Source organism: Pseudomonas sp. URIL14HWK12:I12 (genome assembly GCF_003097135.1).
Lineage (GTDB): Bacteria > Pseudomonadota > Gammaproteobacteria > Pseudomonadales > Pseudomonadaceae > Aquipseudomonas.
Window position 1 is genome coordinate 1 of record NZ_QEQL01000003.1, and the last position, 115,343, is coordinate 115,343.

Genomic DNA, 115,343 nt, shown 5'->3' on the forward strand with positions numbered 1-115,343 from the left:
GCATCGCCGATGGTAGTGTGGGGTTTCCCCATGTGAGAGTAGGTCATCGTCAAGATTCAAACCCAACAAAGCCCCGAGCGCATTCACGCTCGGGGCTTTGTCATTTCAGTGATGCTTAGAACTGATAGCTAAGGGTTACGGTGGCGTTACGTGCCTCGCCCATATAGCAATAGTTCAGGCTGGCGCAGGTGGCGATGTATCGCTCGTTGGTGAGGTTGTTGGCATTGAGCCTTACCTCCATGCCTTTGAGCCCGGCACGCCCCAGATCGTAGCCAATGGACGCGTCGTATAGCGTATAAGCCGGCACCTTGAGCGTGTTCTCGGCGTCTACCCAACTTGAACCTACATAGCGTACTCCAGCGCCAAGGCTCAAGCCCGCCAGCGGCCCCCCCTGAAAGGCGTAATCCGCCCACAGCGATGCCATGTGTCGCGGTGCCTGCGTGGGCGAGTTGCCCTTGTTGTCCGTCACACCGTCCACTGTACTGATCATGCGCTTGGCATACTGGATATCGGTAAAGGTGTAGCTGCCTACAACTTTCAATGCATCGGTGATCTGAGCATGCCCTTCCAGTTCGATACCTTGGGAACGTACCTGGCCAATAGGCCGGTAGAAATTCTCCTGAGGCAGCTTGGAGGCCAGGTTTTCCTGAACCACGTGAAAGAACGACGCGGTGAAGAGATCACTGGTGCCCGGCGGTTGATATTTCAGGCCCGCCTCCCACTGAGTACCTTCAGTAGGTGCCAACGGGTTGCCTGCGGCGTCGGCATAGGAGTTGGGGTTGAACGACTCGGAGTAGCTCACATAAGGCGCCACGCCATTATCGAATAGATAGAGCACACCGGCCCGCGTGGTCAGCTTGGTGCGGTCGTCTCCAATGCGGGTTCCTGCCGGCCTACCTGTTTCCGCGATGCGGTTTTCATCCGAGGTTTTCATCCAGTCCTGGCGTACCCCCAGGGAGAACCGCCAATTACCGAGGTCGGCCAGGTCTTGCAGGTACACCCCTGTTTGCTGAAGGCGCCGCAGGTAGCTGGTGGGGCTGCCATAGGTGACCGCGCTGTTACCGTACTGAGGATCGAAAGCGTCAATGGGCGCCAGGCTGCCGGTGGCCCAATCTACAACCGTTTTGCGCCGTTGATAGTCCACACCCAGTAGCGTGGTATGTGCGACAGGCCCTGTGTCGTACTCAGCCTGCATCATGTTGTCGATGATCCATGAGTGCAGTGTTTCGTCGGCGCCACTGTAGTACCGGTTCAACTCGTTGCTGGTCGCAGAGGTCCACCCGTAGGCATAGGTCTGGTCCAGTTTTACCCGTGAATCCAGATACCGAAAGTTTTGTCGTGCCGTGAAGGTGTCGTTGAAACGGTGCTCGAATTGGTAGCCGAAAGATTGTTGATCACGCTCATAGCGATCAAGCCCCGGCTCACCTTCGAAAAAATGCTCGGAAATGCGCTGGCCATTATGAGGATGCAGCGCACCGTCGGCAGGCAGGCCGCCGTGATAGCCACCTTCTGGGTCGTGTTGCAGGTAGGCCTGCAAGGTCAATGAGGTGTCGTCAGTGAAGTTGATGGCTAGCGAAGGTACCAACGCGTAGCGTTTCTCTTCGGCATGGTCGAACTGCGTGTCTGATCGGTGAGCGAGCCCGGTCAGGCGGTAAGCAATGCGTTTGTCGTCGTCGAGCGGCCCGCTCAAGTCCAGGCCTACGCTGCGCGTGCCTTGTGTCCCGGTGGTCAACTGCACCTGATGGTAGTCCTCGAACAGCGGCTTCTTGGTCGTAAGGGCGACCAGGCCGCCCGGCGAGCTTCGCCCGTAGAGCACCGAAGACGGCCCCTTGAGAATGTCGATCCGTTCCAGAAAATAGGGGTCGACCTGCATGGTGCTGTAAGTGCCGCTGTCGCCCATGGACTTCAGCCCATCGACGTAGATGTTATCCACCGCCCCGTCATTGAAACCCCGCATCGCAACGTAGTCATAGCGATGGGTAGCGCCGTAGGGGTTGGTCAATACGCCAGGGGTGTAGCGCATTGCCTGAGCCACGGTCTGCGAGCCTTGATCGTCGATCTGCTGCCGGGTGACTACCGAAACGCTTTGGGAGGTTTCGGCCAGCGCCTTACTCGTTTTGGTGGCGACTTGGCTATGAGTTGCGTTGTAACCGTCGACCTGGCCCAGCGCGTTGCCTAGGCTGAATGCGGTGATATCGGTGCCAGGCAAGCTGATGGCGGTGGTATCGGGCATCGGTTCAAGCACATAGGCATCCCCGCCTTGAGCCTGCGCATAGAGGCCGCTGCCTTGAAGCAATCGATCCAGCCCCTGGCTCACTGTGAATTGGCCGCGCAGCCCCGTGCTCTGCCTGCCTTGGGTCAGCGCAGGTGTTGAGGCGAGGTTGATACCCGCCTGCCGGGCGAACTGATTCAACGCCTGGTCCAAGGGGCCGGTCGGGATGTCGAAGGGCTGCACGGCCTGCTGCTCGCTGATAGATGCCGCCTGAGCGAGGTGCAGAGGCACTACCGAAACGGCGGTGCCTAGCACAGCCGCCTGAATCGCACGCTTGAAGGGGTGAAGTGGAAAACAAGGTGTCGCATGAGTGAGCATCGGGCCAGGTCCTTGAATGAATGTCATGAAGCGCTCTAGGACAAAGCCGAACGAATTCACAAAACCCGACAAAAAAATCAGCTTGCGGCTTCGACACTGACCCACCAGCGAGTGAGCCCGCCTATCCGTACGGGAAGAGACTGGGTGAGTAACTCAAGTAACCGGTCGGTATCGGCCAGTTTGTAGACGCCGGAGACCTGCAACTGAGCTACCCCCTTGGCGTAGCGGACAACCCCGCTCCGATAGCGCGCCACCTCATCCAGAAAGGCCCCCAGCGGCATGCCCCGGGTAACGATCAGGCCGTCAACCCACCCAGCAGGGTCGAACAGCGGTGCGACCAGGCCCGTATGCTCTGCGCTGGCTCTGGCCACCTGGCCGGGGCCCACATGCAAACGGCCCAGCCAAGCCTCACCCTTGATAACCGCCAACTGCAGATAGCGCGGCTCCTGGCGCACCGTGACTTGAGCCGACTTCAGGGTTATCCACTGCTCGCCACTGAGCACCCGCATCGGCTGCTTGCTTTCGAGCAGCAGCTCGCCTCTGCTCAGTCGCAATTCGTCATCGCGCAGCCTGTCTACCGCGCTATGAGTATTCAGGGTCAGGCGTGCACCGTTGGGCAGCGCGAAACGCTGTTGTTGGCCGGTGGTGGTCGCGAAGTCAGCGGCCCACGGCCCCCATCCTGCCTGATCGGCTGCCCACCACCCGGCGCTGGCGGTGCCCATGCTGCCAACTAGCAACTGAAGTGCACGGCGGCGACTGAGCCGCTGCTCAGTCGCTTCCAAGGCTTGGCGCGCGCCGGGCGTGCGCCGCAGGCTCTGGCCTAGGTCGGCGCTCAGCTGGTTTACCCTTTCCCAGGCCAATTGATGAGTGGGTGCAGCCTCGCACCAGCGCTGGCAGGCCTGTGACAGCTTCGGGTCGTGCTGGTTTTCACGCAGCCGCACCCACCACTGAGCGGCTTGGCGTACGGTGTCCGGTTCAGGCGTCATAGCGAAGTTGGTAGCAACGAAACAAGGCATCCGCCAGGTAGCGCTCAACCGTGCGCACGGAAACACCCAGGTGCCGGGCAATATCGGCGTGGGCCCACCCCTCGCATTGGGCCAGAAGAAACGCCTCGCGGGCTTTGGTTTTGAGGCCATCGAGCATCTGCGCCACTTGATCGAGCAGCTCCAACGCCAGCGCTTGAACTTCGGCGTTCGGTGCCTCGCCCTGGGGAAGGTTCGAGAGGGTTTCGAGCCAGGCTTTGCGGAGCTCTTCGCGGCGCCAATGATCGATTACCAGGCCGCGCGCGATCGTGCGCAGGAACGGCCTTGGGGCCAGCAGTTGCGGTGGCACCGGCTTTTGCAGCACCCGCAGGAACGTGTCCTGAGCCAAGTCAGCGGCATCGGCCGCATTGCCCAACCGGCTACGCAGCCAGGTATAGAGCCAGCCATGGTGGTGGTGATAGAGCGTCTGGACACAAGAGTACACGAGCGCACCGGTAACAAATGATAATTAGTCTCATTGTCACTGGCGTGCTATGGATTTGCAAGCACGGCCCTGTTCAGGCGCCGGCTGCGTCGGCCTTGTCGTCAAGGTAGCGATTGATCGCATCGATCGCACGCTGCAGGTGGACCTCCAATAGCGCCACACACCGCTCGGTGTCGCGTGCCCTTGCCGCTTCGAGCTGGTCCCGATGATCCTGGTGGATAAGATCGGCCAGCCCCATCTCAAGCATATTGAAGCGCAGGAAGCGTTCCTCTTCTTCCAGGCCCTGGTCGATCAAGCGCAGTAGCCGGCGATTGCTCGCCTTGCCATAGAGCGCCATATGAAAGTCCCGGTTCAGCTGCGCCATCACACTGTAGTCCTGCTCGACCTCCAGCTGGTCGATGGCTTGCTGCGCGGTCGCAAGGTCCGTTTCGTCGAGCAGTGGCACTGACAAGCGCAGGGCTTCTCGCTCCAGCAGCAAACGAAGATCGTACGCTTCACTGACGGTATCGTTGATCAATTCCGCGACCACTGCGCCCTTGTGGTGCACCACGGTAAGCAGCCCCTGGGCCTCTAGCTGGCGCAGGGCTTCGCGGACCGGCATACGGCTCACGCCATACAGGTTAGCCAGCTCTTGCTGGCGCACCGCTGTGCCGGTAGGCAGGCTACCATCAAGGATGGCAAGGCGGATCCGTTCTTCGATGATGGCTCGAGCCAGGTGTGGTTGAAGCTGCTCAGCTTCCAACACTGCGCGAACCGGGCTTTTCTTCTTGGGCACGTGTTTTCACCCTCTTGGGTTGGCGAACGCGGTTGTTTTCGACAAGGGGGCTTATCCCTCAGTTGCACTTGCCGAAACCCTTCTATGCAGCAAGGGTATTACCGCTGTAGTGCCATCCTGATGCCAGCGGGCAGAATTACAAGACTTGCGACGGGCGAATGGGTAATTACACCCAAGGTTCAATAACTTGGGCAAGGACTTCGAAGTCCCATTCATCGTATGTGAATTATTTGACAGAAAGTGATTGCATCGTGCCATTGTTTTTTGCTGAATGTACACGCACCATGCGCTCCTTTCCAGTGCTGGGCAGGGCAAGCGCCTTGGCAAAACGTACGACGCTTATCCGCAGGCTGGGCCACGGGTTACTGGCGTTCTGGCTCAGTGCCGGGATGCTGGCCGGCCTGCAAGCCGACTGGGACTTCAACACCATCAGCCGTAAGGCCGAAGCGCTATACGGCCCACTGGGCGCTGGTAAGCAGCGCATCGATGCCTGGCAGAAACTGCTGTTGGCGCAGCGCCAGAGCGGCGAGATGGAAAAGCTTACGGCGGTGAACCTGTTTTTCAACCGGCAAATGCGCTACGTGGAAGACATCGACCTCTGGGGCCAGGTCGACTATTGGGAAACCCCGATCGAGGCCTTGTGGAAGGGTGCAGGCGACTGTGAAGACTACGCCATCGCCAAATACTTCAGCCTCAGGCACCTAGGCGTTGCCTCCGACAAACTGCGCATCACCTACGTCAAGGCGTTGCGGCAGAACCGCGCGCACATGGTGCTGACCTACTACCCAACGCCGGAGGCTGTGCCGTTGGTGCTCGACAGCCTGCAAGACCCGATTCAGCCTGCCACCGAGCGCACTGACCTGCTGCCGGTGTACTCCTTCAACGGCGAGGGCTATTGGTTGGCTGGCAGCGGTTCGAACAAACGGGTGGGAGATGCCAAGCGGCTGTCCCGCTGGCAAGATGTCATTCAAAAAATGACCGCCGAGGGTTTTCCCACGCCGGTCGAACAGTAACTGGAGCGTCGATGTCTCTGTTCAAGCAATTGCTGATCGCCATATGCCTGTTCCTGGCCGTTGCCTTCACCGGCAGCTTCATGGTCAGCCTCGAGAGCTCGCGCAGCCAGTATGTCAACCAGCTGCGCTCGCATGCACAGGATGCCGCCACAGCGCTCGCCCTGTCGCTCACGCCCAACATCGACGACCCCGCGATGGTCGAGCTGCTGGTCAGCTCCATCTTCGACAGTGGCTACTACGCCAGCATCAAGGTGGTCGACTTGGCCAACAACAAGGTGATGGTCGAGCGTGAAGCCGAGCCTGACCCCAATGGCGTGCCGCGCTGGTTTATCCGCTTGATCGGCCTGGATGCCGCGGGAGGCGACGCGCTGGTCAACCGCGGCTGGCAGCAAGCGGCACGGGTGGAAGTGGTCAGCCACCCGATGTTCGCCATCGCCAAGCTGTGGCAGAGCGCATTGGGCAGCCTTGGCTGGCTGCTGCTCTGCGGGCTGATCAGCGGTGTGCTGGGCGCGCTGCTGCTGCGCCGGCAACTGCGGCCGCTGGACTACATGGTCGAGCAGTCCCACGCTATTGCCCGGCGGGAGTTCATGACCCTGCCCCAGTTGCCGCGTACGCCAGAGCTACGCCGTGTGGTGCTGGCGATGAACCAGATGGTCGAGAAACTCAAGGCGCTGTTCGTGGAACAAGCCGAGCGCAGTGAGAAGCTGCGCATCGAGTCGTATCAGGATGCCCTGACCGGCCTGGCCAACCGCCGCTATTTCGACATGCAGTTGCAAGCCCGCGTCAGCCAACTCGAAGAGAACCGCCCAGGCTACTTGCTATTGTTGCGGGTCAATGACCTGATCGGCTTGAACCAGCGCTTGGGAGGGGCAAAGGCCGACCAGTTGCTCAAGGCCGTGGCCCAAACCCTGGTGCGCCTGTGTGAGCGCCACCCTGAAACCACCAACCTGATCAGCCGTAGCCGAGGCGGCGAGTTCGCTGTACTTGCCCCGGGCCTACATGCCGACCAGGCCCAGGCCTTGGCCATCGCCATGGAAGCTTCGCTACAAAGCCTCAACGAAACCGGCGCCAGCGACGTGACCCCAGTTGCGCATATCGGCCTGGCCTCGTATGCCGCAGGCGACGCTCCGCAAGATTTGCTCAAGCTGGCCGACGAAGCCTTGGCGCAGGCCGAAAGCGCAGGCGGAACGCCTTGGGTGTGCCTGGAGCGGCAGGTGCGCACCGCTGTGGCCGAAGATCACCACAGTTGGCACCGGCTACTGGACCAAGCGCTGGAAAACGGCCAGTTCCAGCTGTACTTCCAACCGGTGGTCAGCAGTGAGGACCGCCAGCAGGTCATGCATTACAAAGTGCTCTCGCGCCTGCTCGGCAGCGACGGCAGCCCCATCGTTGCCGGCCGCTTCCTGCCATGGGTCGAGCGCTTCGGCTGGGCCGAGCGCCTGGACCATTTGATGGTCAAGCTGGTGCTGCAGCACATGGGCCAGCACCCAGGGCACTACGCGCTGAACCTCTCCGCGCCGATGCTGGGCAGCTCGCAGGGCTTGGCTCGGCTGTTCGAGCTACTGGGCCAGCACCCTGCGCTGGGCCCACGGCTGGTGTTCGAACTGGCCGAGGAGCATGTGCCTCAGCAATCGGTACTGGACAACCTGACTCGCCGCCTGCACAGCCTTGGCTACGGCCTGGCGCTGCAGCATTTCGGCGGCCGGTTCAGCATGATCGGCAACCTGGCGCACTTGGGCCTGGCCTACTTGAAGATCGACGGCAGCTATATTCGCGCCATCGACAGCGAAAGCCACAAACGCCTGTTCATCGAGGCGATTCAGCGTGCCGCCCACAGCATCGACCTGCCCGTCGTCGCCGAGCGGGTCGAAACTGAAGGAGAGCTGCAGGTCATCGCCGAGATGGGTATCGAGGGCGTTCAGGGCCGGCTGGTGGGTGAGCCCGCGCCCTGGGCCTGATCGGGCGGCTGCCAGCCGCCACCGAGCGCCAGAAACAGGTTCACCTGCTGCAAAGCGACTTGGGTATTGGCCACGGCCAGCTGCCCGCGCACGTCGGTATAAGTGCGGGTAGCTTGCAGGTCTTCCAGGAATGACTGGCGCCCTGCCATATAGAACCTGTGGGTCTGCTCGGCCGCATCGTGCGCCGAGCGCTCGGCATCTTGCAACGCGTCTCGGCGCTCAAGGGCAGCGGTGTAGTTTGCCAGCGTGGTCTGGGTTTCTCGCACGGCGTTGAGCACCACACCATCGAAACGGGCCAGCGCCGCCTGTGTATCGGCCTCGGCGGCGCGCACTCGGGCGCGGGCGCCATTGGTAGGAACAGTCCAGTTGATCAGCGGACCGAACCCCCAGCGGTTGGTCGAGGGGTCACCCAAGTCTTCGGCGATCCCCACCGTGCCCACGGTCGCGCCAAAGCTGATGTCGGGATAGAGCTGGCCGGTCGCAACGCCGATCTGGGCAGTCGCTGCAGCCAGCTTGCGCTCGGCCTGGCGCACATCGGGGCGGCGCTTGAGCAACGCAGCACCGTCGCCGACCGGCAGCGCCTGGGCGATATGCGGCAACTCGGCGCAATGGTCGGTGCCGGCCGGCAACTGGCCGACTGGCCGCGCCAGCAGCATTGCCAGCTGGTACAGCCCGCCCTGGCGTTCGGCCTCGAACTTAGGCAGCTCCGCACGCAATGACTTGAACTGCGTTTGCGTCCGGGTCACCTGCGTCTCATCGCCCCTGCCCGCGTCACGCAGGCGCTGTGCCAGTTGCACACCCTGTTGCTGCAAATCCAGTGAGCGCAGGGCGATAGCGCGCTCCTCGTTAGCGGCACACACTTGGGTATAGGCCCGTACGACACTGGCCACCACGCTGATGCGCGCCGTGTCGGCGGCTGCCTGCGCGGCATCGGCGTTGGCATTGGCGGCCTCCGCGCCACGCTGGAACACGCCCCACATGTCGAACTGATAGGAGGTCTTGATCGACAGCGCAGCGATATTGGCCACGGGTACCTTTTCGGTCAGCAGAAAAGCCTGCCCCGACTCCTGCAAGCGCTGCGCCTCACCACTGACGCTGGTGCTGAACCCACCCTGGCTTTGGGCGATTTCCAATTGGTTCTGTGCCCGAGCCAGGTTGGCGGCCGCCACTCTAAGGTCGGTATTGGCGGCAAGCGCCTGTTCGACCAGGCCATTGAGCTGCGGGTCGTTGTAAAGCCTCCACCAGTCGGCAGGCACCGGCTCGGAGACCACCTCCTGCGATTGGCCAGCCAACGGGCCTTGCAGGTCCGGGCGGTTGATCGCTGCCTGTTGCGGCAAGTGGTAGTCCGGCCCCATCACCTGGCAACCGCCCAGCACCAGCGCAAGGCTGGCGGCCAGCGAGGTCAGGGGTTTGCTCATTTGGCCTCTCCTTGTGCATCGGGCAGCACCGACACGGTCGCGGTGCGCCCGGCGATCAGGCGAAAGCCCTCCGGCACGTGGTCGAAAGCGATGCGCACGGGTATGCGCTGGGCCAGGCGCACCCAGCTGAAGGCCGGGTTGACGTTGGGCAGCAGGTTTGAGCCGCTGCTGCGGTCGCGGTCCTCGATGCCTGCCGAGATGCTCACCACATGGCCGCTCAAGCGAGTGTCGTCGCCCATCACACGGATATCCACCGCTTGCCCCACATGAATGTGGCCCAGCTTGGTTTCCTCGAAATAACCATCGATGTGGTATGAGTCGCTGTCCACGACCGAGAGCAGAGGTTTGCCGGCGCTTGCGAACTCCCGATCACGCGGGGCGCGGTCGTTGATGAAACCGTTGACTGGGCTGGTGATCACCGAACGGTCCAGGTTCAGCTGGGCAGCGTCCACCGCCACCTGTTCAGCGTTCTGGGCGGCGAGGGCGCGGGCCACTTTCGACTGGCTTTCTTCGAGCTGCTCGCGGGCAACCAGGTTGCCCAGCCCCTGGTTGCGCTTGAGCTCACGCTGGGCCTGGGCGAGGGTTTCCCGGCGATCCGCCAGGGCCGCCTGCGCTTGGCGCAGCGCCAGCTTGAAGCGATCCTGGTCGATGGTGAACAGCACGTCGCCCCGCTTGACCGGCTGGTTGTCGGTGACTTTCACCTGCTGGATCAGGCCGGACACATCCGGCGCAATCTGCACGACATCAGCACGGATATGGCCGTCGCGGGTCCAGGGTTCGAACATGTAGTAGAGCACCATGCGCCAGATCACGACGCAGGCGAGTGCCACCACGATCAAAGTTACGACCAGGCGGCCAAAGGTCAGTAGAGGTTTTTTCATGTCATCAGGTTTCGGCAGATTAGGTCGACCGCGCCCAGCAGCACGGTGTAAAGGGCCACGTTGAACAGCGCCCGGTGCCACACCAGGCGATAGAAATGCACGCGGTTGAGCAAGGCGTGAACCACCAGGAACAGCCCGTAGGCCAATGCCATGATGCCCAGCAGGGTAGGCAGGAAGATCCCGCCGATATCCAATTCACCGATCACAGCGGGGCTCCGTCCAGGCCTTGCGGCGGCAGTTGGTGATATTCGTCCGGCTCGTGCAGCACCTCCACGCCCGGTAGCAGCGCCAGGCGCAGCCCGCTGAGTGACAACAGCAGTTGCTCGCGGGCTTCCTCGGCCCCCTCGGCCTGGCAAGCGGCCAGGTTCAGGGCGCGGCGGGCGCGGTCCATGGTCATCAGGCTATTCATCGGAGCTGCCAGGCGCTCGCCAGCCTTCAGGCAGGCGGCGAAGTAGCGGGTAACTTCGACCACCACCTGCGCCAGCAGTGCGCGTGGGGTTCCGTTGATCCGCGGGGCATAGGCCAGGATGTCCAGCAGATTCAACGCTACCCGAACATCACGCAGTGCCGCGCCGGTGTCCTGCCCAGTGTTGGCCAGGCGTGGCAGCAGCTGCATCAGCCGGTCAAGCATGCGCACAGCCTTGGCTCGATGCTCATTGAGGGTACCGGCCTCTCCCAGCTCAACGATTTCGCGCCAACTCAAGCGGGTGAGGCGCCGCGCCGCAAGCTCGGTGCCGAACGGGCGCACGATCAGCGTCCAGCAGAACGCAAACAGCAACCCCACAGGGCCGGCGATGTTCGAGTTCACGAAGTTCATGAAGTTGGCGTCGTACTCGCCCTGGATGCTAATGAAGGTCGAGGTGTTCACCAGCGTCAACAGGGTGCCCAGGTAAAAGCGCGGCTGTACGGTGAGCGCACCGATGGGGATGAACGGAATCGCAAAGGCCAGCACCAGCATTGGAAAATCGTGCAGGTTTGGCAGCACCACGAACAGGTAGAGGCTCGAAAGAACGACCGAAACGGATGTCCAGAAGAAAAAACGGTAGATCTGCGGTGCCGGATCGTCCATGGCCGCGAAGAAGCTGCACGACACTGCCGCCAGGATCACCGCACTGCCGCCGTCGGCCCAGCCCATTTCGATCCAGATCGCCGACGCGGCGATGATCGCGGTTACCGAAGTGAGCGAAGAGTAGAGCATCATGCCGCGGTCAAAGGTCGGGCGCAGCCGCCCCAGGCGCCAGTGGCGGTACACGGCTCGCCAGTTGGCGCGGCTCTGCCGGCCGATCAACTCATGCAGCACGCGCATGTCCTGCCACAGGTCGGCCAGCTCGCCGAGGCGATACAGCGCGTTGGCGAACAGCAATTCGCGGCGGTCATCCAGCTCGCCGGGGGCAGGGCGCAGCCGCTCGATGTGGGCGTGCAGGTCCTGCCAGGGGCCTGGGTTGGCGCCCTCGAAGGTGCCGGTGAGCCACTGCCGGGTGTGTTCGAGCAAAGGCTCAAAGCGGGCCACCAGTTCAGGGGTGCGCCGCTCCAGCGCCACCAGCGCGTCGTCCAGGGCATCGATCACCGGCAGCAAGTGGATCATTCGCCCGCGCAGCTCGCGGGTGTTGCGCATGTGATGAGGGGTGGCGCCTTCGTGAGGCAGCTGGCCGATCATCTGTTCCAGCGCGTTGAAGTTCACCACCATCGAGGCGCGCAGTGGCCCGACTTCGTCGCCGCTGACGCTGCGGGTGAGGTAGCGCAGAGCATAGCTGCTGGCTTCGTTGAACCACTTATCGTGCGCACCGCCCACGGCGGTCACCAGGCGTCGCGGCCAAAAGATCGCCCCGACAACAGCTGCGCACAGGATTCCGATGAAGATCTCCTGGGTGCGCGAAGAGGCCACATCGAACACCGCCGAAGGGTTGTCCACCACCGGCAAGGCGATCAGCGGCAGGGTATAGCCGGCCAGCATCAGGGCGTAGAAATTGGCGGTGCGCAGGTGCATCGAGAGGTACAGCAAGGTACCGGTCCACAGCGCGATCACCGTGGCCAGCAGGTAGGGCGTCTGCACGAACAGGGGCACGAACAACACCGCCGCGCTGGCGCCGACAAACGTGCCTACCAGCCGGTACACGGCCTTGGAGCTGGTCGGGCCCACGAAGGGGCTCGAGACGATGTACACCGAGGCCATCGCCCAATACGGGCGTGGCATTTCCAGCTTCAGGGCGATCCACAGTGCAAGCATGGAGGCGGCGAAGGTGCGCACGCCATACCACCAATCCTGTGCAGGCGGCACATCACTGAAAAAGCGCTTCATCCGGCCCATGTGCTGGGCCCTTGTGTGGCAGCGTCTTCGAAGGCCTGCAGCACCCGCTGGGCGGCCTCGAGATCAGCGGGGTCGAGGTGCTTGAAAATCTCCTTGCGCAATCGCGCCAGCTCGCCCTCGATCGCCTCGGCCAGGCGGCGGCCTTCGTTGGTCAGGCTCAGCGCCTTGGCGCGTCGGTCGGCCGGGTCTTCGGTACGCAGCACGTAGCCTTGGGCACAGAGCTGGTCGAGTAACCTGACCAGCGATGGGCTTTCCATCCCCGACGCATGAGCCACTGTTACCTGGCGAACGCCGTCGCCCAGGCGCAGGATCACCAGCAAGGGCACAGCGCAGGCTTCGGTGATGCCGTAGTTGGCCAGCACGGTCTGGCAGATGCGCCGCCAGTGCCGGCTGGCCGTTACGGTGCCGCTGGTGACGGTTTGCTGAAGTTTTTCGAGGGTCATCGAGAGATCGGGCATATTCATAGTTTGCTAACTATTAATATCCTCCCAACCTTTTTAAGCGTCAACCGCCGCTTATCTGTCCGTCTGAATCACGCAGGGCGAGCGCGTAGCCGTTTCGACCTGCACCTCGGGCGCTGAGGGCGCTGTTGAGCCCTCGTAGGGGCCAGCTGTGCAGCGCGATGCGCCGATCTATGAGCTTGCGCACCGAGGGCCCAGGCTTTCTTAGGTAAGCGGCTTGCGAACTCACCTTGCATAACGTGCGCTTTGCCGCAGCAGTCGATCCCTCGGGGCCCTTCGGCACTGGTCAGATAACCCCAAGATACGACCCAGCCGTGGCCATTACCCACCGGAAGCCGCGCGCGCATCTGTTGGCTCCGACATCGGCTTTATTCCTACGGAGCATGAGTCATATGCCCACTCCCCGCGTTCCGCAGCTCTGCCGAGAACAACAAGATAGCGCCAGCACTTTTGCTGCCCCTCTCAAGGAAACTGCGATGACCACGTTCACTCGTCACACCATCGACACCGCGCCTCCCGCGTCCAAGCCGGTACTCGAAGCGGTACAGAAAGCCTTCAGCTTCGTACCTAACCTGCAAGGCCATATGGCTGAGTCGCCCGAGCTGCTGGCCGGTTACAGCCAACTCTGGGATCTGTTTGGCAAGAGCACTCTCACCCCGCACGAACAGCAGGTTGTGTACCTCACCGCCAACTTCGAAAACGGGTGTCACTACTGCATGGCCGGGCATACCACTCTGGCAAAAATGGCCGGAATGGCGCCTGAGGTGATTGCAGCGTTGCGTGCCGGCAGTGTTATTCCGGATGCCCGCCTGGAAGCACTGCACGTGTTCACCACGGCGGTCGTACGTGATCGCGGCTTCGTCAATGGTTCGGGGGTCGAAGCATTACTTGCTGCCGGCTTCACTCATCGCAACGTGCTGGAAGTGGTATTAGGTGTCGCCACCAAGGTCATGAGCAACTACACCAATCATTTGGTACACACTCAGCTCGACCCGTTCATGAAAGGCAATGAATGGACTAAACCGGTCTAAAAACCGCGCTCATCCCTTACTCGACTCGCCCTCCCATGGGCGGGTACCAGGAGCACTCATGAATACGCGAACTTTTTTGATTACCGGCGCAAGTAAAGGCATTGGCCTTGCGCTAGCTCAGACGCTCGCGGACGCAGGCCACCGCGTTGTGGGCATTGCCCGACAAGTAAAGAACATCGATTTTCCTGGGGCGTTGATCTCGGTCGATTTGGGCAATCGCGCTGCGACCGAGCAAGCCCTGGCCACGCTTACCCAGCAATACGCATTCGACGGCCTGGTAAATAACGTCGGGCTGGTTCACCCGCAGTTGCTGGGCTCTGTGGACCTGGACGATTTCGATGCTGTAATGCGCGTGAATCTGCATTCAGCGATTCTGGCTACTCAAGCCGTTTTACCGGGGATGCGCGAGCGGCAGTGGGGGCGAATCGTCAACATCTCCAGCTTGACTGTGCTTGGCATTACTCACCGCACGGCCTATGCCGCCGCCAAGGCTGCGCTTATCAGTTTTACTCGGTCGTGGGCACTGGAGCTGGCCACAACCGGCATCACCGTCAATGCCGTTGCTCCCGGGCCGACCGAAACAGAACTGTTTCGCGCGAACAACCCCCCGGGCAGCGAGGCAGAAGCCCGTTACCTTTCTGGCGTACCTATCGGCCGTTTGGGCCAGCCAGAAGAGATCGCCGCAGCCATCACGTTCCTGCTGTCCGAAAGTAGCGGTTTCATTACTGGCCAGACATTATTCGTCGATGGCGGTGCTTCAATCGGCAAGGCTGCGTTCTAGGCGTTTTGCTGTGTACACACCGTGTTGAGATAGCCCGTCCGCTGCGAGCCAAGCACCCGCTTCGCTCGCTTTTTGCCACGCTCTTTTAACTGTTGCAGGTGGAACAACGATGGATCGATTGGCTGCAATGGAAACCTTCGTCAGCGTGCTTGAAGCGGGGTCGTTCTCAGCGGCAGCGCGACGTCTCAAATTGGGCCAGCCCGCCGTGTCGAAAACCATTGCACAACTGGAACAACGCCTAGGCGTGCGACTGTTGTTGCGCTCTACTCGTGGGCTCACACCGACCGAGGCCGGTACGGCCTACTACGAGCGTGCCAAACGTGCAATCGAGGAGGCCCACGAAGCCGACCTCGCCGCGCGCGGGGCGGGTAGTGGCCTGCAGGGCACCTTGCGGGTCTGTGCAGCAGTGACCTTCGCGCGTTTACATGTTCTGCCGCACCTGGGGACATTTCTTCAAGCGCACCCAGAGCTGAGTATCGATATCGTTCTGGATGATCGCACTGTCAATCTCGTCGAGGAAGGCATCGATGTCGCTTTGCGCATGGGCGCTCTGGCCGACTCCAATCTGGTTGCCCGCAAGATCGGTGAATGTCAGCGTTGGGTGCTGGCCACGCCTGCCTACGTGAACATGTATGGCGTGCCCTCCACCCCAACTGAACTGGCGCAGCACCAAGCCGTTATTTATTCCCAGGCAGGCGCAGGTGAGCATTGGGCCTTCAAACAAGGCAGTACGGTACAGTCGGTCACGGTCAGCGGGCGGGTGCGGGTCAGCGCCGCGGAAGGCGTGCGGGCAGCGGTGCTGGGGCATCTGGGTGTGGCGTTGACTTCCCAGTGGATGTTCGCAGGTGAAATCGCCAATGGCGAAGTGGTGCAACTGCTTGAGGATTGGCAACTCCCTCCTTTGGATCTCTGGGCGGTATTTCCTACGGGACGCCTGGCGAGCGCCAAGGCGCGGGCATTTGTTGACTTCGTCGAGCGGTTGATGAGCCCCCAATAAGCAAGTCCGCCCGAAGGCGGCCTTGAGAAGTTCTGCATCAACTGCGCAACGCAGGCAGCAACTCGGTGGGTTCCGGGCGCAGCGTGTAGTCGGGATTGACCTCCGCATACCGAATGACGCCGTCTTGCCCGATGACGAAACGGCCCGGCATCGGTAAAGTCCAACTCTGGTCACCATTGATGACCGGCAGGTTGTTGCCAAGGCTGAGATAGAGTTCAGCCAGATAGCCTGGCAGTTTGAAGCGCAGGCCGAATGCGGCCGCCACTTCGTTACCGCTGTCACTGAGGATGGGAAACTTCAGGCCATTTTGCCGCCGCGACTTGCGGCTGTTGGCCCGGCTTTGCGGCGAAATCGCGACCAGGCTGGCACCGCGTTCCTGAAAGGCCGGCAGTGCTTGGTCCAGGGCTTGCAACTCCATGTTGCAGTACGGGCACCACACACCGCGATAGAAGCTGACAACCAGCGGGCCGCGTGAAAGCAACTCTGTCGAAGACACCCGATTTCCCTCGGCATCAGGCAGGGCGAACACTGGCGCCAACTCACCAGCCTTCAGCGCCCGCTCAGCCTGGCCGCTGGCGATCAGCTCGGCGGTGGCGCGCTGCATGAGGGCATGTACCGGCGCAGGGGCATTATAGGGAGGCTTACCGGCAACGAAGTCAGCCTTGAATGCATCCAGTTTGGCTTGAAGGGTCATGAGTGTTTCCTCGGTGATTGCTAGGTCGAGGCTCATGATCACGGTATCGAAATTCCACCAATAGACAGCTGACCAGCATAGGAAATATGCCTGGCAGGAATGCCTTGGAACGATACTTTTCGAGGTAGATGTTTATTCAAGCCGGGAGCAGCCCGACCAAGAACCACCACCGCCGGCCCCGCAAGCACCTGGTCGGCGTATAGCGCGTTGCAGTCCCGGAAGATGCACCAATCCGGGTGGCGCTTGCCGCCGGTGGCATCAAACACGCGTTCTGCTGTGATCAGCACGTGAGCTGCAGGCCCCTAGCCCCAAGCTGCAAGTCAGCGCGGGCCTGCGCCTACCTGAAGCCTGAAGCTAGAGACTTGAGGCATGCAGCCTACCGCTCATGCAGCGCCTCGGCGCGAGCACGAATGATGGGCTTGAGCAGGTAGTTCAGGATGCTCTTGTGGCCGGTGATGATGTCTACCGAGGCGACCATGCCGGGAATGATCACCAACGGTTTGGCATCGGTGCCCAGGTGGTTCTTGTCGGTGCGCAAGCGAATCAAGTAGTAGGTCTGCTTCTTGTCTTCATCGGTGATGGTATCGGCACCGATCTGTTCCAGCTTGCCTTCAAGGCCGCCGTAAATGGTGTAGTCATAAGCGGTGAACTTGATCATCGCTTTCTGGCCGGGGTGCAGGAATGCGATGTCCTGCGGGCGGATCTTGGCTTCGACCACCAGAGTGTCATCCAGCGGCACGATCTCGACGATGTCGCTGCCGGGCTGGATCACCCCGCCCACCGTATTGACCATTACCTGCTTGATGACCCCGCGTACGGGGGCATTGACCATGGTGCGGTTGACTCGATCCTCCAGGCCCTTGGCAGTGGCGGTGTACTTGGCCAGGTTGGCGCGGGCCTCGTTGAGCTGAGTCAACGAGTCGCTGCGGAACTTGCCTTTGGTTTCCTCGATCTTGCGCTGCACCTCATTGATCGCCGCCTGGGCGCGGGGCATCGCCAGGGTGGTAGAGGACAGCTGGCCACGGGTTTCCACTTCACTGCGCTTGAGGCGCAGGATGTCCACCGGCGACACCGCACCCTGGGCCACCAGCGGCTCCGACATGCTGATTTCCTTTTGCAGCAGGGCCAGGCTGTTACGGTACTGGTCGGCCTTGGAGCCGAACTCGCGCAGCTCCTGTTGCTTCTGCACCAGCTGGGCTTGCAGGCCGCCGACCTCATCGGCCAGCTGCTGCTTACGGCTCTGGTACAGCGCCAATTCATCGTTGGCCTGGCGCGGCACGCGCTTGAGGATGTCCGGGTCGATCACCAACGGCTTGTCTTCGATCTCGGCCTGCAAGCGTGCTACCCGCAGTTCCATGGCCACGCGGTCGGCTTCAGTCTCGCCGACGTTTGAAGCGAAACGGGTGTCGTCCAGGCGAATCAGCGGTGCCCCGGCTTCGACGATCTGGCCTTCGTGCACGTAGATCTGCGCGACGATGCCGCCTTCGAGGTTCTGGATCTTCTGGATCTTCGACGAAGGGATCGCCTTGCCTTCGCCCTTGGTCACCTCGTCGATCACCGCCAGGTGGGCCCACACCAGCAGAAACAGAAAGAACGCGATCACCCCCCAGATGGTTAGCCTGGCGATGCGTGGGGCATCGTCGATCAGGGCTTTCTTCACTTCCGGCAGCGGCTGGCCGTCGAGGGAGTCACGGCCTTTGAAGTAAGCGCCGATTCCGCTTTTGAGCATGTTAAGCGACATTGACTTGCCCCTTGCGCAGCGCTTCCATCACCGCGGCTTTCGGACCATCGGCCACGATCTGGCCACGGTCGATGACGATCAGGCGGTCGACCAGCGAAAGCAACGACGCCCTGTGAGTGACCAGTACCAAGGTCTTGTGCTCGATCACCGATTGCAGGCGCTGCTTGAGGCGCTCTTCACCGGTGTTATCCATCGCGCTGGTGGGTTCGTCCAGCAACAGAATCGGAGGGTTGAGCAACAGTGCGCGCGCCAGGGCAACGACCTGCCGCTGGCCGCCGGAGAGGTTCTGGCCCCGTTCGCCGACTTGCAATTCATAACCCTGCGGGTGCAGCCGTGCGAATTCGTGCACCCCGGCCAGCTCCGAGGCCTGCAGCACCATCTCGTCTTCGACGTAGCGTGCGCCGCTGACCAAGTTGTCGCGCAGGGTGCCCGCCAGCAGCTGGATGTCCTGCGGCACATAGCCGATGTTGTGGCGCAGCTCGCTCACGTCGATCTGGCGAATGTCCACGCCGTCGACCAGCAGCTCGCCTTTTTCGGCCTCGAACAGGCCAACGATCAGCTTGGCCAGCGAGCTCTTGCCCGAGCCGCTGCGGCCTATGATGCCGATCTTTTCACCCGGGCGGATGTTCAGGCTCAGCCCGCGTAGCGCCTGATGTTGCTGGCCTGGGTAGGTGAAGTCGATATTGCGAAACTCGATGCTGCCTTGCAGCACCGGGCGGGTCATGGGGCGCTCCTCGAAGTTGCGCTCCTGTGGCAGCTCCATCATCTGGTTGACCGAACCCATGGTCACCTTGGTCTGCTGCCAGCGCGTGATCAGGCCGGACAGCGCGCTCAGCGGCGCCATCGCACGCTGGTTGAGCATGTAACAGGCGATCAGGCCGCCCATGCTCAAGTCGCCGGCGATGATGAGGTAAACGCCACCGATGATCATGGTCACGCCGGCCAGCGCCTGAACGAACGCGGTGAGGTTCATCGACAGGCTCGAAAGCACCTTCACCCGAAGTTCCAGGCGGCTCAGCGTGCCCAGCGTTTGCTCCCAGATGTACTGGCGCTCACTCTCGGCGTTGTTGACCTTGATGCCATCGAGCCCGTTGAGGGTTTCGATCATGGTCGACTGCCGCTCGGCGCTCAGCGCCATGGTGCGTTCCAGCGTTGCGGTGAGCGGGCGCTGCAGCAGGTGCACGATCGTCAGCACCAGCGGAAAGGCCACCAGCGGAATCATCACCAGCCAGCCACCGAGCAGGCCGATCACCAACATGATCAGCAGAGTGAACGGCAAGTCGATCAGCGTGGTAAGGGTCAGCGAGGTGAGAAAATCCCGCAGGCCCTGGAACTCGTGGATGTTCTGCGCATAGCTGCCCACGCGCGCCGGGCGCACCTTGAAGGCCATACCCACCACGCGCTCGAACAGCGTGGCAGAGATGATCAGGTCGGTCTTCTTGCCGGCAAGGTCCAGGCACAGGCTGCGCAAGCCCTTGAGCAGCAGGTCGAAGACATAGGCGCCGCAGATGCCGATGGCCAGCACCCAAAGGGTCTCGGTGGCCTGGTTCGGCACTACGCGGTCATAGACGTTCATAGTGAACAGGGGCGCGGCCATGGCGATCAGGTTGATCACCAGGCTCGCTGCCACGGCATCCATGTACAGCCATCGCGACTTTTTGAGGGTGTCCTTGAACCAGGACTTTGCCCGGGGCACCAGCGCGCCGCGCTGGATATCGAATTTGTGTTGTGGCTGGGCGAAGAACACCTTGCCGGTGTAGTCCTCCAGCAGCATTTCGCGCGTAACGCGCACCTCACCGCCGTCGCTTTCGCCGAGCAAAAGGCGGGCGTCGTCACCCTCCCATCCGATCAGCACCGCACAGCGCCCGTCCTTGAGCATCAACAGCGCGGGCAGGGCGATTCGCGGAATGGCTTCGAGCTTGCGCACCAACAGCCGCCCCTGCAAACCGGCGCGGGCGGCGGCGCGGCTTAGCAGCTCTGGCGAGAGCCGCTGCCCGGGCAACGGCAAGCCGGTGGTGAGCATGGCCCGGCTGGCGGGTTTCTGGTGCAGGTAGCAAAGTGCTAACAACCCGTCGAGCAGGGGATCGTCGTGCAGGCTCCTGGGATCATGAATAAGTTGAACACCACCGGTTTCAGATTCCACGCTGCGCACTCTCTAACTGCCTAAACGGGTTGATGGGCTGAACCGACAGGGGTCAGTTCATGCCGGGGAGTTTGACCTCCGGCTTGATGTCATGTTGCACAACCGTTGCCAAGGGCGCGACGACCCCCTGGCTTTTGAGCAACTCACCCATGGCCGCTTGAATGCGGTATTGGCTGAATCGCTCCAGGTATTTCACTTCTTCCAAACGGCGGCGCGCAGTGAAGCTTTCGTTCTCGCTGTCGAGCAGGTCGAGCAGCGTACGCTCGCCCAGGCTGAACTGCGACTGGTATGCGGTGCGCACGCGCTCGCTGCGGGTCACGTACTGCTCGGCGATGGGCCGCTGGCGCTTGGCATTGTCATACGCGCTCCAGGCCAGCCCCAGCTCTTCGTTCAACTGGCGCAGGGCATTGTTGCGAATATCCAGTGCCTGGCTGCTCTGGTAGGCCTTCGATTGCAGGTCGGCGGAATTGCTGCCGCCGGCATACAGGTTGAACTGCATGCGCACCATCGCCGACCAGCCATTGTAGTGGCCTTCTTCACCGCTGACGTTGTTATCGGCGTTTTTCGCAAGTTCTGCATCGAAGCGCGGATAGTAAGTCGATTTGGCTGCGGTGTACTGCTTTTCGGTAGCTGCGATATCGGCCTCCGCCGAGCGGAGCACGGGGCTGCTGGCAACCATCTGGGCACGCGCCTCGTCGAGGCTGGCCGGGAACAAGGCAATGCCGCCCGGTGCGGGGGCAACCAGCTCGTCTGGGGCCATGCCGACCACGCTGTAGTAGGTGGTGTTGGCGTCGTTGAGGTTGGTCTGCTCGGTCAGCAGGTTGTTTTCGGCTTGCGCCACGCGGGCCTCTGCCTGGTCGAGGTCGGCGTTACGGCCGATACCTCGGGAAGTGCGCAACTGAATCTGATCGAGAATCCGGCGGTGGTTCTTCAAGTTTTCGTCAGCCAGGCGGACATATTCACGACGGGCCAAAACATCCAGGTACGCCTGTGCAACTTTCAGGGCCGTACTTTCGGACGTACCCAAAAGAGAATAAGCACGAGAATTGGCGGTGGATTGTTGACGCGCAACTTCGTTCTGCGTCGCAAAGCCGTCAAATATCATCTGTTGTAGACGAACACTGGCTTCACCGCGGTTAAGTGTGGTGTAGCGGTCGTCTCCGCTGGCTGCACGGGTAGTTGGGCTGTCGGTACCTTCCCGGCCATAGCCCGCCAATACGTCGACGCGCGGCAGGTAGCCGCCTTGGGCGGATTTCACGGCGTAGTCGGCAGACATGCGCGCATTCACACCAGCCTGAACTTCGGGGTGCACCTCGAGGGCGTGCTGCATGGCTTCTGGCAGGGTTTGTGCTTGAGCGACGGCGGCGAGGGTCAGTGGAAGGGCTGCAAAAAATGGCGCGCGCATGGTGTTGGGTTCCGAAGTCGTTTGCTGTGTTCTGTCGCGGCCAGGCGTATGGCCGTCATGGAAAGGGCAACCGAAACGACCGAATGTCGGAAGCCCGCGTCTGGGACTCCGCATGTAAAGGAAGACGGTTCGCCTAGTGCAATATCAATGTGACATCGCGGCGCGGATTGTTTAGGATGACGCGCAATTGGTCAATAGTTTGTCGCCTGCGTAGTAAGCTAATTAATAGTCGAAATATTGGCGCCATTTAAATATATAAATTGAACTTGCGCTCCCTCTGAAGTGGCCTTGATGTGTGGCCAGTCGTAAGGAAGCGGCCCAGACGGTTATCCCCGGAGAAGTCCCCATGAGCAGCGTTGTCGCCATCGTCAAAAGCATTGTTGGCCAGGTTGTCGCAGTGTCCCCGGAGGGGATCAAACGTGTGCTGGTCGAGGGCGATCGCCTGTTTGCAGGGGAGCAAATCGAAACGGGCGCAGCCGGTGCGGTAACCCTGCAGCTTCAGGATGGGCGCATGCTCGACCTCGGCCGCGATAGCCTGTGGAGTGCCGCTGCACCCACGCGTGTGGAGGCCAGCCATGACACCGAGCTGGCCAGCAGTGTGCAGGCCACTTCCGTAGAGGACCTGCAAAAGGCGATCGCCGCTGGCGCCGACCCGACCCAGGCCCTGGAAGCGACTGCCGCCGGCAACGATGCCGGTGATACGGGCGGCACCGGCGGGGGTAGCCACACCGTAGTGATGCTCAGTGAGACGGGCGGCGCGGTTGACCCGACCGTAGGCTTCCAGACCGCCGGCCTCGATGGCCGCGAGCGCCTGAGTGCCGAGCAGACCGATACCACGCCCGTACGGCCTTCCACGCTGACCCTCAGTGCAACGTCTTCGATCACCGAAGAGGGCGGCGTGCTCACCTATACCGCAACCCTGACGCAGGCGCCGCTGAGCCCGCTGACGGTGACCCTGTCCAACGGGGCGGTCATTGTCATCGGTGCTGGCCAGACCACCGGCTCGGTCAGTGTGCCGATGGCTAATGAAAACACCCCCTACATCGATGCCCACAACGTCAACGTAACCGTTGCCGGCACCAGTGGCGGCGCGGGCCTGGCGGTTACCGTCGACCCGACACCGGCCACCACCCAAGTCACCGATACGCTGGACACCAGCTATGTGTCGATCAGCGGCTCGGCCTCGGTCAAGGAGGGTGCCGGCGCCACCTACACCCTGAGCATCACCGACGGCAATAATCAGCCGCTGGTGGCCAAAACCGACGTGACCGTTACGGTCAAATACAGCGGCACCGCTGATGGCCAGGATTTCACCGGTGAAACCCAAGTGGTGATCAAGGCCGGCTCATCTTCTGCGCAACTGGCGGTTTCGGCGCTCAACGACAAGCTGATCGAAGGCACCGAGCATCTGGTGGTGACCATCGATAACGTCTCGCCGGCCACCGGTGCGCGGGCCGGCGACTTCGAGCAACTGGCCATCGACCCGCAGCGCAACAGCGTCGACACCAGCATCGTCGACCAGACTGCACCCACGGCTACCGGCTCGGGCGATACGCCGATCCAAGGCCGCGAAGACACGGCCGTCAACCTGACCTGGGACAGCTTCAACGTCCAGAAGGGCAGCAGCAACGCTGACCTGGGCGTGCGCATCGACAGCGTACCGAGCAACGGCACCCTGGTGCTGACCGTAGGCGGTGTGGAAACCACCCTCAAGGCCGGTGACATCGTTACCCAGGCACAGTTGGCCAATGGCACGCTGGTGTTCACCCCGGCAGCCGACCAAGCCAGCAGCCCGGCCGACAGCTCGCTGTTCGGCTCGGTCCAGTTCACTGCGCTGAACAACGCAAGCTCCAGCGAGCCAGTCGCCGGCCAGCAGGCCCGGATCGACTTCGCCATCGCAGCCGTGGCCGATGCGCCAACCATTGGTATCGAACACCCTGGCGCGGCGCCGGGCCTGACCCTGCAACAGTGGGCCGGCCTGGGCCTGGGCAACAACGGCGGCGGTATCGACCCCAACACGGTGCGCGAGGCGATCAACAAAACCACCCAGCCCACCGAGAGCAAGGTGATCGACGGCTTCCACCAAGTGGCTGTGGATGCCGGCACTGCGAGCAAGGTCTCTGGTGTGATCTACCTGGAAGCCGGCAAGACCTACACCTTCACCGCCGGTGGTGACGACAGCATGGTGCTCAGCGTCGGTGGCAAAGACATCGGCAGCAACACCTGGAATGGCGGCCGCGATACGCAGTTCAGCGGTGACTTCACCCCTAGCGCCAGTGGCTTCTACAGTGTCGAAGGCTATCAATACAACGCTGACGGCCCGGGCTACTTCGATGTCAACGTCTCGGTCAACGGCGCACCGGCCACCAGCCTCGCCGACAGCGGCCTGCCTCTGTACCCCAGCGCCGGCGCGGCGCAGGCGGCCAACACCAGCGCCCTGGTGATTGCTGCGGGTAACGAAGGCAAGAACATCGACATCGGCGGTTACGATGTCAGTTTCAAGGATCAGGACGGCTCCGAAACCCACACCATTACCCTGAGCGGCCTGCAGGCCGGGCAGACCATCAGTGACGGCACCCACAGTGTGATCGTGGGTGCGGGCCAGAGCAGCGTCGACGTCAGCGACTGGGCACTGTCGAAGCTGACCTTCAACGCTGGTGATCACGTGTCGGGCAGCTACACCCTGACCCTGACCGGCACTGCGGTGGAAAAAACCAACCAGGACAGCGCCTCTACCAGCGTGCAGATCAACGTGCTGGTCAACGCCGTTGCCGACGCGCCCGCCATTGCGGCCAATCGTAGCGTCGAGGGGTTCGAAGACAAGCCCATCGCCCTGGGCACGCTGGCGGCCTATGCCGACAACGACGGCTCTGAGAGCCACACTACGGTGCTCAGTGGCAACGCGCTGGTCAAAGGCGCGCAACTGACCGATGGCACGCACAGCGTCACCATCGACGGCCAGACCTCGCTGGATGTCAGCGGCTGGGACCTCAGCGCCATCCGCTACCAGGCCCCTCAGGATGCCAGCGGCACGTTCACCCTGACCGTCACCGGCACTTCCCAGGAAGCGTCGAATAACGCGGCCAGCAGCAGTGTCGGCACCGTCACCATCAATGTCGCGCCGGTCACCGACATCCCGACCCTGTCGCTGGGCGATCGTGCCTGGGCGATCAGCACCAACTTCGACAGCATCGGCTCTTCGCTGAACGTGCCCGTGGCCGCGATCGGTAACGGCGAATGGACCACCGGCAACAACGGCGCCCAGGTCGAGATCCAGAGCGGCAGGGCCTTCGGCCTGCCGACCGATACGCACGTGATCGAGCTGGAGCGCAATCGAGGCGATGCCAGCGACCTCAGCACCAAGGTCACCAACACGGTCGCCAACAGCGTCTACACCCTGAATTTCGACTATTCACCGCGCAGCGGCAGCTTGGGCAACGATTCCGAAATCAAGGTGATGTGGGACGGCAAGGTCGTCGCTACGCTCAATTCCAGCCAGCTCGGCCTGCAGCACTACAGCCTGGTGCTGCCGACCAATGCCGGCGGCGACAAGACCCTGACCTTCGTGGCCAGCGACCAGAACTCCGTGGGCGGTGTGCTTGGCAATATCTCCCTGAGCACGGCCAACAACACTGGCGTACAAGGCGCCCAGATCGCCTTGCAGCCGATCACCGCACACACCAACGACATCGACGGCTCCGAGTCGCTGAAGGTCATGATCAGCGGCCTGCCTGAAGGGGCGACCCTGCGTTCGGGCAATGACGTATTTGTCGCCAGCGCCGGCAACACCTCGGTGGACGTCGCTAGCTGGAACCTCGCCACGCTGACCTACCAGGCCCCGTCCGGTGCCTCTGCCGGCGATGTGCAGCTGACCGTCACCGCCATCGCCCAGGACGGCACCGCCGCACCCGAGGCGGTCAGCACCCCGCTGACCGTGCACGTGCTGCCCAATGCCGATGCCCCGGTAATCGTGCTGCAAACCGCAGGCGTGACCGAGAACTTGGCCGTGGAGCATCAGGTCGTCGGCAACTTCAGCACCTTCGACGCCAACGGCGATGCGGTCACCGTGCGCTTCACCCCTGGCAGCGCAGGCACTGACGCCTCTGGCAACAACACCTACTACCAAGTCGTCGGCAATACCGTGCAGCTCACGCAGGCCGGTGCCGATTACGTCAACCTGGGTAATAAGCTGCCGCAAATCGGCCTGACCGTGACCGATTCGAGCCTGCTCACCGGCAACACCACCGGTACGCCAGCGACCACCTTGGTCAACGACGCGCCCGTGGTCACCGACGCCGACAGCGTGTTCCAGGAAAACCACGCACCGGTCGCGCTGGTCAGCCAGGTGAGCATCACCGACGAAGACAGCGCCAACCTGAGCAACGCCACCATCACCGTCAGCAATGCCGCCAGCACTGACGTGATCGCCTTCCCGGGGGCCAATGGCACCTTCGAAGGCATCAGTTACAGCCAGTCGTTCGCCAACGGCACCTGGACCCTTCAACTGAGCGGTGAGGCTTCCAAAAGCGCCTATCAGAGCCTGATCAGCCAACTGACCTTCAGCACCGGTGACCAGCACCCGCCGAGCACCGAGCCGCGCCAGGTCAGCGTCAGCGTCACCGACGCAGGGGGCGATGGCCTGCCTGCCGTCAGCACCGCCCAGCCTGCTGTCAGCACCATCGAAGTGCAGCAGCAGGTCACCTTGCAGTTGGTCGCCAATGCGCCTGCCGATGCCAAGGAAGGTGACCCGATCACCTATACCGTCAAGCTGGTCGACAGCATCGGCAACCCGGTGGTGGCGACCCAGCCGATCCACGTCACGCTGGAAAAAGGCGGTGACCTGGTGATCCCGGCCGGGGCCAGCAGCTCTGCCCCGAGCCAGCCGGTGGCTGCGCCTGACGACATGTACGAAGGCGGCAACGTTGCCGAGAACCACATCGTCAGCAACGATGCGCCGCAGCCGAACCTGAAGGTCGACGGCCAGGTCAATACTGCCGTGGCCGATGACGGCGATGTGACCACCGTGACCCTGACCACAGAGCCGAGCGTGAAGGAGGGCGAGACCGCTACCTTCACCCTTCAATTGAGCAACGCTGAAGGCGCGGCGACCCGTAACGAAACCACCGTGACCCTGAGCTACTCGGGCAAGGCAGCGGACGGCTCGGACTTCACTGGCGTGACCAGCGTGAAGGTGCCAGCTGGCGTCACCTCATTCCCGATCGAGCTGCCGATCAAGGCCGATGGCCTGATTGAAGGCGCCGAGACGCTGACGGTGAAGGTCACCGGCGTGACCGGCTCGGGCTACGAGAGCGTTGACTATTCCGCCGCTCAAGCCACCACGACCATCGTCGACGGCGACAAGCCTGCGGTGGCAGCCAATGAAGTCGAAGGGGACGAAGCGACCCCGCTGACCCTCAACTGGGCCGATTTCAATGTCAGCGGCCAGGCTCAGGATGCCTCCGCGTGGACCGTGAAGGTCACCACGCTGCCCACCAATGGCGTGCTGGCGCTGGGCGGTACCGCCGTGGCCGCAGGCCAAGTGATCAGTAAACAAGACATCGATAGCGGCAAGCTGACCTTCACGCCCAATGCGCACGAGTCCGGCAGCCCTGACTACAGTGACAGCAGCAGCGAAGGCGATCAGAAGTCGCATTACGACTCACTGACCTTCGAGGCCAGCAACAACGGGCAGAGCAGTGGCAGCGCCACCCTGCTGCTGGACGTCAACCCTATCGCCAACGCCCCGACCTTGGGCGTAGCGCTGCCGGACGCAGCCCCCACTGGCTTCAACAAAGTGACCTGGCAGGTCAGCTCGGCCGACTACAACACCCTGGGCCACGGCGGCGACGGGGCTAACCCTCAAACGCTGGTAAACACGCTGCGTACCCCGCCCAGCGATGCGCCTGTGCAGCACTTGAGCGGTGTGCCGGCAATCGACAGCGCAGGCAACGTCGGCCAGCAGACTGCAACCAAATACTTTGGCCTGGTGTATCTGGAAGCCGGCAAAGCCTACGCGTTCGGTGGCACGGCCGACGACAGCCTGGCCGTGGTCATCGGTGGCAAAACCGTCGCCTCGGCGCAGTGGAACTCGGTGGTCGATGGCCAGAACGGCGGGATCAGCGGCAGCTTCACGCCACAGGCCAGCGGCTATTACGAAGTGGACATCTACCACTTCAACCAGAATGGCCCAGGCAGCTACAACCTTACCGTGGCGGTCGACGGTGGCCCGGCCAAGAGCCTGGCCGACAGCGGCCTGCAGACCTACACCGGCGCCGACCAGCTCGGCGACAGCGCCGCGCATCACGTGTTGAACAACGGCGAGGGTTATTACACCGTCAGCACCGTTAACCATGGCCTGGAACATCAGTGGATCAAGCTGAGCAACCTGTCGGCTACCTTCGTCGACAACGATGGCTCTGAAATCCACAAGGTCAGCCTCTCCGGCGTGCCGGAAGGCACCATCCTCAAGGCCTTCGACACCGCAGGCGGCGAGCACCTGATGACGTCCGACGGCAAGACGCCGCTGGACCTCACCGGCATGGACCTGAACAGCCTGAGCCTGCTGACCAAGCCAGGCCAGGCCGGCAGCTTCGAGCTGACCCTGGGCGGTACCGCTCAGGAGAATGTCAGCCCAGTGGTCGCCCAAGGCCAGAGCCAGAGCTTTACCGTGGTGGTGGATGCCATCAACCACGCGCCAAGCATCAGCATCACGTCCACCACGCCAGTGGCCGAGCATTCGGCCCAGGCCGGCCAGGGCGTGGCGACCTACACCGCCACCGACCCTGACAACCAGGCGCCTGTCGTTACCCTTACCAACAACGACAAGGGTTACTACGCCATCAAAGACGGCCAGGTCGTGCTGACCCAGGCCGGTGCCGACTGGGTGAACGCCGGTAACACGCTGCCGGATATCAACCTGCATGCCGCCGACGCAATGGACCCTTCGCTTGGCGCCGACGCCAACGCGGCCGTCATCACCACCCTGGTAAACGACGCCCCGCTGGTCAGCGATGCCGCCAGCGTCAACTTCACCGAGAAGCAGGCCGCCGTGGCGCTGTTCGATGGCCTGGCCATCAAGGACAGCGACAACAGCACCCTGGACCACGCCACGATCACCCTCAAAGGCTTCCAGCCTGGGGATGCGTTCAGCTCCAGCTACACCAACGGCGCAGCCCTGCAGCCTTCTGGCAACGTGACCGTCGATGGTGAGCAGATCAGTTACCAGACTGTCGTGCAGAACGGCGCGATGGTGGTGACCCTGACCGGCCCGGCATCGATCGACGCGTTCCAGAAACTACTGGGCTCGGTCCAGTTCTCGGTACCCGGCGATGCGCCGAACACCGCAGCGCGCAGCGTCGAGCTGACGGTGACTGACATCGGCACCCCGGGTGGCGACGGCTCGGACAAGGCCACTTCGCTGGTGGCCAAGACTGACGTGACCGTCACGGCCGTCAACGACGCGCCGGTGGCCAACGATGACCCTAGCCTGGTCAGCGGCCTGAAAGGCCAGTACTTCAGCTGGAGCGACGCGGCGCAGGGCGCCAACCTCTCCACCGTGGCCCAGGCGGTCAAGTACATTGCCGGTAACAACCCGACCGCGACCTTCAACGCCACTCAGATCGACTTCGGTAGCGTTGCGCAAACCCGCGTGACCAACGACCTCGGCCGTGCCGACAGCTCCAGCGATAACCTCAGCAAGTTCCTCGGCGTGAACGTGGCAGGCGTCACGGCGCACGCCACTGACCTGAGCAGCACCCACACCAGCAGCTCGGACGCCATCCTCAAGCTGACCGGCGTCGTTACGCTGGATGCCGGTAACTACACGCTCAAGGTCACAGCTGATGACGGTTACCAGATCCTGATCGATGGCAAGCAGGTGGCGGTGTTCGATGCCAACACCTCGTCGCGCAGCGACACCTTCGACTTCAACGTCGCCGGCAGCGGCGCCCATGACATCCAGATCATCTATTGGGATCAGGGTGGCAGCGCCAACCTCACCGTTCAAGTGAAGTCGGCCACTGGCAGCTATGCGGTACTGGGCAGCAATGCCTACCCGCTGAGCTACAACCCGCTGAGCACCACCGAAAGCCAGGCACTGACGATCAAGGCAAGCACCTTGCTGGCCAACGACACCGACGTGGATACCGCACACGATCAGCTGAAGATCGTCGGCGTGAGCAGCAACGTGGTCGATGCCAGCGGCAACGTGGTCGGCACGGCTGTGCTCAGCGCCGATCAGCAGGCGGTGCTGTTCACCCCGAACAAGACCTTCGTGGGCGACGCGAGCTTCACCTACACCCTGAGCGACGGTGACAAGACCGCTGCTACAGACGGCAAGGTAACGGTGCACGTGGCAGCGGCCGCTCAGCCGACCATCGCCATCGCGCCGGTGAGCATCACCGAGCATGCGATGAAGGCCAATGAAACCGTCGCAACCTACAAGACCTTCGATGGCGACACCCTCGCCAGTGACCTGAAAGTCGCCTTTGCCGACGGCAGCAACACCAATGGCTATTACCAGCTCAGTGGCAACAAGGTCGTCCTGACCGCTGCCGGCGCGGCGTATGCCAATGCGGGCAATACACTGCCGAATGTGAGCCTGGTGGTGAGCGACGATCTGCACACCGGTACTGACACCAAGGCGCCGACGGTCACGCTGACCAATGCCGCACCGACGGTGGAAATCAGCAGCCTGTCGCCAGCGCCCCACGCGCCGAAAGCGGGCGATGCCGTTGCCACCTACCTGGGCAAGGATCAGGACGGGGACAAAGTTTCGGTCAGCCTCAAGTCGGGCAGCGATTCGGCCAAGTACTATCAGCTGGCCAGCGATGGCGTAACCGTCACGTTGACCCAGGCCGGTGTCGACTATTACAACGCACACAAAGGGGCACTGCCCCTGCTGGAGCTGACGGCCTTCGACGGCCGTGCTGCTGGCAACGGTAGCGGTACGCCGACCCTGGCCAACCAGGCGCCGGAACTTACGGTTACCCCGCTCGACTCGCAGCCGCATAACGCAGCCGTGGGCACCGTGGTGGCCAGCTACAGCGCCAGCGACAAAGACGCAGGCGATACCGGCAAGCTGGCCGTAAGCATCAAGGCCAACGCCGACGGCGTGGCCTACTACAGCCTCGACACCGCTGGCCAGAAGATCACCCTGACCCAGGCCGGTGTGGACTACTACAACAGCCACAACGGCACCCTGCCGGGCGTGACCCTGGTGGCCGACGATGGCCGTGCGACCGGTGAAGGTTCGGCGACCCCGAGCCTGACCCTGAGCAACGCCGCGCCGGCCCTGACGCTGACCGCCAACCACCTCACCCAGCATGCGCCTGCCGCAGGCGAAGCCGTGGCCAAATACAGCGCCAACGACGCAGACGGCGACACGCTGGCCGTAGCGTTCAAGGCTGGCAGCAATAGCAACGGCTACTATGCGTTGGACACCGCCAACAACGCAGTGACCCTGACCGCCCAGGGCGTGGCGTACTACACGAGCCACAAAGGTGAACTGCCGCCGATTACCCTGACGGTGACCGATGGCCGTGCGACCGCCGAGGCGACAGACACACCGACCCTGGCCAACCAGGCGCCGGAAGTCACCGTTACCCCGCTCGACTCGCAGCCGCACAACGCAGCCGTGGGCACCGTGGTGGCCAGCTACAGCGCCAGCGACAAGGACGCAGGCGATACCGGCAAGCTGGCCGTAAGCATCAAGGCTAACGCCGACGGCGTGGCCTACTACAGCCTCGACACCGCTGGCCAGAAGATCACCCTGACCCAGGCCGGTGTGGACTACTACAACAGCCACAACGGCACCCTGCCGGGCGTGACCCTGGTGGCCGATGATGGCCGTGCGACCGGTGAAGGCTCGGCGACCCCGAGCCTGACCCTGAGCAACAACCCGCCTGTTGCCAACGATGACTACCTGGTTCAGGGCGGCCTGAAGGCCGAGTTCTACAACTACCAGGAAAACAGCGGCCAAGGCCGCCCGAACCTGACCAGCGTGTCTCAGGTGCTGGCATGGATCGCTGGCAATAACCCCAACGCCACGTTCAATGCCAACAAGATCGACTTCGGCAGCGTCAGCGACAACCTGGGCCACTACAACAGCTCGACCAACAGCCTGGTCAAGTTCCTGACCAATAACTCGTCGGCCAACCAGGGCAATTACGACAGCCTCACCGGCAACCAGATCGACTCTTCCGATGCGATCCTGAACATGACCGGCCAGGTGCAGCTCAACGCCGGCACCTATGCACTGCGCGTCACCGCTGACGATGGCTACATGGTGCTGGTCGACGGCAAGCTGGCGGCTGTCTATGACGGCATCACTTCGCGGGCGGTCAACGACTTCAGTTTCTCGGTGGCCAATTCCGGGCTGCACGATATCCAGGTCGTCTACTGGGACCAAGGCGGCAACGCGGCGCTCAAGATAGAGCTGGGCAGCAGCCTGAGCAGCTTGAAAGTGCTCGGTGACACCAGCTCGCCGCTGAGCCATAACCTGCTGACCGTCAGCGAAAACCTGCACAGTGACAATCCACACAGCCTGACCATCAAGGCCGCGGACCTGCTGAAGAACGACACCGACGCCGACCGAGGCGATGTGCTGAGCATTCGTTCGGTGCATGACGGGCAGCACGGCACCGTGGCACTGGATGCCAACGGCAACGTGATCTTCACGCCGGAAGCAGGTTACTCGGGCCCTGCGACCTTCACCTACACCCTGTGGGATCAGCGCACCAACAGCGCCACCGACGCAACAGTGACCGTTCAGGTGACCCCCGTCGCACCGGCGCTGGACCTGGACAGCGGCGTTGTCGGCACTGGCCATGCGGTCAGCTATGTGGCCAACCACGATGGCGTGTCGGTCAGCGACAAGGCGACCATCACCCTGGATGACGCCGGTATCAAGGGCGCAACCATCGCTATCAACAATGCGCAGGTGGGTGACCACTTGAGCGTGGGTAGCCTGCCCGGCGGTGTGACGGCCGTGCTGTCGGCCGACGGGAGCCAGGTCGTGCTCAGCGGTGTCGCAACCGCTGCGCAGTATCAGGATGCGATCAAGGCCATCACTTTCAGCAACACGGCTGATGTGACCAGTTCCAGCACTCGCACGATTTCCGTGACCGTGCAGGATGTGTTCGGCACAGCGTCGAACCAGGCGACCACCACCGTATCGGTAGCCAAGTCGGTCTACACCTACACCGACGGCTCGCCTAATGCCGATACGCTCAACGGCACTGGCAACAACGACATCATCGTGGGTGACAAGGCCCAGAGCACGGTAACCCCGGCCAAGGATGCCAATGTGGCGTTCATCGTCGATGTGTCCGGCAGCATGCGCGGCAAGTACACCCAGGAGCAGGATGCCCTGGTGGCAGCGATCAAGCAGTTGCGTAACGACATGACGTCGAGCCAGACCATCAAGGTCGGCATCGTCACCTTCTCCGACCATGCGCTGGACTCCACCCTCGTGCTCACCAAGAACATGACGGACAGCCAGATCAGCACTGCCGTGGCCAATGCCACGAACAACTCCACCAAGGGCGGCAATACCAACTACGAAGAAGCCTTCAAGGATACGGCGAACTGGTTCATCAACAACGGCACGGCCGGGGCGGTCAACCAGACCTTCTTCATCACCGACGGCCAGCCCAACCGCTACCTGATCAACGAAGGTACTGCTTCTGGCGGCAACGCGACATGGGTTGCCGACGGCCATGGCGGCTATCAGTTGGCCAACGAAGTCTCCGCTTACAGCGGCCTGGCCAGCAACACCCAAGAGGGCTGGAACTTGCTCGTGGCTCAGTCGCCAACCGTCAATGCCGTTGGCCTGAGCACCGACCAGAACCAGGGCACTGACCTCAGCTCGCTGAACAACTACGACACCAGCGGCCACGCTGCGCTGAACGTGACACTGGACAACCTGTCCAGCGTCATCGCCAGCAAGACCGTGACCGCACAGCCGGCCAGTGATGTGATCAACGGCGGGGAGGGCAACGACATCCTCTTCGGCGACACGATCTTCTTCAACGGCATCAACCCGGCCGATGGCCTGGGCACGTCGGTGATCAAGGCGTACGTGACCGAGAAGGCCGGCCACACCGCGTCCGACTCGGAGATCTACACCTACATCAAGGGCCACCTGGGCGAGTTCAACCTGGGCAACAGCGGTGGTGACGATACCCTCAACGGCGGCAATGGCAATGACATCCTGTTCGGCCAGGCGGGCAATGACACCCTCAACGGCGGTAACGGCGATGACATCCTGATCGGCGGCAAGGGCAACGACATCCTCACCGGCGGCGCGGGTGCCGATACCTTCATGTGGCTGCGTGGTGACCTCAACGTCGACACCACCGACAGCAAAGGCGCCGTCACTCAGAAGGGCGCCGACGTGATCACCGACTTCAGCAAGGCTCAGGGCGACACCATCGACCTGACCGACCTGCTCAAGGACCACGCCGACGACCTCACCGCCAACCTGGGCAAATACCTGCAGATCGCCAAGGACAGCAGCGGCACCACCGAGCTGTTGATCAGCACCACCGGCAAGCTCACCGCCGCGGCCACCACCTCTGCCAACGACGTGCAGAAGGCGACCACTGCCAACGAAAGCCAGGCCGACGTGACGATCAAGGTACAGGGCGACGGTGCCAGCTGGGCAAGCAACTCGCTGGCGCAGCTGATTCACGACAGCACCATCAAGGTTGACCATCACTGATGCGACCCTCGCCCGGCCTTGATGGCCGGGCGATTATCGCCACATTGGTTCAAGCTGTATCATCCGGCCGGCGGCTGGCCTATCCTTCGCGGGCGGCCTATCGCTGGCCGGTTTTTTGAGGGCAAGGCTCATGTTTTACGTACAGCGTGACGAACACGGCAAACTGTCGCGAGTCGAGGCCGAGGCCTTTGCCGAAGCGACCGATACGTTGCCGGCAGACAATGTAGAGATCCAGGAATGGTTCACCAGCCAGACTGCGGTGCGCAGCCTCGAACAGCTGCGCCAGAGCGACCTGGAGATGATCCGTGTGCTTGACGACCTGATCCAGCTACTGGTGGAAAAAGGCGTAATCACTGTCACCGACCTGCCTCAGGCCGCCCTGGCCAAGCTGACCGGCCGCACTCAGGCGCGCGAGTCACTGGGCAGTGCCTCGGCGCGGTTGATCAATGATGAAGAGGCCCCGTTGATCTGAAACGGGCCCGCCGCCTCGCCGGCTGGTGCGTGCCTCTTCGGGTCGCCTAACGAAGCAACCCGAATACGCCCACCGCCGCCTTGCGCACCCGATCCATCTCGCGGCTGATCGAGAACTCCCCCGCCTCCCGGCGCCGCCGCCCCAGCTGCACATTCACGGCATTGGCATACTGTTCTTGCACCCGCTCGACCAGCTCTGCCAGGTTGAACGGCGGCCGATGCGCTGGCAGTGCGATAGCCACCATCCCCGGTAGGGCCAGCAGCTGTTCATTCCAGGCTTTGGCTTCGGCCACCGCGCGGGCCACTGTGCTGCCGTCAGTCAGGGAGAACGGCTCTTGCCAACTCCCGGCGGGGACCAACCGATCGACCTGGTTCAGTACGCCAATCAACACCGGAGGCGAGGCTTCGGGGTGCTCGGCGAACCAGGTGTCCAGCTCCCGGCGAAACGCCTGGTCGAGCCCCCGGGCGGGCTGGTTGGCTTTCAGGACCCACAGCACCAGGTCGCATTGGCGCACCTGCTCGAACACCACGTCATGTACCTTCTTGCTGCCGTCGAGCCCTGGCAGGTCGATCAGGCGCAAGTCCGGGGCGCCCTCTATGGCACAGGCATGCACCGTGACCCCGTCGGTAGCGGGTAATGCGCTGACCTCAGCCTTCAGGCTGTCGCTCAGTGCATTGACCAGCGATGACTTGCCAGCCCCGACCTGCCCCAGCAGCCCGATGCGTACCGGGTCCAGGTCAGGTGCCTGGCGCTGCTGATCTTTTTCAGTCACGCGCCCGGGCTTGAGCTGGTCGTCATCGATACGGAAATGGCCGCCGTAGAGGTCGATAGCTGCGCGCAGCACTTCCAGCAGCAACAACTGCCTGAGGCGGTTCTGCAGTTCGGTGCTCAGGCCGCCGAATACCTCGCCGCGCAGCTGGGTGAGCATCTCGGCGAGTACGCCCTGAGGCGAAAACATCCGCAGGGCGCGGTACCCCTTGAACACTTTCATCGCCAGTGGGCCGTAGCGTTCGACCTGGTCATTGAGGTTCATCAGGGTTGAAAGCCGGATATGCTCAACGCCAGGTACATGGGCCTGAAGCACCTGCCGATAGCGGCGGCTGACCTGTTCGCAGATAGCCAGTACTTCAGGCGCGGTAAACGCCCATTGGGCGTAGCGAGCGTCATCGTGATAGCGGCCTGCGACCTCACGCACCAGCGCCAGGGCATGATGGGGGAGGGCTTGCCAAGCGGGCTCCTGCTCGAGCAAGCCGGAAACCACCGGCAACATTTCACGCTGGAGCGTGCGGTCACGCTCGCGCCAGTAGTCGGGCACTGTGGCCTCGGCTTCAAGGGCATGTTCTACCGCGGGCGCCAAGGTCTGCCTGACCTTGCGCCGCGCCAGCAACAGGCCGAGGCTCGACAGCATGGTGCACACCAGCAGAATGCCGATGAACAGCAGCCAGTGGCCGTCGCTGACCACGCTGTACACGCCAAAACCCGACAACACGCCAACGGGTATCACCAAGGACAGCAGCGCGTAGGGCACCGCACGGTCAGACAACCGCGCCAATGCGCCGAGGGCCCTAACGGCTTTTTTCATCGCGAGCCACCGGCACAATGTGATCGAACGCCTGCTTGAAGCGTGCGCGCAGTTCTTCAGATGTGATCGGCTCGCCACGCTTGAGCCGGTAGAAATACATGCACGCCGCTCGCCCCAGCGCATAGGTGAAGCAGTAACTGGCTACCGCAGCGGAGGCCCCGCCGATCGTCTGCCCCCACCCCGGGATGAGCTTGGTCAATTGCCGCAGGCCCAGGCGCGAGGCGTACTGCACACCGAAGCCGGTGCCCATGGCGGCGGCGAATTCGCTGAGCAGGCGGCGGGTGTACTCCAAGCCGTATTGGTTCGCCAGGCTGTGCAGCATTTTCAATTGCACCGTCGGCACGGCCACCAAACCTACCGCAGGTATGGCATCACAGGCGCCGGCCGCGCCGGCGTACCACATCACCTCACGCTTGAGCTCGCCGAAATTACGCTCCTCGGCATCGCTATGGCCCTGGTTGCGGAACAGCTCAAGGATGATCGGCAGGCGCTCACCGAGTTTGTCCTTGAGCGTCTCCAGGTTGGCAGGGGCGCCGTCGGGGCCGTTGAAGTCCACCGCCACGCTGTCGAGCGGGCCCCAGACGGCCTCGACCTGCTGCTGGTTATGGGCAATGCACCGCTGGCGCTGCGTTGGGTCTTGGACTTGGTAAATGCCGGTGTGCACCAGCAGTGCTTCGCGAATACGCCCCGAACGCTTGATCTGTTTGAGTGCCTTGAGCACCTGCGATTGCTCGGAGTCTTCGGCTTTCATCACCACCAACAATGCGTGGCTGGCACTTTCGCAGTTGGCGATGTCCGCGCTGGGGTCGTAGTCGGCCTCGGCCAGGCCGCGGGTGTCCATGAAGGCCAGCACGGGCGTCTCGGCCGGGTAGTCGTATTGCTCGGCAGTAAGCGTGCAGGGGCGAAAGCCTGAGCCGACCTCGACACGGTCCAGCCCGGTCAGCGCGCGGATCAGCGACGACTTGCCCGCGCCGGTCTTGCCCAGCAGCCACACCGTGGGCAATTGCTGGGCGCTGCGCTCGAACGCCGTCTGCAATGCAGGGTTCGCTTCTGGGTTCAGGCGCTTGTACAGCTGATCGAAAACGTTCATTCGGGGGCCTGTTGGGTGGGCTCTTTGGCTTAGGCAGGCGGGGCCGAAAAAAAGTCCGCAACCGGGCCTGCGGCAATCTGACACGCATGGTCATCGGAACTGTTTGACGCCGATCAAGTCGGCCCGGCCGCTCAGGGGGAAAATCTTCCCAAAACCCGAGTATCCCGACATGGCTTCGCACCTGGCCTTCCTCAAGCACCCCCTTGCCCGGGAGATAACGCTGATCCTGCTGATCAAGCTCGCCTTGATCATGGGTATCCGCAGCCTCTGGTTCAGCACGCCGGACACCGTGACCGGCCATACCCAGCCTGTCGCCCAGCACTTGCTGGGCACCTCTTCCGCACCTCCCGAGAAACCAAAAGATGATCTCTGAATCGGTTGTCGACCTTTCGCGATTACAGTTCGCCATGACGGCGCTGTATCACTTTCTGTTCGTGCCGCTCACCCTGGGCATGGCCTTCCTGCTGGCAATCATGGAGTCGGTCTACGTACTGACGGGCAAGCAGGTGTACAAGGACATGGTCCGCTTCTGGGGCAAGCTGTTCGGCATCAACTTCGCCCTGGGCGTTACCACTGGGCTGACCATGGAGTTCCAGTTCGGCACCAACTGGGCCTATTACAGCCACTACGTGGGCGACATTTTCGGCGCGCCGCTGGCGATCGAAGGGCTGATGGCATTCTTCCTCGAATCGACCTTCATCGGCCTGTTCTTCTTCGGCTGGGACCGCCTGAGCAAGGTGCAGCACCTGGCCGTGACCTGGCTGGTGGCGCTGGGCTCGAACCTCTCGGCCTTGTGGATCCTGATCGCTAACGGCTGGATGCAGAACCCGGTGGGTGCCGAGTTCAATTTCACCACCATGCGCATGGAGCTCACCAGCTTTGCCGACCTGATCTTCAACCCGGTCGCGCAGGTCAAGTTCGTGCATACGGTGGCCTCCGGCTACGTTACTGGGGCGATCTTCGTGCTGGCGATTTCCAGCTGGTACTTGCTCAAGGGGCGCGATATCGGCTTCGCCCGGCGTTCTTTCGCCATCGCCTCGGCCTTCGGCATGGCCTCGATCCTGTCGGTGATCATCCTGGGGGATGAATCGGGCTACGAAATCGGGGATGTGCAAAAGACCAAGCTGGCCGCGATCGAAGCTGAATGGCACACCGAGCCTGCGCCGGCGGCGTTCACCCTGTTCGGCTTCCCCAACCAGCAAACCCAGCGTACCGACTATGCGGTGAAGATCCCCTACCTGATGGGCATCATCGCTACGCGCTCGGTGGACAAACAGGTCACCGGTATCAAAGACCTGATCGTCGAGCACGAACAGCGCATCCGCAACGGTATGGTCGCCTACAGCCTGCTCACCCAGCTGCGCGCCGGCGACCACAGTGACGCTACCCGCAGCGCCTTCGACCAGGTCAAAGGTGACCTGGGCTATGGCCTGCTGCTGAAGAAATACACCGAGCATGTCACCGATGCCAGCGACAGCCAGATCAAGCAGGCCGCGCAGGATTCGATCCCCCACGTCGCCTCGATCTTCTGGACCTTCCGCCTGATGGTGCTCAGCGGCTTTCTCATGCTGTTGCTGTTCGTGTGCGCCTTCTACGCCTCGGCCCGCAAGAACGAGTGGAAGAAACCCTGGCTGCTCAAATGGGCGCTGTTCAGCCTGCCCCTGCCGTGGGTCGCCACCCAGACCGGCTGGTTCGTCGCGGAGCACGGCCGCCAGCCTTGGTCGATCGGCGAAGTGCTGCCTACGCACTTGTCGGCTTCGAGCGTTTCCAGCGGTGACGTCTGGGGCTCGCTGCTGGCGCTGATCGCCTTCTACACCGTGCTGCTGGTGGTGGAAATGTACCTGATGATCAAGTTCGCCCGCCTGGGCCCAAGCAGCCTGCACACCGGCCGCTACCACTTCGAGCAGGGTGAGCGCACTGCCGCACCTATGACTGGCCAGCCGGTCTCGGCCTGAGGAGTTGAACATGTTCGATTATGAAACGCTGAAACTGGTCTGGTGGGTGCTGGTCGGCGTGCTGCTGATCGGTTTCGCGCTGACCGATGGCTTCGACCTGGGCGCGGCCATGCTGATGCCGGTGGTCGGCCGCACCGACAATGAACGCCGCGTGGTGATCAACACCATCGCGCCGCATTGGGACGGTAACCAGGTGTGGCTCATCACAGCCGGGGGCGCCCTGTTCGCCGCCTGGCCGCTGGTGTATTCGGCCGCCTTCTCTGGCTTTTACTGGGCGCTGTTGCTGGTGCTGTTCGCGTTGTTCGTACGCCCGGTGGGCTTTGACTACCGCAGCAAGCTGGAAAACACCCGCTGGCGCAGCACCTGGGACTGGGCGTTGTTCGCCGGTGCCATCGTGCCTTCGCTGGTGTTTGGCGTGGCCTTCGGCAACCTGTTGCAGGGCGTGCCGTTCCAGTTCGATGACACCCTGCGCGCCAGCTACCAGGGCAACTTCTGGCAGTTGCTCAACCCCTTCGGCCTGCTGGCAGGCGTCGTAAGCTTGAGCATGCTGGCCTTGCACGGCGGCAGTTGGCTGATGATGCGTACTGAAGGCGCCATCGGCGAGCGCGCCCGGCGCGCGACCTTCTGGCTGGCGCTGGGGTTCCTGGTGGCTTTCGGTACAGCAGGCGCCTGGCTGGCGCTGGGCAGCATTCAGGGGCTGGTGATCACCTCAACTTTCGACCCGGCGGCGGCGCTCAACCCGCTGGCCAAGACCGTCGAAGCCGGTAACCCAGGCTGGACCGCCAACTACCGCAGCTACCCGATCACCGCCCTGGCGCCCTTGGTAGGCATGCTCGGCGGCCTGCTGGCGTTCGTTGCTGCCGGGCTGGGGCGCAGCCGTGTGGCATTTCTGGGCAGCAGCCTGGCCATCGCCGGTGTGATCTGCACCGCAGGTTTCGCGCTGTTCCCCTTCGTGATGCCTTCGAGCCTGGACCCTGCATCGAGCCTGACCGTCTGGGATGCGGTATCCAGCCGTACCACCCTGGTGATCATGACCTGTGCGGCTGCGATCTTCGTGCCGATCATCCTGGCCTACACCTCGTGGTGCTACATGAAGATGTGGGGCAAGGTCACCACCGCGCACATCGACGGCAACCCACACGGCCTGTATTGAGAGAGGAGAAAGCACAATGTGGTATTTCGCCTGGATTCTAGGAGTGCTGCTGGCGTGCAGCTTCGGTGTGATCAACGCCATGTGGCTGGAAGCCTCCGGCAGCCTCGACGAGGTGCCCGATGATCGCCGCTGAAGCGCGGCGCCCCTGGCTGGGCGGGGGCGCCTGGCGCGCGCTCTCGCTGTTGCTGGCGGTGCCTTTGAGCTTGGTGCTGCTGTTGCATCCAGTGATGATGCTGGACGCACAGGGGCATTACAGCCATGGGCTGCTGAGCCTGATGATGTGGGGCATTGCGGCGGGGTATGTGCACGGGGTCGGCTTCGACCCTCGTGCCTTGGCCTGGCGGGTGATCTTCCACCCGCTCACGGCCTGGTCACTGATGGCGCTAGGCTACGCCCAGCTGATACTCAACCAAACTGCGTAGCCAGCTCACGCAGCACTTTCTCGGCATCGAGCACTTTGTTCACCACGTCGTCGGCCTTCTCCCGAGTGAGGCCGACGCGGTCAAGCAGCGCCTGCGGGATCTCGTTCCCGGCTTCCGCCCCGATCCCGCGGCCACGCAGCAGGCGCACCGCCAGGCATACCAGGTTTGCGTAGATCGCGTAGTCGCCGTCGTAGGTGGGGTCGTTCTGGAAGCGCAGGGCGGTTGCCAGCTCTTCTGGCATGTCCCAGTAACCCATCAACCACGCGCCGATCTGCTCACGGCTGATACCCAGCAAGTGCTGCTCGACATAGCTGTGGTTCAGGTGCGGGTTCACCTCCAGGTGGCGGCATACCAGTGAGAAATGCGGGGGAAACACGTGAGCCAGCAGCAGGTAACCGAAGTTGTGCAGCAAGCCTGCCAGGTAGGTAAGGCCGGCCTCTGGCCGCGATTCCCGCGGGATGGCGCGGGTCAGGCCTTCGATCACCGCTGCGGTATAGATCGACAGTTGCCAGTAAGGCGTGGCCTGTTGAGGGTTGTCCTTGGGCAGGTTCATCGATTTGCCCAGCGCAAGGCCCAGGGCGAGGTTGATCACCAGGTCGAAGCCCAGCACACGCACGATCGCATCTTCCACCGAGCGCACCTTGCCCGGTGATGCGTAGTAGGGCGACGCCGCCCAGCTGACCACCTGCGCTGCCAGCGCCGGGTCGGTTTCGACCACGCCGGTAATGTCATCGACGCTGGCATTGGGGTCGACCCGCAGCTTGATGATCTTCTGCGCGGTTTTCGCCAACGGCGGGATCTCGATGGTCGCCTCCAGGCGTTGCTGGATACGTTTTGCCGTGAAGCCTTGCACGCGGGTGCTGATCTCGGCGGGAGTGCGGGGCAGCGCGTCGTGCTGCAGCTTCACGCCCTGCATCGACTCACCGAAGCGCGCGGCGCTGCCGTTGCTCAGGGTTTTCTTGAAGTCTTCGCTGCTGATTTCCAGCATCACGCCCGGTGTGCCGGAGGCGATCAACAGGCTGGGCTGATCGAGCACGCGCTCGTCATAGAGGCAGGGGGCAGCCACCAGCGACGGCAGGCCGGGCAGCTCCAGCAGTTCGTGCGGGTCAAGCATGCGCCGCAGGCGATCGAGTGGCACTGCAGTGAGGGTGCGGCCAGTGAGTTCTGCGATCCGGTTAAGGTCGAGCAGTTGGTCTTTGAGCAACAGCACTACCATCGTGCCTACCGCATCGCCCAGCAAGATGGCCTGGACTTTTCGCCGCTCGGCAATCGTGGGCTCGTCGAGGACTTCGCGCCAATTGATGGCTTGTTTGTCCAGCAGTTGCTGAACGACCAGGGGCGCGTGAGGAACTGCGGTTTCCAGGGCGACTTCTGTCATGTGCTGTGTCCAAACCTGTACAAGTTCGACAGTATACCCATGCCGGAGGCAAGGGCATGAAAGCTTTGCGGTTGTGATTCGGTCAAACCTGCCCGTACTGCTGCCCATGGCGAAGCCAGCGGTCGAGCAACGGGTTTACATGGTCGGGCCAGCGCGCCAGCAGGGCTTGCGCCGCATCGCGTACAGAGGGTAGCAGATCGGCGTCACGCATCAGGTCGGCTACCTTGAACTGTAGCAGGCCCGTCTGTCGGGTTCCGAGCATTTCGCCCGGGCCGCGCAGTTCCAGGTCCTTCTCGGCGATCACGAAGCCATCGTTGGTTTCACGCATGATCCCCAAGCGTTCGCGGCCGATTTGCGAGAGCGGCGGGTGATACATCAATACGCAATGGCTTGCCGCACTGCCGCGCCCAACCCGCCCGCGTAGCTGGTGAAGCTGGGCCAGGCCAAGGCGTTCAGGGTTTTCGATGATCATCAGGCTGGCATTGGGCACGTCCACGCCGACTTCGATCACGGTGGTGGCGACCAGCAATTGCAGCTCACCCGCCTTGAAGCTAGCCATGACCTCGGCTTTTTCCGCGGGCTTCATGCGCCCGTGGATGAGCCCCACTTTCAGGCCTTCGAGCATCAGCCCGAGGTCTTCATAGGTCGACTGGGCCGCCTGGCAGGTCAGCTCTTCGGATTCTTCGATCAGGGTGCACACCCAGTAGGCCTGTCGCCCCTCGGCGCACGCGGCGCGTACCCGCTCCACCACTTCCTCGCGGCGCGAGTCGGCTACCAGTACGGTGTTCACCGGTGTGCGGCCAGGGGGGAGCTCGTCGAGCACCGAGGTGTCCAGGTCGGCGTAGGCGCTCATGGCGAGCGTTCGTGGAATGGGCGTGGCGGTCATGATCAACTGGTGTGGGCTCAGGCGGCCGTCCACGCCCTTCTGGCGCAAGGCCAGGCGCTGTTGAACACCGAAGCGGTGTTGCTCGTCGATGATGGCCAGGGCCAGGTTCTTGAAGCGCACCTCGTCTTGAAACAACGCATGGGTGCCCACGACCATGGGGGCACCTGCGGCAATGCGCTCCAGCGCGGATGCGCGGGCCTTGCCCTTGAGCTTGCCAGCCAGCCACGCCGTTTCGATGCCCAGTGGCTCCATCCAGCGCTGGAAGTTGATGAAGTGCTGCTCGGCGAGGATCTCGGTCGGTGCCATCAGAGCGACCTGATAGCCCGCCTCCAATGCCTGCAGTGCCGCCAGCGCCGCAACCACTGTTTTACCGGCGCCCACATCACCCTGCACCAGGCGCAGCATCGGCTCGTGCTGCGAGAGGTCATAGGCAAGCTCTGCCGCCACGCGTTGTTGGGCGCCGGTCGGGGTGAACCCAAGGTTGGCCAGGTACCGCTGGGGCAGCACTTTGGCAGCAGGCAGGGCCGGCGCGCGCAGCGTGCGCATGCGCTCGCGCAGCCGTTGCTGTGATAGCTGGTGGGTCAGCAGTTCCTCGAACGCCAGGCGGTGTTGGGCCCAGTGATGCCCCAGGGCAAGCTCTTCGAGGTTGGCATCGGCAGGTGGGTTGTGCAGGTAGCGAATGGCATCGGGCAGGGGCGCGAGGCGGTAGTCGCGCGCCAGCTCATCCGGCAGCCAGTCCGGCAGGCTCGAAGGGCCGAGCAGCGCCAGACTCTGCTGGCACAACTGGCGCAGGCGTGCCTGGGTCAGGCCTTCGGTCAGCGGGTAGATCGGCGTGAGGGTTTGCTCGACCGGTGGGGGAGTGTCGCCGGTAATGGCGCGGTACTCCGGATGGTAGATCTCCAGCCCCGAGGCACCGGGCCGCACCTCGCCATAGCAGCGTACCTGGGTGCCGCGCTTGAGGCCGTCTTTCTGGGCATTGCTGAAATGATAGAAGCGCAGGCTCAACGAACCGCTGCCATCGTTCAGGCGCACCACCAAGCTACGGCGCCGGCCCATGACCACATCGGCACCGCTGACCGTACCTTCGACTACCGCATCCTGGCCTGGCCGTAACTGGCCGATCGGCACCACCCGAGTGCGGTCCTGATAACGCAGCGGCAAGTGAAACAGCACGTCCTGCAGGGTTTCCAGGCCCACGCGGGCGAGCTTTTCAGCCATCGCCTCGCCGACGCCCTTGAGTACCGTGACCGGTACCCGGGACAACTCGGTCATACCGCGACTTTATCCGCAGCGGCGGGCCCCTTGGCCACCGAGCACAGGCGGATGGAGTCGGCGAGAATCTCGATCGCCTTTGGCCGTGGGAAGCTGGCGCGCCAGGCGATGGCGACGGTGCGAAACGGTGCCGGGGAGGTCATGGGCCGCACCTCGATCACGCCGGGTGCATAGTGATGGCTGTGCACCGCTGAGAGCGGCAGCACCGACACTCCCAGGCCCGAGGCGACCATGTGGCGGATGGTTTCGAGCGAGCTGGACTCCACCGTGGTATGCCGTGAGGCCTCGCTGCCCTTGACTGTGGGGCAAGCCTCCAGCACCTGATCACGGAAACAGTGGCCCTCGCCCAGCAGCAACAGGCTCTTGTCATTGAGCAAGGCGGGGTCGATCGCTTCCTTGCGTGTCCAGGGGTGGTCGCTGGGCATCAACACCTGGAAGGGCTCGTCATACAGCGGCAGGGTCAGCACGTCGGCCTCTGCGAACGGCAGGGCGATGATCACGGCATCGAGCTCACCGTTGCGCAGCTTGTCGCGAAGCACATGGGTAAAGTTTTCTTCGATGTACAACGGCATCTGCGGGGCCACACGGTGCAGCTGCGGAATGAGGTGCGGGAACAGGTACGGGCCGACGGTATAAATGGCGCCCACCTTGAGGGGGGCGGTCAGCTGGTTCTTCCCGGCCTGGGCCAGCTCACGAATGCCCTGGGCCTGTTCCAGTACCTTCTGTGCCTGGGCAACGATGCTTTCGCCCACTGGGGTAAGGCGCACAGCGCTTTTGCTGCGCTCGAAGATCAGCACGCCCAGTTCGTCTTCGAGTTTCTTGACCCCCACCGAGAGGGTGGGCTGGCTCACATGGCAACGTTCGGCGGCATGGCCGAAGTGCTGTTCCTGGGCGAGCGTGACGATGTAGCGCAATTCGGTGAGGGTCATAACGTGCGTCCGTGTAGTGGCGGCCCCAGCATAGCGGGTGCCGTCGATAGACGCACGTTATCAGCGCGGCGGATACAACACAAAAGACGTCAGCGCATGGCGTCTTTGATGTTGAAGTTGAACGGCGCCTTGAGCTTGATCGAGTCCTTGCCGTTGAGCAGGTCGGCCGGCGGCTTGGGCATGGGCGAGGCCCGGTGCACCTGAGCGATGGCCGCGTCGTCGAGCAAGCTGTTACCGGAGCTGGTGACCAACGCTGCGTCCAGTACCTTGCCGTTGGCGTCGAGGGTGAACTCGATCAGCACGGTACCCTCGGCGCGGCGCGAGCGCGCGCGGTCGGGGTAGCGTTTGTATTTGCCCAGGTGCGCAAGCAGGTCGCTCTGCCACGTACGCTTGGCCTGGCTGTCTGCGGGCGGCGCCGGTGGCTGCGGCGGCTGAGGCTTGGGTGCGGCGGCCTTCTCCGACTCGGCGGGCTCGTTCTTGGCCACTTGCTCTGGCACATCCCGGGGCGGCTCGGGCTTTTTCTCCACCGGCTTGGGTTGCGGCTTTGGCTTGGGCTTTGGCTTCTCTGGCTTGGGCACGGCGATTTTCGGCTTGGGTGCTTCGGCAAGCTTGGGCAACGGCGGCTCTTCGACCGGCGTAGGCTGCGGCTGAACCACCCGCGGTGGCGGGGGCGGGGCAGGTGGCTCGGGCAGCGGTGGCAGCTCAACCATCATTGCCGCCTGCGGCAGCTCCACAGGCTCGGGCGCAGGCCAGTTCAGCACGATGATGATCGCCGCCGCGTGCACGCCCAGCACCAAGGCCAGGCCGCCAGCGTAACGAAGAATACTTTGGCCTTTGGATGTCATTTCTTGGCAGCCGTCTCCAGCCCTACCAGGCCTACTTTGAGGTAGCCGGCCGCACGCAGGGTGTTCATCACCTCCATCAGATCACCGTAGTCCACGCCCTTGTCGGCCTGGAAGAAGATCGTGGTGTCTTTCTTGCCCTTGGTTTTCTCGTCGAGGTACTGGCCAAGCTGTTCCTTTTTCACCGCGTTGTCGCCGATGTAGAGGCTTTTATCGGTTTTCACACTCAGAAACAGCGGCTTTTCAGGGCGTGGTTCGGGCTTGGCGGTAGAGGCGGGCAGGTCGACCTTGATGTCGACGGTCGCCAGGGGGGCTGCCACCATGAAGATGATCAGCAGCACCAACATCACGTCGATGAACGGCGTGACGTTGATTTCGTGGTTTTCGGCCAGCTCGTCGCCGGCACCTTCCTTGAGATGCAGGCCCATGCTTACCCCACTTTTACCATGTGCGGATGGCTGCTGCGCTCACCGGCAGGCTGGCGGTCCAGGTCGCGGCTGACCAGCAACAGCACCTGGGCCGAGGCATCGGCGACCATGGCCTTGTAGTTGGTGATAGAGCGGGCGAAGACGTTGTAGATCACCACCGCCGGAATGGCTGCAACCAGACCGATGGCCGTTGCCAGCAAGGCTTCGGCGATCCCGGGCGCTACCACTGCCAGGTTGGTGGTCTGGGTTTTGGCGATGCCGATGAAGCTGTTCATGATCCCCCATACGGTGCCGAACAGGCCTACGAACGGAGCCGTCGAGCCGATGGTGGCGAGCACGCCGGTGCCAGCGCTCATGTTGCGGCCGCAGGCCGCTACCAGGCGCTCCATGCGGAAACTCACGCGCTCCTTGATGCCTTCCTTTTCGCGGGTATCGGCCGACAGATGCATCTCTTCCATCGCGTCGTGCACCAACAGGTGGGCCAGGGTGCCTTGCTTGTTGGCGGCATCGCCTGCGGCCTTGAGGCTGGTGGCCTGCTTGAGCATGGCGATTTCGCGGCGCGCGCGGCGCTTGGCGCCCAGCAGCTCCAGGCCTTTGGCGATCCAGATGGTCCAGGTGATGATCGAGGCGATGGCCAGGCCGATCATCACGGTTTTGACCACGACGTCGGCGTGCTGGTACATGCCCCATGGGGACAGGTCGTTGCCCATGCCCAGGGTGGTGTCCTGAGCCTGCACCGGTACGGCGTTGCTGGCAGTGCCGTCGGCGGCCGGTGCTTCGGTTGCCGTTGGGGCAGCCGCTTCAGGGGCGGGAGCACTGGCGGCGGCCGGGGCTGTATGGGCATTTGCAGGTTCATCGGCCTGAGCCACGGACGTCACCGCCAAGCCCATCAGCAGCGCTGCAATGGCGCCCCAGGCGCGAGGCTGGCGAGAAAATAGGGTTGGCGAAGCGTTCGAGGTTTCGTGATTCATGCTGGCCGGACCTGGTAAAGAATGAGGTAGCTGTCGTGGTGTAAAAGCGCGGCTGGCAGCGCCGCCACCTTGGGACAAATGGCCCGGCATTATTGCAATTAATTCTTGTTAGCAAAAGTTGTTAAATGATTTTTTTTCAGCCACCGTCGTCGCCTAGTGGTTACTTTCCAATTCAAAAGAGGTGTTTTGATGGGCTCACCAACCGTTCTACTGGTCGGGTGCGGTGATGTCGGCGGCCGTCTGGCGCAGGCGCTGCTTGCGGCGGGCTGGCTCGTTCACGGGCTGCGCCGCGATACCACACGGTTGCCGGCGGGTGTCGTGCCTGTGCCGGCTGACCTGGCCAGCCCGGCCATGCCTGCTGCATGGCCAGAAGGGCCGCTTGATTACGTGGTGTATTGCGTGGCGGCCAGCCAGCACGATGAAGCCGGCTATCGGCAGGCTTACGTCGAGGGTTTGCGGCATACGCTGAGCTGGTTGGTGCAGGCAGGGCAGCAGCCCAGGCGCTTTGTGTTTGTCTCCAGCAGCGGTGTGTATGCACAGGCGGCGGGTGAGTGGGTCGATGAGCAGTCGCCGACCGAACCCTCGGGGTATTCGGGCAAAATCATGCTCGAGGCCGAGGCCCTGGCCCATACCGGCACAGCACCGGCCACCGTGGTGCGCCTGAGCGGCATCTACGGCCCAGGCCGGGCACGGCTTCTGAATCAGGTGCGCCAGGGGTTCGCGGTCAGCGAAATGCCGCCGGTCTATGCCAATCGCATTCATGCAGACGACGCCGCAGGGTTGATCGCGTTCCTGCTGCAGGCCGATGCCCAAGGCAAAGCAGTCGAGGATTGTTATCTGGGGGTGGACGACGCCCCGGTGGCATTGGCGGAGGTTGTGGCCTGGCTGCGCCAGCGCATGGGAGTCACGCACACCAGTGGCGAACAGAGCATTCGCCGTACCGGCAGCAAGCGCTGCAGCAACGCCCGGGCCCGCGCCCTGGGCTGGGTGCCCAGGTACAGGAGCTATCAGGATGGCTATGCCGAGCTATTGACGTTGGAGTAGCCAGCGGCGTGCGCCGGGTTGCAGGTTTGGCATCTCGTCATTGCCGGCGGTGTTGACCGTCTCCAGGATTTCCAGGCGCTTGCCGTCACGGCGGAAGATATACGCGTCGCCCATTTTGTCGCGCTCCAGCCACATGCTGTCGTATTCCCCACTCATGGCAGCGCAGTCACCCGCCAGGCACAGGGCATAGCGGTCCAGGCCTGGCAGGCCTTCAACGCGCCCGTCGGGGTGAAACACCACCGTGGCGCCGGTGCCCTGGCCGTCAGCGATCGACCATTGCCCACCCAGGAAGGCCTGATACAGGCGCGCTTCGAACACCGCTCCGGGCGGCGCGTCAGGCTGGTCCTTGGTATCGGCCTTTACAAAATGCTGCTCCGGCCCGTTGTCGGTGGCGGCTTGGGTCAGGTGGCTGCCATCGATGGTCAGGGTTTCCTGGCCACTGCCGTAGATGTCTACATTCCACTGGCCGGCCCCGCTCTGGCCTAGGCTGCCTTCACCCAGCTCGAAGCCGTTGCTGAAGGTGGCTTCCTTGGCCTTGCCGTCGATTTTCCATTCAAGGTTCGGCCCGTCGGCCAGCAGCGCCTGGCGCAGGTTGCCACCTTTGACCGCGTCGTCGATGGCGTTCTGGTTGATCCAGGTGCCGCTAGGGTCGGTCACCGAGTGGCTGGCGCAGCCGCTGAGCAATGCCAGCAGGGCCAGGGCGGGCAACGTATGGCGCATGCGAAGGTCCTTGCGCGTCGAGAGAGGAAGCGGGGCGCGCAGGCACCCCGCGGCGAGCTTATTCCAGTACCAGAATCGCGTCCATTTCGACCTGCGAGCCCTTCGGCAGCGCAGCCACGCCGATAGCGGCACGAGCAGGGTAGGGCTGCTGGAAATAACGGCCCATCACCTCGTTGACGGTGGCGAAGTTACCGAGGTCAGTGAGGAAAATGTTGAGCTTGACCACGTCCTTGAGCGAGCCACCGGCTGCTTCAGCGACGGACTTGAGGTTTTCAAACACCTGCACGGCCTGGGCTTCGAAGCCCTCGACCAGCTCCATGGTGGCCGGGTCGAGCGGGATCTGGCCAGACATGTACACGGTGTTACCCGCCTTGATGGCCTGGGAGTAGGTGCCGATGGCGGCGGGGGCCTTGTCGCTGTGAATGACGCTCTTGCTCATGCGGATCTCCTTGAACGAGGGGCATGCGCCTCAAGCGCGCATGCGAGTGATGCGAATCACGCCGGCAAGGGCGCGCAATTTCTTGATGACCCGTGCCAGATGCACGCGGTCGTGAACACTGACCACCAGCTGGACGACGCTGATGCGGCCATCGCGTTCGTCCATGCTGATTTTCTCGATGTTGCCGTCGGCAGCGTTGACGCTGCTGGCGAGCAGAGCAATCAGGCCGCGCTGATGCTCCAGCTCCACACGCAGTTCGACGTTGAACTCGCCGGTGACGTCCTTGGCCCATGACAGCTGGATGCACTTCTCAGGGTTGTGGCGGATTTCGCTGATGTTCCGGCAATTCTCCAAGTGAACGACCATGCCCTTGCCAGCCGACAGGTGGCCGACGATAGGGTCGCCCGGAATCGGCGTGCAGCACTTGGCATAGCTGAGCACCAGGCCCTCGGTTCCGCGGATTGCCAGGGGGCCCTCGGGGCTGGGCAGTTGGTCGTTTTCGCAAGCCAGGAGGCGGCGTGCGACCACATAGGCCATGCGGTTGCCCAGCCCGATGTCTTCGAGCAGGTCTTCGATCACCTCGACCTTGTACTCGCCCAGTGCGACCTGAATGCGCTCAGCTGGAATCTTCTCAAGGCTGCTGTCGAAACCGCCGAGCACCTTGTTGAGCAGGCGCTCGCCCAGGCTGATGGACTCGGAGCGGCGCTGCAGCTTCAGCGCGTGGCGGATATGGGTGCGTGCCTTGCCGGTGACCACGAAATTGAGCCAGGCGGGGTTGGGCCGAGCCCCCGGGGCGCTGACGATCTCCACCGTGGAGCCGCTCTGCAGCGGCTCGGACAACGGCGCCAGGCGGCGGTTGATTCGGCAGGCGATACAGCTGTTGCCCACGTCGGTGTGCACGGCATAGGCGAAGTCGACGGCGGTCGAGCCCTTGGGCAGCTCCATGATTCGCCCCTTCGGGGTGAACACGTAGACCTCGTCAGGGAACAGGTCGATCTTGACGCTTTCGATGAACTCCAGCGAGTTACCGGCGCGTTGTTGCAGCTCGAGCACGCCCTTGACCCACTGCCGCGCCCGGGCGTGGCTGCTCTTGGGCTGCTCGTTCTCGTTGGACTTGTACAGCCAGTGCGCGGCGATACCGTTGTTGGCCATCTCTTCCATTTCCCGCGTGCGGATCTGGATCTCGATGGGCACGCCGTGCATGCCGAACAGCGTGGTGTGCAACGATTGGTAGCCGTTGGCCTTGGGAATGGCGATGTAGTCTTTGAAGCGCCCCGGCAGTGGCTTGTACAGGTTATGCACCGCGCCAAGCACCCGGTAGCAGGTGTCGACCTTGTCGACCACGATGCGGAAGGCGTAGACGTCCATGATTTCGGTGAACGCCCGGCGCTTGCCACGCATCTTGTTGTAGATGCCGTACAGGTGCTTCTGGCGGCCACTGACATCACCATCGATGCCGTCGACGCCCAGGCAGTGCTTGAGGGACTGCTCGATCTTGGCGACGATTTCCTTGCGGTTGCCCCGTGCGCGCTTCACCGCCTGGTGAATGCGCTCCGAGCGCATCGGGTACATCGCCTGGAAACCCAGGTCTTCGAATTCCACGCGCACGTTGTGCATGCCCAGGCGATTGGCGATGGGGGCGTAGATCTCCAGGGTTTCCTTGGCGATGCGCCGGCGTTTTTCGCCGGAGAGCACTTCCAGGGTGCGCATGTTGTGCAAGCGGTCGGCCAGCTTGACCAGGATCACGCGTATGTCGCGTGCCATGGCCATGGCCATTTTCTGGAAGTTCTCGGCCTGAGCTTCGGCCTTGGTTTCGAAGTTCATCTGGGTCAGCTTGCTGACCCCGTCGACGAGTTCGGCGACGGTTTCGCCAAACTGGGAGCTCAGTGCTTCCTTGGCGATGCCGGTGTCTTCGATCACATCATGGAGCATGGCGGCCATCAGGCTTTGATGGTCCATGTGCATGTCGGCCAGGATATTGGCCACCGCCAGCGGGTGCGTGACGTAGGGTTCGCCGCTGCGACGGCGTTGGCCGTCATGGGCTTGCTCGGCGTAATAATACGCTCGGCGGACCAGGTTGATCTGGTCCTTGCCGAGGTAAGTCGACAGGCGATCGGCGAGTGCGTCAATGCCGGGCAAGATCAGCGCTCCTGCCTGCGCGGCGCGGTGGCCGGCTGCGGTCGACTGGGCATGTATCAGATGGCCTCGTTGGTGTCGTCCTCGAAGGCGGTGAACAGCGGCTCTTCATCGACGATTTCGGCTTCGGCAATCACGTCGTAGTCGACCAGGCCTGCTGCGATTTCGCGCAGCGCCACAACGGTCGGCTTGTCGTTCTCCCAACCTACCTTCGGCTCTTTGCCGCCGGTAGCCAATTGGCGCGAGCGCTTGGTCGCGAGCATGACCAGCTCGAAGCGGTTATCGACGTGGTCAAGGCAGTCTTCAACGGTCACGCGAGCCATGGTGTTCCTCGTAGCGAATACAGTGGGCAGCGCCCAGAACGGGCGAGCGGACTCGATAGTCTAGAAAAACGCCGCCATTAATGGAAGGGGCTACCGCCCGGTGGCGCGGGCGGCGACGCTTTACAGCAGCTCGCTCAGCAACGCTCCATGGCGTTGAGCCTGCAGTTTATGCTGGAGTCGATTGGCGCGGAAGATCGCCTTGAGGTCTTCCAGCGCGGTGGCGAAATCGTCATTGATCACCAGGTAATCGTACTCGACATGGTGCTGCATTTCGCTCACCGCTTCACGCATGCGCCCTTCGATGATCTCATCGCTGTCCTGGCCGCGATTGGTCAGGCGCTGGCGCAGCGCTTGCCGGCTCGGTGGCAGGATGAAGATCGAGCGGGTGCCGGGAATCTGCCGGCGCACCTGTTCGCTGCCCTGCCAGTCGATCTCCAGGATCAGGTCGATGCCGCTTTGCAGGGTCTGCTCCAGCGTGCTCCGGGAGGTGCCGTACAGGTTGCCGAACACCTCGGCGTGTTCGAGGAAGTCACCTTTTTCGACCAGCGCCAGGAAGGCCTCGCGGCTAACGAAATGGTAATTCACACCATCGGCTTCGCCCGGGCGCATGGCACGGGTGGTGTGCGACACAGAGACGCGAATGTCGGGTTGAGCGTCGATCAGGGCCTTGACCAGGCTGGTCTTGCCGGCGCCAGACGGCGCGGAAACGATATAGAGGGTTCCGGTACTTTGGGTCATGGCTGGGCCTTATTCAATGTTCTGCACTTGTTCACGCATCTGCTCGATCAGCACCTTCAGGTTGACCGCCGCTTGCGTGCTGCGTGGGTCGAACGCCTTGGAGCCCAGGGTGTTCGCCTCGCGGTTGAGTTCCTGCATCAGAAAGTCCAGGCGCCTGCCAGCAGCGCCGCCGGCCTTGAGCACTCGCCGCACTTCCTGGATATGGGTGCTGAGGCGGTCCAGCTCTTCGGCGACATCGCTCTTCTGGGCCAGCAGCACAAGTTCCTGCTCGAGCCGCTGAGGGTCGACCTCCGCCTTGAGCTCGGTGAAGCGGTCGAGAATCTTCTGCCGTTGCAGCGCCAACATCTGAGGGACCAGGGCGCGCAATGCAGCCACCTCCGATTGCATGGCGTCAAGGCGCTCGCCAATCAGCCGTGCGAGCTCCTGGCCTTCGCGCTCGCGCCCCGCCTTCAACTCGGCCAGCACCTCGGAGAATAACGCCGTGGCCTGCTCGCTCAGCGCTTGCAGGTCGGCGCCTTCGCTCTGCAGCACGCCCGGCCAGCCCAGAACCTCGAGCGGGTTGATCGGCGCAGGGCGGGCGATCAGGGCTGATACCGCTTCGGCTGCAGCGATCAATTGAGTGGCGCGGGCCGTGTCGACCTTCGGCGCGGCGCGGCTGGTTTCTTCGACCAGGCGCAGGGTGCACTCGACCTTGCCGCGCGAAAGCTGCTGGCGCAGCACATCGCGTACAGCGCCTTCCAGGTCGCGCAGGGCATCGGGCAGGCGCAGGTGAGGCTCGAGGTAACGATGGTTCACCGAGCGCACTTCCCAGCTGAGGGTGCCGTGGGCGCTGGCGCGTTCGGCCCGCGCGAAGGCGGTCATGCTGTGGATCATGGCACGGTTCTCCAGAAAGGGCAGGGCCACGAATCGTTCACGGCCAGTGGATGCGAGGCGGTGAAGTGTAGCCTAACGGTGCATGCTCTCCCAAACCGGAGCAACCCCGGGGTGTGACCCTGGCGACTTGAGCCCTATACTGTCGCCTCGTTTTCCGCCAGCTACAGGTATCCAGATGAAACGTCCAAGCGGTCGCGCCGCCGATCAACTCCGCCCGATCCGCATCACCCGCCATTACACCAAGCACGCCGAAGGGTCGGTGCTGGTGGAGTTCGGCGACACCAAGGTGGTGTGTACCGTCAGCGTCGAGAGCGGGGTGCCGCGCTTTCTCAAAGGCCAGGGGCAAGGCTGGCTGACCGCTGAATACGGCATGCTGCCGCGCGCCACCGGCGAGCGTAACCAGCGCGAAGCCAGCAAGGGCAAGCAGGGAGGCCGCACTCTGGAGATCCAGCGCCTGATCGGCCGCTCGCTGCGCGCAGCCTTGGACATGACCAAGCTGGGCGACATCACGCTCTATGTCGACTGCGATGTGATCCAGGCCGACGGCGGCACCCGTACCGCGTCCATCACTGGCGCCATGGTGGCCCTGGTGGATGCACTCAAGGTGGTGAAGAAGCGCGGTGGCCTCAAGCATGGCGACCCGCTCAAGCAGATGATCGGCGCCGTGTCGGTAGGCATCTATCAAGGCGAGCCAGTGCTCGACCTGGACTACCTCGAAGACTCTGCCGCCGAAACGGACCTGAACGTGGTGATGACCAGCGAAGGGGGCTTCATCGAAGTGCAAGGCACTGCCGAAGGCGCACCGTTCCAGCCCGTCGAGCTCAATGCCATGCTGGCATTGGCCCAAAAAGGCGTTACCGAGCTGTTCGCGGTACAGAAAGCGGCATTGGAAGACGCCTGAGAAGCTGCAAACCTCGAGCTACCAGCATTGAGCTTGTAGCTTGAGGCTTAGATGGTCAGCGTCCAGTCATAGTCGACAATGAACGGCGCGTGCTGGCTGAAGCGCGGTTGGCGCGGCAGCCGGGCATTGCGCACGAAGCGACGCAGGCCAGGGGTGAGCAACTGGTAGTCGAAGCGCCAGCCCAGATTAAGCATCTCGGCTTGCTCGCTGTCGGGCCACCAACTGTATTGATCACCCTCGCGGCTGACTTCGCGCAGCGCGTCCACATACCCCATGGTGCCGACGATCTCGTCCATCCAGGCGCGCTCCGGCGCCAGGAAGCCTGGCGACTGCTGGCTGTCGCGCCAGTTCTTCACGTCGAGTTTCTGCTGCGCCACGTAGAGCGAGCCGCAATAGATATATTCGCGGCGCTTGCGGCGTTGTTTGTCCATGTAGCGCGCGAAGTCGTCCATCAACTTGAATTTTTGATTCAGGTCTTCATCGCCGCCCCGCCCGGAAGGAAAGAGCAAGGTCGCGATGCTGACCTTGTCGAAATCGGCTTGCAGGTAACGCCCGAAGCGGTCGCAGGTTTCGAACCCAAGACCGTTGATGATCGCTTTCGGCTGCAAACGGGAATACAACGCGACACCACCCTGGGCAGGGACTTCGGCATCAGCGGCATACAGGAAATAGCCGTCCAGTTGGTAGGCTGAATCGTCCAGTTCGAAGGCGGAAGCGCGGGTATCCTGCACGCAGATGACGTCGGCATTCTGGGCTTGCAGCCAACTGAGCAAACCGCGCTCGACCGCTGCCTGAATCCCATTAACGTTCACACTGATGATCCGCATAAATGGCCTCGTAAATCTCGTGCGTGTATGATACCCGAGGTCAACTTAATTAGCTAAATCCGTAGTATCCGGGGCTTTTACATGCACGCCTATCAGCGCGAATTCATTCGTTTTGCCATCGAACGCGGTGTTCTGCGTTTCGGTGAGTTCACTTTGAAGTCGGGCCGCACCAGCCCCTACTTCTTCAATGCCGGCCTGTTCAATACCGGCAGCGCACTGGCGCAACTGGGCAAGTATTACGCTGCGGCCGTGGTTGAAAGCGGCCTGGCATTCGACGTGCTGTTCGGCCCCGCCTACAAAGGCATCCCCTTGGCATCGGCCACCGCGGTCGCGCTGGCCGAGCAGCATCAGCGCGATGTGCCATGGTGCTTCAACCGCAAGGAAGCCAAGGATCACGGCGAAGGTGGCAGCCTGGTGGGCGCGGCGCTCACCGGCGACGTGCTCATCATCGACGACGTAATCACTGCAGGTACCGCCATCCGTGAAGTGATGCAGATCATCACCGCTCAGCAGGCGCGGGCTGCTGGTGTGCTCATCGCGCTGAACCGACAGGAGCGTGGCAAGGCTGAGCTTTCGGCAATCCAGGAAGTGGAGCGTGATTTCGGTATTCCAGTGGTGAGCATCGTCTCGCTCGACCAAGTGCTCGAATACCTGGCCGACGACGCCCAGCTCAAGCAACACCTGCCCGCCGTCGAAGCCTATCGCGCGCAGTACGGTATCTGATGCGCCGCTGGCTGCTGGTGGCGGTGCTGGCTGTGCCAGGCTGGTCGCTGGCCGCGCCCGGCGACGCGCCGGGCGTGCGCCTCTACCGTTACACCGACAGCCGCGGTGTCACGGTACTCGATACGCAGGGCGTACCTCCGGAATATGTCTCCAAAGGCTACCAGGTGCTCAATACCCAGGGCCGGGTGATCCAGACCGTCGCCCCTGCGCCCACCGCTGCCGAGCTACAGGTTCGCCAGGCGGCGCAGGCCAAGGCTCAGGCCGACAGCGAACTGCTCGATCGCTATCCGTCCCTCGAAGATCTGGATAAAGAGAAAACCCGGCGCCTGGCTGATTTGGACAACCAGGCCAGCCTTGCCCGAAACCGCCTGCAACTGCTTCAGCAGCAGCAGGCGTCGTTGCAGAGCCAGGCAGCGGCCATCGAGCGTAGCAATCAGCCGGTGCCCGCAGCGCTGGGGGGCCAGATCGACAGCGTGCGCCGGCAACAGGCCGAAATAGGCCAGCAGTTAGCCGGGTTCGAGCAGCAAAAAATTAGCCTGGCAGCCAGCTACGAACAGCAGCGGGCCAGGTTGGAAACACTACTGACCAATCAGTGAGCACCGCTCGGCTTCAGGCGTGCTTGCGATTGCTGATCAGCGTGCCAACGCCGCTGTCGGTGAAGATCTCCAGCAGCACGGCATTGGGCACGCGGCCATCGATGATGTGCGAGCTGGTGACACCGCCCTGCACTGCTTCCAGTGCGCAGCGAATCTTCGGCAGCATGCCGCCGTAGATGGTGCCGTCGGCAATCAGGCCGTCGACCTGCTCGGTAGTCAGGCCAGTCAGTACCTTGCCGTCCTTGTCCATCAGGCCGGCAATGTTGGTCAGCAGAAGCAGCTTCTCAGCCTGCAAGGCCTCGGCCACCTTGCCCGCCACCAGGTCGGCGTTGATGTTGTACGACTCGCCGTTGGCGCCCACGCCGATGGGCGCGATCACCGGAATGAAATCGCCCTTGACCAGCATGTTCAGCAGGTCGGTATTAACGCTGGCGACTTCACCCACATGGCCAATGTCGATAATTTCCGGCTTGGTCATTTCCGGGGTCTGGCGAGTGACGGTCAACTTGCGCGCGCGGATCAGCTCGGCGTCCTTGCCGGTCAAGCCGATCGCGCTGCCGCCATGGCGGTTGATCAAGGTCACGATACTCTTGTTGACCTGACCCCCAAGCACCATTTCCACCACGTCCATGGTCTTGGCATCGGTAACGCGCATCCCGTCGACGAAATGGCTCTCGATCTCCAGGCGCTTGAGCAGATCACCGATCTGCGGCCCGCCGCCGTGCACGACCACCGGGTTTATACCGACCGCTTTCATCAACACCACATCACGAGCGAAGCCTGTTTTGAGCTCCTCGCTTTCCATGGCGTTGCCACCGTACTTGATCACCAGTGTCTTGCCGACGAAGCGTCGAATGTAGGGCAACGCTTCAGACAGTACCTTGGCAACGTTGGCGGCGGCATCGCGATCGAGGGTCATGCAGGGCTCCTGGTGAGGGAATGATCAGAACGGGATTTGAATGTCGGGCTGCACCGCCTTGAGCTGTTCACGGAAAACGGATTTGATCCGCTCGATCTCAACTTCGTCGTCGGCTTCAAAGCGCAGCACCAATACCGGGGTTGTATTCGATGCACGAACCAGGCCCCAGCCCTTGGGATAGTCGACTCGAACACCGTCAATGGTGGTCAGGTTCGCCTCGCCCCACTGGGCGTCTTTTTGCAACGCATCAATGATGGCGAATTTACCTTCTTCGGTCACATTAATGTTGATTTCCGGAGTGGAAACATCATTCGGGAAGGTATCGAACACCGCCTCGGCGGTCTCTTTCTTCTGGCTGAGAATTTCCAGCAGGCGGGCGGCAGCGTAGATACCGTCGTCAAAGCCGAACCAGCGCTCTTTGAAGAAGATATGGCCGCTCATTTCACCGGCAAGCAGGGCGCCGCTTTCGCGGATCTTCTTCTTGATCAGCGAGTGGCCGGTCTTCCACATCACCGGGCGGCCACCCCAACCGCTGATCAACGGGGTCAGGCGGCGGCTGCACTTGACGTCGAAGATCACATCCGCGCCCGGGTTGCGCGACAGCACGTCCTGCGCCAGCAGCATCAGGAAACGGTCAGGGAAAACAACGTTGCCCTTGTTGGTGATCACGCCGACGCGATCGGCATCGCCGTCGAAAGCCAGGCCCAGGTCGGCACCGGTTTCGTTGACCTTGGCGATGAGGTCTTCGAGGTTTTCCAGCTTGCCCGGGTCGGGGTGGTGGTTGGGGAAGTTGCCATCGACTTCGCTGAACAGCGGAATCACTTCACAACCCAATGCTTCGATCAGCTGCGGGGCGATCACGCCGCCAACGCCGTTGCCGCAGTCCACTACCACCTTGAGCTTGCGCGCCAGGGCGATGTCCTTGCGGATGTAGGCCTCGTACTGCGACAGGATGTCGACCTTTTCAACGCTGCCCTGGCCGCTGGCCAGGTCATTGTCGCGAATGCGCTGATACAGCTTCTGGATCTGCTCGTTGGCCAGGGTGTCGCCCGCGATGATGATCTTGAAACCGTTGTAGTTCGAGGGGTTGTGGCTGCCGGTGAGCATCACGCCCGACTTGCCTTTGAGCACGTTGGCCGCGAAATACAGCGCGCCAGTGGGCACCAGGCCTACGTCACTGACATGGCAGCCAGCATCGGCCAGGCCCTGGATCAGTTGCGCGACCAGCTCCGGCCCCGACAGCCGGCCATCGCGCCCCACCGAAACGTGGGGCTCACCCTGGGAAATGCTTTGCGAGCCGATGGCCCGGCCGATCCAGTACGCAGTTTCGGCAGTCAGCGTATCGCCAACGATGCCGCGGATGTCATAGGCGCGGAAGATGCTGGCAGGCAGCGTGGGGGCGGCGTTTGCAATGCTGTTCATAGCGAGAGGGTGCTCCATTCGCAGGGGGTCCTGATCGTCGAGGATATCGACGTCGAGAATTTCAGAGTCCTTGAGCGACGGGGTTACCCAGCTGGGTGCCGGTGCGCCCTGGGCATCGCTGCCCGTGTCGCGAGTGCTGCCCGCTTTGGCGGCGGGGCTGGTCGGGCGGTCGCGAACGGAGAAGCGAGCAAGGCTCGCTGCGAGCCCGTTCAGCTCTGCCAGGCGCAGACTGAACGCTTTGACGGCTTTGCCGCCGGATAGTTCTTGGATCAGCTGGGCCAATTGTCGGGCGTCTTCGCGTACCAGGCTGCGCAGCTTGCCCACGGCCAGCGACGCGCCTAACCAGAAGGCGCCGAGCGCCACCAGCGCCGCCACTGCCATCAGCACCCAGCTCAGCCACGGCAAGGGCGCTTCGAAGGCACTGCCGGCAGTGAAACGTGCGCTCCAGTTGGCGTTGCCCAGCTCGTAATCACTGGAGGGACCCTGGGCGGTATTGCCGCGTTGCAGCAGGGTCATCGGCGCGGTATCGGCAAAGCGCTGCTGCACCTGGAACAGCCCGGCATCGGCGGCCATGGGCGGCAGGCTGCGAGCCAGGCGCTGCATGTCGAAGACCAGCACCAGGCTGCCGACCACCCGTTCGCCGCTGCGCACCGGTGCGGCGCCGTACACCAACCAGCGCTGGCCCACCTGGCGCGCCTCCAGCGGCTGCGGGCCGCTCTCGGCACGGCGCATCAGGTCGAGGGTGGCATAGGTGATCGGCGCGGCGCGGGTGTCGTCGGGCACGCCCTGGCCGCTGGGGGTGAGCACAGCGTCGATCACGCCGTCGCGAAAGCGCAAGGCCGTCTCGGCATTGCGCAACCGCGCGGTGTCACCGCTCTGCAGCACCGCTGCCAGCGCTGGGTCAGTTGCAGCCGCCTGGGTGTCGGCACTCAACTGGGCCAAGGCCTGGCGCACGCTGCTGGCCTGGGCGTTACCAAAGCTTTGTGCCAGTTGCCAACGCCAGGCTTGCTGTGAGGGGCCGGGCAGGCCGACCCAGATGAGCACGGCAGCGATCAGCACGCCAAGCACAGCGATGATCATGGCGGGGCGCATCAGAGACGCCAGGTTGTCGGCGGGCTCGACACCGGCCGAAGGGGCTTGCTGTACGGCTTTACGTGCGATGCCTTTCACTGAGCGTCTCCGCGAGAATCTTCCTGAAAAAACGCGCCTCAATGGGTCCCGGTATGGCCGAACCCGCCGCTGCCGCGCTGGCTTTCGTCGAATGTTTCCACCAGCTCAAAGCGCGCTTGCACCACCGGGACCAGCACCAGCTGTGCGATACGCTCGCCCACCGGAATGGTGAAAGCGCTCTGGCCACGGTTCCAGCACGACACCATCAGCTCGCCTTGGTAGTCGGAATCGATCAAACCCACCAGGTTGCCCAGCACGATGCCGTGCTTGTGGCCCAGGCCTGAGCGCGGCAATACCAGCGCGGCAAGATTCGGGTCGGCAATGTAGATGGAAAGGCCCGTGGGGATCAGCAAGGTCTGACCCGGCTCAAGGGTGGCGCTTTGCGCAAGCATAGCGCGCAGGTCGAGGCCGGCGGAGCCTTGCGTGGCATAGGCAGGCAGCGGGAATTCGCTGCCCAGGCGGGGGTCGAGGATCTTGGCTTGCAGTGCGTGCATGGTCTTAGGAGGCCTGGGAGGTTCGTTCGGCGATCAGCGCGACCAGCTGGCGGGCGATCTTGCCCTTGCTGGTCTGCGCCAACATCTGGATGTGGAGCGCGCGGTCAATGACGCTGCAGGCGTTTTCCTCGCTATTGAAACCGATGCTCGGGTTGGCGACGTCGTTGGCGACGATCAAGTCGAGGTTCTTGTCCTTGAGCTTGCGCGCCGCGTAGTCGAGCAGGTGTTCGGTTTCGGCGGCGAAGCCGACGCTGAAGGGGCGGTCCGGGCGGCCGGCAACGGTGGCCAGGATGTCCGGGTTACGCACCATCTGCAGGAGCATGCCGTCACCGGTGGTGGGGTCTTTCTTGAGCTTGTGCGGCGCTACCACTTCGGGGCGGTAGTCGGCCACAGCGGCCGAGGCGATGAAGATGTCACATGGCATTGCCGCCTCACAGGCCGCGAGCATGTCACGGGCGCTGACCACATCGACCCGCTGTGCGCGGTCAGGTGTGGGCAGGTGGACTGGGCCGGTAACCAGCGTCACCCGGGCACCCGCTTCGACGGCCGCCTCGGCCAATGCGAAGCCCATCTTGCCTGAGCTGTGGTTGGTGATGTAACGCACCGGGTCGATGTTTTCCTGGGTGGGGCCCGCAGTGATCAGTACGTGCTTGCCGGTGAGCGCCAGGTGCTGGAAGCACTCGGCAGCGCACAGCGCCAGTTCGGTGGGCTCAAGCATACGGCCCAGGCCTACGTCGCCGCAGGCCTGGCTGCCGGCCGCCGGGCCGAAGAGCTTCATGCCGCGCCCAACGAGGCGCTCGAGGTTTTCCTGGGTGGCCGGGTCGCGCCACATGGCCTGGTTCATGGCCGGCGCCAACGCGACGGTTGCATCGGTGGCCAGCACCAGGGTGGTGAGAAGGTCATTGGCCAGGCCTTGGGCCAGGCGCGCGATCAGGTCAGCGGTTGCCGGGGCGATGAGCACCAGGTCTGCCCAGCGGGCGAGCTCGATATGGCCCATGGCGGCTTCGGCCGCCGGGTCGAGCAGGTCCATGTGCACAGGATGGCCCGACAGCGCTTGCAGGGTCAGGGGCGTGATGAATTCACTGCCGCCGCGGGTCATTACCACGCGCACTTCGGCGCCGTGCTCCAGAAGGCGCCGTACCAGCTCTGCGCTTTTGTAGGCGGCGATGCCGCCGCCAACGCCAAGTACGATGCGTTTTCGATACAGCCGCTGCATAAGCCTGCCTTGGTTTCGGAGGAGAGGCACGCAGCGCCGGGCGCCGCGTAGAAACCGGGCTAAGATACCACAGCGCCGTTGACGGAACAGCGGCCAGCCCAGTGAGCAAGGAGCGACCCATGAGCATACGTGATTGGCCTGCGCAGGAGCGGCCAAGGGAGAAACTGCTGGCCTATGGCGCGGCCAGCCTTTCAGACGCCGAGCTGCTGGCGATCTTTCTGCGCACTGGGGTGCGGGGGCACAGTGCAGTCGATCTGGCGCGCCTGGTATTGCAGCATTTCGGAGGGCTGCGAGGCCTGCTCGAAGCCGATAGCGCGAGTTTCTGCGCCATCCCAGGCTTGGGCAATGCCAAGTACACACTGCTTCAGGCAGTGCTTGAAATGGCCCGCCGGCACTTGGCGACCACGCTGTCGCGCGGCGGTGCGCTGGAGAGCCCTGGCGCAGTGCGCGACTACCTGAAAGCGACGCTGCGCCATGAACCCCACGAAGTCTTCGCCTGCCTGTTTCTCGATGCGCGCCACCGCGTGCTGGCCTATGAGGCCCTGTTCCACGGCTCGATAGACAGTGCCAGCGTCTACCCGCGCCAGGTGGTCAAGCGGGCGCTGGCGCATAACGCGGCCGCCTTGATCCTGTGCCATAACCACCCGTCAGGGGTGGCCGAACCCAGCAAGGCCGACGTCGCCCTCACACACCGCATTCGCGATGCGCTGGGGCTGGTCGACGTGCGGGTGCTCGACCATTTCATCGTCGGCGATGGCGAGCCGCTGTCGATGCTCGCCAAGGGGCTGATGTAGCCATCAGTCGGCGCGCACGGGCGCGAAGTCTTGCCGGCCGAAGGGGCTGGGCACGTAGCCTTCGACGCCCGACCGCTCAAGCACCGTGACGGTCGGGTGAGCCAGCGGCACCCACAGGGCCTGGTCGGCGATCAGTGCCTGGGCCTTCTGGTACAGCGCCGAGCGCTTGGCTTGATCAGTGGTCGCCTTGCCCTGGCTGATGAGCTTGTCCAGCTCCGGGCTGCAGTAACGGGCAAAGTTGGTACCCGACTGCACCGCCGCGCAACTGAACTGGGGGCTGAGGAAGTTATCAGGGTCGCCATTGTCACCCGACCAGCCCATGAACAGCAGGTCGTGTTCTCCGGCCTTGCCGCGGCGGATCAGCTCGCCCCATTCCAGTACGCGGATCTCGGCCTTGATGCCCACCTTGGCCAGATCCGCCTGCAGCATCTGCGCGCCCAGGGCCGGGTTAGGGTTGAGCAGGCTGCCCGTCGGGCGGGTCCAGATCGTGGTGCTGAAGCCATCCTTGAGGCCGGCCTTGGCGAGCAGCGCGCGAGCTTTGTCGGGCGCGTAGGCGTAGTGCGTGGCGCTCTTGTCGTAGCTCCAGGTGGTAGGCGGGTAGATCCCGTCCGCTTTGTCGGCGGTGCCTTCGAACACCGCCTTGAGGTAGCTGGTCTTATCGAAGGCCAGATTGATAGCTTGGCGCACCTCTGGCTTGTCCAGGGGGGGGTGTTGGGTATTGAGCGCCACGAAAGCGGTCATGAAGGCCGGCGTCTTCACCGTTTTGAGGTTGCTGTCCTGGGCAGCGACGGCGATGTCCTGGGGCTTGGGCGACAATGCGATCTGGCATTCACCCGCCTTGAGCCGTTGCAGGCGCACGGTTGGGTCCGTGGTGATGGCAAAGATCAGCGGGTCTGAGGCAGGCTTGCCGGCAAAGTAGTCGGGGTTGGCCTTGTAGCGAATCACCGCGTCTTTCTGATACCGGCCGAACACGAACGGGCCGGTGCCGATGGGCTGGGTGTTGAGCTTCTCGGGCGTGCCAGCCTTGAGCAGCTGAGCCTGATATTCAGCCGAGTAGATGGACGCAAAGCCCATGCTCAGCGTTGCCAGGAAGGTGGCCTCAGGGTGGTTGAGAGTAAAACGCACCGTCATCGGGTCCGGCGCGTCGATGGCCTTGATCAGCGCCGGAAGCTGCATAGACTGCGCGTGCGGGTAACCGCTCTGGGCCACCTTATGCCAGGGGTTGGCTGGGTCGAGCATGCGCTGGAAGCTCTGTAGCACGTCACTGGCATCAAGCGTACGCGTGGGTTTGAAATACGGCGTGGTGTGAAATTTCACGCCGGGGTGCAGCTTGAAGGTGTACTGCAGGCCATCGGGGGAAACCGCCCAGCTGTCGGCCAGGCTCGGGACCACCTTGCCGGCTTTGGCGTCGAACTCTACCAGGCGGTTCATCAGCACGTCCGCCGAGGCGTTGGTGGTGGTCAGGGAGTTGTACTGCACCACATCGAAGCCCTCGGGGCTGGCTTCGGTGCACACGCTAAGGGGCTTGGCCTGGACGGCGAAGGGAAGCATGAAGCAGGCCAGCAGCAGCGGCTTGATCGCGAGACGCATGGGTCGGTTCCTTGGCTATGAGATAACGGCCATCTGCCTGTGCAGTCTGGTAAAGGCTCTACCCTAGAGCCGTGGGCGGCGGCCTGTCACGAAAACTTTGTATGCAAGCCTCGACGAGCGGTCATTTGAGCGCAGCGCCCATGGGCATGGACCGCGCGGCACCCTGGTAAGTTTTCAGCGGTGGGCGCTGTTGTTGTGCGCCCGCCTTTCTGGTATAAAGCAGCGCTCTTTTCCGGGGTCATGGCGTTCGCACAGGTGGCGAGCCCTCTTCAGCGCCCCGGATTACGGCGCCTTGGCGCCAATGACTAGAGATTAAGCGGCCAACCCATGCCGGGTTGGGCATGTGGTTTAGAGGGCTGAGGCATGTCGAGAGTCTGTCAAGTTACCGGTAAGGGTCCGGTAACCGGGAACAACATTTCCCACGCAAACAACAAAACCCGTCGTCGTTTCCTGCCGAACCTGCAGCATCACCGCTTCTGGGTCGAGTCCGAGAAGCGTTTCGTGCGTCTGCGCGTTTCCGCAAAAGGCATGCGCATCATCGACAAGCGCGGCATCGAAGCCGTTCTGGTTGACCTGCGTCGCGCTGGTCAGAAGGTTTAAGGGAGAGAATCATGCGTGAATTGATCCGTCTGGTGTCGAGCGCTGGTACTGGCCACTTCTACACCACCGACAAGAACAAACGTACTACCCCCGACAAGATCGAAATCAAGAAGTACGATCCGGTCGTTCGTAAGCACGTGATCTACAAGGAAGCCAAGATCAAGTAATGGTCTTGTTTCCCAAGAAAAAACCGCTCCCAGGAGCGGTTTTTTCGTTTCAGGCCAGCGTCAGGCGAAGACGAACCCGAGGATCCTGCCCTGATCATCCGCCTGGATGTGAATGCGCTGTGGGTCGAATTCCCGGGTGCTGATTTCGCCTGGGCCTACCACGCGCAGGCGCCCAGTCAGGGCGCTGATGGTCGCCTTGGTGTGCGAGGTGTAGACAGTGCCGACCAGGTGCGCCAGCGTGGTGCGGACAGCATCGTTGTTCATGTGAACCTCCTTGTGCATGAATGCCCTGCCCAACTAGGCCGGGCAAGGTCAGATGCTCAAGCAGGAGCGGGCCCTTCGAGGAAGACTTATTGCTCACGGGCCTCGAACAGCACGTAAACCTTGCGACAGGCTTCCAGCACTTCCCAACTGCCACGAAACCCCGCCGGAATCACGAAGCGATCACCTGCTCGCACCGTGCGTGCATTGCCGTCTGTATCACGGATCACCGACACGCCTTGGGTGATCTCGCAGTATTCGTGTTCGGTGTAATTGACCAGCCATTTGCCACACTCGCCTTCCCAAACGCCGGCGTGAAATTGCGCGCATGGGCTGGAGTAGTGGTTGTACACCGTTTGCGCTGGCTGGCCGGCCAGCACCTTCTCCTGCGCCGGGGTATAGCGCTCGGCGGCGGGCGTAGAAGCGGCAAAATCCACGATGGCATCGATGTTCATGGTCAGGGCTCTAGAGTGTTTAATAAAAAATACGCTTATGGATAAATTCTGGCTCTTTGTCAAAAATATTGAAAATCGCCATGGCCGTGCAAGCGGGTGATCGTCTAAGCTGTACGGGCCTCTTTCCACCGCAGCCTGCCTTTCGGCGGCCCGCGCTTTCATCACAGGAGACCTCCATGACCACCCTGACCCGTTCCGATTGGGAGCAGCGCGCTCTGACCCTGAAGATCGAAGGCCGCGCCTTCATCGACGGCCAGTACACCGATGCGGCAGACAAAGCCGTGTTCGATTGCCTGAGCCCCATCGATGGTCGCCTCTTGGCCAAGGTGGCCAGCTGTGACCTGGCCGATGCCAACCGCGCCGTGGAAAATGCCCGCAAGGTATTCGATTCAGGTGTGTGGTCGCGCCTGGCGCCGGCCAAACGCAAGGCTACGCTGATTCGCTTCGCCGCGCTGATCAGTGAGCATGCCGAGGAGCTGGCGCTGCTCGAGACCCTGGACATGGGCAAACCGATCAGCGACTCGTTGAACATCGATGTGGCAGGCTCGGCCAATGCCCTGGCCTGGAGCGGCGAGGCGATCGACAAGCTCTACGACGAAGTTGCCGCGACGCCCCACGATCAGCTGGGCCTGGTCACGCGCGAGCCGGTAGGCGTGGTCGCTGCCATCGTACCGTGGAACTTCCCGCTGATGATGGCCAGCTGGAAGCTTGGGCCGGCGCTGGCTACTGGCAACTCGGTGGTGCTCAAACCTTCTGAAAAATCCCCCCTCACCGCGTTGCGTGTGGCGCAACTGGCGATCGAGGCCGGCATTCCCAAAGGCGTGCTCAACGTGCTGCCCGGCTACGGCCACACGGTAGGCAAGGCCTTGGCCCTGCACATGGACGTCGATACGGTGGTATTCACGGGCTCCAGCAAGATCGCCAAGCAACTGATGGTGTATGCAGGTGAATCGAACATGAAGCGGGTGTGGCTGGAGGCCGGCGGCAAGAGCCCCAACATCGTGTTTGCCGACGCTCCTGACCTGCAGGCGGCTGCCGAAGCCGCTGCCAGCGCCATCGCCTTCAACCAGGGTGAGGTGTGCACCGCAGGCTCACGGCTCTTGGTAGAGCGCTCGATCAAGGCGCGTTTCCTGCCGATGGTGGTCGAAGCGTTGCAGGCCTGGAAGCCAGGCAACCCACTGGACCCTGCCACGAACGTAGGTGCCTTGGTAGACGGCCAGCAGATGAACACGGTGCTTGGCTATATCGATGCCGGTCACAGCGAAGGTGCCAAGCTGGTGGTCGGCGGCAAGCGCATCATGGAAGACACCGGCGGTACCTACGTGGAGCCGACCATCTTCGACGGCGTAACCAATGCCATGCGCATCGCCAAGGAAGAGATTTTCGGCCCGGTGTTGTCGGTATTGGAGTTCGACACCGCCGAAGAAGCCGTGGCGATTGCCAACGACACGCCTTATGGCCTGGCAGCGGCCGTGTGGAGCGCTGACATTTCCAAGGCTCACCTCACCGCCAAGGCCCTGCGCGCAGGCAGCGTTTGGGTGAACCAGTACGATGGCGGTGACATGACCGCACCGTTCGGTGGGTTCAAGCAATCGGGCAATGGCCGCGACAAATCGCTGCACGCGTTCGACAAATACACCGAGCTCAAGGCGACCTGGATCAAGCTCTGACTCACACGCAATGCGCGGCCCTCGGCTCGCGCCGAGGGACTGGCGATGCGCTGGGGGACTTATTTCGCGGTATTGGCATCGGTGCTCAGTGTCGGGCTGGCGCTGGGCATGAGCATGCCGCTGGTATCGCTACGGCTCCAGGCCTGGGGCTACGGCGCCTTCGCCATCGGGGTGATGGCTGCCATGCCTGCGGTGGGTGTGCTGCTGGGAGCTTCGCTGTCCAGCCGCCTGGCCGCCTGGGTCGGCACGGCCCGGCTGATGCGCTACTGCCTGGTGGGCGGTGCGGTGTCCATCGCGCTGCTGGCATTGCTGCCGAGCTACCCGCTGTGGGTAGTGCTGCGACTGATGCTGGGCAGCATTCTCACGCTGGTGTTCATCCTCGGTGAAAGCTGGATCAACCAACTGGTGGTCGAGCAGTGGCGCGGCCGGCTGGTCGCGCTGTATGGCTGCAGCTATGCCCTGAGCCAGTTGGCCGGCCCCTTATTGCTGGGGGCTATCGGCACCGGCCACGACTATGGCTTCTGGCTGGCCACTACCTTGCTGCTGGTCGCTCCGGTACTGCTGGCTGGCCGCAGCGGCGCCCCCTCAGCAGAGGCCACCCGTGTGACCTTTGGCCAGCTGGCGCGCTTTTGCCAGCGCCTGCCCAGCATCGCCTGGGCCATTGCGTTGTTTGCAGGGTTCGAAGCACTGATTCTTACGCTGCTGCCGGTTTACTGCCTGCAACAGGGGTATTCAACGCAGATCGCACTGTACATGGTCAGCGCCGTGGTGCTGGGCGATGCGTTCCTGCAGTTGCCCATCGGCGCGCTGGCCGATCGCATGTCGCGGGGAGGCCTGTTCATGGGGTGCGCGGTCATGCTGACGCTGTCGAGCCTGATCATCCCGCTGGCCATCCATCACTGGTCGATCTGGCCACTGTGGGTGGTGTTCGGTGCCAGCGCAGGCGGCCTGTTCACCTTGGCGTTGGTGCTGATTGGCGAGCGCTTTCGCGACGATGAGCTGGTGCGCGCAAACGCACATGTGGCTCAGTTGTGGGGCCTGGGTTGTCTGCTCGGCCCCTTGTTGGCCGGTGCCGGCAGCCAATGGCTGACGGGCCATGCGCTGCCGTGGATGATGGCCGCAGGCGCAGCCATTCTGGTGGTGCTGAGCCGAGTGAACGCTACAGCATTCGCTCCAGCCCGACCGCCTTGCTGACCCAGGCGTTGAAGCTTCGCCACCAGCCGCCAGGCTCTTTGGTCAACGTGTGCAGCTGGCCTCCGTCTTCGGTCACCCATACCAGTTGCCCGTTCGCCAGCTTCACCTGATAGCTCAGGGTAGGCGACATCCCTTGCAGCGCCAGCGCCCGTGCTTCGTGCGCCAGCTGCGGGCTGTCTACCATCACGCCCACCTCGGTGTTCCACAGCACCGAACGTGGGTCGAAGTTGAACGAGCCGAGAAACACTTTGCGCTGGTCCAGGATAATCGCTTTGGTATGCAGGCTCGAGTCGGAGCTGCCGTGCAGCCGGTAGCTGAACTTGCCTTCGTCACCCGGCTGCCGCCGCAGCTCGTAGAGCTTGACCCCATGTTCGAGCAGCGCCTTGCGATACGGCGCGTAGCCGCCATGCACGGCGGGCACATCGGTAGCCTCCAGCGAATTGGTGAGCAGGCTGACGCGCACGCCGGCATCAGCGCGCCCGGTCAGGTACAGAAGGCCGGTTTCGCGGGGCACAAAGTAGGCAGAGACCAGCACCAGCTCCTGGTTCACTTTCAGCAGTTCAGGCGCCAACTGGGTGGTAAGCAACAGATGAGGATCAGGCTCGCCACGCGACAGAATCTTGCTCGGCGCATCCCACAGCACCTGAGCGTTGGCCCATATCAGTTGCTCGCGCCACTGGTCGAGCAGGGGCCGTTGCTGCCAGGCCATCAGCCGGTCATAAAGCGCCTTGCGCTTGACCTGCGCTTGCTTGAGCGACACCTGCAAGTCGGTACGCAGCCGTGCCAGCGCCTTGCTGCTGGAGGGCGCCCCGTAAACCTCGCCAATCGGCCGGCTGAGGCGGCTGTTCCAGTACTGGTCGAAGCTGTAGCCCAGTTGCTGGGCTACAGGGCCGGTGCCCAGCAGGTCCATGTCGGTGAAGTTCAGGTTCGGCTCGGCGTCGAAGTACTCGTCGCCGATGTTACGACCGCCCACTACAGCGGCGCTGTCATCGGCGATCATCAGTTTGTTGTGCATGCGCCGGTGTTGGGTCGACAGGTTCATCAAGCGGCCCAGGCCGCGGGTCATGCCGTTGGCGCGGCCCAGGTGCAGTGGGTTGAACAGCCGCACTTCGACGCCCGGATGGCTGGCCAGGGCTGCCAGCAGGTCATCCAGGCCGTCGCTGGTGGTGTCGTCGAGCAGGATGCGCACGCGCACCCCCCGGTCGGCTGCGGCCAAGAGCTCGTTGAGCAGCGCCCGGGTGCTGAGGCCGTCATGCACGATGTAGTACTGCAGGTCGATGCTGCGCTGAGCGTTATGGATGAGCTCGGCACGCGCACCGAAGGCGTCGCCACTGCGCGGCAGCAGGTGAAAGCCCGACTGGCCGCCATGTGCCTGGCTCTGGGCCATGATCTGGCGCCCCAGCCCCGAGCTTTGGGCGGGCAACATCTCGCTGGGCTGGCGCGGGCCGTAATGTACGGAACAGCCGGCCAGGGCTGTGAACAGCAGCAAAAGCAGGGCAAATCGTTTCAAGAGATATGATCCGGGGCCGGGCAAATTGGCTATGTGACAATACGGCCGGGCACAAGTTACCCCGCCGGGGTTTGGCCAAGAAGGCCGCATGCGGTTTCGCCTACCAGCCGTACGGCGGCCTCCAGCTGGGCGCTGGGCTTGGCCGCGTAATTCATGCGCAGGCAGTTGCGGTATTTACCCGCGGCCGAAAAGATATTGCCCACGGCAATGTGCACGCCCTTGGGCTTTACCCGCTCGTTGAGCTCGACGCTGTCGAAGGGCTCAGGCAGCTCGATCCACAGCATGAAGCCCCCTTTGGGGCGAGTCACCCGGGCGCTGGCTGGAAAATAGCGGCGTACCCATTCGGTCATTTCGTCGCGGCTGCGCTGGTATTGCGTGCGCATCCGCCGAAGATGTGGCTCATAGTGGCCGGCGCTGACGAAATCGGCGATCGCCAGTTGCGGCTGGGTAGCGGTGCAGCCGCTGCCGATGTACTTCATGTGCGTCACCTGCTCCTGATAGCGCCCAGGCACTACCCAACCCACCCGCAAGCCCGGCGCCAGCGTCTTGGAGAACGAGCTGCACATCAGCACCCGGCCATCCTGGTCGAACGCCTTGATCGCCTTGGGCCGCGGGTAGTCATAGGCAAGGTCGCCGTACACATCATCTTCGATGATTGCCACGTCGTAGCGCTGTGCCAGGCTCACCAGCTCCCGCTTACGGGGTTCGGGCATGATGTAGCCGAATGGGTTGTTGCAGTTGGGGTTGAGCTGGATAGCCTTGATCGGCCATTGCTCCAGTGCCAGCTCCAATGCCTCCAGGCTGATGCCGGTGAGCGGGTCGGTCGGTATTTCCAGCGCCTTGAGGCCCAGGCCCTGGAGGGTCTGCATGGAGCCGTAGAAGCTCGGGGAGTCAACCGCCACGATGTCTCCTGGCTGGCAAATTGCGCGCACACTGCACGACAGCGCTTCATGGCAGCCAGCGGTAATCAGCACCTCCTCAGGGCTGACTCGGCAACCGGCGTCCACCAGCAGGCGCGCCACTTGCTCGCGCAAGGCTTCGGTGCCATAGAGCGTGTCGTAATACAGGCCGGGCATGTCCTGCCGCCTGCTCAGGCGAGCAAGGCTGCGCAGCAATGGCTTGAGCGTAGGGCTGGAGATGTCGGGCAACCCACGGCCCAGTTGCACCACGTGCTTGCCAGGGGGCTGCCGCACCAGCTCGACCACTTGGTCCCATTGCGAGATATCCACAGGCCGCTGAGTAGCCTTGCTGATCGATGGCAGCGATGGCAGGGACCGGCTGGCTGTCACGAAATAGCCCGATTTCGGCCGCGGCTCTGCCAAGCCGTCGTCTTCGAGTATGCGGTAGGCCTGCTGCACGGTACTCAGGCTCACGCCGTGCTCCACGCTCAGGGAACGCACCGAGGGTAAACGGTCGCCTGGGCGATACAGCCCCTGCTCGATACGTTCGCGCAACACCTGCGCCAGTTTGGCATACAGCGTCATCGGACGAGCCCCCTGCAGCAATACAGATACATTCGTTAATGGCCGTACAGAGCCACCGCTTCGTTATCTGTATGCTAAATAATGTGTTTTTGTGAGTCTGTATCCAGTTGGGCGCAAAAGGCATGCTTTTTCTCCATACAGATCCGTGTGTAGGAGACGACCATGCCCAGTGCCGACGATGTCGCTTTACCCAGGCCACCCCTGGCGGTAGAGCGAGCCCGCCCCAGTGAACCTCAGCCGCGGCTGCCTTACTGCAGCCGCTTCGCACTGTACGTGTTCCGCTGGCGCAGCCGCCGCCAGTTGCTCGAACTGAGCGACGGTGAGCTCAAGGACCTTGGGCTGACCCGTGCAGATGCTCTGGGCGAAGCCAGCAAGCCGTTCTGGCTGGGCTAGCCCAAGGACTTGAAGCGGTGCCAGAGCATGCCCAGCGCCAGCAGTGGGGAGCGCAGGTAACGCCCGCCGGGGAAGGTCATGTGCGGCACCTTGGCGAACAGCTCGAAGCCGCCACCCTCCAGCCCGCAGATCGCCTCGGCGAGCAGTTTGCCGGCCAGGTGCGTGGCGTTCACGCCATGGCCAGCATAGGCCTGTGCGTAGTGCACGTTGGGGTGGTCGCTCAGGCTCCCGATCTGTGGCAGGCGGTTGGCGCCGATGCCGATCATCCCGGCCCAGTGGTAGTCGATCCGGGTGTTGGCCAGCTGCGGAAACACCTGCAGCATTTTCGGTCGCATGTAGGCGGCGATATCTTTGGGGTCGCGCCCGGAGTAGTGGCAGGCGCCACCGAACAACAGGCGGTTGTCGGCTGAGAGCCTGAAATAATCGACAGTCAGCTTCTGGTCGCACATGGCGGTGTTTTGCGGTAGCAGCCGATGGGCCAGCTCAGCGGGTAGGCGTTCGGTGGCAATGATGTAGCTGCCGGCGGGCAGCACCTTGCCCGCAAGGCGGGGTTCCAGCCCCCCCAGGTAGGCGTTGCAAGCGATCACCAGGTGGCTGGCCTGAACGCTGCCGTGCGCCGTGCGCACCCGTACGCGTGGGCCATGGTCGATCGCGACCACCGCCGATTGCTCGAACAGCCTGGCACCCAGCTGCTGCGCCAGCGCTGCCTCGCCCAATGCCAGCTTGAGCGGGTGCAGGTGCCCGGAGCCCATGTCCAGCATCGCCCCCGCATAGCCTTGTGCGTCGATCACGGTGTGCAGCTCCTGCTGGGGGATCAGCCGCACTTCATGGCGATAGCCCAGGCTACGCAGTTCGCATTGGTCGGTGGCGAACCCCTCGTATTCGCGGGGCTTGTTGGCAAGGTCGCAGTAACCCCAGGCCAGGTCGCAGTCGATGCCGTGGCGTTGCACCCGCTCGCGCACGATCTCCACGGCCTCAAGGCCCATCTGCTTGAGGGCCAGCACGCCCTCGGCCCCCAGGATGTTGTGGAACTGCTCGACGTCATGGCCCACGCCGCGGATCAGTTGGCCCCCGTTGCGCCCGCTGGCGCCCCAGCCAATGCGCCGGCCCTCTAGCAGAACCACGCTCATGCCGCGCTCGGCCAGCTCAATGGCGGTATTCAAGCCGCTGAAGCCGCCACCGATGATGCACACGTCGGCTTGAATGTCTTCGCTGAGCGCTGGCCAGGTGGGGGCCTGGCCGATGCTGGCTGCATAGTAGGAGGCGGTGTGCTCAGTGGCGGCCATGGGGCGTCCTGGGTGTTTGGAAAATTTAACGCAGGATAAGCGCGAGGCCGTGCCCAGGCAACGGGTCAGTCCGGAACGGGCAGGTTCAGGCTCTCCTTGACCTCTTCCATCACGATGTAACTTTTGGATTCACGCACATGCGGCAGCTTCAGCAGGATGTCGCCCAGCAATTTGCGGTAGGAAGCCATCTCGGAGATCCGCGCTTTGACCAGATAGTCGAAGTCGCCCGACACCAGGTGGCATTCCAACACATGCGGCAGCCTCAGCACCGCGCGGCGGAAGTCGTCAAAGGTGTCGCCAGACTTGTAATCCAGGCTGATCTCGACGAACACCAGCAAGCTGGCCTTGAGCTGCTGTGGGTTGAGGCGGGCGTGATAGCCCATGATGATCCCCTCTCGCTCCAGGCGCCGCACGCGCTCGGTACAGGGTGTGGTGGACAAGCCAACCTTTTCCCCCAGCTCCGTGAATGACAGCCGCCCGTCTGCCTGCAACAGGCGCAGAATATTGCGATCGATCTTGTCCAGTTCGCGCTTGCTCTGATGCTGGGTGCGCACAGGCGATGCCCCTCCGTTGAAGCGGTTTTTGCCGAGAATTATCGCCAAATATAACCAGCTATACAGTGAAAAGCACTGGCTGGGGCTTTCTATACTGCGGCCATTGAACGTTTCGAACCAATTGGCCAGGCGGTGCGGCCGCCACAGGGGTAATCATGCGTATTCTGGTGCTGGGCAGCGGTGTGATTGGTGTCACCAGTGCGTACTACCTGGCCCGGGAGGGCCACGAGGTGGTGGTAGTCGACCGCCAGCCCGATGTCGCTCTGGAAACCAGCTTTGCCAATGCCGGCCAGGTGTCCCCGGGTTACGCCTCGCCCTGGGCCGCGCCAGGCATTCCTTTCAAAGCCATCAAGTGGCTGATGCAGCGCCACGCGCCGCTTGCGATAAAGGCCACTGGCGACCTCGAACAGTATCGCTGGATGGCGCAGATGATGCGCAACTGCACGGCCAGCCGCTACGCCGTCAACAAGGAGCGCATGGTGCGGCTGTCCGAGTACAGCCGTGACTGCCTCGACGAACTGCGGGCCGATACCGGTATCAGCTACGAAGGCCGTAGCCTGGGCACCACCCAGCTGTTCCGCACCCAGGCGCAGCTGGACAACGCCGCCAAAGACATCGATGTGCTCAAGCGTGAGGGCGTGCCTTACGAAGTGCTCGACCGAGCTGGCATCGCCCGCGTCGAGCCTGCCCTGGCGGCCACCGGTGACCTGCTGGCCGGCGCACTGCGCCTGCCGAACGACCAGACCGGCGACTGCCAGATGTTCACCGTTCGGCTGGCCGAGATGTGCCGGCAGATGGGCGTCGAATTCCGCTTCGGGCAGACCATCCAGCGGCTGGACTTCGCGGGCGACCGCATCAATGGTGTGCTCATTGACGGCAAGCTGGAAACCGCCGATCGCTACGTGTTGGCGCTGGGCAGCTATTCGCCGCAATTGCTCAAGCCGCTGGGTATCCGCGCGCCGGTGTACCCGCTCAAGGGTTACTCGATGACCATTCCGATCGTCGATGGCAGCATGGCACCGACCTCGACCATCCTCGACGAAACCTACAAGGTGGCCATCACCCGTTTCGATAACCGCATTCGCATCGGCGGCATGGCCGAAATTTCCGGCTACGACCTGTCGCTGAACCCACGCCGGCGCGAAACGCTGGAGATGATCATCAACGACCTTTATCCTCGCGGCGGCAACCTGCAGGAGGCGACGTTCTGGACCGGCCTGCGGCCGACCACCCCGGATGGCACGCCCATCGTGGGGGCCACCCCTTACCGCAACCTGTTCCTCAACACCGGGCACGGCACGCTCGGCTGGACCATGGCCTGCGGCTCAGGCCGCCTGCTCGCTGACCTGATGGCCCGCAAGAAGCCCCAGATCAGCGCCGAAGGCCTCGACATTTTCCGCTACGGCAAGCACAAGGAGACCGTAAAGCATGCCCATTCAGCGCCAGCACACCAATAAGCGCATGAGCGAAATCGTTGTACACAACAGCACCGTGTACCTCGCCGGCCAGGTCAGCAACGACGAAGACGTCGGCATCGAAGAGCAGACCCGCCAGACCCTGGCCAACATCGAGCGCCTGCTGGAAGCGGCCGGCACCGACAAGACCCACCTGCTGTCGGTGACCATCTACTTGCGCGACATCGACCGCAACTTCGCGGGGATGAACCGCGTGTGGGACCAGTGGCTGCCCGAAGGCACCGCCCCGGCGCGGGCGACCGTGGAAGCCAAGCTGTGCGAGCCGTGGATCCTCGTCGAAATGTCGGTAACCGCTGCCATCAAGTAACCAGCGCTGCGCCGCCCCCCACTCAGGTGCCGGGCGGCAGGCACTGCCGCACTCCCCCGAATACGAAGCACCTAGAAGACCCGCCATGCGCCCAGCCCGTGCCCTGATCGACCTGCAAGCCCTGCGTGACAACTACCGCTATGCCCGTGAGCTGGCCGGCTCCCGTGCCTTGGCGGTGATCAAGGCCGATGCCTACGGCCACGGCGCGGTGCGCTGCGCACAGGCGCTGGAAGCCGAGGCGGATGGCTTCGCCGTGGCCTGCATCGAAGAGGCCTTGGAGCTTCGGGGTGCGGGTATCGATGCACCGATCCTGCTGCTGGAGGGGTTTTTTGAAGCCAGCGAGTTGCCGCTTATCGTCGAGCACCGCCTGTGGTGCGTGGTTCACTCCTTGTGGCAAGTGGAGGCCATTGAGCAGGCAACCCTGCCCCAGCCGATTCGGGTGTGGCTGAAGCTGGATTCGGGCATGCATCGCGTCGGCGTTCAGCCGCGTGACTACGCCAGTGCCCACCGGCGCCTGCTCGCCAGTGGCAAGGTCGATGGCCTAGTGATGATGACTCACTTCGCGCGGGCCGATGAGCCGGCGGCCCCGGCAACCGCCGAGCAGCTAGCAGTGTTTCAGGCAGCCACCGAAGGCCTGGGCGGCGAAGTGAGCCTGCGCAATTCCCCCGCCGTGCTGGCCTGGCCGCAGGTGCCCAGTGACTGGGTGCGGCCCGGGATCATGCTCTATGGCGCCACGCCCTTTGAAGGCGAGCAGGCGCAGGCAAGCCGGCTCAAACCCGTGATGACGCTGTCATCGAAGGTGATTTGCGTACAGGAGCTGGCAGCCGGCGAGCCGGTCGGCTATGGCGCCAAATTCATCACCGACCGGCCCATGCGCGTGGGGGTGGTCGCCATGGGCTATGCCGACGGCTACCCGCGCCATGCCCCCACCGGAACGCCCGTATGGGTGGCCGGTAAACCGAGCCGCCTTGTTGGCCGCGTGTCGATGGATATGCTTTGCATTGACCTGACCGATATACCTGCCGCAGGCGTCGGCAGCCCGGTCGAGCTCTGGGGCCGCAATGTGCTGGCCAGTGATGTGGCGGCGGCGGCGGGCACCATTCCCTATCAGATCTTCTGCAACTTGAGGCGCGTTCCGCTGACCTGGCAGGGGTAGCGCGCTACCTGCTCCTGGTGGGCTGTGTTGTAAATACTGAACAGGGTTGCCATGATACCGGCCAATGACCATAAGAAGCCGGTGTAGTGAGGAGGCAACCCCAGTGGACGTCGGTGAGCGGCTGCAAGCGATTCGCAGGATAAAAGGCCTGTCCCAGCGTGAGCTCGCCAAACGTGCCGGGGTCACCAACAGCACCATTTCCATGATCGAAAAAAACAGCGTCAGCCCCTCGATCAGCTCGCTTCGCAAGGTGCTGAGCGGCATTCCAATGTCGATGGTGGAGTTCTTTTCAGAGGAAGTGGTTGCGCACAATTCGACGCAGATCGTCTACAAAGCCGACGAGCTGATCGACATTTCCGACGGGGCCGTCACCATGAAGCTGGTAGGCCGAGCCCACAGCGGCCGAGCCATTTCCTTCCTGACCGAAACCTACCCGCCGGGTGCCGATACCGGTGCCGACATGCTTGCCCATGACGGCGAAGAGACCGGCATCCTCATCGAAGGCCGCCTGGAGCTGACCGTAGGCCTTGAGACCTTCGTGCTGGAAGTCGGTGACAGCTATTACTTCGAAAGCACCCGCCCGCACCGTTTCCGCAACCCCTTCTCGCAGCCGGCGCGGTTGATCAGCGCTGCCACACCGGCCAACTTCTAGGCTGTTTCACCCGCAGCCGCAGGGCGCCTTGAACATCCGGGCCGGCCCTTCTGTCCAAGCGACATCCCCGCCCGAAAGGAGTCACCCAGGTGGCCAGGTGCTCGATCGATCATGCCGTAGACCAGGTACTGGAACGCCTGCCCGCGCACATTCGCATGGGCCTGCCATTGGGCCTGGGCAAGCCCAACCGTTTCGTCAATGCCCTCTATGCGCGCCTTCGTGGCCTGCCGGAGCGCCAATTGACAATCTACACCGCGCTGGTGCTGGGCCGGCCTGCGCTGGGTGAGGGGCTCCAGCGGCGTTTTCTCGAACCCTTCGTGGAGGCGGTGTACGGCAGCTACCCGGAGTTGGACTTTCTCGCTGACCTGCGGGCCGACAACCTGCCACCCAACGTGAGCGTCGAGCAGTTCTTCATGCAGCCAGGCGGCTTGCTGGGCAGCGCCAGCGCGCAGCAGTACTACGTGAGCAGCAACTACAGCCATGCTGCGCGCGATATCAATGCTCAGGGCCTGAACCTGGTTGCGCAGCTGGTCGCTGAACACAGCGAGCGGCCCGGGCAGCTCAGCCTGAGCTGCAACCCCGATATCACCCTCGACCTGCTGCCCATGCTCGCCAAACGCCGCGCCCAAGGTGAAACCATCGTGGTACTGGGGCAGGTACATGAAGCGCTTCCCTATATGCCGGGCCCTTGCGAACTGAGCGAGGAGGCCTTCGACGTGTTGATCGATGAACCGGAGCGCAGCACCTTGTTCTCCACGCCTAACATGCCGGTGGGCACTCAGGACCATCTGATCGGGCTGTACGCCAGCACGTTAGTGCGAGATGGCGGCACCCTGCAGATCGGTATCGGTTCGATGGGCGATGCGCTCACCGCCGCGCTGCTGGCTCGGCAAGCCAACAGCAGTGAATACCAGGCCGCCCTTGGGGCGCTGCAACTGGAACCGGTGCAAGGGCTCATCGCGCACCAAGGCGGCACGGCCCCCTTCGCCCAAGGGCTCTATGGCTGCAGCGAAATGTTCGTCAATGGCCTGCTGGTGCTGGCCGAAGCAGGTGTGCTGCGCCGCCGTGTGCATGCCGACCAGGCCACGCAAGACCGCGCCAACTCAGGCGAAACGGTGGCCGGGGGGGCGTTGGTGCACGGCGGGTTTTTCCTCGGCCCCCGGCGCTTCTACGAGCGCCTGCAGGAGATGCCGCTGGCCCTGCGCGGGCAATTCGAAATGACCGCGATCAGCTTCATCAACGAGCTGTACGGGCAGGAAGCGCTCAAACGCTCGCAACGCCAGCATGCACGTTTCGTGAACACGGCGATGAAGGTGACGCTGTTGGGCGCAGCAGTGTCGGACCAGCTCGACAATGGCACCGTGGTCAGCGGCGTGGGGGGGCAGTACAACTTCGTCGCCCAGGCCCATGCCCTGGAGGATGCCCGCTCTGTACTGGTGCTGCGCAGCTGGCGGGAGCAGGGCGGGGCAGTGAGTTCCAATATCGTCTGGGACCACCCGCAGTGCACCATTCCCCGGCATTTGCGCGATATCGTGGTCACGGAGTACGGCATCGCCGACCTGCGCGGTAAAACCGATGCGCAGGTGGCCGAAGCCTTGATCAACGTCGCCGATTCACGCTTTCAGCCCGCGTTGATCGACCAGGCCCAGATGGCTGGCAAGCTGCCCCGGGATTTCAGGCTCGACCCTCGTTACGCGGAAAACAACCTGGAGCGCCTGGAGGCCATACGTGAGGCGCACCCGCAGCTGTTTCCAGAGTATCCGCTGGGTAGCGACTTCTCGGCGATCGAGCGGGACCTGGTGCGTGCGCTGGCGTGGCTGGAAGGCAAAAGCCACCTTACCGAGCTGCTGGAACTGGGCAAGGCCGCGCTCGATGCACCGCAGCCAGAGCTGTTCCCCGAGCACTTGGCGCGGATGCAGTTGAGCAGCCCACAAGGGCTTCGAGAAGAGTTGCACCAGCGGCTGTTGCTCGCAGCCCTGCACGCAACCCAGCCAGCCGAGCCGCTGGTGTTCCTGACCCGCTAGCGCTGCACCGCGCCCGGCGAGCCGCACCGGCAGCTTCAACGCTTGAGCATGGCCCGAATGTCCGCAAGCGCCGTGTTCCCCCGCGCGGCCTTCACCTCCACCGGCGCGTCTTCCTGGCCCTCCCAGGCCAGGTCGTCCGGTGGCAGCTCGTCGAGGAAACGGCTGGGCAGGCAATCGATGATCTCGCCGTACTGCTTGCGCTTGGCGGCGAAGGTGAACGCCAGGGTCTGCCGCGCGCGGGTGATGCCCACGTAGGCGAGGCGGCGTTCTTCTTCGATGGTGTCGGCTTCGATGCTGGAGCGGTGCGGCAGGATCTCCTCTTCCATGCCCAGGATGAACACGTAGGGAAACTCCAGGCCTTTTGAGGCGTGCAGCGTCATCATCTGCACACCGTCGGCGCCTTCTTCTTCCTCCTGCTGGCGCTCGAGCATGTCGCGCAGCACCAGCTTGCCGATGGCATCCTCGATGGTCATTTCACCGTCTTCGTCCTTCTCCAGCGTGTTCTTCAGGGCGTCGATCAGGAACCACACGTTGCTGATGCGGTAATCGGCGGCCTTGTCGCTGGAGCTGTTGCTGCGAATCCAGTTCTCGTAGTCGATGTCCATGATCATGCTGCGCAGCGCCTGGATCGGCTCCTCCAGCGCTACCTGCTCACGCACTTTGTCCATCCAGCGCTTGAAGCGCTGCAGGCGCTCGACGAAGCGCGCATCCAGATGCTGTGCCAGGCCCATCTCATCGCAGGCGCCATACATCGACACCTGGCGCTCGGTCGAATAGTTGCCCAGCTTCTCGAGGGTGGCCGAGCCGATTTCCCGGCGCGGCACGTTGATGACCCGCAGGAACGCGTTGTCGTCGTCGGGGTTCACCAGCAGGCGCAGGTAGGACATCAGGTCCTTCACCTCCTGACGAGCGAAGAAGCTGGTCCCGCCGGAAAGGCGATACGGTACCTGGTGGTGCTGCAGCTTCAGCTCGATCAACTTGGCCTGGTAGTTGCCGCGGTAGAGGATCGCGAAGTCTTTGTAGGGGCGGTCAGTGCGCAGGTGCAGGGTGAGAATCTCCATCGCCACACGCTCGGCTTCGGCCTCTTCGTTCTTGCAGCGGATCACGCGGATCTCGTCCCCGTGGCCCATCTCGCTCCACAGCTGCTTCTCGAACGCATGGGGGTTGTTGGCGATCAGCGTGTTGGCGCAGCGCAGGATGCGGCTGGTGGAGCGGTAGTTCTGCTCGAGCATCACCACTTTCAGGGAGGGGTAGTCTTCCTTGAGCAGCATGAGGTTTTCAGGGCGCGCACCCCGCCAGGCGTAGATCGACTGGTCATCATCGCCCACCACCGTGAACTGGTTGCGCAGGCCGATCAGCATCTTCACCAGCAGGTACTGGCTGGCGTTGGTGTCCTGGTATTCGTCCACCAACAGGTAGCGCACGCGGTTCTGCCAGCGCTCCAGCACATCGGCGTGCTCTTGGAACAGCTTGACCGGCTGCAGGATCAGGTCGTCGAAGTCCACGGCATTGAACGCGCGCAAGGTGCGCTGGTAGTGCGCATACACGATGGCCGCGGTTTGCTCGCGCGGGTTGCGAGCTTCGGCCAAGGCCTGCTCGGGCAGGATCAGGTCGTTTTTCCAGGCGCCGATCATGTTCTTGATCTCGTCCACGCCGTCGTCGCCTGAATACTCCTTCTGCATGATGTCCGAAAGCAGGCTCTTGATGTCGGACTCATCGAAGATCGAAAAGCCGGGCTTGTAACCCAGCCGCTCGTGCTCCTTGCGAATGATGTTCAGGCCCAGGTTGTGAAAGGTGCACACCGTCAGCCCGCGCCCTTCACCTGCGCGCAGCAGGGTACCCACGCGCTCTTTCATCTCGCGGGCCGCCTTGTTGGTGAAGGTCATGGCCACGATGTACTGGGCGCGGATGCCGCATTGCTGGATCAGGTGGGCGATCTTGCGGGTGATCACGCTGGTTTTGCCGGAGCCGGCGCCGGCGAGCACCAGCAGCGGGCCGCCGACGTAGTTCACGGCTTCCTGCTGCCGGGGGTTGAGTCGGGACATGGGCACATTCGGGGAAGAGAAAAGGCCGCGCATTTTAGCAGGCCCGGCGGCGATTGCCGCGTTTGCCTGACGTAGCGCAAAAGATCCTGTAACAAAATTTGCCGTATTTCTCACTTTCCATCAGGATGCGGGCGGATGCATTTGTTCCGACTGGAATTTTTTACTGGTTCGCTTAACGTAAACCATTATCATTATTGCGCTTTCGCCCCAGCTTACGCTCGTTCGACTCTTAAGGAGCCACTGTGTCGTTGCCTCCGGAACCCACGCGCCTGTTGCTGCTGGCCGAGCACACAGGCTGGGCCACTGCGCTGCACGAGTGCGTAGCCCTTTTGGGCGATGCCTATGTGCTGATCAGCGCGCCGAGCTGGCCGGCCGTCAGCAGCCTGTTTGCCAACGACTCCAACGCAGTGCTGTTGACCACCCCGGCCCTGCAACCTCAAGGCCCGGCCTGCGACATGGCCCAGGTGTTGCTGCTCGAAGCCGAGCCCGAGCACGCCCCGCCCGGGGTAGCCGACTGGCTGGTGCGTGACTGCCTGACCGGCGACACCCTGCGCCGCTGCCTGCGCCACGTACGCGAGCGCATTACGCTCGAAACCACGCTGCAACGCCTGGCCGAGGAAGACCCCCTTACCGGCATCGCCAACCGCCAAGGTTTCCAGGCGCTGCTTACCACGCACTTGGCCGCCAGTGATGGTCGAGGGCTGGCGCTCGGGCACCTGGACCTGGACAATTTCCGCCATGCCAACGACTCCCTTGGCCATCAGGCAGGAGACCGCCTGATCCGCCAGGTGGTGGCGCGGCTCAAGGCCGAGTTGGAGCCGTGTGACCAGCTGGCGCGGCTCGGTGGCGATGAGTTCGCGTTGCTCATCGACACCCGCGGCGAAGCTCAGCGTGCCGAACGGCTGGCCGAGCGCGTGGTCGAGGCGCTGGCAGAGCCCTATTGGATCGACGGCGAAAGCCTGCTGGTAGGCTGCAGCCTGGGCCTGGCCCACGGCCGGCCGCAGCTGGGCGCAGACCCCCTGATGTGGCATGCGCACATCGCGATGCGCCAGGCCAAGGGCATTCAAGGCTGCACCTTTCACGTGTTCAACGAGCACATCAACCGCAATGCCCGCAGCCTGGCCGACCTCGAAAGCGAGCTGCGCCGCGCCTTGCGCCGTGAAGAGCTGGAGCTGCATTACCAGCCGCGTCTTGATCTGGGCAGCGGCGAGATCGTCGGCCTCGAAGCCTTGGTGCGCTGGCGCCATGCCGAGCGTGGCCTGCTGCCGCCCAGCGAGTTCGTGCCGCTGGCCGAACAGAGCGGCTTGATCGTGCCGTTGGGCTACTGGGTGATTTCCCGGGCCTTGCATGACATGCAGCGGCTGGGGGAGGCGGGGATCGTTCCGATGCACATGGCGGTGAACCTGTCGTTCCGGCAGTTCCAGGACAGCCAATTGCTCTCCACCCTGAGCCGGTTGATCGAAGAGCGAGACATCGACGCGCGCTGGCTGGAGTTCGAGCTCACCGAAACCGCCGTGATGCGCCGTAGCGATCTGGTGCGCCAGACCATGGATGCGCTGGGCCGGCTGGGCGTGCGCTTCTCCCTGGACGACTTTGGCACCGGCTTTTCATCCTTCGTGCACCTGAACAGCCTGCCGATCACCTTGCTCAAGATCGACAAAAGCTTCGTGGCTGAAATCGAAACCCGCGAAGAGAACCGCAAGCTGGTGCACGCCATGGTCAACCTGGCGCATAACCTTCACCTGCAGGTGGTGGCCGAGGGCGTTGAAACCGCTGGCCAGCTGGGCTTGCTCAAGGAATTTGGCTGCGACCAGGTGCAGGGCTACCTGATCAGCCGGCCGCTGCCGATGGCGCAGCTGTTGCCGTATCTGCGCCAGGCGCGCGACGCTGCCAGCGCCTTATCCGCCGGATGAACCCGTAGCACAGGCTCGCAGCGGCGCAGGCAAGGCCTGCTGCCAGGCCCCACCATACGCCTTGGGCGCCCCAGCCGGCATGGAACGCCAGCCACCAGGCGGTGGGCGCACCGATCAGCCAATAGCAGCACAGGCCAATGAAAAAGGTCAGGCGGCTTTCCTTCAGGCCACGCAGCGCTCCCATGGCAATGGTTTGCACGCCATCGAACAGTTCGAACCAGGCAGCGATCGCCAGCAAGCTCATGGCCAGCGCGAACACCGGCGCGAATGCCGGGTCGCGGGCATCGATGAACAGGCCGATGATGGTGGCAGGGATCGCCCAGAACGCCGCCGCAAAACACAGCATGATCGCCGCACCGAAGCCGATACCGACCCAGCCCGCCTGGCGTGCCAGCCTCGGCGAGCCTGCACCGTAGTGATGGCCCACTCGCAGGGTAACGGCGTATGACAACCCTACCGGCACCATGAAGGCGACCGACACAATCTGCAGCGCGATCTGGTGAGCGGCCAGCTGCACGCTGCCCAGTGTGCCGATGCACAAGGCCGCGTAGGCGAACAGGCCGACTTCGACCGCATAGGTGCCACCAATGGGCAAGCCAAGATGCCAGAGCTCGCGAATGCTTGGCCAGTCCGGGCGCGCCAGCCCTCGGCCAATGCAATAACCGCGATAGGCAGGTGCCTTGGCCAGCAGCAGCCATAGTGCCCCGGCCATGGCATTGGCGACGATCGCCGTGACCAGCCCGATGCCCAGAAGGCCCAATTTCGGCAGCCCCATCCAGCCGTTGATCAGCGCCAGGTTCAGTACCGCATTGAGCCCGGCGCCCATCAGGCTGATGATCATCACCGGCCAGGCCTTGCCCACGGCACTGGTGAAACCGCGCAGCGCCATGAAGGTCATTGCACCGGGCAGCGCCAGAGGCAGCAGAAGCAGGAAGTGCCCAGCGTTCTCGACGTTTTCCGGGGTTTGCCCCAACGCCAGAAGCAGCGGTTTGAGGCTCCACAGCAGCAGCGCCCCTATGCCGGCCAGCAACCACGCCAGCCACAGACCGGCACGGGTCAGGCGCGCCACCCCTTCGGTATCCCCTGCGCCGTGGCGGATGGCGACCAGCGTCCCGACGGCCGCAATCACACCGAAACAGAAGATCGACACGAATGAATAGCTCGCAGCGCCCAGCCCGCCGCCGGCCAGGGCCTCGGGGCTCAGGCGGGCCATCATCAGCGTGTCGGTCAGCACCATGAGGATATGCGCGAGCTGGGAAGCCACCAAGGGGGCTGCCAGGCGCAGCAGCGCGAGCAGTTCGGAACGTTTGGTCAAAAGCATCTTGTTATCGTCGGGCAGGTGTATCGGGCAGGCCCCCGAGTCTGCGCCCGTCGCTTTGATGGCCGCAAGCGTTCGGAGCTGAATGCGGAATTATCAACTGTGCTGTACGAGCGTGCCACTTATCTCCGAGCGACCTGCTCAAGTATGATGCGCGCCCGCCGATGAAAGGACGATCTGGCGCCATTTCATCTATTCTCAAACTTTCGAGCCTTATTAGACCGGGCCCACCCGGCAGTTCGAACAGGAGCTATCGCCTTGAATAAGCCGCGTGCGCGTATTGCGTCACAATTGGGCTTGGCTTTGGCCGCCATATTATTGGTGGTCATCAGCCTGAGCACTCTCTTTGCCCTGCGTTCTCTGAACGCAGCTAACCTGGCCACGCGTGAGGACCACATGGCCAGCGAGGCCCGGCTGCTCGCCGACCAACTCGACACCTTCCAGAGCACCTTGCGCATCAGCACCCAGCGCCTGAGTGGGCTGTTCGAATCGCGCTTCGGTGCAGGTTTGGCTGTGCAGCCCGACCAGCCGGTAAGCGTGGCGGGTGTCATGACGCCCACACTGGCGCTGGGCGGGGCAGTGCTCAATAACGACACTGCCCTGGTGGACAACTTTCGCAAGATGACCGAGGGCGTGGCCACTGTTTTCGTACGCAGTGGCGATGAGTTCGTGCGTATCAGCACCTCGCTGACCAAGCAGGATGGCAGCCGCGCCATCGGCACCCAGCTCGACCATGCTCACCCGGCCTACCAGCGTTTGTTGGCGGGGCAGAGTTATGTAGGGGCGGCGCTGTTGTTCGGGCGGAACTACATGACCCAGTACACCCCCGTTCGCGACGCGGCCGGCAAGGTGATCGCTGTACTGTTCGTAGGTTTCGACTATACCGAAGCCCAGGCCGCCCAATTCGAGAAGCTCAAGCAGTTCCGCATCGGCCAGAGCGGCTCGCTGGCGCTGCTGGATGCGCAAAACCACTGGCTGGTGCCGCCGCTGGGGCCCCGAGAGCCAGAGATGGCTGCACAAACCCTGGCACCGCTGCTCAAGCAGCCGGGTGCCGGCAGTTTCTGGTCTGACGGCCAGGAAAGCTTCTACTCACTGGCCGAACCCTTTGCGGGCGGGCCGTGGAGCGTGGTCGCCACCATGCCCAAGGCCGAGCTCGATCAGGTTACGTGGGAGGTGGGTGAGCGCCTGGTGATCGGTAGCCTCATTGCAACGCTGATATCCGTAGGCATGGCGGTCTGGCTGCTGCGCAGGCGCCTGGCGCCGCTCAATGCCTTGCTCGCCCAGGCCGAGGCCTTGGGCAATGGCGACCTCAACGCGCGCTCCACGGTTGCCGGGCACGACGAAATTGCCCAACTGGGCCACAGCTTCAACCACATGGGCGAAGCGCTGGCTGACATGGTGCGGCACATCCGTGATGCCTCCGCGCAGGTCAATACCCGTGCCCGTGCCTTGAATGGGTTGGCCAGTGGCGCCTATGCCGGCATGGACCAGCAGTCAGGCGAAATCACCAGCATGGCGGGGGCGGTCGAGGAGTTCAGCGCTACGTCCCAGCACATTGCAAGCAACATGGCCAACACCGAGCGCGTTGCCCAGGAAAACACCGAGCACACCCGCGTGGGGCGTACGTCGATGGAGCAGGCTTCTTCGTCGCTGGAGCAGATCGCCGGTGCCCTGGGCGAAACCGCGCGAGTGATCGACACACTGGGCCAGCGCTCGCAGGAAATCGGTGGCATCGTCAGCGTGATCACTTCGATCGCCGAACAAACCAACCTGCTGGCCCTCAACGCGGCCATCGAAGCCGCCCGTGCCGGTGAGCAGGGCCGAGGGTTTGCAGTGGTCGCCGATGAAGTGCGCAGCCTGGCCGGGCGTACGCGGCAGGCTACCGACGAAATCTCCGGCATGATCGGCAGCATCCAGCAGCAAACCGCCCAGGCCGTGCAAACCATGGAACAGGGCAACGCGCTGATGCGCGAAGGGTTGGAGCGCAATGCCAAGGTCGCTGCCGCGCTTTCGAACATCGACCAGCAAAGCCGTGCGGCGGGCGAGCAGTTCGCCAGCATTGCCGCCGCCACTCACCAGCAGAGCAGCACCGCCACCGTGCTCAGCGCCAACCTGCAAAGCGTTGCACAAGTGAACGACGAGCAGCGCCAGGTGGTGTCGGAACTGGCACAGACTGCGAAGGAGCTCGAAGCGCTGGCCACCGACCTTGGCCGGGAAGTCGACCGCTTCCACGTAAGGGGTTGATGCGGCAGGCCCTGCCTGCCGCAGGCCGGGCCTCAGTGCTCCATGTCGATAACGATGCGGCCGTCGATCTTGCCGGCACGCATCTTGTCGAACACCTCGTTGATGTTCTCGAGTTTGTCGGCGGCGACGGTTGCCTTGACCTTGCCCTCGCCGGCAAAGTCCAGGGCCTCCTGCAGGTCCTGCCGAGTGCCTACGATCGAGCCGCGCACGGTGGTCCCGTTTAGCACCATGTCGAAAATCGACAGCGGGAAGTCCCCCGGCGGCAAGCCGTTCAGGGCGATGGTGCCACCCCGGCGGGTCATGCCCATCGCCTGCTCGAAGGCCTTGGGCGACACGGCCGTGACCAGTGCGCCGTGGGCGCCGCCGATCTGTTGCTTGAGGTATTTGGCCGGGTCCTGGTTGCGGGCGTTCACCGTCACTTCGGCGCCCAGGCGCTTGGCCAATGCCAGCTTGCTGTCGTCGATGTCCACGGCGGCCACGTTCATGCCCATGGCCTTGGCATATTGCACCGCCATGTGGCCCAGCCCCCCGATGCCCGACACCACCACCCATTGCCCTGGGCGGGTTTCAGTCATCTTCAGGCCTTTGTATACGGTTACCCCGGCACACAGGATGGGGGCAATTTCAAGAAAGCCCACGTTATCCGGTAGCCGGCCCACGTAGCCGGCGTCTGCCAGGGTGTATTCGGCGAAACCGCCGTTCACCGAATAGCCGGTGTTCTGTTGCGATTCGCAAAGCGTTTCCCACCCGCCCAGGCAGTGCTCGCAATGGCCGCAGGCTGAATACAACCATGGCACGCCTACGCGGTCGCCTTCCTTGACGTGCGTGACCCCGGCGCCGACGGCCACCACATGGCCTACACCCTCGTGGCCGGGGATGAACGGCGGGTTGGGCTTGACTGGCCAGTCCCCCTCGGCAGCATGCAGGTCGGTGTGGCACACCCCCGACGCCGCGACCTTGACCAGCACCTGGCCTGCGCCAGGCATGGGTACCGGCACTTCGCGGATGGCCAACGGTTCGCCAAAGGCATGGACCACGGCAGCTTTCATCGTCTTATTCATTGGGCTTTCCTTGAACAGAGTTGTTGTTTGGAAATACGCGCGTTCTGACGCGCCAATGCCCGAGCAATGCCGGGGCCAGTTCCGCCGAGGCCTGTAGGGCGGGGCTTTGCCGGAGCGCGGCCCCCGCTACGGGGCGCATCCGGTACAGCTCCTGGGGCAGAGTGTCCCGCTATTGCCACAGCGCTTGCATTGACCTGAAGCTGGAAAAAGGTTAATCAGCACGCCCAAACATGGCCGTGTTCGCAATGGCCTACGGAAAGCCTCAGCAAGGAGCCTCTCGTTCATGAGCAAGTCTGTTTCGATCATCGGTGGCGTTGTCGTCATCCTGGCCGGCGTCGCCTGTGGCGGTGCCTGGTACACCGGCACGCAGATCGAGCCGCTGCTGCGCACGGATATGGAGCGCAACAACCAGCAATTAGCCGAGGCCCTGGCCGGCAAAGACATCTCCGCTCGTATCGACCTCACCGGTTTCGAGCGCCGCTGGTTCTCCAGCACCGCCTACTACACCGCCACGTTCACCACCGCCAAGATCAACGAAGGCCAGCCCGTCGAGGTGCAGGTGCGTGCCGACATCGAGCATGGCCCGTTCCCCTGGTCGCGCGTGAGCAGCTTCAAGCTGTTGCCCGTGTTGGCCGGCGTGCACACCGAGATGGTCAATACGCCGCAAATGGCCGGCTGGTTCGCGCTCACCAAAGGCGTATCGCCGTTGCAGGCGCAGTCGACCATCGGCTACGACAAGAATGTGCAGACCACCCTGAAAGCGCAGCCCTTTACCTGGGAAAAAGACGACGCCACGCTGACGTTCTCTGGCGCGACCGCTGAGGGTACCGGTGACTTCGATGGCACCCGCCTGGATGCCAAGGGCGACATCGGCAGCTTCGACCTGAAGGCTCGCAGCGCAGACGGCCCGACCCACCTGCAGGCCAATAACATCACCTTCAAGACCGGCGGCATCAAGGGTGTGTCCGGCTTCTACCTGGGCAACAGTGAGATCCGTATCGGCGATATGGGCTTCGAGGTCCCAGGCAATGTGCCGCTGACGTTGAAGAACCTGGTCGGTGTCGGCTCGCTGGAAGAACTGGACGGCAAGCTCAAGGGCTCGGTCGACTACACACTGGAACAGGCCAGCATCGCCAACAAACCCGTTGGCAGCCTGCAGATGCGCTGGGCCTTCCGCGATTTCGACGCCAATGCCACGCGCGACCTGGTGGCCTTCTATAAGGCCAAGGTCGAGCCGCAGGCCGAAGAGGCCGCCAAGGCCGGCGAGCAGTTCGAGCTGCAACTGAGCGATGCGGACCAAGCCCAGTTGCAAGTGCTGCTGATGACGTTGCTAGAAGCCAAACCCCACATCGAGCTGGCGCCTTTGGGCCTGAAGACGACCAATGGCGAGAGCCACGTGAACCTGTCGGTCGACTTCGCCCGCCCGGCCAGCCCCGACCTGCCACCAGACCAACTGGTGCAGCAACTGGTCAGCCAGCTTGATCTCAAGGTTGCGGTCGCCAAGGCCACCATCCAGGACATCGTCACCCTGCAAGGCCAGCTTACCGGGCAAACCGACGCCGCGGCGCTGGCACGCAACGCCGAAGGCACCGCCAACATGCTGGCCGGCGTCGCTGCCATGCAAGGGGTGGCGCGGGTCGACGGCAATGACATCCGCAGTGACCTGCACTTCGAGAAGGGCATGGTCGACTTCAACGGCCAGAAGATGACCCTCGAACAATTCGTTAACTTCGTGATGAGCAAGTCAGGCCGTACGGCGCAGTAAACCGGTCGCGCGGGGCGGTACTGCCGCCCCTGCACGTTACCGCGTGTGGGACCGCATGCGTTGCGCGCGGGTTTGGCGCATCGCGCGGTAATCCCTCAGGCGCTGTCGCATTTCTCGATGGCGCCGGCTGTTGACCGCCAGAAGCCCCAGCAGCGCCAGCGCCAGCCCGCCCATGGCCATCTTCTGTTCGAGCCCCGAGCCGGCCTGCCACCAGGCGATCAGGTTCGCCCCGCCACTGAACAGCAGCAGGGTCACCAGAGCCTGGGTGCCCCACCTGAAGCCCCTTATCATCGCAAAGGTCGCCAGCGACCAGGCAAGGGCGCAGCCCATGAGCGTGAAGAACGGGGCTGCCAATTCATTTCTCGGCGCGTGGAGCAGGCCCAACAGGAAGTTGGCCGACACCAGAGACAAAACGCCGGCCACATACATCACGGCAAACACTGCGAAATGGCGTCGCAGGAACCTGCGCAGCTCCAGCCGTTGCTCGATCATTGCACCTCCTCGTACAGCGCCAGGGCAATGGAGTTGAGGTTGCCACTGGCGCCGCTGCCCACCAGCGAGAGCGCGCCGCCCAGCGAATCCTTGATCATGGTTTTGGTGGCATGGCGCAGCTCGGTGGGCGAATGGCGTACTGGCAAACGCCCAGCGCGCTGTTCCAGTTTCAACAGCTTGCCGGTGAGCGTAGGGTCCTTGATCTTGAGCAGTTCCTGGGTGAGCCGCTTGCGCTCGGCGCGGTTGAGCGTGCCCAGAATCGCCCGCCATGGCCGGCCGGTAGAAGCCTTGAGGGTGCGTACGTATTTGACGGTCGTGAGCGCCGAGCCGCCCGCACCGGCCAGCGACACCACGTCCAGGATCGACATGGTCGTGGTGTACCACTCGCTGTCGTCCAGGGCATCGTTGAAGCTGGGGTCGGCTACCTCCGCAGCAGTGCGTACGCCACCGGCAACGCATTGAAGCGTCGCCGCAGTGGCTGCCGCGCCCCCCAAGTAGGTCAGCGCCAGGCTGGCGCCGCCGGTGAACGGCACGGCCACCGTGCCGCTGAACACCACCAGCCAGCTCAGCACGGCGCCCGTGCACGACAACGCCATGTTGGCTGCCTCAACCACCAGGCGCGATTCGCGCGGGTTGTTTTCTACCTTCTGCACGAACTGCTGGGGCGAGGTGTAGCGCGGGGTGGCGCGCAGGATGATGCGTTTGGGCAGGATGCTGCAGATCGGCCTGAATTCACGCAGGGTGATGACATTGAACTCTTCGTCGATGAACACCACCCCGGCACCGACGATGCCGGGGTCGGCGTCGATGGCCGCGAACAGCTTGGGCAGGTTGAAGCGCGCCTCGGCACGGGCGCGTGCCATGCCGTTGAGAGGGGACAGGGAGTCGGGAAGTGCGGGCGGCACTGTGCAGGTCCTTGCTCAGTGGAATGAGCGAGGAAGTATCGGCGCTGTGCGGGGATCGCACAACCCAGAGGGCAGGCGCGCGGCTTGTCGCGCGCCTGCATCACCTGGCTTCAGATCTTGAAGCCATCTACCAGTTGCTTGAGCCGCCCAGCTTGCTGCGACAGCGCCGCGCAATCACCCAGGGTGGCGTTGAGGTTGGCCACGCCCTGTTGGTTCAGGGTGTTGATGTGGGTGACGTCCACATTGAGCGTTTCCACCACGCTGCTCTGCTCTTCGGTGGCGGCCGCGACCGACTGGTTCATGCCGTCGATCTGGCCGATGCGCTGGGTCACTTCCTGCAAGCGCTCGCCGGCCTGGTTGGCCACCTCCATGCTCGACTGGCTGGAGGCCTGGCTCTGGTTCATCGTCTCGACCGCTTCCTGGGAGCCGGCCTGCAGCTCGCCAATCATGCCGTGGATTTCGTCGGCCGATTGCTGGGTGCGGTGCGCCAGGTTGCGTACCTCATCGGCGACCACTGCAAAACCGCGCCCGGCGTCACCGGCACGGGCCGCCTCGATGGCCGCATTGAGTGCCAGCAGGTTGGTTTGCTGGGAGATGCCTTTGATCACATCGAGGATCTGCCCGATGTTGTCGGTGCTGGCGTTAAGCTTTTCGATATGGATGCACGAATCACTGATCTTCGCCGACAGCGAGGTCATCGCCTGCAGGGTCTGCTCAACCACCGACCGGCCTGCCTCGGCCTGGTGGCGCGCGCCGCTAGCCTGGCTTGAGGCGTCGGAGGCATTACGGGCGATTTCCTGGGCAGCGGCGCCCAGCTCGTTGATCGCGGCAGCCACACTGCTGGTGCGTGCGCTTTGCTCATCGAAACCGATGATCGAAGCATTGGACGACTCCACGACCCGTTGCGAGAGGTCGTGCACCTGGCGAGTGGCCGAAGACACCTCCTTGATCGAGGCGTGCACACGCTCCACGAACTGGTTGAAAGCGCCGCCCAGCTGGGCAAATTCGTCATTGCCCTGAATCTGCAGGCGGCGGGTGAGGTCGCCTTCGCCCTGGGCGATGTCCTGCATGGCACGGCCCATGTCGGTCAACGGGCGCATCAGTGCGCGGATCAGCAAGCTCAGCAGTATCGCGATCAAACCGACGGCGATAACCATCGCCGCCAGCGCAGAGCTGCGGAACTGGCGCAGAGGTGCGTAGGCTTTTTCAGCGTCGATCGACAGGCCGATGTACCACTGCGCCCCCGGCAGGCCTTCCACCGGGGTGAACGACAACAGGCGCTGCTCGCCGCCGAGTGTCACCCCGTGCAGGGGCCGATCCAGGGTAATGACCTGGCCGGGGTATATATCCTTGAGGTTCTTCAGCACCTGGGTTTTGTCCGGGCTGACGATCACCTGGCCATCGGCGCTTACCAGGAACGCATAGCCTATACCGCCGAAGTCTACGGAGTTGATCATCTTGACCAGGGTGTCGAGGCTTACGTCGCCACCGGCCACGCCCACCACCTTGCCGTTTTCGCGGATCGGGCTTGCCACGGTCACCACCAGGCCACCCACGGAGGCCTGGTATGGCGCGCTGATGATCGCCTTGTCGGCTTCTACCGTGCTGGTGTACCAAGGCCGCTTGCGGGGGTCGTAGCCGGCCGGCATCTCGACGTTCGGGCGCTGGGTGAATACACCCTTGTCATCACCCACATAGGTGAACTGGAAGGTAGAGGTCAGGCTAGGCTGGCCGATCAGCGTGCCCAGATCACTGTGCACGCCTTGCGCCGCCACGTTTTGCTGCAGGTTGTTCAGCAACAGCACGCGGCCGCCCAGCCAATGCTGAATGCTGGTGGCAGTGAGCTCTCCAGCCTGGCTGACCGAGGCTTCGAGGTTCTGATCGATGGTCTTGCGCTGAAGGTAGTCGTTGTAGAACGTGAACAAGGCAAAAGCCACGATCACTACCGCGGAAGCGGCCAGCAGGATCTTGTGACGAAATTTAAGCGTCATAGGAGGCACTCGATGGTTGTTTTAAAGCCCGGCCGGTCTATCTCGCCGGTTGTAGAGTCAGGCGCATCGGTGTTTTCGGCTGGCTAAAACCTTTCTTTAACGCTTTGACCGGTATTGGACGAGCGGTGCACGCTGGAAGCGTTTTATTCAAAATTGGAACATTTTGCATAAGCTAATATGCAAATATTGCATTATAAAACCCGGCCTCTGCGTTAACATCCGGTGCGTTGGCCTGCTGCGGCAGGCATCATTTCCGGCGAGACCGCGCGTGCGGATCGGCCCACTTTGCCTGTGAAGGTATCTGGAGGCGATTCGTGCGATATTTCAAACAGCTGGCCGCTGGCCTTGCTTTGGTTGGCCTGAGCGCCAGCGCCGTGGCCGAAACCCTGGTGGTTGGCGACCAGAGTTACAACGCCCGCGCAGTGATGGAAGCCGCCGGTGTGCTGGCCGACCTGCCCTACACCCTGGAATGGAAGCAGTTCACCGCAGGCTCGCCGGTCGCCGAAGCCCTGAACGTGGGCAGCCTCGACATCGGCCTGCTGGGCGATGCGCCACCGCTGTTTCTCGGGGCACTCGGTGCGCCGATCAAGGTGATCGGGGTCAGCCAGCAAAGCCGCCAGGGCGTTGCGATCCTGGTGCGCAAGGGGTCCGATATCCACAGCCTGCAAGACCTGCGGGGCAAGCGTGCGGCGATCTGGAAGGGCTCCTGGAGCCAGCAGTTGCTGCTGACCGCCCTGGACAACGCCGGGGTACCGCGCGATACCGTGCAATACAGCTACCTCAGCGCCCTGGACGCTTCCCATGCACTGGACGGCGGCTCGGTCGACGTGATCGCGACCTGGGAACCCTACGTTACCCAGCAGGAGCGCCAAGGTGCGCGGGTACTGGCCACGGCCGAGGGGTTGATCCCGGCGCAGAGCTTCGTGGTGGCCAACAACGCGGCCATCAAGGATAAACGTGCACCTATCGAAGACTTCCTCAAGCGCCTGCGCAAGGCCCGCGACTGGGCCCTGAGCGACCCGGCGCATACCGCCGCCTACGCCGAGGCCTGGGCCAAGAGCAGCCGTGCCGACAGCGAGATCGCACGTATCTGGTTCGCCCGCGCGCAAACCGATGTTGCTGCCCCTACAGCCGAAACGGTAGCCAACGCTCAGAAGACCGTGGATTTCTTCGCAGGGCTCGGCCTGATCAAAACCTACTCGGCCGCTGGGCTGTTCGATACGTCCTTTGCAGGCGCACTGGCCGGCAGCCAGGAGAAGCACCCATGAGCAAACGGCAGATCAAGCTGGGCGCGTTGACCATGGGCTGCGGCGGCCCGGGGCGGCATAACCTGTGGCTGGACCCGGAACTGCCCGCCGACGCCAGCGTGAACATCGACTGGTACGTGAGCATCGCCCAGCAGGCCGAGGCGGCGCTGTTCGACCTGATCTTCATCGTCGACAGCCAGTTCATCACCCCCGGCTCACCCTCGCACTACCTCAACCGCCTGGAACCGCTCACCCTGCTCTCGGCCTTGGCGATGGCCACTCGCAACCTGGGCTTGGTGGGCACGCTCACCACCTCCTATAACACCCCCTTCAACGTTGCACGCCGGCTGGCGTCGCTCGATTTGATCAGCAAGGGCCGCGCCGGCTGGAACGTCGTCACCAGCGCAGACGCAGGCACCGCCGGCAACTACAGCCGCGACGAGCACTACGACTACGACACCCGCTACGGCCGTGCCGCCGAGCATGTGAAAGTGGTGCAGGGGCTCTGGCAGTCCTATGAGGATGACGCCTTCGTGCGCGACCGCACCACCGGGCAGTTCTTCGACCCCACCAAATTGCATGCGCTGAACCACAAGGGCGAGCATTTTCAGGTCGCCGGCCCGCTGAACATTCAGCGCTCGCCGCAAGGCCAGCCGGTGATCTTCCAGGCGGGTGATTCGGAGCAAGGCCGCGAGCTGGGCGCCGCCACGGCGGATGTGATCTTCACCCACGCCGCCAGCATCGAGCAGGGCCAGGCGTTCTATCGCGACGTCAAAGGCCGCGCTGAACGCCTGGGCCGAGACCCCGAGCAACTGCTGGTGCTGCCGGGGGCGGAAATCTATGTGGGCGACACCGACGAGCACGCCCGCGAGATCGAGCGGCATTACCACCAGGCCGATCACAGTTTCGAGCTCGCGCTCAAGGAATTCGGCCGCAACTTCGGCTGGTACGACTTCAGCCAGTACGACCTCGATGCACCGTTCCCCCAGCAGAGCCTGGAAGCCGCGCGCAGCAGCTTTTTCACCAATGCCAAACGCATCGCCGACCAGGCTCGGGAAAAGGGCTTCACCTTGCGCCAGGCCGTGGAGTTCGGGCGCCAGTTACGCCCCGGGGCATTTGTGGGCAGTGCCTCGACGGTGGCCGAAAAGATGGCCGCTTGGTTCGAGGCGCGCGCGGTCGATGGCTTCAATATCTATATCGGCCACCCTGAGCAGTTCCGGCGCTTTACGCAGGAGGTCGTGCCGTTGCTGCAGGCCCGGGGCCTGTACCGCACAGCTTATGAAGGGACCACCTTGCGTGACAGCCTGGGGCTTAGGCGCTGACCAGGCTCCCAGGCCTGCGACGGCTCTATTCAGCCATCTCCACGCTAGGCGATAGCCAATGGCTTACACGCTGTGGTGGCAATGTCCACTATTGCAGGAGCGGCCCAGGCCCTAATCTACACCTACCCAACGCGCTGTCACGGATTGCAGCGCGACGATCACGGATGGTCGACCATGGCCAGGAGGCTGCCGGCAGGATGCTGGGATGGTAATGGGCACAGAACCCGCTTCGGCGGGTTTTTTTGTGGCCGCGATTTATGCCACTGAGCAGGCTCAGCGCATTGCCTGCCAGCTCACGGGGCCTCAGGCGGCAACCACTGCGAACCGCCATACCGCCGGCGCAGCCACGTTGCCGGCCACATTACCAGGCTCAGCACCGCCAGGTATTCCACGAAGCGAAAGGGCGACACGATCCAACCGCTCAACTCGCGCACCACCTCACCGTGGGCATCGATGAAGCGGAATTCGTAGTTCACGGCCGTAGTGCCCGCAGCGTGGCTCACCAGTTCGTGGGCCCGCAACACTGCTCCGGCGGGCGCGAACACCCATTCCAGCGGCAGGTTGTAGAGCGGGTTGCCGCGCATGTCGAGAAACATCCCCAGAAAAGCGAAGTACACGATCAGCACAGCGACTGGAATGGGTTTATCCCAACTGAGCCGGGCCTTCCAGACAACCAGGCAGAACACCAGCAGCAACGCACCGCTGGCAAAGCCGTCGATGAAGGTTATGCCTTGGAAGAACCCGAAGAGGGCCAGGCCGATCAGGCCCATGCAGGCCATGCCGACAATAGCGACCAGAAAGATGGTCAGGACGGTGAAGAGGGCGGAGCGCTGCTTGGGTGTGTTCATGGGGCTAATCTAGCGTGTAGAGGTGACTTAGGGTTTCGGTTGGCGCGGCGATGATTGTGAATGGCGGCCAGCCGTGGCGATGATCAAGGGCAGTGGGCTTCGGCGCCCTTGCAGGAGGCAGGATGAAACTTGAGATACGCCGTGCCTTACCCGAGGACGCTGCCCCCATCAGCCGCATCGTGATCGCCGCCTTGCGCCGCTCGAATTCGGCGGATTACCCCGCAGAGGTCATCGCCCAAGTGGAGCGAAATTTCACGCCGCAGGCGGTAGGCCAGCGGTTGAGCACGCGAACCGTTTTCGTGGCCTCGCTCAATGGCCGGGCCGTGGGCACCGCGAGCCTGGAAGGGCGTGTAGTCAGAAGCGTGTTCGTCGACCCGGACTGTCACAGGCAAGGCATTGGCCGGTCGCTTATGCAGGCCGTTCACGCTTTTGCGGCGAATTCGGGGGTAAGCCGGCTGAGCGTTCCGTCTTCCATTACGGCGCAGGGCTTTTACGAAGCGCTGGGTTATGCGGCGGTTCGTGAAGTGTGCCGCGAAGGCGAGCGTACCCTCGTTATGGAAGTTAGGCTGGGGCCGGCTGAAGGCTGAGCGAACGTGCGGAGAAGGCCCAGAAAAAGCAAAAGGCCCAGGTATGTGACCTGAGCCTTCTTGAGATGGCGCACTCGGCGGGATTCGAACCCACGACCCCTGCCTTCGGAGTCCTAGAAGTCGGCGTTTAGAAACAATACGTTAGCCGATATTAGCTTGCTGATCAACGAGTTAGGTTAGCTCGTGTTAGCTCGATTTCGCCGTGATTAGTGGGCTGAGTGTGGCAAATTTGTGGCAATGCTTGCCAGCGGATGTCTTCGAGGCGTTTGGCTCATTACTAGAAGTGTCTAGCGCCTCGCCAACTGAGGTTGATTGGGCTTGCCACAGGGATCTAGCATTTTTCTAGCTCGCTGATTCTCTGAGCGTAGCCGCCCTATCCGGCGCGGAGACACGGTTTTCTGCCGCTTGGCCAGTGGTAGCGCTATGTAGCTAGATGGCAGGAGTAGGGCCTAACCGCTTGATTCATTCAAGCTAAACTAGCGTTTTTGCGAGCGATTCTTGGAGCTCCAGCGTGAACACGGAAAACCATTCTCAAACTGCCGCTTTTCTCTGGTCGATTGCCGACCTGCTACGTGGTGACTTCAAGCAGTCCCAGTACGGTCGCATCATTCTGCCGTTCACGCTGCTGCGGCGGATGGAATGCGAGCTTGCGCCCACTAAGGATGAGGTCATCAAACAGACCTTCGCACACGAAGGCCGCCCGGATACCGTGCGTGAGATGTTCCTGCGCCGCGCTACTGGACACTTACAGTTCTTCAACGCCTCGCCGCTGACTCTCGCCACGCTGTCCAACACCCAGACCGCCGCCGACCTGACGAGCTACGTACAGGCCTTTAGCACGGATGCGCGCGATATCTTCGAGCACTTCCACTTCGAGGGTTTCGTCCAGCAACTGGCCCGCGCCAACCTGCTGTACCAGGTAGTACAGCGCTTCGCTGCTACCGATCTAAGCCCTGAGCGCATCAGCAACTTCGGCATGGGCCTCATCTTCGAAGAGCTGATCCATAAATTCTCTGAAAGCTCCAACGAAACCGTTGGGGAGCACTTCACCCCGCGCGACATCGCGCGCCTCACTACCTCTCTAGTGATCACTGAGCAGGACGGCAAGCTTGCCCCGAACAGCATCGTCACTATCTATGACCCAACTGCCGGCACCGGTGGCTTTCTGTCTGAAGGCAACGGATATATCCAGTCCATTAGTAATAAAGTCACCGTTTCCCTCTACGGCCAAGACATCAACTCCGAGTCTTACGCCATCTGCAAAGCGAACATGCTGATCAAGGGGCAAGACATCACTAGCGTTAAGCTCGGCAATACCCTGTCCAACGATCAGCTAGCCGAAAAGAGTTTCGATTTCATGCTTAGCAACCCTCCATTCGGCGTGGAGTGGAAGAAGATTCAGAAGCAGATCACCGACGAATATACGGAAAAGGGATTCGATGGTCGCTTTGGACCAGGTCTGCCGCGCGTGTCCGATGGCTCGCTTCTGTTCCTCCTGCACCTAGTGAGCAAGATGCGCGATCCACGCGATGGTGGTTCACGCATTGGTATCATTCTCAACGGATCGCCAATGTTTACCGGCGGCGCGGGCTCAGGCGAATCGGAAATTCGCCGCTACCTGCTGCAGAACGATCTGGTCGAAGCTGTCGTCGCGTTGCCTGCCGATATGTTCTACAACACCAGTATCGCTACCTATCTTTTAGTGATGTCCAACCGTAAGAGCGCTGACCGCATAGGTAAGGTGCAGCTTATCGACGCCAGTACCATTTATGCGCCCATGCGAAAGAGTATAAGGAACAAGCGTAAATTCTTTGCCGAAGAGCAAGTTGCCGAAATCATAAAGTTGTACGAGGCTTTTAAGGATGGATCGAATAGCAAGATCCTGTTCAATACAGAACTAGGCTATCAGTCTATAACTATAGAGCGCCCGTTGCGCTTGAGTTTCTCCGTAACGCCAACAAAGCTAGCCGCCTACGAGAGGTTTAAAGGATCCGAGCAGGTGGAACTACTTGGCAAGGTAAAAGGATGGTTCGATAATTTTCCAGATTTCCTGATAGCTGCTGGCATCAAAAGCCTTACCCAAGGCGCGGAAAAAGCAGTGTTAGCCTGCTTTGGTGAGCGCGATCCTAATGCCAAGCCAATGCTGAAAAATAACGGTGAATTTATTGCTGATATCTACGGGCGAAAGTTAGTGAGCGTGCCGTTAAGTCAATCTGTTGAAGATTATTTTGATAGGGAGATTAGGCCGTACGCAGAGGACTCTTGGCTTGCTCCGCCATCTGGTGATAAAACTGACAGAAAAATTGGAATTATTGGATATGAAATAAACTTCAATAGATTTAAAGTGCAAGGCCAGATTGAACGCCTTGAGTCACAATATAAGAGCTATTCTTCTTCAAGTTTGGGGCATCTTGCAATGGCAGTAATTGATGGCGGAAGAGTGGAACAGCTTTTACATCGTGAAAACTCTTTGTATTTTAATAAAAAAGGTTCGCCAAGAGTAAAATCTGTCCTTAATGTTGATTCAAAATCGCATAAGGATTATATTCAAGTTGTAATTGGGAAGGAGGCAGTAGCGGATTACATTGTGACTTTCTTCCATTCAGAGCTTGGTGCGTTATGCCTGGCGGCATGCATGCAGGGTGTAACAGTGAAATATTTTAGGTCTGATGATCTGGATCGTATTGTTGTGGCGCTCCCAAGTCTAGATGAGCAAAAGGAAATTGTTAATACTTCGAGAAAGTTGAAATCTCTAAAAGAGGCTATTGAAAGATTTGATAGCGAGGTGGCCTTGAACCCTACAAGTTCAAGTTCACTTAATCATAGACTTGACGGGATGCTAGAGGTTATAGGTCGCTTGACGGTTGAGGATAAAATAAGAAATATAATTCGGATGGGTGAGACGGATGTGACGGAACTCAAGTCGTCATTTAGTCTTGATATAAAAAAACAAGAAAAGGCGGACTATATTGAGGATGCATCACTCAAAACAGTCGTCGCTTTCTTAAATACCGACGGTGGGTCCCTCTTGATCGGTGTTTCAGATGATGGTGAGCTTCTTGGGTTGAATGATGAGATAAATCGATTCCATAAGGGGAGCAAAGATAAATTTCTTTTGTACTTTAAAAATAAATTGAAAAGCAGGGTGGGTGAACAATACTACCCGTTCATTTCAACTAAGCTTGTTATCTTGGATGGAAAGAATGTTTTGTGGATTGATTGCAAGTCGTCGGTAAATCCGTGTTATCTCTATGGTCAGGATTTTTACGTTAGAACCAATCCTGCAACAGATAAGCTGGAGGGGCCTAAGCTTGTTGAATATGTAAAAAATCATTTTGGTTATTGATTTAAAGCATGCCGAAAGGCTTGCTAGTTTGGCGAGTTATTTAATGTCGGGTCGTGTGTGTTATAATTAATGCGGCCGGTTAGTCTCGCTTGGCTTAGTCAGATGTTTAGTGTTTCGCAATGCATTTAACTAGAGCTGGTCTATAATCTCTAGGGGCATTTTCGTAATCTAAAGCTCATACCATCTGTTTTTTGTGATAAGTTTTATCTCAAATTGATAATTTTAAATTAACCCTATTCCACCTTGTCAGGCATCGGCTGAGTAAAACGTATTTCCGAACTGGCTGATTTTATTTCACTTGACAGGGTGGAATCTGGTTTTGCACGCTATTTAAGGAGCTCCAGCGTGAACACGGAAAACCATTCTCAGACGGCCGCTTTTCTCTGGTCGATTGCCGACCTGCTACGCGGTGACTTCAAGCAGTCCCAGTACGGTCGCATCATCCTGCCGTTCACGTTGCTGCGGCGGATGGAATGCGTGCTTGCGCCCACTAAGGATGAGGTCATCAAACAGACCTTTGCCCAGGAAGGTCGGCCTGACGCGGTGCGCGAGATGATCCTGCTGCGCACCGCCGGCCAACAGTTCTTCAATGCTTCGCCGCTCACCCTCGCCACGTTGTCTGACACCCAGACCGCCGCCGACCTAATGAGCTACGTACAAGCGTTTAGCAAGGATGCCCGCGAGATCTTCGAGCACTTCCACTTTGAAGATTTCGTTCAGCAGCTGACTAGCGCCAACCTGCTATATCAGGTCGTACAGCGCTTCGCTGCTACCGATCTAAGCCCTGAGCACATCAGCAACTTCGGTATGGGCATCATCTTCGAAGAGCTGATCCGCAAATTTGCCGAAAGCTCGAACGAAACCGCCGGGGAGCACTTCACCCCCCGCGATATCGTGCACCTCACCACCTCGCTGGTGATCACCGGCCAGAATGGCAAGCTCGCGCCCAATAGCATTGTCACCATTTACGACCCAACCGCGGGCACCGGCGGTTTCCTTTCCGAAGGTGACGAATACATACAGTCCACTAGCGACAAGGTCACCGTGTCTCTGCACGGTCAAGAGCTCAACCCCGAGTCCTACGCCATCTGCAAAGCGGACATGCTGATCAAAGGTCAAGACGTCACCAGCATCAAGCTCGGCAACACCTTGTCCAACGACCAGCTTGCTAACAAACGCTTTGACTTCATGCTCAGCAACCCGCCATTCGGCGTAGAGTGGAAGAAGGTTCAGAAGCAGATCACTGACGAATATACGGAGAAGGGCTTCGACGGCCGCTTTGGTCCAGGCCTGCCGCGCGTGTCCGACGGCTCGCTGCTGTTCCTCTTGCACTTGGTCAGCAAGATGCGTGATCCGCGCGATGGTGGTTCGCGCATCGGCATTATCCTGAACGGCTCGCCACTATTTACCGGGGGCGCGGGCTCTGGCGAGTCGGAAATTCGCCGCTACCTGCTGCAGAACGATCTGGTTGAAGCCATCGTCGCGCTGCCCACAGACATGTTCTACAACACCGGCATCGCTACCTATGTGTGGATACTCTCCAACCACAAAGTCGCTGCGCGCCAGGGCAAGGTGCAGTTGATCGACGGCAGCCAGCATTTCGCCAAGATGCGCAAGTCGCTGGGCAGTAAGCGCCAGTACATCACCGAGAGTCAAATCAGTGAGCTGGTGCGCCTGTATGGCAGCTTCGAGCACACCGCGCAGAGCAAGATCTTTCCCATCGATGCTTTCGGCTACCGCCGTATCACGGTCGAGCGCCCGCTGCGCCTGAACTTCCAGACCAGTGCCGAGCGCATCGCTAAGGTGTCGGAAGAAAAGGCCCTGCAGAAACTCGGCAGTGTCGCTCAGCAGAAACTGCTTACCGCCCTGCAAGCGATGGACGCGAGCGTGTTACACCGTAACCGCGAGCAGTTCAGCAAGCTGCTGAAGAAATCCCTTACCACGCACGGCGTCAGCCTCAGCACGCCGGAGTTAAAAGCCTTGATGAGCGCCCTGAGCGAGCGCGACCCCGAGGCAGATACCTGCATGACTAAAGGCCAGCCGGAAGCGGATGCTGGGCTGCGCGATAACGAGAACGTGCCGCTGGGCGAGTCGATATGCGACTACTTCCAGCGCGAAGTCATCCCCCATGTGCCGGATGCCTGGATCGACGAGAGCAAGACCGATGCGCTGGACGGCGAGGTCGGCATTGTCGGCTTCGACATTCCCTTCAACCGCCATTTCTATGTTTTCCAGGCGCCGCGCCCGCTGGCTGAGATCGACAATGACCTGAAAGCCTGCACCGACCGTATTAAGCAGATGATTGAAGGGCTGTCGGCATGAGCTTCCCTACATATTCGAGGTATAAGCATTCCGGAATCGAGGTGCTTGGCGAATTTCCAGATCATTGGACGCTAAAGCGATTCAAGAATGTTTTTTTGGAAAGGCTTGAGCGTAGTTCGGATGGAAGCGAAGACCTTTTGTCAGTCTCTGCGTATTTTGGGATAAAGCCACGATCTGAGACGCTGGATGAAGGCGACCATCTATCGCGCGCTGAGTCTCTTGAAGGATACAAAGTGTGCCAGGTAGGCGATCTCGTAATTAACATTATGCTGGCCTGGAATCGAGGGCTTGGTTTCGCTTGGCAAAGAGGAATTGTTAGTCCTGCGTACTGTGTTTTTTATGTGACGGATGGCTCGGTACCTAAGTTTCTTGATTATTTGGTGCGTTCAGATGAATGCATTAGATATTTTAAAACTCACTCCGCAGGGATTATGGATTCCCGGTTGAGGCTTTATCCCGAGTCTTTTGGACGACTTTTCACCGCAATTCCACCTGCTGGCGAACAAATCCAGATCGCCCGCTTCCTCGACTACGAAACCGCCCGCATTGATGCGCTGATCGAAGAGCAGCAGCGCCTGATAGAACTGCTCAAGGAAAAGCGCCAGGCCGTGATCTCCCACGCCATCACCAAAGGTCTTGATCCTACGGTGCCGATGAAAGACTCTGGAGTGGAGTGGCTGGGCGAGGTGCCGGTGCATTGGGATGTCTGCTCTGCTCGACGTGTAATTTGTGCCATTGAGCAAGGCTGGAGCCCCGAATGTGAGGCAAACCCTGCTGCTGAGGATGCTTGGGGCATACTGAAAGCCGGCTGTGTTAATCGGGGGGTATTTGATCCTTCTGAAAACAAGACTTTACCTGCGAGTCTGGAACCGATCACTGAATACGAGGTTCGTGCTGGCGATATATTGATGTCGCGGGCAAGCGGTTCACCTGAACTAGTAGGTTCAACTGCACTGCTTGGGGAAGTTCGCGAACGGTTGATGCTTTCTGACAAGATCTTTCGGATCCACTTGGAAGAAAATGTCAGCAGCTCCTTTTTTGTTTGGGTAATGAACGCACAGTTCATGCGCGCTCAAATTGAGCAGGCGCTCAGCGGTGGGAATGGATTGGCCAATAATCTACCACAAGCTTCGTTGCTCGCCTTCTTGCTTGCAGTGCCGCCGAGTAACGAACAAGACGCTATCGCTGACTTTATAGACGGCCAAATACGAAGACTGGATGCGATGATCTCAGAAGGGGATACAGGGATTGGTTTACTTCAAGAACGCCGTTCCGCTCTGATCTCCGCCGCCGTCACCGGCAAAATTGACGTGCGCGGTTGGCGACCAGCTACTGAAAAAAGTGCGCAGCATCGCAAAACCCTGGAAGTTTGATTTTTAATTTAAGGATGAATTGATGAGCCATACCCTTAGTGCCAAAGAGCAGGCATTGTCCAAGGTTTTCTCGGATGATTACGTATTCACTATCCCAGGCTACCAGCGCCCCTATGCTTGGGGCGAGGAACAGGCTCAGGAGCTGCTGGATGACCTACTTGGCGCTTTGCGCGATGCGCCCGAGAAGCTGGCCGATTCCATGCCGTATTTTCTCGGCAGCATCGTCCTGATCAAGCGCGACGCCGTGCCGGATGCGACAGTGGTAGACGGTCAGCAGCGGCTGACCACATTGACGCTGCTTTTATCGGCCATTCGGGCAACGGTTCAGGACTCAAGTGTTCAGGCCGGTATCACCAAGCGCATTTATGAGACAGGTGATGTGGTGGCAGCGGTTGAGCCTCGCTATCGACTATCGCTGCGTGAACGCGACCGAGAGTTTTTCCGTAAGTACGTACAGCATGAGAGTGGCTTGGGTCAGTTGATGGAGGTAAACGCCACGCTGCACGACGCCCCTAATCGTATGCGCTCCAATGCTCGGCTCTTTTTGCGAGAGCTGAGTGCATTGGACGAAGCCGAGTTGGTTCGACTCGTGCAGTTCATTGTTACACGCTGCTTTCTGGTGGTCGTCTCTACACCAGACCTTGACTCGGCGTATCGTATCTTCGGCGTATTGAACAGCCGAGGCCTCGATCTCAGCGCAACCGATATTCTGAAGGCAGAGATAATCGGCTCGCTGCCCGAAGCACTAAGGGACGCTTACACCAGGCGTTGGGAGGATGTTGAGGAGTCGTTGGGGCGGAGCAGTTTCAGTGAGCTGTTCAGTCATATTCGGATGGTCTATCGCAAGGCCAAGTCGCAAGGGACTCTTCTCAAGGAGTTCCGCACCCACGTTACGCTTTCAGCCCAACCCAAGTTGTTCATGGAACAAGTACTGCTGCCTATGGCAGAAGCCTACGAGGCAATAACCGACGCGGAATACAGCAGCCCTGAGTTGGCAGAGGAGGTTAACAATCATCTGCGCTGGCTGAACTATCTGGAGTTCAAGGACTGGGTACCGCCCGCGTTGTGCTTCTATATCCGCCGCCACAACGAGCCGAAGGCCATGGTGTCGTTCTTCAAGGGTTTGGAACGGCTAGCTTATTCAATGCTGGTGCGTAAAGCTGGGGTCAACGCGCGCATTGAACGGTTTTCGAAACTGATCGAGGCGGTGGAAAAAGGTGACGATCTAGCGTTGCAGCAATCGCCACTCCAGTTGCGGCCAGCCGAGCAGAATGAAACCTATAACGTGCTCAACGGCCCGCTCTACGAGACACATTCACCGAAGGCCTTGGGGGTTCTTCTGTTACGGCTGGATGCTTTGCTCTCTGATGGAAGTGCAAGCTATCAACACGACGTTGTAAGTGTTGAGCACGTTTTGCCGAGACAGCCGGCATCGGGCAGCAAGTGGAAGGAATGGGTACCGGAGCTAGAGCAGCACCAGCATTGGGTTCATCGATTAGGTAATCTAGCCCTTCTGAGCCGGAGGAAGAACAGCTCCGCCAGTAACTACGAATTTCCCAAGAAAAAGACGGCCTATTTCACCAAAGGTGGGGTTTCGTCGTTTGCGCTGACCACTCAGGTGCTGCAGCACGATTGTTGGACTGTTGATGTCATCAAGGGGCGACAGGCTTCGTTGTTGAGCAAGCTCGAGCAGGTTTGGTGTCTAGAAGGCCGTATCACCAGCATCGAGCAAGCGATGCAGCAAGTTGCTTTGCAAACCCTTGCAGAGGCGGAGGCGCTGTTCGAACTCAAACAGCCGAAAAGCGGGCTGGAGGCAAATGCCCGAGAATTGGGCAATGAGTTTGTAGTACTGAAGGGCTCGAAGGCACGCCCGGAGTGGATTGGTGTGCCGCATAACTACGCCTCGTTGCATGCTCAGCTGATGGAGGAAGGATGTTTTCATTTTGATGACGCTGGTGAGCTTTTGGTATTCACCCGTGACGTGGCCTTCAAAAGCCCCAGCGCTGCGTCTGCAGTCATCCTTGGTAGAGCCGACAACGGTCGAGCCAGTTGGCGATTACAGGGCACGACGATTGATTATGGAACGTGGCTAAACAGTCAGTCCGCTGAGAGGCCTGCTTCAGGTCGCAATGATGATTTAGCTGCTGAGGCAGTGATGGACGAAAGCCATTAAGGCTTCGGCAGAAAGGATTGAGCATGGCCGAGAGTAAGGAATATCAATTCCAGCAGGACATCATCACCGCCATGACCGCTCAGGGCTGGCTCACCGGCCCGGGCAGTGGCTATGACCGGCGCACGGCGCTGTATACCGAGGACTTTCTCGGTTACTTCAAGACAGCCTGGCCGGAGCGTTGGCACAAGTTCGCCAAGGCCAACCCGAATAACCCGGACGAGGTGTTGGTACAGAAGCTGGTGCGCGAGCTGGAGCAGAGCGGCACCCTGGATGTTTTGCGCCATGGCTTCAAGCTGCCGGCGGTGAAGGTGGAGCTGTGCAGCCTCAAGCCCGATCACGGCATGAACCCGGATACCCTCAAGCGCTACCAGTGCAACCGCCTGCGCGTGGTGCCGGAGGTGTCCTACTCCCCCCACGCGCGGGAAGCCGGTGCGGGCGGGCAGAGTTACAACCCGCGTCTGGATCTGGTGCTGTTCGTCAACGGCATCCCCACAGCGACGCTGGAGCTAAAAAGCGAATTTAAGCAGTCGGTAGAAAATGCCAAGCGCCAGTACCGCTACGACCGTCCGGTAAAAGATCCGCTGACCCGCAAGCCCGAGCCGCTGCTGACCTTTAAGCGCGGCGCGCTAGTGCATTTCGCCGTCGGCCAGAATGAGGTGGCAATGACCACCAAGCTGGACGGCAAGGACACCTTCTTCCTGCCGTTCAACCTTGGCAGCTTGGAAGGCGGAGCAGGCAACCCGCCACCGCCCGACGACAGTCAGTACGCCACCGGCTACCTTTGGCAGCAGCTGTTCCAGCCGGATGCCTGGCTGAAGGTGCTGGGACGTTTTCTGCACCTGGATAAGAAGACCAGCGAGGGTTTTGACGGTACGCTCACCACCAAAGAGACGATGATCTTCCCCCGCTACCATCAGTGGAATGTGGTCAACCGGCTAATCGAAACCACTCACACTGAAGGACCAGGCAAGCGATATCTGATTCAGCACAGCGCAGGTTCTGGTAAGTCCAACTCTATCGCCTGGACCGCCCACCAGCTTGCTTCCATGTACAACGACGATGGTCAGCGGCTGTTCAGCTCGGTGATCGTAGTCACCGACCGCACGGTGCTAGATAGCCAGCTGCAGAACACCATCTACCAGTTCGAGCACGCTCAGGGTGTGGTGAGGCCAATTACCCGCGACGTTGGCAACCAGAGCAAGTCTGAACAACTGGCGGAGGCACTGGCTGAGCAGACGCGCATCATCATCGTCACTATCCAGACGTTCCCTGCGCTGTTCGACGCGCTAGAGAAGTATCCAAAGCTGGCCTCAGGGCGCTATGCGGTGATTGCCGACGAGGCGCATTCCTCACAGACCGGCTCCTCGGCTAGCAAACTGAAGCAGATCCTCGGCAGTGATGCGCTCGAAGCTGAAGAGATCAGCGCTGAAGACCTGCTCGACGCTGCCGTGCAAGCGCGCAAGCCGAACGAGCGCATCAGCTATTACGCCTTCACCGCCACACCCAAGGCTAAAACCTTGGAACTGTTCGGTCGGGTGCCTGACCCCACGTTGCCACCGAGTGCAAGCAATAAGCCCGAGGCGTTCCATCTGTATTCAATGCGCCAAGCCATTGAGGAGGGCTTCATTCTCGATGTGCTGCAGAATTACATCACTTACAGCACAGCGTGGAAGATCGCCCACCCCGATGGTGAAGACGACGAGGTGGACTCGAAGAAAGCGCGCATGAAGCTGGCACGATGGGTGCGGCTGCATCCTTACAATATCGACAAGAGAGTCGAGATCATCGTTGAGCATTTCCGCGCCAATATCCTTCATTTGCTCAACGGTCAGGCCAAGGCAATGATAGTCACCAGCAGTCGTCAGGAGGCGGTGCGGTACCAACTGGCAGTTAAAGATTATGTAGAGCGGATGGGGTATGCCGATGTACATCCACTGGTGGCCTTCTCGGGTAGCGTGTTGCCTGATGACGTGATTCCAGAGGAGGTAACCGAGACTAGCAGTCTGCTGAATACTGGCCTAAATGGCCGCGACCTTGCCAAGGCATTTGACACTCAAGATTTCAACGTCATGATCGCGGCCAACAAGTACCAGACTGGCTTTGACCAGCCCAAGCTGTGCGCGATGTACGTTGATAAGAAGCTACAGGGCGTGGATTGCGTACAGACGCTATCGCGCCTTAATCGAACCTTCCCTGCGAAGCAGACCTTCATCCTCGACTTTTTCAACGAGCCGCAGGACATTCTAGATGCTTTCTTGCCCTACTACACCAAAGCCGAGCTGAGCGATGTCACTGACCCGCAGATCATCTATGACCTGCAGAAAAGGCTGGATGCTGAAGGGGTCTATCACTGGCAGGAGGTTGAGGCGTTCGCCCTGGCGTTCTTCGACCCCCAAGCGGCCGCTAGCAAGCTCAGCTATTACTGCCAACCGGCAAAGGAACGCTTTGCCAAGCGTTACGCCTTCAGCGTCGAATCGCGCCAGCAAGCACTGGATTACAAGCGGATCGCTGAGGCCAACGGCGATAGCGCCGGTTTGAAGAAAGCTGAGCATGCTCTAAGGGAGGCGGGCGAGCAGGTGGATCAGCTCGACCTTTTCCGAAAGAACCTGCAAAGCTTTGTGCGTCTGTATGAATTCCTCTCGCAAATTGTCCCGTACGAAGACCGTGAGCTAGAGCAGCTTTGTGTCTTTGCTAAGCACCTGTATCCGTTACTTCGAGTAGATCGGCTTGAGCGGGACGATGTAGATCTAGGCGAGCTGGAGTTGACTCACTATCGGCTAAGCAAACGCGCAGAACAGATGCTTCAGCTAAGTGCTGATAACAGTGAACACCAGTTGCAACCAGCGAGCGAGGTAGGCAGCGGCAAGCCTCACGACCCGGAGAAAAAGCGCCTATCAGAGATTGTGAAGGCACTAAACGATATTTTTGGAGCAGAGGTGAGCGATGACGATCAGCTGCATTTTCTAACCGGCATTGCAAAACGCATTAGTCGACAAGAAGATGTGATGGCTCAGGTCAACAATCACTCGACCGACCAGGTTATGCATGGCCTATTCCCCAGGCGGGTATTGGACACGGTGCTGGACTCCATCACTGATCACGAAAAGCTGTCTTTGGAAGTTTTAGATAGTGAAACAAAGACGAGAGCGTTCGCACTGACGATTCTGAAGATGCTCAAGTCTTTTGGTGAGAATTCGCCAAATCATGATGTTCAGGGGTAGCTCGATAGGACAGAGAGAGGTGCCGCAGAGTGCCATCCTGGACATGTGATTTTTTCGGTTACATTCTCAAGCTTCGTGAGAAGCTTGAGATAAATTTTGACATCCATCAAGGAGAGCATCTGTCTATGATGCATGGTAGACGGTAATTGCCAGCTACAAAGACTGCTATACATCACCCGGCATTGCTGACCGGACAGCGGCTCCATGGCTCACTCGTTCGAGTTGCTATGGTCGAGGGCACGTTCAAAGCAGCTGATGAAGCTGAGAAGGTCGGTGTTCAAGACCTTGCACAGATCGCGAAGCTGAATCGTATCTAGCCGCCTAATCCCTCTTTCAACATCACTCATAAACGATTGTGGCCTGCCTAATGCCGCTGAGCATTGGGCTTGTGTCAGCCCAGCTTTGACCCGCATCCGCTTCAGTTCTTCCAGAAAAATCGCATGCTCAGGTCGGTAGATCGCTTTACTCATGGCTGCGCCCAGTGGCAATTCAGCCTCTGAAGCTATATCTGCTTTTCGGATAACTGATTTTCAGATAAAGTCGTAGCGTAAACGAATTTTGGAGTAGCTATGAGACTGGTTTGGGAGCTAATCCGGGTAGCTTGGGCTGTTGGTTGCCTACCTACTGGCGCATTGCTACTGGTTATACTAGTGCTTACTGGCTTTAATCTGCCTTTTTTCCTGGGATTTTCTAATAGCGAGAATCCAGCCATTCGCTGGTTATTCTGGGTCTTGTTTATGTACTTCGCAGGAGGCGGATGGTTTTTTTGGAAGGTGAATGAGATTTACGGAAAAAAGCTTAGGCGCATAGCAGATAGATATCGTTCTACGCAATTTGAGCCTCAGGTAGAGGTGTTTGCCAAGATCAATGATGCATATCTTGGTATCGATCCTCTAAATAGTAAGTTGTTAGCTTATCCAGCGAGTGGGGGCGGGCATTTTTTTAAGCTAAATGAGATCAGGTCCTGGCGTATCCTTCCAGTAGGGAAACGAAATTATCGTTTAGAGATCTTAACTACAAATTTATCTATCCCATCATTTGGCTTGGCATTGAAGCCATGGGAGGTAGTAGATACGGAAGCTCGCTTGCGAATGCTGCTTGGCAATTGATTTCATGATTGCTCATTTAATGAGGAGTGCTAAGGATATGGCTGAAGATATCGGGGTAGGCTGTTTTGATGAGACTATTGCTCGGCTTCAGGCTGCGAATAAGTTAATGCGTTCCGCGAATGCTGCCCTGGCATTAGACGATTTAGAGGTTTTGAGTTTTCTCGGTTTTGCCGCTGCGCATATCTGCGAGCTGCGGGAAAGAGGTGGTTTTCGATCATCTTCAATTGGTCAAAACACCCGCTTGATCAATCGCCTATTGAAGGAGAGCACAGATGCTATCTGAGCGAAACATTTCAGGTGTTGCAACACGCGTGCTGAGCAAAGCGACTATCGATTCAATCCGCCTCTCAAGCTCCTACCATTTCCGCGGTTGGCGGATTCTTGATCGCTGGGCGCTCAGCGCACCAGAGCGTCTCCAGGAGATGGAGGCACAAGATGAATTTTTCCTTCTGAGTCGGCTTCTTAAGCAGCAGAGAATTGAGCACGATGTGCTGACGTCTTCAGCGGGTTCAGAGATGCGCAGCCGAGGCTTGGCTGAGCATGAAATTCTTTCAATTTTTGGTATCTCAATTGATTTTTAGGTGGCCAGCTTACCTGGTGCCTTATCGGTAACCGCTTTGCGCTCTGGGGTCTCGGGGCTTGCCCTGAGCAGGGACGGTAGACGTAGCAAGGGAGTGAAACGACTGCCGCACCGCCGCTTGTACGTACGCCATGCCTGGCGGGAGTACAAACCCTACCCTGTCCCATTTTTTGCTCGCATCAACGTGACCACCTCGGGAACAGGTGATGAGGATGCAAAGACAAAGCGCTGGTAAGCATGAAGCGTATCCTGGAAAGGATGACTGGGGGGCGCAGACAAAGAGTTGTAGGAGACCTGTCCGACATCACGTTCGGTATCTGGGGAGTGTGCGGTATCTGTAAACAGTAAGTGCCTCGATAAATTTTATAAAGAAGCATGCCAAGATGATTGGGGTAACGATCAACTATCAGGAATGGAGGATCTCTAGCCAATCGCTAACGCAAAAACGGCTAGGTACGAGGTAGAGTGAAATATTGACTGGATGGATGAGGAAAATTTGGCCGTCGGTATTACGAAGGGCACGGAAAGCCGAACCGGGCCGGGGTAAAGTATTTACCAGATGCGGCACACCACACCACGGGTTTACTCCGGGGAGCTCAAGACCGGGCCCAGCTTGCTCCAGGGCTCTGCTTGCAGCTACGTGCAGGTGGTGGCGGCTCTAAATTGAGCGAAGGTCCCGTACTGCTAGAACACGCGTTTTTGAAAGCCAATATGCTTTTGACAGAGCGGCGGAGTAGTCGAACAATAGCTGCATGAAGCTAAGTTCCCAGGATATCGAGCCGTCTGAAGCCCTGCTGGCTGTCTTTCGTGAGATCAAGCAACACCAAGGCACCGGCAGGAAAAACTTCGTGATCCGTGTGCCCGTTGATCTGATCGAGTATCTGTTCGCCGGGGTTGGCGTGAAGTCAGGCATGTCTAAAGTGAAGCTGGAACGTCAGCTTGCTGAGCTGAAAGTGTCCGGCTTCGGTGATGCTGATGGCCGAGTGCTGAGGCGCTACCTCAGTGGGCAATCGCGCATGGCTTGGGATACTTTCCAGCGTTTGGTGTTTTGGGCATTCACGAAAGGTTGGATTTCGGACTGGATTTTTCGGGATCTCATCATGCGTGCGCATGTGCGAGAGGCAGCCCAGCTCAGCGCCCGAAAAATAATTAACCGGCTAAAGCGACAGGTCTCGGCGAAAATATTGAATGAACATGACATCGTGCAATGCTTTAACGATGCCTATCTGCTCAAGCAGCGGGAGCGAGAGCAGGGGCTGGTTAGCCGCCTCCGTGTCAATTCATCCAACCGCGAATTGGCACGGATCCTAGGTTTGGAATCAGTGACGGACGAATGAAAGCAACCGTCGTCTCGCGCCTCTCGTTTGAAGGAGCCTACGACCTTGAGCTGTTGGCTGAGAGAGCGTTGTGCAGGTGCTCTGCTAAGTACAGCGTGAGGGCCATTGCGTTTTGTGGCTTGCTTGAGGTCGACCGGTAATTTTCAGCCATCGCGTTAATGACCGCCTGGGGCGCAAAGCGGAGCTTACCGCTGGTCATGGCTTTTACTATCCCCCTGTGTACATCAGTCTGGTGTTCGGAAGGAATGCCCGACATATCCAGCTTACGGGAGCTCACGCTCGACGTTTCGGTTAGTGTTTTCTGTTGAGGTTTGTTGTTAGGGCGCACGTTGGTAGATAGGGTATCGATACCGCATTGCTGTGGTATCGATACCTCTTTAGGTGAGCGTGGGCGGTCTGATTGGAGCAAATCCTCAACCAGGCGTTGCTGATCGCCGGTCAGTCGCTCTTTGAAGTCATTTAGAAAGTCACTAAGCCATTCGCTAGGTATACGACGGATTTCTCCGACCGTGCGGTCTCTCAGTTTCGGACCTGTTACTTGGCTAGCAGAGTGGTGGTCCCACCAAAGGCGCACCCATACAACGAAGCGGTTGTGGTCATACCTGACAAGGTCTTCATCCTGCAGCCGATGGATAACCTGTAGCCATTGATCTGCGGTCCATCCGAGCTCTGCGCCTGCAATGCGCGGCACGAGCGGGTAAACGCCAGTAATGTTGCTGTCAGGCGCGGTCAGTAGGTGCAGCAATGCAACCTTATCTTCGGTCGTACAATTCAGGAGGCGCGGCGAGCGCCAGAAGTTCTGGTCTCTGATGGTTCTCTGTCTGCCCATGATCACTGCCCCCCCGCATGCAAAAATAGAAGTTGGATCGAAGCATTGGTCATTGACGCGCCTCTACTTGTGCCTTTTTCGTGGGTCTGCCCGTGCGCTTCGGCTGTGGAGGTACAATCTCCCTCGGAGGTTGAGAGCGAGTGCTCGTATCTCCTGTACGCATCCAGATCCTGAGATCCCCCAGCCTCCACCTAAGCCTCGATAACCCATGGACGGGTTCAAGACCGGGCAGCTTCCGCTGGCGTACAGTCAGAACGCTGAACCCGGTCAGCGCGGCCACCTCTGCAACACCGATGAGAACGTCGTCGCCGAGATTCTGTATTTTTTGGATGGTTTCGTAATCTACTGACATCTGACTATCTCTCAATTGATCTGAGAGGTCAGTTTTTGCTTGTGGCGGCGGGATCAGGTAGGACAGATTTTTAACAGGGTTTCTACTCAGTGAATTCAGGCTGGCCGTACTCGAAAAGTGCGGATTTCACGAATAGCTTGCCATCCCTGCTGATCCTTGATGCCTGGTTTTGGACCGTTTAACGCTGGGCAACGACGCGACATACTTGAGTCGCTAGACGACCGCTACAGTAACCGTTCAATAGTGATAACTAGCCAGATGCTGGCGGACAAATGGTATGAGCTGACCTGCGATTTGACCCTGAGTGGCGCGATCCTCGGCTGATTGGTGCACGACACTTATCGGATCGGACTAAAGATGCGTAGGCGTTAACGGAATTGACGGCGGTAGGGGCTTCATCCCACCAATGTCAACTTGCGTCGCTGCGTTCTCGCTACCTAGCTGTGGTACTGGATGCGTAGAATCCACACTGCAGAGGCGGTATGTGGGTTATTTTGCGAAGTAAGGAGCTAGGAGTGGAAATCGAAGGCAAGCGTTGGCATGTCGCTATTTTTTTGACAATCGTTATGTCTATTGCTACCGGCATAGGCAATGTGTGCTCGTCATATCTTCTTTTGTCTGTAAAAAACGAGGAGGAGGTGAGGCGGGCGGAGATTGCTAGGCGAGCAAGAGGGGCGGAAATGCATTGTGACAAGCTGCGTGAGGCAGCTTCATTAGCGGCTGAAATAGAATTTAGTGCCGATAGGGGATATCCCAACATTGTCAGTATAAGCGATCTTCTCGCGGGAGAAACATTTGAGCAGCATCAAAAGGTTCCACGTGAAGTAATCTTAGATGAGCAGTTGGCGTACGAGAAAAGAGCATCTGCGCTTGTGCCAATGCTCACTGAAGAAGAAGCAAAGGTTCTTAATAGAGTGACGCTGCACCATTACGTCGTTACGAGTTTGCGAACTAGTAAAGTTCCGCCTGAGTTGAGAGCATCTCCACGAGAAGGAGGATTTAATGCAAATGATGAGTTGCAAGCTATTCGCGACGGCGGAGCTTTGCTCGCGGCTATCTACAGGCAGAGCTGTACTGAAGCGCGGT

The 115,343-nt window shown here is 61.4% G+C and carries 93 protein-coding genes and 3 pseudogenes (1 of these 96 running past the window's edge); 47 read left to right on the forward strand and 49 right to left on the reverse strand.

The genetic code is table 11. The features are described 5' to 3' along the window. Positions 1 to 115 precede the first annotated feature (115 nt). The 4 genes from F474_RS10165 to F474_RS10180 all read right to left on the reverse strand — a co-directional run bounded on the left by F474_RS10165 (position 116) and on the right by F474_RS10180 (position 4,832). Entirely contained in the window at positions 116 to 2,590 is a 2,475-nt protein-coding gene (locus tag F474_RS10165) for a TonB-dependent siderophore receptor (RefSeq protein WP_097089716.1), read from the reverse strand. Positions 2,591 to 2,667: 77 nt separating this feature from the next. Then, positions 2,668 to 3,576, reverse strand: coding sequence for a DUF4880 domain-containing protein (locus F474_RS10170; protein WP_165830300.1), 909 nt, complete (start codon positions 3,574 to 3,576; stop codon positions 2,668 to 2,670). Further along, positions 3,566 to 4,057: a sigma-70 family RNA polymerase sigma factor gene (locus tag F474_RS10175; RefSeq protein WP_097089712.1), complete on the reverse strand. Its 492-nt coding sequence runs from the start codon at positions 4,055 to 4,057 to the stop codon at positions 3,566 to 3,568. Before F474_RS10175 ends, F474_RS10170 begins: the two co-directional genes overlap by 11 nt. 73 nt (positions 4,058 to 4,130) lie before the next feature. Then, entirely contained in the window at positions 4,131 to 4,832 is a 702-nt protein-coding gene (locus F474_RS10180; RefSeq protein ID WP_097089710.1) for a GntR family transcriptional regulator, read from the reverse strand. A gap of 284 nt (positions 4,833 to 5,116) precedes the next feature. Between F474_RS10180 and lapG the strand changes: the two genes are divergently transcribed. Further along, the gene (gene lapG, locus F474_RS10185; protein WP_097089707.1) at positions 5,117 to 5,845 is read left to right on the forward strand and encodes a cysteine protease LapG; all 729 of its coding nucleotides are present in this window, start codon (positions 5,117 to 5,119) and stop codon (positions 5,843 to 5,845) included. 11 nt (positions 5,846 to 5,856) lie between these two features. Continuing rightward, positions 5,857 to 7,803 (forward strand): cyclic di-GMP receptor LapD, encoded by a 1,947-nt coding sequence (gene lapD / locus F474_RS10190; RefSeq protein WP_097089706.1) that lies wholly within the window; start codon positions 5,857 to 5,859, stop codon positions 7,801 to 7,803. Here lapD and F474_RS10195 read toward each other — a convergent pair. The 5 genes from F474_RS10195 to F474_RS10215 are packed head-to-tail and all read right to left on the reverse strand — an operon-like array spanning position 7,764 to position 12,853. Beyond that, positions 7,764 to 9,221, reverse strand: a complete 1,458-nt coding sequence (locus F474_RS10195) for an efflux transporter outer membrane subunit (protein WP_097089704.1) — start codon at positions 9,219 to 9,221, stop codon at positions 7,764 to 7,766. The two genes, lapD and F474_RS10195, sit on opposite strands and share 40 nt — an antisense overlap. Beyond that, a complete protein-coding gene (locus tag F474_RS10200; RefSeq protein ID WP_097089702.1) occupies positions 9,218 to 10,102 on the reverse strand; it encodes an HlyD family secretion protein in 885 nt (294 codons plus the stop codon). Before F474_RS10200 ends, F474_RS10195 begins: the two co-directional genes overlap by 4 nt. After that, positions 10,099 to 10,308 (reverse strand): DUF1656 domain-containing protein, encoded by a 210-nt coding sequence (locus tag F474_RS10205; RefSeq protein WP_097089700.1) that lies wholly within the window; start codon positions 10,306 to 10,308, stop codon positions 10,099 to 10,101. Before F474_RS10205 ends, F474_RS10200 begins: the two co-directional genes overlap by 4 nt. Further along, on the reverse strand, positions 10,305 to 12,401 hold the full coding sequence (locus tag F474_RS10210) for an FUSC family protein (protein WP_097089721.1): 2,097 nt from the start codon (positions 12,399 to 12,401) through the stop codon (positions 10,305 to 10,307). The genes F474_RS10205 and F474_RS10210 overlap by 4 nt, the downstream gene beginning before the upstream one ends. Beyond that, positions 12,398 to 12,853, reverse strand: coding sequence for a MarR family winged helix-turn-helix transcriptional regulator (locus F474_RS10215; protein ID WP_097089697.1), 456 nt, complete (start codon positions 12,851 to 12,853; stop codon positions 12,398 to 12,400). Before F474_RS10215 ends, F474_RS10210 begins: the two co-directional genes overlap by 4 nt. Positions 12,854 to 13,347: 494 nt before the next feature. Here F474_RS10215 and F474_RS10220 point away from each other — a divergent pair, with 494 nt between their 5' ends. The 3 genes from F474_RS10220 to F474_RS10230 all read left to right on the forward strand — a co-directional run bounded on the left by F474_RS10220 (position 13,348) and on the right by F474_RS10230 (position 15,680). Further along, positions 13,348 to 13,902 carry a carboxymuconolactone decarboxylase family protein gene (locus tag F474_RS10220; RefSeq protein WP_097089695.1) on the forward strand — a complete coding sequence of 185 codons (555 nt, stop codon included), beginning with the start codon at positions 13,348 to 13,350 and terminating at the stop codon, positions 13,900 to 13,902. Between the two features lie 58 nt (positions 13,903 to 13,960). Further along, positions 13,961 to 14,683 (forward strand): SDR family oxidoreductase, encoded by a 723-nt coding sequence (locus F474_RS10225; RefSeq protein ID WP_097089692.1) that lies wholly within the window; start codon positions 13,961 to 13,963, stop codon positions 14,681 to 14,683. A gap of 109 nt (positions 14,684 to 14,792) precedes the next feature. Continuing rightward, entirely contained in the window at positions 14,793 to 15,680 is an 888-nt protein-coding gene (locus F474_RS10230) for a LysR family transcriptional regulator (protein WP_097089689.1), read from the forward strand. Positions 15,681 to 15,717: 37 nt separating this feature from the next. Here F474_RS10230 and F474_RS10235 read toward each other — a convergent pair whose 3' ends face one another. The 5 genes from F474_RS10235 to F474_RS10250 form a co-directional block, all read right to left on the reverse strand. After that, positions 15,718 to 16,374, reverse strand: coding sequence for a peroxiredoxin-like family protein (locus F474_RS10235; protein ID WP_097089687.1), 657 nt, complete (start codon positions 16,372 to 16,374; stop codon positions 15,718 to 15,720). Positions 16,375 to 16,412: 38 nt separating this feature from the next. Next, positions 16,413 to 16,661 (reverse strand): hypothetical protein, encoded by a 249-nt coding sequence (locus F474_RS22545; protein ID WP_125483376.1) that lies wholly within the window; start codon positions 16,659 to 16,661, stop codon positions 16,413 to 16,415. A gap of 89 nt (positions 16,662 to 16,750) precedes the next feature. Further along, entirely contained in the window at positions 16,751 to 18,115 is a 1,365-nt protein-coding gene (locus F474_RS10240; protein WP_097089684.1) for an HlyD family type I secretion periplasmic adaptor subunit, read from the reverse strand. Continuing rightward, on the reverse strand, positions 18,105 to 20,258 hold the full coding sequence (locus F474_RS10245; RefSeq protein ID WP_097089719.1) for a type I secretion system permease/ATPase: 2,154 nt from the start codon (positions 20,256 to 20,258) through the stop codon (positions 18,105 to 18,107). Before F474_RS10245 ends, F474_RS10240 begins: the two co-directional genes overlap by 11 nt. Positions 20,259 to 20,310: 52 nt before the next feature. After that, positions 20,311 to 21,663 carry a TolC family outer membrane protein gene (locus F474_RS10250; protein WP_097089681.1) on the reverse strand — a complete coding sequence of 451 codons (1,353 nt, stop codon included), beginning with the start codon at positions 21,661 to 21,663 and terminating at the stop codon, positions 20,311 to 20,313. 346 nt (positions 21,664 to 22,009) lie between these two features. Between F474_RS10250 and F474_RS10255 the strand changes: the two genes are divergently transcribed. After that, the gene (locus F474_RS10255) at positions 22,010 to 34,384 is read left to right on the forward strand and encodes a retention module-containing protein (protein WP_116562242.1); all 12,375 of its coding nucleotides are present in this window, start codon (positions 22,010 to 22,012) and stop codon (positions 34,382 to 34,384) included. A 130-nt stretch (positions 34,385 to 34,514) separates the two neighbouring features. Beyond that, positions 34,515 to 34,856 carry a tryptophan synthase subunit beta gene (locus tag F474_RS10260; RefSeq protein ID WP_097084309.1) on the forward strand — a complete coding sequence of 114 codons (342 nt, stop codon included), beginning with the start codon at positions 34,515 to 34,517 and terminating at the stop codon, positions 34,854 to 34,856. A 46-nt stretch (positions 34,857 to 34,902) separates the two neighbouring features. Here F474_RS10260 and F474_RS10265 read toward each other — a convergent pair whose 3' ends face one another. Together F474_RS10265 and F474_RS10270 are read right to left on the reverse strand one after the other, a co-directional pair. Then, entirely contained in the window at positions 34,903 to 36,438 is a 1,536-nt protein-coding gene (locus F474_RS10265) for a GTPase family protein (protein WP_097084310.1), read from the reverse strand. Beyond that, a complete protein-coding gene (locus tag F474_RS10270; RefSeq protein WP_097084311.1) occupies positions 36,422 to 37,528 on the reverse strand; it encodes a YcjF family protein in 1,107 nt (368 codons plus the stop codon). The genes F474_RS10265 and F474_RS10270 overlap by 17 nt, the downstream gene beginning before the upstream one ends. A gap of 169 nt (positions 37,529 to 37,697) precedes the next feature. Between F474_RS10270 and cydP the strand changes: the two genes are divergently transcribed. The 5 genes from cydP to F474_RS10295 are packed head-to-tail and all read left to right on the forward strand — an operon-like array spanning position 37,698 to position 41,058. Beyond that, positions 37,698 to 37,901 carry a cytochrome oxidase putative small subunit CydP gene (gene cydP, locus F474_RS10275; protein WP_097084312.1) on the forward strand — a complete coding sequence of 68 codons (204 nt, stop codon included), beginning with the start codon at positions 37,698 to 37,700 and terminating at the stop codon, positions 37,899 to 37,901. Continuing rightward, the gene (locus F474_RS10280; RefSeq protein WP_097084313.1) at positions 37,891 to 39,483 is read left to right on the forward strand and encodes a cytochrome ubiquinol oxidase subunit I; all 1,593 of its coding nucleotides are present in this window, start codon (positions 37,891 to 37,893) and stop codon (positions 39,481 to 39,483) included. Before cydP ends, F474_RS10280 begins: the two co-directional genes overlap by 11 nt. 10 nt (positions 39,484 to 39,493) lie before the next feature. After that, a complete protein-coding gene (gene cydB / locus F474_RS10285; RefSeq protein ID WP_097084314.1) occupies positions 39,494 to 40,636 on the forward strand; it encodes a cytochrome d ubiquinol oxidase subunit II in 1,143 nt (380 codons plus the stop codon). Between the two features lie 16 nt (positions 40,637 to 40,652). Next, on the forward strand, positions 40,653 to 40,769 hold the full coding sequence (gene cydX / locus F474_RS10290; RefSeq protein ID WP_097084315.1) for a cytochrome bd-I oxidase subunit CydX: 117 nt from the start codon (positions 40,653 to 40,655) through the stop codon (positions 40,767 to 40,769). Then, positions 40,756 to 41,058, forward strand: coding sequence for a cyd operon YbgE family protein (locus F474_RS10295; RefSeq protein ID WP_097084316.1), 303 nt, complete (start codon positions 40,756 to 40,758; stop codon positions 41,056 to 41,058). Before cydX ends, F474_RS10295 begins: the two co-directional genes overlap by 14 nt. Here the strand turns inward: F474_RS10295 and F474_RS10300 are convergent. The 6 genes from F474_RS10300 to exbB all read right to left on the reverse strand — a co-directional run bounded on the left by F474_RS10300 (position 41,042) and on the right by exbB (position 47,764). Beyond that, positions 41,042 to 42,436 carry an aminoacyl-tRNA deacylase and HDOD domain-containing protein gene (locus F474_RS10300; RefSeq protein ID WP_097084317.1) on the reverse strand — a complete coding sequence of 465 codons (1,395 nt, stop codon included), beginning with the start codon at positions 42,434 to 42,436 and terminating at the stop codon, positions 41,042 to 41,044. The two genes, F474_RS10295 and F474_RS10300, sit on opposite strands and share 17 nt — an antisense overlap. 82 nt (positions 42,437 to 42,518) lie before the next feature. Next, positions 42,519 to 44,594, reverse strand: coding sequence for an ATP-dependent DNA helicase RecG (gene recG, locus F474_RS10305; RefSeq protein ID WP_097084318.1), 2,076 nt, complete (start codon positions 44,592 to 44,594; stop codon positions 42,519 to 42,521). Then, entirely contained in the window at positions 44,591 to 45,523 is a 933-nt protein-coding gene (locus tag F474_RS10310) for a hydrogen peroxide-inducible genes activator (protein WP_097084319.1), read from the reverse strand. Before F474_RS10310 ends, recG begins: the two co-directional genes overlap by 4 nt. Before the next feature lie 89 nt (positions 45,524 to 45,612). Next, positions 45,613 to 46,368 (reverse strand): energy transducer TonB, encoded by a 756-nt coding sequence (locus F474_RS10315; protein ID WP_097084320.1) that lies wholly within the window; start codon positions 46,366 to 46,368, stop codon positions 45,613 to 45,615. Further along, positions 46,365 to 46,793 (reverse strand): TonB system transport protein ExbD, encoded by a 429-nt coding sequence (gene exbD, locus F474_RS10320; RefSeq protein WP_097084321.1) that lies wholly within the window; start codon positions 46,791 to 46,793, stop codon positions 46,365 to 46,367. The genes F474_RS10315 and exbD overlap by 4 nt, the downstream gene beginning before the upstream one ends. 2 nt (positions 46,794 to 46,795) lie before the next feature. Continuing rightward, the gene (gene exbB, locus F474_RS10325; RefSeq protein ID WP_097084322.1) at positions 46,796 to 47,764 is read right to left on the reverse strand and encodes a tonB-system energizer ExbB; all 969 of its coding nucleotides are present in this window, start codon (positions 47,762 to 47,764) and stop codon (positions 46,796 to 46,798) included. A 189-nt stretch (positions 47,765 to 47,953) separates the two neighbouring features. Here exbB and F474_RS10330 point away from each other — a divergent pair, with 189 nt between their 5' ends. Beyond that, complete coding sequence (locus tag F474_RS10330) at positions 47,954 to 48,808, forward strand: SDR family oxidoreductase (RefSeq protein WP_097084323.1); 855 nt, start codon at positions 47,954 to 47,956, stop codon at positions 48,806 to 48,808. Here F474_RS10330 and F474_RS10335 read toward each other — a convergent pair. From F474_RS10335 to F474_RS10360, 6 genes are all read right to left on the reverse strand, one after another. Then, positions 48,791 to 49,528, reverse strand: coding sequence for a hypothetical protein (locus F474_RS10335; protein ID WP_097084324.1), 738 nt, complete (start codon positions 49,526 to 49,528; stop codon positions 48,791 to 48,793). The genes F474_RS10330 and F474_RS10335 overlap by 18 nt on opposite strands. Before the next feature lie 58 nt (positions 49,529 to 49,586). Further along, positions 49,587 to 49,967: a RidA family protein gene (locus tag F474_RS10340; RefSeq protein WP_097084325.1), complete on the reverse strand. Its 381-nt coding sequence runs from the start codon at positions 49,965 to 49,967 to the stop codon at positions 49,587 to 49,589. A gap of 30 nt (positions 49,968 to 49,997) precedes the next feature. Continuing rightward, positions 49,998 to 52,106, reverse strand: coding sequence for a bifunctional GTP diphosphokinase/guanosine-3',5'-bis pyrophosphate 3'-pyrophosphohydrolase (gene spoT, locus F474_RS10345; protein ID WP_097084326.1), 2,109 nt, complete (start codon positions 52,104 to 52,106; stop codon positions 49,998 to 50,000). Between the two features lie 56 nt (positions 52,107 to 52,162). Continuing rightward, positions 52,163 to 52,426, reverse strand: a complete 264-nt coding sequence (gene rpoZ / locus F474_RS10350; RefSeq protein WP_097084327.1) for a DNA-directed RNA polymerase subunit omega — start codon at positions 52,424 to 52,426, stop codon at positions 52,163 to 52,165. A 120-nt stretch (positions 52,427 to 52,546) separates the two neighbouring features. Then, the gene (gene gmk / locus F474_RS10355) at positions 52,547 to 53,164 is read right to left on the reverse strand and encodes a guanylate kinase (RefSeq protein ID WP_097084328.1); all 618 of its coding nucleotides are present in this window, start codon (positions 53,162 to 53,164) and stop codon (positions 52,547 to 52,549) included. 9 nt (positions 53,165 to 53,173) lie between these two features. Further along, complete coding sequence (locus F474_RS10360; protein WP_097084329.1) at positions 53,174 to 54,037, reverse strand: YicC/YloC family endoribonuclease; 864 nt, start codon at positions 54,035 to 54,037, stop codon at positions 53,174 to 53,176. Between the two features lie 175 nt (positions 54,038 to 54,212). Between F474_RS10360 and rph the strand changes: the two genes are divergently transcribed. Further along, a complete protein-coding gene (gene rph / locus F474_RS10365) occupies positions 54,213 to 54,938 on the forward strand; it encodes a ribonuclease PH (protein WP_097084330.1) in 726 nt (241 codons plus the stop codon). Positions 54,939 to 54,985: 47 nt separating this feature from the next. Here rph and F474_RS10370 read toward each other — a convergent pair whose 3' ends face one another. Beyond that, on the reverse strand, positions 54,986 to 55,765 hold the full coding sequence (locus F474_RS10370; RefSeq protein ID WP_097084331.1) for an exodeoxyribonuclease III: 780 nt from the start codon (positions 55,763 to 55,765) through the stop codon (positions 54,986 to 54,988). An 81-nt stretch (positions 55,766 to 55,846) separates the two neighbouring features. On the opposite strand from F474_RS10370, the gene pyrE reads away from it, so the two are divergent. Then, a complete protein-coding gene (gene pyrE / locus F474_RS10375; RefSeq protein ID WP_097084332.1) occupies positions 55,847 to 56,488 on the forward strand; it encodes an orotate phosphoribosyltransferase in 642 nt (213 codons plus the stop codon). After that, a complete protein-coding gene (locus tag F474_RS10380) occupies positions 56,488 to 57,084 on the forward strand; it encodes a DUF4124 domain-containing protein (RefSeq protein ID WP_097084333.1) in 597 nt (198 codons plus the stop codon). The genes pyrE and F474_RS10380 overlap by 1 nt, the downstream gene beginning before the upstream one ends. A gap of 13 nt (positions 57,085 to 57,097) precedes the next feature. On the opposite strand, the gene argB is transcribed toward F474_RS10380, so the two are convergent. The 4 genes from argB to coaBC form a co-directional block, all read right to left on the reverse strand. Further along, positions 57,098 to 58,003: an acetylglutamate kinase gene (gene argB / locus F474_RS10385; protein ID WP_097084334.1), complete on the reverse strand. Its 906-nt coding sequence runs from the start codon at positions 58,001 to 58,003 to the stop codon at positions 57,098 to 57,100. Between the two features lie 24 nt (positions 58,004 to 58,027). Beyond that, entirely contained in the window at positions 58,028 to 59,425 is a 1,398-nt protein-coding gene (locus F474_RS22815; protein ID WP_371916134.1) for a phosphomannomutase/phosphoglucomutase, read from the reverse strand. A gap of 1,208 nt (positions 59,426 to 60,633) precedes the next feature. Further along, positions 60,634 to 61,089, reverse strand: a complete 456-nt coding sequence (gene dut, locus F474_RS10395) for a dUTP diphosphatase (protein ID WP_097084335.1) — start codon at positions 61,087 to 61,089, stop codon at positions 60,634 to 60,636. 4 nt (positions 61,090 to 61,093) lie between these two features. Next, positions 61,094 to 62,305 carry a bifunctional phosphopantothenoylcysteine decarboxylase/phosphopantothenate--cysteine ligase CoaBC gene (coaBC, locus tag F474_RS10400; RefSeq protein ID WP_097084336.1) on the reverse strand — a complete coding sequence of 404 codons (1,212 nt, stop codon included), beginning with the start codon at positions 62,303 to 62,305 and terminating at the stop codon, positions 61,094 to 61,096. Positions 62,306 to 62,424: 119 nt separating this feature from the next. On the opposite strand from coaBC, the gene radC reads away from it, so the two are divergent. Next, the gene (radC, locus tag F474_RS10405; protein WP_097084337.1) at positions 62,425 to 63,099 is read left to right on the forward strand and encodes a DNA repair protein RadC; all 675 of its coding nucleotides are present in this window, start codon (positions 62,425 to 62,427) and stop codon (positions 63,097 to 63,099) included. Positions 63,100 to 63,102: 3 nt separating this feature from the next. Here the strand turns inward: radC and F474_RS10410 are convergent, their stop codons facing one another. Continuing rightward, positions 63,103 to 64,689: an ABC transporter substrate-binding protein gene (locus F474_RS10410; RefSeq protein WP_097084338.1), complete on the reverse strand. Its 1,587-nt coding sequence runs from the start codon at positions 64,687 to 64,689 to the stop codon at positions 63,103 to 63,105. Between the two features lie 363 nt (positions 64,690 to 65,052). On the opposite strand from F474_RS10410, the gene rpmB reads away from it, so the two are divergent. Further along, positions 65,053 to 65,289, forward strand: coding sequence for a 50S ribosomal protein L28 (gene rpmB / locus F474_RS10415; protein ID WP_097084339.1), 237 nt, complete (start codon positions 65,053 to 65,055; stop codon positions 65,287 to 65,289). An 11-nt stretch (positions 65,290 to 65,300) separates the two neighbouring features. Further along, positions 65,301 to 65,456 carry a 50S ribosomal protein L33 gene (gene rpmG / locus F474_RS10420; RefSeq protein ID WP_012703270.1) on the forward strand — a complete coding sequence of 52 codons (156 nt, stop codon included), beginning with the start codon at positions 65,301 to 65,303 and terminating at the stop codon, positions 65,454 to 65,456. Positions 65,457 to 65,516: 60 nt separating this feature from the next. Here rpmG and F474_RS10425 read toward each other — a convergent pair whose 3' ends face one another. Together F474_RS10425 and F474_RS10430 are read right to left on the reverse strand one after the other, a co-directional pair. Then, positions 65,517 to 65,720, reverse strand: coding sequence for an I78 family peptidase inhibitor (locus tag F474_RS10425; RefSeq protein ID WP_097084340.1), 204 nt, complete (start codon positions 65,718 to 65,720; stop codon positions 65,517 to 65,519). Between the two features lie 86 nt (positions 65,721 to 65,806). Continuing rightward, positions 65,807 to 66,172, reverse strand: coding sequence for a cupin domain-containing protein (locus tag F474_RS10430; RefSeq protein WP_097084341.1), 366 nt, complete (start codon positions 66,170 to 66,172; stop codon positions 65,807 to 65,809). 176 nt (positions 66,173 to 66,348) lie between these two features. On the opposite strand from F474_RS10430, the gene F474_RS10435 reads away from it, so the two are divergent. Both F474_RS10435 and F474_RS10440 read left to right on the forward strand, forming a co-directional pair. Next, positions 66,349 to 67,842 carry an aldehyde dehydrogenase gene (locus F474_RS10435; protein ID WP_097084342.1) on the forward strand — a complete coding sequence of 498 codons (1,494 nt, stop codon included), beginning with the start codon at positions 66,349 to 66,351 and terminating at the stop codon, positions 67,840 to 67,842. Positions 67,843 to 67,887: 45 nt separating this feature from the next. Continuing rightward, positions 67,888 to 69,036, forward strand: coding sequence for an MFS transporter (locus F474_RS10440; RefSeq protein WP_097084343.1), 1,149 nt, complete (start codon positions 67,888 to 67,890; stop codon positions 69,034 to 69,036). Here F474_RS10440 and F474_RS10445 read toward each other — a convergent pair. Both F474_RS10445 and F474_RS10450 read right to left on the reverse strand, forming a co-directional pair. After that, positions 69,002 to 70,546, reverse strand: a complete 1,545-nt coding sequence (locus tag F474_RS10445) for a phospholipase D family protein (protein ID WP_256577701.1) — start codon at positions 70,544 to 70,546, stop codon at positions 69,002 to 69,004. The two genes, F474_RS10440 and F474_RS10445, sit on opposite strands and share 35 nt — an antisense overlap. 56 nt (positions 70,547 to 70,602) lie before the next feature. Next, entirely contained in the window at positions 70,603 to 72,030 is a 1,428-nt protein-coding gene (locus F474_RS10450) for a PLP-dependent aminotransferase family protein (RefSeq protein WP_097084345.1), read from the reverse strand. A 162-nt stretch (positions 72,031 to 72,192) separates the two neighbouring features. Here F474_RS10450 and F474_RS10455 point away from each other — a divergent pair, with 162 nt between their 5' ends. Beyond that, complete coding sequence (locus F474_RS10455) at positions 72,193 to 72,423, forward strand: DUF1127 domain-containing protein (protein WP_097084346.1); 231 nt, start codon at positions 72,193 to 72,195, stop codon at positions 72,421 to 72,423. Here the strand turns inward: F474_RS10455 and F474_RS10460 are convergent. Beyond that, positions 72,420 to 73,709 carry an FAD-binding oxidoreductase gene (locus tag F474_RS10460; protein ID WP_097084347.1) on the reverse strand — a complete coding sequence of 430 codons (1,290 nt, stop codon included), beginning with the start codon at positions 73,707 to 73,709 and terminating at the stop codon, positions 72,420 to 72,422. The two genes, F474_RS10455 and F474_RS10460, sit on opposite strands and share 4 nt — an antisense overlap. Before the next feature lie 65 nt (positions 73,710 to 73,774). Further along, positions 73,775 to 74,263 (reverse strand): Lrp/AsnC ligand binding domain-containing protein, encoded by a 489-nt coding sequence (locus F474_RS10465; RefSeq protein WP_097084348.1) that lies wholly within the window; start codon positions 74,261 to 74,263, stop codon positions 73,775 to 73,777. 155 nt (positions 74,264 to 74,418) lie between these two features. Between F474_RS10465 and dadA the strand changes: the two genes are divergently transcribed. The 5 genes from dadA to F474_RS10490 all read left to right on the forward strand — a co-directional run bounded on the left by dadA (position 74,419) and on the right by F474_RS10490 (position 79,877). Further along, positions 74,419 to 75,720, forward strand: coding sequence for a D-amino acid dehydrogenase (gene dadA, locus F474_RS10470; protein ID WP_097084349.1), 1,302 nt, complete (start codon positions 74,419 to 74,421; stop codon positions 75,718 to 75,720). Further along, entirely contained in the window at positions 75,692 to 76,045 is a 354-nt protein-coding gene (locus F474_RS10475; protein ID WP_097084350.1) for a RidA family protein, read from the forward strand. Before dadA ends, F474_RS10475 begins: the two co-directional genes overlap by 29 nt. 85 nt (positions 76,046 to 76,130) lie before the next feature. After that, entirely contained in the window at positions 76,131 to 77,201 is a 1,071-nt protein-coding gene (gene alr, locus F474_RS10480) for an alanine racemase (protein WP_097084351.1), read from the forward strand. 103 nt (positions 77,202 to 77,304) lie between these two features. Further along, positions 77,305 to 77,853, forward strand: a complete 549-nt coding sequence (locus F474_RS10485) for a cupin domain-containing protein (RefSeq protein WP_165830301.1) — start codon at positions 77,305 to 77,307, stop codon at positions 77,851 to 77,853. 155 nt (positions 77,854 to 78,008) lie between these two features. Then, complete coding sequence (locus F474_RS10490) at positions 78,009 to 79,877, forward strand: acetyl-CoA hydrolase/transferase C-terminal domain-containing protein (protein ID WP_097084767.1); 1,869 nt, start codon at positions 78,009 to 78,011, stop codon at positions 79,875 to 79,877. 35 nt (positions 79,878 to 79,912) lie between these two features. Here F474_RS10490 and rep read toward each other — a convergent pair whose 3' ends face one another. Further along, complete coding sequence (gene rep, locus F474_RS10495; RefSeq protein ID WP_097084353.1) at positions 79,913 to 81,922, reverse strand: DNA helicase Rep; 2,010 nt, start codon at positions 81,920 to 81,922, stop codon at positions 79,913 to 79,915. 242 nt (positions 81,923 to 82,164) lie between these two features. On the opposite strand from rep, the gene F474_RS10500 reads away from it, so the two are divergent. Continuing rightward, positions 82,165 to 83,835, forward strand: a complete 1,671-nt coding sequence (locus F474_RS10500) for a bifunctional diguanylate cyclase/phosphodiesterase (protein WP_097084354.1) — start codon at positions 82,165 to 82,167, stop codon at positions 83,833 to 83,835. Here F474_RS10500 and F474_RS10505 read toward each other — a convergent pair. Then, positions 83,753 to 85,156: a NorM family multidrug efflux MATE transporter gene (locus F474_RS10505; protein WP_097084355.1), complete on the reverse strand. Its 1,404-nt coding sequence runs from the start codon at positions 85,154 to 85,156 to the stop codon at positions 83,753 to 83,755. The two genes, F474_RS10500 and F474_RS10505, sit on opposite strands and share 83 nt — an antisense overlap. 318 nt (positions 85,157 to 85,474) lie before the next feature. On the opposite strand from F474_RS10505, the pseudogene F474_RS23250 reads away from it, so the two are divergent. Both F474_RS23250 and F474_RS23255 read left to right on the forward strand, forming a co-directional pair. Then, a pseudogene (locus tag F474_RS23250) lies at positions 85,475 to 86,533 on the forward strand (Cache 3/Cache 2 fusion domain-containing protein); the annotation flags it as partial. Positions 86,534 to 86,665: 132 nt separating this feature from the next. Continuing rightward, on the forward strand, positions 86,666 to 87,397 hold the full coding sequence (locus F474_RS23255; RefSeq protein ID WP_371916135.1) for a methyl-accepting chemotaxis protein: 732 nt from the start codon (positions 86,666 to 86,668) through the stop codon (positions 87,395 to 87,397). 32 nt (positions 87,398 to 87,429) lie between these two features. Here the strand turns inward: F474_RS23255 and adhP are convergent, their stop codons facing one another. Next, complete coding sequence (adhP, locus tag F474_RS10515) at positions 87,430 to 88,458, reverse strand: alcohol dehydrogenase AdhP (protein WP_097084357.1); 1,029 nt, start codon at positions 88,456 to 88,458, stop codon at positions 87,430 to 87,432. 283 nt (positions 88,459 to 88,741) lie between these two features. Here adhP and F474_RS10520 point away from each other — a divergent pair, with 283 nt between their 5' ends. Continuing rightward, entirely contained in the window at positions 88,742 to 90,223 is a 1,482-nt protein-coding gene (locus F474_RS10520; protein ID WP_097084358.1) for a YdgA family protein, read from the forward strand. A 36-nt stretch (positions 90,224 to 90,259) separates the two neighbouring features. Here the strand turns inward: F474_RS10520 and F474_RS10525 are convergent, their stop codons facing one another. From F474_RS10525 to F474_RS10535, 3 genes are all read right to left on the reverse strand, one after another. Beyond that, complete coding sequence (locus F474_RS10525; protein ID WP_097084359.1) at positions 90,260 to 90,715, reverse strand: hypothetical protein; 456 nt, start codon at positions 90,713 to 90,715, stop codon at positions 90,260 to 90,262. Then, positions 90,712 to 91,578, reverse strand: a complete 867-nt coding sequence (locus F474_RS10530) for an NAD synthetase (RefSeq protein ID WP_097084768.1) — start codon at positions 91,576 to 91,578, stop codon at positions 90,712 to 90,714. Before F474_RS10530 ends, F474_RS10525 begins: the two co-directional genes overlap by 4 nt. Before the next feature lie 152 nt (positions 91,579 to 91,730). Further along, positions 91,731 to 93,611: a methyl-accepting chemotaxis protein gene (locus F474_RS10535; RefSeq protein ID WP_097084360.1), complete on the reverse strand. Its 1,881-nt coding sequence runs from the start codon at positions 93,609 to 93,611 to the stop codon at positions 91,731 to 91,733. A gap of 314 nt (positions 93,612 to 93,925) precedes the next feature. On the opposite strand from F474_RS10535, the gene F474_RS10540 reads away from it, so the two are divergent. Then, entirely contained in the window at positions 93,926 to 94,879 is a 954-nt protein-coding gene (locus tag F474_RS10540; RefSeq protein ID WP_097084361.1) for an ABC transporter substrate-binding protein, read from the forward strand. Further along, a complete protein-coding gene (locus tag F474_RS10545; protein ID WP_097084362.1) occupies positions 94,876 to 96,180 on the forward strand; it encodes an LLM class flavin-dependent oxidoreductase in 1,305 nt (434 codons plus the stop codon). Before F474_RS10540 ends, F474_RS10545 begins: the two co-directional genes overlap by 4 nt. 293 nt (positions 96,181 to 96,473) lie before the next feature. On the opposite strand, the gene F474_RS10550 is transcribed toward F474_RS10545, so the two are convergent. Then, on the reverse strand, positions 96,474 to 97,028 hold the full coding sequence (locus F474_RS10550) for a hypothetical protein (protein ID WP_097084363.1): 555 nt from the start codon (positions 97,026 to 97,028) through the stop codon (positions 96,474 to 96,476). 122 nt (positions 97,029 to 97,150) lie between these two features. On the opposite strand from F474_RS10550, the gene F474_RS10555 reads away from it, so the two are divergent. From F474_RS10555 to F474_RS10580, 7 genes and pseudogenes are all read left to right on the forward strand, one after another. After that, entirely contained in the window at positions 97,151 to 97,615 is a 465-nt protein-coding gene (locus F474_RS10555; protein WP_097084364.1) for a GNAT family N-acetyltransferase, read from the forward strand. 511 nt (positions 97,616 to 98,126) lie between these two features. Further along, a pseudogene (locus F474_RS22940) lies at positions 98,127 to 99,564 on the forward strand (N-6 DNA methylase); the annotation flags it as partial. A 962-nt stretch (positions 99,565 to 100,526) separates the two neighbouring features. Continuing rightward, a pseudogene (locus F474_RS22945) lies at positions 100,527 to 100,961 on the forward strand (helix-turn-helix domain-containing protein); the annotation flags it as partial. A gap of 345 nt (positions 100,962 to 101,306) precedes the next feature. Then, on the forward strand, positions 101,307 to 103,283 hold the full coding sequence (locus F474_RS10565; protein WP_097084366.1) for a class I SAM-dependent DNA methyltransferase: 1,977 nt from the start codon (positions 101,307 to 101,309) through the stop codon (positions 103,281 to 103,283). After that, the gene (locus F474_RS10570) at positions 103,280 to 104,656 is read left to right on the forward strand and encodes a restriction endonuclease subunit S (RefSeq protein WP_097084367.1); all 1,377 of its coding nucleotides are present in this window, start codon (positions 103,280 to 103,282) and stop codon (positions 104,654 to 104,656) included. The genes F474_RS10565 and F474_RS10570 overlap by 4 nt, the downstream gene beginning before the upstream one ends. A 22-nt stretch (positions 104,657 to 104,678) precedes the next feature. Continuing rightward, positions 104,679 to 106,829, forward strand: coding sequence for a DUF4357 domain-containing protein (locus tag F474_RS10575; RefSeq protein ID WP_097084368.1), 2,151 nt, complete (start codon positions 104,679 to 104,681; stop codon positions 106,827 to 106,829). Between the two features lie 23 nt (positions 106,830 to 106,852). Further along, a complete protein-coding gene (locus tag F474_RS10580; protein WP_097084369.1) occupies positions 106,853 to 110,050 on the forward strand; it encodes a type I restriction endonuclease subunit R in 3,198 nt (1,065 codons plus the stop codon). Positions 110,051 to 110,259: 209 nt separating this feature from the next. Here F474_RS10580 and F474_RS10585 read toward each other — a convergent pair whose 3' ends face one another. Then, on the reverse strand, positions 110,260 to 110,520 hold the full coding sequence (locus F474_RS10585) for a helix-turn-helix transcriptional regulator (RefSeq protein WP_097084370.1): 261 nt from the start codon (positions 110,518 to 110,520) through the stop codon (positions 110,260 to 110,262). 99 nt (positions 110,521 to 110,619) lie between these two features. Here F474_RS10585 and F474_RS10590 point away from each other — a divergent pair, with 99 nt between their 5' ends. The 4 genes from F474_RS10590 (at position 110,620) to F474_RS10605 (ending at position 113,076) form a co-directional block, all read left to right on the forward strand. Continuing rightward, positions 110,620 to 111,159: a hypothetical protein gene (locus F474_RS10590; protein WP_097084371.1), complete on the forward strand. Its 540-nt coding sequence runs from the start codon at positions 110,620 to 110,622 to the stop codon at positions 111,157 to 111,159. A gap of 37 nt (positions 111,160 to 111,196) precedes the next feature. Then, entirely contained in the window at positions 111,197 to 111,442 is a 246-nt protein-coding gene (locus tag F474_RS10595) for a hypothetical protein (RefSeq protein WP_097084769.1), read from the forward strand. After that, positions 111,432 to 111,740 (forward strand): hypothetical protein, encoded by a 309-nt coding sequence (locus F474_RS10600; RefSeq protein WP_097084372.1) that lies wholly within the window; start codon positions 111,432 to 111,434, stop codon positions 111,738 to 111,740. Before F474_RS10595 ends, F474_RS10600 begins: the two co-directional genes overlap by 11 nt. A 751-nt stretch (positions 111,741 to 112,491) precedes the next feature. After that, a complete protein-coding gene (locus tag F474_RS10605; protein WP_097084373.1) occupies positions 112,492 to 113,076 on the forward strand; it encodes a hypothetical protein in 585 nt (194 codons plus the stop codon). Positions 113,077 to 113,113: 37 nt separating this feature from the next. On the opposite strand, the gene F474_RS10610 is transcribed toward F474_RS10605, so the two are convergent. Beyond that, entirely contained in the window at positions 113,114 to 113,905 is a 792-nt protein-coding gene (locus F474_RS10610) for a hypothetical protein (protein WP_097084770.1), read from the reverse strand. A gap of 208 nt (positions 113,906 to 114,113) precedes the next feature. Between F474_RS10610 and F474_RS22655 the strand changes: the two genes are divergently transcribed. From F474_RS22655 to F474_RS22550, 3 genes are all read left to right on the forward strand, one after another. Then, positions 114,114 to 114,254, forward strand: coding sequence for a hypothetical protein (locus tag F474_RS22655; protein ID WP_165830302.1), 141 nt, complete (start codon positions 114,114 to 114,116; stop codon positions 114,252 to 114,254). 162 nt (positions 114,255 to 114,416) lie between these two features. Beyond that, positions 114,417 to 114,581: an ATP-binding protein gene (locus F474_RS23080; RefSeq protein ID WP_097084375.1), complete on the forward strand. Its 165-nt coding sequence runs from the start codon at positions 114,417 to 114,419 to the stop codon at positions 114,579 to 114,581. 191 nt (positions 114,582 to 114,772) lie between these two features. Beyond that, positions 114,773 to 115,343: the 5' portion of a hypothetical protein gene (locus F474_RS22550; protein WP_125483377.1), read on the forward strand. The gene runs 2 nt beyond the window's last position; the window shows 571 of its 573 coding nt (coding positions 1-571); the start codon lies at positions 114,773 to 114,775; its stop codon straddles the right edge of the window (only 1 of its three bases is visible, at position 115,343).

Bases quoted from the DNA above. Each gene is read 5' to 3' on its own strand.
- F474_RS10170 (WP_165830300.1), bottom strand. From the start codon at position 3,576: ATGACGCCTGAACCGGACACCGTACGCCAAGCCGCTCAGTGGTGGGTG.
- F474_RS10270 (WP_097084311.1), bottom strand. From the start codon at position 37,528: ATGAACGTTTTCGATCAGCTGTACAAGCGCCTGAACCCAGAAGCGAAC.
- F474_RS10210 (WP_097089721.1), bottom strand. From the start codon at position 12,401: ATGAAGCGCTTTTTCAGTGATGTGCCGCCTGCACAGGATTGGTGGTAT.
- F474_RS10435 (WP_097084342.1), top strand. From the start codon at position 66,349: ATGACCACCCTGACCCGTTCCGATTGGGAGCAGCGCGCTCTGACCCTG.
- F474_RS10330 (WP_097084323.1), top strand. From the start codon at position 47,954: ATGGGCTCACCAACCGTTCTACTGGTCGGGTGCGGTGATGTCGGCGGC.
- alr (WP_097084351.1), top strand. From the start codon at position 76,131: ATGCGCCCAGCCCGTGCCCTGATCGACCTGCAAGCCCTGCGTGACAAC.
- exbD (WP_097084321.1), bottom strand. From the start codon at position 46,793: ATGGGCCTGCATCTCAAGGAAGGTGCCGGCGACGAGCTGGCCGAAAAC.
- rpoZ (WP_097084327.1), bottom strand. From the start codon at position 52,426: ATGGCTCGCGTGACCGTTGAAGACTGCCTTGACCACGTCGATAACCGC.
- F474_RS10310 (WP_097084319.1), bottom strand. From the start codon at position 45,523: ATGACCCTCACCGAATTGCGCTACATCGTCACGCTCGCCCAGGAACAG.
- F474_RS10195 (WP_097089704.1), bottom strand. From the start codon at position 9,221: ATGAGCAAACCCCTGACCTCGCTGGCCGCCAGCCTTGCGCTGGTGCTG.
- rep (WP_097084353.1), bottom strand. From the start codon at position 81,922: ATGTCCCGACTCAACCCCCGGCAGCAGGAAGCCGTGAACTACGTCGGC.
- F474_RS10220 (WP_097089695.1), top strand. From the start codon at position 13,348: ATGACCACGTTCACTCGTCACACCATCGACACCGCGCCTCCCGCGTCC.
- F474_RS10475 (WP_097084350.1), top strand. From the start codon at position 75,692: ATGCCCATTCAGCGCCAGCACACCAATAAGCGCATGAGCGAAATCGTT.
- F474_RS10225 (WP_097089692.1), top strand. From the start codon at position 13,961: ATGAATACGCGAACTTTTTTGATTACCGGCGCAAGTAAAGGCATTGGC.
- pyrE (WP_097084332.1), top strand. From the start codon at position 55,847: ATGCACGCCTATCAGCGCGAATTCATTCGTTTTGCCATCGAACGCGGT.
- F474_RS10585 (WP_097084370.1), bottom strand. From the start codon at position 110,520: ATGAGTAAAGCGATCTACCGACCTGAGCATGCGATTTTTCTGGAAGAA.
- F474_RS22815 (WP_371916134.1), bottom strand. From the start codon at position 59,425: ATGAACAGCATTGCAAACGCCGCCCCCACGCTGCCTGCCAGCATCTTC.
- F474_RS10505 (WP_097084355.1), bottom strand. From the start codon at position 85,156: ATGCTTTTGACCAAACGTTCCGAACTGCTCGCGCTGCTGCGCCTGGCA.
- F474_RS23080 (WP_097084375.1), top strand. From the start codon at position 114,417: ATGCCTGGTTTTGGACCGTTTAACGCTGGGCAACGACGCGACATACTT.
- F474_RS10300 (WP_097084317.1), bottom strand. From the start codon at position 42,436: ATGACAGAAGTCGCCCTGGAAACCGCAGTTCCTCACGCGCCCCTGGTC.
- F474_RS10550 (WP_097084363.1), bottom strand. From the start codon at position 97,028: ATGAACACACCCAAGCAGCGCTCCGCCCTCTTCACCGTCCTGACCATC.
- F474_RS10230 (WP_097089689.1), top strand. From the start codon at position 14,793: ATGGATCGATTGGCTGCAATGGAAACCTTCGTCAGCGTGCTTGAAGCG.
- argB (WP_097084334.1), bottom strand. From the start codon at position 58,003: ATGACCCTCGATCGCGATGCCGCCGCCAACGTTGCCAAGGTACTGTCT.
- F474_RS10360 (WP_097084329.1), bottom strand. From the start codon at position 54,037: ATGATCCACAGCATGACCGCCTTCGCGCGGGCCGAACGCGCCAGCGCC.
- F474_RS10235 (WP_097089687.1), bottom strand. From the start codon at position 16,374: ATGACCCTTCAAGCCAAACTGGATGCATTCAAGGCTGACTTCGTTGCC.
- F474_RS10335 (WP_097084324.1), bottom strand. From the start codon at position 49,528: ATGCGCCATACGTTGCCCGCCCTGGCCCTGCTGGCATTGCTCAGCGGC.
- F474_RS10215 (WP_097089697.1), bottom strand. From the start codon at position 12,853: ATGACCCTCGAAAAACTTCAGCAAACCGTCACCAGCGGCACCGTAACG.
- F474_RS10280 (WP_097084313.1), top strand. From the start codon at position 37,891: ATGATCTCTGAATCGGTTGTCGACCTTTCGCGATTACAGTTCGCCATG.
- F474_RS23255 (WP_371916135.1), top strand. From the start codon at position 86,666: ATGGCGGGGGCGGTCGAGGAGTTCAGCGCTACGTCCCAGCACATTGCA.
- F474_RS10165 (WP_097089716.1), bottom strand. From the start codon at position 2,590: ATGCTCACTCATGCGACACCTTGTTTTCCACTTCACCCCTTCAAGCGT.
- F474_RS10525 (WP_097084359.1), bottom strand. From the start codon at position 90,715: ATGATCGAGCAACGGCTGGAGCTGCGCAGGTTCCTGCGACGCCATTTC.
- F474_RS10490 (WP_097084767.1), top strand. From the start codon at position 78,009: ATGGGCCTGCCATTGGGCCTGGGCAAGCCCAACCGTTTCGTCAATGCC.
- F474_RS10370 (WP_097084331.1), bottom strand. From the start codon at position 55,765: ATGCGGATCATCAGTGTGAACGTTAATGGGATTCAGGCAGCGGTCGAG.
- lapD (WP_097089706.1), top strand. From the start codon at position 5,857: ATGTCTCTGTTCAAGCAATTGCTGATCGCCATATGCCTGTTCCTGGCC.
- F474_RS10200 (WP_097089702.1), bottom strand. From the start codon at position 10,102: ATGAAAAAACCTCTACTGACCTTTGGCCGCCTGGTCGTAACTTTGATC.
- coaBC (WP_097084336.1), bottom strand. From the start codon at position 62,305: ATGCAGCGGCTGTATCGAAAACGCATCGTACTTGGCGTTGGCGGCGGC.
- F474_RS10555 (WP_097084364.1), top strand. From the start codon at position 97,151: ATGAAACTTGAGATACGCCGTGCCTTACCCGAGGACGCTGCCCCCATC.
- F474_RS10575 (WP_097084368.1), top strand. From the start codon at position 104,679: ATGAGCCATACCCTTAGTGCCAAAGAGCAGGCATTGTCCAAGGTTTTC.
- F474_RS10410 (WP_097084338.1), bottom strand. From the start codon at position 64,689: ATGCGTCTCGCGATCAAGCCGCTGCTGCTGGCCTGCTTCATGCTTCCC.
- F474_RS10535 (WP_097084360.1), bottom strand. From the start codon at position 93,611: ATGACGCTTAAATTTCGTCACAAGATCCTGCTGGCCGCTTCCGCGGTA.
- cydP (WP_097084312.1), top strand. From the start codon at position 37,698: ATGGCTTCGCACCTGGCCTTCCTCAAGCACCCCCTTGCCCGGGAGATA.
- F474_RS10265 (WP_097084310.1), bottom strand. From the start codon at position 36,438: ATGAAAAAAGCCGTTAGGGCCCTCGGCGCATTGGCGCGGTTGTCTGAC.
- F474_RS10380 (WP_097084333.1), top strand. From the start codon at position 56,488: ATGCGCCGCTGGCTGCTGGTGGCGGTGCTGGCTGTGCCAGGCTGGTCG.
- rph (WP_097084330.1), top strand. From the start codon at position 54,213: ATGAAACGTCCAAGCGGTCGCGCCGCCGATCAACTCCGCCCGATCCGC.
- F474_RS10340 (WP_097084325.1), bottom strand. From the start codon at position 49,967: ATGAGCAAGAGCGTCATTCACAGCGACAAGGCCCCCGCCGCCATCGGC.
- F474_RS10425 (WP_097084340.1), bottom strand. From the start codon at position 65,720: ATGAACAACGATGCTGTCCGCACCACGCTGGCGCACCTGGTCGGCACT.
- F474_RS10595 (WP_097084769.1), top strand. From the start codon at position 111,197: ATGGCTGAAGATATCGGGGTAGGCTGTTTTGATGAGACTATTGCTCGG.
- cydX (WP_097084315.1), top strand. From the start codon at position 40,653: ATGTGGTATTTCGCCTGGATTCTAGGAGTGCTGCTGGCGTGCAGCTTC.
- F474_RS10430 (WP_097084341.1), bottom strand. From the start codon at position 66,172: ATGAACATCGATGCCATCGTGGATTTTGCCGCTTCTACGCCCGCCGCC.
- gmk (WP_097084328.1), bottom strand. From the start codon at position 53,164: ATGACCCAAAGTACCGGAACCCTCTATATCGTTTCCGCGCCGTCTGGC.
- F474_RS10460 (WP_097084347.1), bottom strand. From the start codon at position 73,709: ATGGCCGCCACTGAGCACACCGCCTCCTACTATGCAGCCAGCATCGGC.
- F474_RS10580 (WP_097084369.1), top strand. From the start codon at position 106,853: ATGGCCGAGAGTAAGGAATATCAATTCCAGCAGGACATCATCACCGCC.
- F474_RS10610 (WP_097084770.1), bottom strand. From the start codon at position 113,905: ATGGGCAGACAGAGAACCATCAGAGACCAGAACTTCTGGCGCTCGCCG.
- F474_RS10570 (WP_097084367.1), top strand. From the start codon at position 103,280: ATGAGCTTCCCTACATATTCGAGGTATAAGCATTCCGGAATCGAGGTG.
- recG (WP_097084318.1), bottom strand. From the start codon at position 44,594: ATGACCGAGTTGTCCCGGGTACCGGTCACGGTACTCAAGGGCGTCGGC.
- exbB (WP_097084322.1), bottom strand. From the start codon at position 47,764: ATGAATCACGAAACCTCGAACGCTTCGCCAACCCTATTTTCTCGCCAG.
- adhP (WP_097084357.1), bottom strand. From the start codon at position 88,458: ATGAATAAGACGATGAAAGCTGCCGTGGTCCATGCCTTTGGCGAACCG.
- F474_RS10455 (WP_097084346.1), top strand. From the start codon at position 72,193: ATGCCCAGTGCCGACGATGTCGCTTTACCCAGGCCACCCCTGGCGGTA.
- F474_RS10590 (WP_097084371.1), top strand. From the start codon at position 110,620: ATGAGACTGGTTTGGGAGCTAATCCGGGTAGCTTGGGCTGTTGGTTGC.
- F474_RS10255 (WP_116562242.1), top strand. From the start codon at position 22,010: ATGAGCAGCGTTGTCGCCATCGTCAAAAGCATTGTTGGCCAGGTTGTC.
- F474_RS22655 (WP_165830302.1), top strand. From the start codon at position 114,114: ATGGACGGGTTCAAGACCGGGCAGCTTCCGCTGGCGTACAGTCAGAAC.
- F474_RS10545 (WP_097084362.1), top strand. From the start codon at position 94,876: ATGAGCAAACGGCAGATCAAGCTGGGCGCGTTGACCATGGGCTGCGGC.
- F474_RS10250 (WP_097089681.1), bottom strand. From the start codon at position 21,663: ATGCGCGCGCCATTTTTTGCAGCCCTTCCACTGACCCTCGCCGCCGTC.
- F474_RS10240 (WP_097089684.1), bottom strand. From the start codon at position 18,115: ATGTCGCTTAACATGCTCAAAAGCGGAATCGGCGCTTACTTCAAAGGC.
- F474_RS10530 (WP_097084768.1), bottom strand. From the start codon at position 91,578: ATGGCACGCGCCCGTGCCGAGGCGCGCTTCAACCTGCCCAAGCTGTTC.
- F474_RS10600 (WP_097084372.1), top strand. From the start codon at position 111,432: ATGCTATCTGAGCGAAACATTTCAGGTGTTGCAACACGCGTGCTGAGC.
- rpmB (WP_097084339.1), top strand. From the start codon at position 65,053: ATGTCGAGAGTCTGTCAAGTTACCGGTAAGGGTCCGGTAACCGGGAAC.
- F474_RS10315 (WP_097084320.1), bottom strand. From the start codon at position 46,368: ATGACATCCAAAGGCCAAAGTATTCTTCGTTACGCTGGCGGCCTGGCC.
- lapG (WP_097089707.1), top strand. From the start codon at position 5,117: ATGCGCTCCTTTCCAGTGCTGGGCAGGGCAAGCGCCTTGGCAAAACGT.
- F474_RS10605 (WP_097084373.1), top strand. From the start codon at position 112,492: ATGAAGCTAAGTTCCCAGGATATCGAGCCGTCTGAAGCCCTGCTGGCT.
- cydB (WP_097084314.1), top strand. From the start codon at position 39,494: ATGTTCGATTATGAAACGCTGAAACTGGTCTGGTGGGTGCTGGTCGGC.
- F474_RS10295 (WP_097084316.1), top strand. From the start codon at position 40,756: ATGATCGCCGCTGAAGCGCGGCGCCCCTGGCTGGGCGGGGGCGCCTGG.
- radC (WP_097084337.1), top strand. From the start codon at position 62,425: ATGAGCATACGTGATTGGCCTGCGCAGGAGCGGCCAAGGGAGAAACTG.
- dut (WP_097084335.1), bottom strand. From the start codon at position 61,089: ATGCACGCACTGCAAGCCAAGATCCTCGACCCCCGCCTGGGCAGCGAA.
- rpmG (WP_012703270.1), top strand. From the start codon at position 65,301: ATGCGTGAATTGATCCGTCTGGTGTCGAGCGCTGGTACTGGCCACTTC.
- dadA (WP_097084349.1), top strand. From the start codon at position 74,419: ATGCGTATTCTGGTGCTGGGCAGCGGTGTGATTGGTGTCACCAGTGCG.
- F474_RS10450 (WP_097084345.1), bottom strand. From the start codon at position 72,030: ATGACGCTGTATGCCAAACTGGCGCAGGTGTTGCGCGAACGTATCGAG.
- F474_RS10260 (WP_097084309.1), top strand. From the start codon at position 34,515: ATGTTTTACGTACAGCGTGACGAACACGGCAAACTGTCGCGAGTCGAG.
- F474_RS10520 (WP_097084358.1), top strand. From the start codon at position 88,742: ATGAGCAAGTCTGTTTCGATCATCGGTGGCGTTGTCGTCATCCTGGCC.
- F474_RS10440 (WP_097084343.1), top strand. From the start codon at position 67,888: ATGCGCTGGGGGACTTATTTCGCGGTATTGGCATCGGTGCTCAGTGTC.